Raw genomic sequence first — 111,939 nt, forward strand, 5'->3', positions numbered from 1 at the left:
TCCGCTTTTTCTGATCAGGTGTCACGCGGCCAAAGACCACATTGTTGTTGATGACCTCCAGGAATTCCTGGTCATCGTCCGGCAACTCGCGGGCATCAAAGCCGTGCGGGGCATCCAGGCCGACCTCGCGGGCGATCGCGGCCACGGTTTGTGGGTTGTCACCGGAAATGATCCGGACATCCACATCCTGTGCGGCGAAGTAGGTGAGTGTCTCGGCAGCATCCGGACGGATGTTCTCCTTGAACGTCAGGAGCACCACGGGGACAGCATCTGCCGGAACGGTTTCGTCGTCAGTCGGTGTGCCGTGGGCAAGGACCAGCGTGCGGCGGCCCGTTGTGGCCAATTCTGCGGCCTGGGTGGAGAGCTGCTGAAGCACAGGATCGGTGGAGTGCCGTGCCGGGAACACCATCTCAGGTCCGCCAAGGATCCACATTCCATCCTCAAAGACCACCGCGCTCCATTTGCGGGCCGAGGAGAACGGCACGCGGTCCGCCGGTTGATCCGTGGGCGGCTCATTGAAATGTCCGGCGAGGCTGCGGGCTGTGGCGTTGGCGTCCTTCTGTACGCCGTACCAGGCGAGCACGGACTCCCACCCCGGCCGGACCGTGAGGGGATGGGCGGCGTCGAATACGATGTCGCCTTGGGTGAGGGTGCCGGTCTTGTCGAGGCATATGATGTCTACCCGCGCCAGGCCTTCCACAGCGGGCAATTCCTGGACCAGCACCTGCTGACGGGCCAGTTTCACCGCCCCCACGGCGAAGGTAATGCTGGTCATGAGCACCAGTCCCAGCGGGACCATGGCGACGACGGAGGCGATGGTTGCCGTCGCTGCGTCACGCCACGCTCCACTTGCGGAAGCTTCAGCCCACCCGCCTTGGGCGATCATCTGCGCGTTCAACACCAACAACGCCACCGGACCCACAAACCAGGTGACCCACTTCAGAACCCGGTCGATCGAGGACCGAAGTTCTGAGGCCACCAGGGAAAAGCGCTTGGCTTCCGCAGCGAGCGAGTTCGCAAAGGAATCTGCGCCCACCCGGTCCACCACTGCTGTGCCTTCGCCGGCCACCACCACGGATCCGGAGAGCACGCGGTCGCCCTCGCTCTTCTCAACGGCATCGGATTCGCCGGTCAGCATGGACTCGTCCACTTGGAGGCCCCGTGATCCGGCTACCAGTCCGTCTGCGGGCACTTGATCGCCTGCCCGCAGGACCAGAGTGTCGTCCAGCACCACATCGTCCAGGGAAATCTCCGCCTCTGAACCCTCACGCAGCACCCTGGCATGCGGTGCGTTCAGCAGTGCCAGGCGGTCCAGAGCCCGCTTCGCCCTGTATTCCTGAACGCTGCCGATGACCGCGTTCGCGATGGCGCTGAAGCCGAACAGGGCGTCCTGCCAGCGTCCGATCGCGAAAAGGACGATGAAGCAGGCAAGGATGATGCCGTTGAACAGGGTGAGCACGTTGGCGCGGACGATGCTCCACACGCTGCGGCTGGTGTCCTGGACAAACGCGTTGGTTTGTCCCGCGGCCACCCGCTCAGCAACTTCAGCCGTGCTCAGTCCCTGCGTTGAGGCCGTCTTTTGCTGGACGGCTGCTCCTGGGTGGTGGTTCTCGTGTGGCACTCATGCCCCCGTTGTTGAGCGGATCCAAGGATGGGATTGAGTATGCCAGCCGGGGGGCTTTAAGTCGCCGCCGTCGTCGTTATGCGGTGAACGCCAGGTCCTTCGCGTGGAGCCTGTGGAGGAGTGGTTCCCCCCGTGAGACCCGCGCAGCTTCCTCGATGGTGCTCACAGCCATCCGTTCCAGTTCCATGCCCAACGAACCAGCCAGGTGCGGCGTGAGAAGCACATGTGGATGGGTATAGAAGCCTGAGTCCGCAGGGAGAACCCAGGGCGTGGTGACATCCAGGACCGCATACAGGTCACCTTGTTCGATTCGCCGGAGCAACGCGTCCTGATCCACCAGTTCACCCCGGGCGGTGTTGATGAACGTGGCGCCCGGCTTGAAGCTCCCAACCAGCCCTTCGTGGATCAGGTTGTAGGTGGACGGCAGCGACGGCGCGTGGAGGCTGACCACATCGCACGTGGCCACCAGCTCTTCCAGACTGAGACGTTCGACGCCGAGCGCGGCCGCCGCGGCCTGGTCCAGGAAGGGGTCGGAGACGAAGACCTTCACGTCGTAGGACTTCAGGAGGCGGATGACGTGCTTGCCGATCCTTGAGGCGCCAATGATGCCCACCCGCTTGCCGAAGTTGCCCATGTCCGGAAACACCTGGTCCGGCTCGATTTCCACCCTCTCTGTGTGGAGCTTGCGGGCGATCTGCAGGACTCTCTTGTTGGCCAACAGGATCATGGCCACCGTGTATTCGGCAACCGGAATGGAGTTGGAGTCGGCGGCCGTGCTGACGTGGATGCCCCTTTCCCAGCACTCCTCGCCCACGTGATGCTTGACCGAGCCTCCGGCGTGGAGGACGTGGGTCAAGCGCGGGGCCGCGGCCAGGGCAACGGCGTCCAGCTTCGGGCATCCCCAGCCTGTGAGGAGGATGTCCGTCTCCGCAAGGAGTTTCAGCGAACGCGGCGAGGTGAAATCTTCCATGGGGTCCGGGCTGAGGAGCCTCAGCCCGGGTGCCAAGGAGTCCAGCCGGCGTTGCGGAAACACACGGTCTACGACGCCGGGACCCATGGCCAGTGCGACGTTCAGTGATGGTGTGGTCATTTGACGCTCCCTGCAGTGAGGCCGGACTTCCAGAAACGCTGCAGCATGATGAAGGCCACCAGCAGCGGAATGATGGACAACAGAGAACCCGTGATGACCATTGGTGTGAATTCAGGCTGCGGTACCGAGTAGCCCTGCCAGATGGAGATGCCGACGCTGACGGGCAGCAATTGCTGGTCCTGGAGCATCACCAGGGGAAGCATGAAGTTGTTCCACACCCCCACGAACTGGAACAGGGCAATGGTGATGTAGCCCGGCATCATCATGGGCAGGCCCAGGGAGAAGAAGGACCGGATGGGTCCGGCGCCGTCCATGCGTGCGGCTTCAAGGGTCTCGGCAGGAACGTAGCTGGCGGAGTAAACCCGCGCCAGGTACACACCGAAGGGGTTGCACAGGACCGGGATGAGGACAGCCCAGATGGTGTTGGTCATGCCCACCAGGGAGGCCAGAAGGTACATGGGCAGCACCGTGGCCGTGTTGGGAATCAGAACGCCCACCAGGACGAAACCGAAGAGCGAGTCTTTCCAACGGAACTGGAATTTGTCGAACGCATACCCGGCCATCACCGAAATCAGGCTGCCCAGCACGGCGCCAACACCGGCATACATCACGGAGTTACCCAGCCAGCGGAAGAACAGGCCGCCGTCCTGCTTGGCCACGTTGGCGATGTTCTCGAATAAGGAGAAGTTCCCCAAGGCGTAGGCGCTGGTGCCGTACAGGTCTGCAGCGTTCTTGGTGGAGGCGAACACCAGCCACAAGACCGGTACCACCATGTAGGCGGAGCCGATGATCAGGAGCCCGTTGACGGTGAGCTTGCTGGCGAAGCCACCGCCGCGGTTGGAGCTGGATCCGGTGCGGTTGGAACGGGATCCGGCGCGGCGGGGAGTTGCTGTGTCCGGGGTGGTGCGGGGGCGGGGGAGAGTTGAGGCGCTCATGATTTGTTCATCCTGGAGCTAAGGCGGGTGACGGCCAGGGACAGCACTGCTGCCAGTCCGGCGATGATGATGGAGGCAGCCGCGGCCTGGTTGAGGTTGTGGCGGATGAAGGCCGCGTCATAGGCCCAGAGGTTGGGAACCCAAGTACTGGTGACTGATGCTGTGGCCTTGGAGATGATGGACGGTTCCGTGAACAGTTGCAGGGTGCCGATGATGGTGAAGAGCATGATCACGCTCAGCGCCGGAAGGATGAGCGGGAACTTGATGCTGATGGAAGCGCGGATTTCGCCGGCACCGTCCACGCGGGCGGCTTCCAGGATTTCCCGGGGAACAGCCTGCAAAGCGGTGAACAGGATGATGACGTTGTAACCGGTCCACTCCCAGACGCCGATGTTCACGATGGACGGAAGAACCAAGTGCGCGTCGAGGAAGTTGATCTGGATCCCGCCGCCTTGGAGAGCCTGGACCAGCGGACTGATACCCGGGGTGTAGAGATAAGCCCAAATGAGGGCGGCGATGACGCCGGGCACAGCGTGGGGAAGGAACACCAAGAGCTGGAAGAGCTTGCGCGCCTTGGCCACCGTTGCATCCAGGAGGAGGGCGAAGACCACTGCGCCGCCCACCATGCAGGGAATGTAGATCAGGCAGTACAAGCCAAGGCGGGCGATGCCTTCCACAAACGTTTCGGACTGGAAGACCTGCACATAGTTCTCAAGTCCAACGAAGACCGTTTTGGCTTCCCCGAAGCCCAGCCCGGACTTCTGCTGCGAGTGGAAACTCAGCACCAGGGAGTAGATCACCGGTGCGATCATGGCGATCGCGAAGACCGCGAAGAAGGGAACCAGGAACAGCGCGGCAGTCCTTCCGCCGGTTCCCGCCAGTGCGCGGCCTCGGCGGCGCACTGTGGTGGTGAGGGCCTGGGTGGCCATGGGATTCTCCTAGCTTGGAGGGGGCCTCATCCTGAGGCCCCCTGCCTGTGTGGCTATTCGGTGACGGAGTTACTCTTTGACGGAAAGGCCGGCCTGCTTCAGGCTTGCCACGGTGGCGTCCTGGGCAGTATCCACGGCGTCATGGATGGTGCCGCCGGTGGTCAGCTTGCCGTAGGCGTCCTTGAGCGCAGTGTTGGTGATGTCCCAGTTGGGACCCCACTGCCAGCCCGGGGTGATGGTGCCGTACGCCTTGGTGAAGACCTCGTAGATGTCGTTGCCGAAGTAGCTGGCGTCATACGCCTTCTGCGCCACCGGCGTCAGGCCCGGGAAGGCAAGGAAAGCGGAGCCCGTGTTGCCGCGGGCCTTGATGGCTTCCTGGCTGGTGGTGAGGAACTCGACGAACTTGGCGGCCGCGGCCGGATTCTTGCTGCTCTTGGTCACGTTGAAGCTGGATCCGCCATAGAAGGCGCCGGACTCGTTGCCCCACGTCGGCAGTTCCGCAGCGATCCACTGGCCCTTCTGGCCGCTGGCCTCGGTGCGCTTCTGGATGCCCGTGGCGCTCCAGTTGGCACCCAGCACGCCAACTACGTTGCTGTTGGCCAGGTCCAGGCTCCACTCGTCACTGTAGGCCTGGCTGACCTTGACGATCTTCTGGTCAATGAGCTTCTGCCAGTAAGAGGCAACCTTCTGCGTGGCCTCGTCATTGACGCCCACCTTCCAGCTGTCACCCTCGGTACCGAACCACTTGGCACCTGCCTGCCAGGCCAATCCGGCGCTCGCCGCTACCTCGTTGGGGTTGAAGCTGGCAAGGTAGGAGTCAGGCGCTACGGCCTTGAGCTTTTTGCCGGCCTGGTCGAATTCATCCCAGGTTTTGGGGACCTCGACGCCGGCCTTCGCCAGCATGTCTTGGCGGTACCACATGAGCATGGGGGCTGCGTCGTACGGAAGTGCGTAGGTTTTCTCACCGAACTGGACCAAAGCCTTGGTCTCGTCCGTGAGCTTGTCCACGGTCTCGGCCTTGTTGATCAGGCCATCGAGCGGGATCACCTGGCTGTTGCTGACGAACTGCGGCAGCTGCGGGTATTCGATGGTGGCTACGTCGGGGCCGTTGCCTGCCGTGATGGCGGTGGAGAGTTTTGCGTAGCCACCGTTGGCGCCGTTGGGGATGGTTTCGAAGCTGACCTTGATCTTGTCCTGGCTGGCGTTGAACGCTTCGGCCACTTTGTCCATGCCTGCCAACGAGGACCAGAAGGTGATGGATCCTGTGGGATCTTCCGTGGGGGTGGGCGCTGCCGCTGGGGTGGGGCCAGTACCGCAGGCGGCCAGCAACAGAGTGCTGGCGGCCAAGCCAGCTACTCCGGCAAAGAGATGACGACGCTTCATGGTGTTCTCCTTTGAAGACTTGCGATGCGAAGAAGGTTTGTGTGGTTGGGGCCACATGAGGTGAATCCATGTAACCGCGCTGCTTCGAACATCTACAAGATTTCAAACATTTTCAAACATCGCCGCGTGACTAACACGACGGCCTTTGGGGAATCTACTGTGCAACTTCGCTGCCAGTTCTGTTTGAACGAACAGAAATGCTGGACGCTGTCAGTTCCACGCTGCTATGAATTCTGGACACCCGAAACGGCGACTACTGAAAAGCCATTACCTAAGAACAGGGATTCCAATGGAGAAATCGAACATCAGCAGACGGTCAGTCCTACAAGTTGGCGGAGCAGCGTCGCTCGCCGCGGCCATCGGGCTGGCAGCCGGCCAACCGGCGTCGGCGTCCGCCCTCCTGGGGTCCAAGCCAAAGGCGACGGAAATCCTGGACCTGGGTCCCGCCGTCGTACAGTTCTCCCTGATGAGCGGCCTGCTGGTTGGCGATGTTCTGTACATCGGTTCCCGCAACCTGGAGCCGGTCCGGATCATTGCCTTCCACGTCCCCACGGGCAAGGTCATCGGCCAAACCGAACTCAGCAACGGCCACTCCATCCAGACGTTGGCCGCCGATCCTTCAGGCCGGTACCTCTACGCCGGTGTCCTCCAGAAGTCCACCGGCACACTGCCGAACCTGTTCCGATGGGACCTCAACAGTCTCGGCACCAAGGCTACGGCGATCGGCTACATCGGAGACCGGGATGTCCGGGACATCAGCGTTGCACCCAATGGCCGGCTTTATGCGGTTGGCGGCGGAAGCAGCACCGCGCCGGCGCTCTGGGAATACAACCCCGCCACAGGCCAGGTAGCGAGTCTTGGCATCCCGGATGCGGGAGCAACCTTGGCCCGCGCCGTAGCCGCGACGGACGCCACGGTGTTCTTCGGTGCGGGCAGCACGCTTAACGGCGGAAGCGGCGCCAGCCGGGCCTGCCTCTACGCCTACGACACAGCATCCAGGAAGTTCACCAACGTGACTCCGTCCGAAATCCTGCCAGATCCCAGCATCCGCGACCTCGCAGTGGTGGGGGACAAGCTTGTGGTCAGCTCCGCAGGATCGTTGGAGAACGCCAAGATGGCCGCTCTCAGTCTGGCCAACCACTCGTCGTACGCACTGACGGTCTCGGAAGGCAAGGTGGCCAAGAGTTTCGCGGTAATAGGGGACAACGTCTATTTCGCCAACGAGACCGGACTACTCGCCTACTCGCTGGCATCGAACACGATCGCTTCCGTGTCGTTTGAGGGCCCCTCCCTCGGGGAAGTCTGGGGTGTCGATTCCAAGGATGGCAAGTTGCTGGTCACCTCTGGTTATGGCTTCGTCGCCGAGATCAACCCCGTAACCGGCGCCACCAAGACCACCGACCTCGGCGAAGCTGGCGCACCCTCTGATCCTCAATCGGTGATGGGGATCGCGGCAGGCGCAGGTTATGTCTATGTGGGAGGCAACGGCGTCATTGCATGCCGCTCGCTGAAGGACGGCCACGTCACGAACATGAGCGCTCCGGGTGAGGCGAAAGACGCGATCGTTGTGGATGGCGCCCTTTATACAGGTCAGTACAGCGGTCAGGGCATCTGGAGCTACGACCCCCGGAACGGAAAGCCGATCACGCAAGTGGCCGACTTTCCCAAGGAGCAAAACCGGCCCCTGGACGTCTGCTGGGACGAAAGCAACAAGCTTGTCCTGGTAGTCACCCAAGCGGACACCGAGGGCGGAGGTTCGCTGTGGACGTATGACCCGCGCACCGGCAAGAAGGGCTTCTTCGTGAACCCGGTGGATGAGACCCAGTTGGTTCGTGCCGTTGCAAGCCGCGACGGCGTGGCCTACTTGGGCGGCGGCCTTCCGGACGTTGGCGGGGCGGGGACCGTAGTTGCCTTCGACCCCGTGAAGGGCAAGGAACTGTGGAGGATCGATCCCGGACAGAATTCCGGAGTCAGTGCCCTGGCAGTGCAGGGAAAGTACCTCTATGGTGTGTCCCGCAAGGGCACTGTGTTCGTTATAGACCTTCCCAAGCGCAAGCTCGTGCACCAAGCCGATATCACCTCGGTGAGCTACGGCTTCGCAGCCCTGGTGACCAACCGCGGCGCGGTGTATGGCGTTTCCAACACCCACGTCTTCCGCTTCGACCCGAAGACCTTCGAGGTTGCCACCGTGGTGGCCGACATCGACGGCGCTTGGTACAGCGGCTCGCACATTAACAACGATGAGGACGGCTACCTCTACACCATGCGGGGCCGGAACCTCGTGCGGATCAACGACCACCCCCGGCGGTAGGTGCCCGGCGTTGCGGGGCCCGTTTTGCGCTCTCTGGCGAGTATTTACCGCGCAGAGCGGGCCCCGCAACGCACGTGCATACGGTCACCTATGCTTGTTTGAACATCTGGACTCCGGAGAGGGTGGGCATGCTTAGCGGCGAACGCCACGAGAAGATTCTGCGCGAGCTTGAAATGCGGGGATCCCTGACCGTCAATGGGTTCGCGGAGAAGACCGGACTGTCCACCATGACCATCCGCCGGGACCTGACACAGCTTGCTGCCCAAGGGCTGCTGCGCCGGGTCCACGGCGGCGCCGTTCCCGTCCCCTCCGAACGGCCAGGCGACACCGTTCACAGGAGATCCCGCCAGCCGCTCGCGACCCTGGGCCTCATTGTCCCGACCACGGGCTACTACTTTCCGGAGGTCATCCGCGGCGCGGAATCAGCCGCCAGGGAATTGAACGCCCGGCTGATTCTGGGGGTCAGCAACTACTCCGCGGAGGACGAGCACCGGCAGCTCCAACGCATGGTGGCCAACTCCGTGGACGGGATACTGTTGGCAACCGCCGGATCCCTTGAACCCGGATCTCCAACATTCGAGCTGCTGTCCGGGCTGCGAATCCCCGTAGTGCTCGTGGAACGTTCAAGCCGCGTGTTCGAATCCGTGATGTCCGATCACAGCTATGGTGCCGAGCTTGCCCTTGAGCACCTCGCATCCTTGGGCCACCGCAGGATAGGGCTTGCCATCGCCACCAGCCCCACAGCGCCGTGGCTCCGTGAAAGCCACGAGCGCATGGTAGCCAAGCTGGGGCTCGAAACTGATGCGCCCATCATGGAATACGTTCGTTCAGTGGTGGGCGCAGGCAACAACCAAAAAGAGTTCGCGAAATTCCTCAGAGACTGCCGTCGCACTGAGACGCACGCGGCCCTGGTGCTCCCGGACGAGGAAGCCATCACGTTGATTAACCTCGCCGAGGAATCAGGGCTGGACGTCCCGGAGGACCTGGCGATCGTGGCCTACGACGACGAGGTGGCGGACCTCGCCCCCGTGCCCCTGACCTCCATCGCCCCGCCGAAGCGGGACGTAGGCCACGCCGCCGTCGCCATGTGCATGGAACGTCTTGCCGGAAAGACCGGATCTGCGGTTTCGCCGGCCCTCCGCCGCGTGAGCCTGGCCCCGAAACTGATCATCCGGGAGTCCACCGTGCCGGGGGAGGACGTGGAGTAGGGGGAATCCAATAGTCCAAAGTTCTCTGGACTATTGGAAAGATGGCGGTGCGCAGGTTCGTGATTCCGATTAGTCCAAAGACCTTTGGACTAATCGAGGGCAATCGGCCCGGAGTATCCTGTCAGACCCAGCGCCTAAGGTAGGGGCGTCCCTCAAATTGAACCTGAACTGCCCAGCGGATATGCCAGTATGCTCGTGTCCTTGAAGGGGCTCGTCAGCTCGGCGCAGAGTCGCGCGCAGCAGGCCGCGAGCAACGCCATGGTTCAGATGTACTGGGAGATCGGCTCGACGATCCTGGAACGGCAGGCAGCTCAGCCGTGGGGTACCAAGATTTTGCAGCGGCTTGGAACCTGTCTGACCCTACCGACCGGGCACGGGTTGGCGGACTGCCCTGGGGCCACATCATTGAACTGCTCAAACTGAAGGACTCGGCGATCCGCAACTGGTATGCGGAACAAGCACGCGAGCTCAACTGGAGGCTTGAAGTCCTCGAGCACCAGATCACGACTGGACTACACCGCAGAGCCGGTGCAGCGCCGAACAACCTTGAAGAACGGCTTTCCGAAGATGGAGCGGCTCTGGCGCGCAGTGTTGTCAAGGATCCATTGGTCTTCGATTTCCTGGGACTGACCAAGGAAGTCGAGGAGCTGGCCATGGAGGAGGCGATGACCCAGCGGATGTCTCAGACGCTCGCCGAGTTCGGCAGGGGTTTTGCCTTTTATGGTCGGCAGTTCCATCTCGATGCCCATGGCGAGGACTTTTACATCGACCTTCTCCTAGTTCACGTGTCCACCAACCGCTTTGTGGTCGTGGAGCTGAAGTCAGGCAAATTCAGGCCCGAACATCTTGGGCAGTTGAATTTCTACGTGGCTGCGGTCAACGACTTGGTGAAGTTCCCTGGAATGGCTCCCACGGTTGGAATTCTGGTTTGCGGCTCCAAGCATGAGCCGACAGTGCGGTACGCACTTGACGGGTCATCCCAGCCAGTCGCCGTGAGTTCATACACTTACGATTCCCTTCCTCCGGAAGACAGGGCAGCTTTGCCGTCTCCTGAAGCAATTACCGCCGCGCTTGAGCAGGGAACTGTAGCTGACTCTGATAGCCAAGACTGAGAGGGCATTGACGGAACACTCGGTGGCACGGCAACGCCCTTCTTACACCACGTTGGTTATCGAGCTCAAGACAGGAAAGTTCCAGCCTGAGTACGCCGGCAAGCTGAACTTTTACGTTGCCCTTGTGGATGACATGCTTCGCCGGGAGCATCACAACGAAACGATTGGCATCCTGATCTGCGGCACTAAGAACGACCGCAGCGTCAGGTACAGCCTCGGGCGGTCAACCTCACCCATGGCAGTCGCCGCCTATACATACGACAAGCTCCCGGCCTCCGAACAGCAAGCCCTGCCCAACGAAGGGCACCTGGTCGCTGCGCTCGAATGGGCAGAACCTGACGAGGGACAGGCCGAGCCCACTTAGGCGGTACGGCAACGAGTGCGGTTACCCCCGCCACGGCGTGAACCGCGGCCACCACCCCGGGACATTGCGTTGGTAGTTCAGGTATTGCTCGCCGTAGGTCTCGGTGAGGGTTGGTTCCTCGTAGCCCTTCACAAACGCGAACACCGCGGCGAGGACAATCACTGCATAGATCACCAGCCGCCAACTTCCGAATAGCAGCGCCTGGCCCAGAATGATGCTCAGCACCGCGAGGTACATCGGATTGCGTACAAAGCGGTAGGCGCCCGTCACCACCAGCGTTTCAGTGGGAGCCACAGGAGCGGGCGTTCCGCGGTGCAGAGCAAACAACGCGAAAGCGTGTAGGAGGAAGGCCACCCCAGCAGCGATGGCGCTCCACGCAAAGAGCATCCCAATCCACGCTGAGCCCCAGTCAAACCAACGCCAGCCGGAGATGAGCCACGGAACAAATCCCGCGACGACGCCGGGTGCCAGGAACAAGAAGAGAACCGTCCCGATCCACGCACGTGCTGGTGAGCTTGCCTGGGCCATGCGGGAAGAATAGCCCCACCCGGAGTACCGCGCGACCCTCCCGCCAGCACCGTGGCCGGACTAGGATGGCGCGCATCCAAGAGCATGCCCGGACACTCACCAAAGGAACACACCATGGGAATTCTCTCCGTTGACCTTTTCATCACCCTCGACGGCGTGTATCAAGCGCCGGGCGGTCCCGACGAGGACACCTCGGGCGGCTTCGAGTTCGGAGGATGGCAGGCGGCGTACTCGGACCAGGAGAGCGGCGAGGCGATCGTCGCGGGAATCGACCGGATGGACGCGCTGCTGCTGGGCCGCAGGACCTATGACATCTTCGCCGGGTTCTGGCCCAACCAGAGTGACCACATTGCCGATACGTTCAACGCCTTGCCAAAGTTCGTGGTGTCGAGGACCCTGACAGACCCGGGATGGGAAGGAACCACAGCGTTGGCCGAGGTGGCGGAGGTGGCCGCACTGAAGGAGAGATTCCAGGACATCCACGTGATCGGCAGCGGCGACCTCGCCAGGTCATTGCTCGAAGCCGACCTCGTGGACAGGCTGAACCTCTACCTCTACCCACTGACGTTTGGCTCGGGTAAGCGCCTGTTCCCCGACGGAGCCGGCGTGCCCGCAGCCTTTCGCTTGGCGCAGCCACCGCAGGGCTTCTCGAAAGGCGCCGTTGCGCTTGTCTACGAGAAAGCGGGCGCCCCGGTCACAGGTATCGACATCAGCCAGGCCTAACAGCGCACCAAGTACTGCAAGCGCAACAGAAGCGTTCGACGGCGGGTGGCAACCCGCCGTCGAACGCTTCTGTTTGGTGGAACTAGCTCAATACAGGCTCGGACAAAGGCGCGCGCTGCACCTTTCCTCGAACCACAATCAATGCGACCAAAGCGATCAGGATGTAGATCATGTTGGCCGGCCCAGCCAGCTGCACGAGCGGGCTTTGCGGCCCCGCAGCAGCCTGGTCGATGCCTCCCGTGGACAGGAAGAGCGTGGGGTCATAGAGGGCATGGAGAATCATGGGCCAGATCAGGTTGCCGGTGACCCGCAGGGTCAGGTACATGCAAATGCCGAAGCCGAATGTGAACACAATTGTCACCAACACGGTGACGATCGGCATGCCTGACAGGGCATTTGCGGAGTGCAACAGGGCAAAAATCAAGGAAGACAGCACCATGACCACCCACTCGGACTTTCCTGAGTCCCGCAGCATTTTCACCACGATGCCGCGGGTGAGGATTTCCTCCGCGAAACCGATCAGCAGGCCGGTGACGAGCATGAGGACCACCACCGAGGCCTGGTAGCTGCTGTAGTTGATACCCAGGAAGCGCAACACAATGGCGGCGACCAGGAACAACGGCGCCGCCCACATCCACCAACTTCCCTTGACAGGTTGCTGCGCGAAGAGCGGTTTGAACCAGCCCACGGAGTACACAAACGCGGCCAGTGCCGCACTGCCAACAATCAAGGACAGCGTCAGGCCAACGAAGACGCTCTGGGGTGTGCGGAAAATATCCTCGGCGACAACTTGGTCGCCCGCGACTGTCCCAATTACCAGGCCTGCGCCAAGGTAGATCGCCATATAGAGGACTGTCAGCAGGATGGCCCGCCACCAACCTCCTTTGTCCCAAAATGCTTTCCATCGTGTCGGTTGGACGGTGTGGTCCATGTGAGGCCCCCTTTTTTTACGAGTCTGGAAGCATGATGCTCCCGCTCAAAAACTTACTGCATTCAAGATCTGCGCTGATCGCCAGGCGTGCCGGTAGTACTCGGCGTGAGCCAGCCCTGCAGCGGCTGATTCGTCGATGATCACCGTGGCCCGCGGATGCTGCTGGATCACTGAGCCGGGCACGGCGGACGAGACGGGTCCTTCCAACGCGGCTGCGACGGCCTGCGCCTTGTTTGCTCCGAAAGCCAGGAGGACCAACTGCCTGGCCTTGAGTATGGTGCCCAGGCCTTGGGTGATGCAGTGGGTGGGGACCTCGTCCGGGGAATCGAAGAACCGTGCGTTGTCCTTGCGGGTTTGTTCGGCCAAAGCCTTGATGCGGGTGGTGGACGCCAGGGAGGACCCGGGCTCGTTGAACCCCACATGGCCGTTGGAACCGATGCCCAGGATTTGGATGTCGATGCCCCCGGCCTCCGCGATCAACTCTTCGTACTCCGCCCCGGCGCGGCCAATGTGTTCGCCAGTTCCGCGCGGGGTGAAAACCTGATCCGGATTCAATCCCAACGGCTCAACCACTTCCCGGGTGATGACCGAGCGGTAGCTTTCCGGGTGCTGCGGAGGGACCCCGAGGTACTCGTCCAGGGCAAAGCCACGTACGCCGGAAACATCGATCCGATGGTCACGGACGGCCCGCGCCAAAGCTGCGTACGTGGAGAGTGGGGTGGAACCCGTCGCCAGGCCCAGCACGGTACTGGGATTCAAGCTGACCTTTCCAATGATGATGGAAGCGGCGAGGGAGCCGGCCTCGGCTTGGTCGCGGACAATGATGATTTCTGCCATGGGTTTCCTAACTTTTGGGTGCGTAACTAGCTGCCTACTGTCACGGGGACTCCCGTTTGGAGGCTCCTGTTGGTTGCTTCCACGATGGCCACGATGCTGAGGATTTCGGGCAGCGGCACATTCGGCCTGCCGATGCGGCACGATTCCACAATGTCCTCAAGGAGGCCCACCAGCATGGGAGGTCCGGCTTCGATCGAGAAGGTGGCCAGACCCTCGGCTGTTTCAATCCGGCCCCGGGTGTACGGGTTCCATTCAGCTTCGCCGCTCATGATCGCCACCCGGCCGTCGCCCCAGTCGACCGTCACGGCAACCTGGCCTGCAGCAGGTCCTGGCCGCCCGGCGTCGACCGTCACCTTTCCGGAGCGGGTGGCGACCGAACCCAGCGACGCGACGGCGAGGTCCACCAAATGCACCCCGTACCACGAGAAGCCGGGATGGCCAGGCTGAGTGGGTAGCGGTCCAGTGAGCGATACCCGGTGCGCGTCGGCAGCCCCAAGAGCCGCTCGGAATTCGCGCGCAAAGCGCTTCGGCGAACCCGCCAGGACCAACGAACCCGAGGCCTCGGCCAAAGCCAGCATGCTCCGCGCTTCAGCTAGGGACGGCGCAAAACGGGTGTCGACGTAAATGGGCTTTCCGTACCGGGCAACCCGCCTGAAGTACTCCGGGTGGGTCCGTGCATCCGAGGCCACGATCAAGAGCGCATCGCATGCCTCGGCCACGGCTTCCGGGGAGTCGCACAGGGTGACCCCAAGTCCGCAGACCTCGTCCGCGAAGGCGTCGACGCGGAGGCTCAGCGGAAAGTCCGACGCCGGTTCCCCCTTCCAAGCGTGCGTCACCGTGCCGCCGGGGACCACGCCGTCCACGCCGTTGCCGAAGAGGCGCGTAAAGGACGGCGCGTGCGGTGAATCGACACCGATGAGCCCAAAACGGATCGGTGCGGCAGACGTCATCCTTTGACCCCGCTGTGCGTGATGCTGGCGACGATGTGCTTTTGCAGGAGGGCGAAGATCACCAGGCACGGTATGAAGCTGACCAGGGTGGCTGCCATGACGTTGGACGTGGAGGCGGTCTCGGTGTTCAACGTTGCCAAGCCCACCGTGAGCGTCCTGGCCGCGTCCGACTGGCCCACCACCAAGGGCCACAGGAGATCATTCCAGTGCCACAGGAAGACGAAGATTGCGAGTGTTGCCAGGACGGGGCGGATCAAGGGGAGGACAATCTGCCAGAACGTCCGCCACTCGCCGGCACCGTCGATGCGGGCGGCATCGAAGAGTTCCTCGGGCATGTCCCGAACGAACTGCCGGATGAGGAAGATCGCCTGGGCGTTGGCCAGCGTGGGCAGGATCAGCCCCCAGAGGGTGTTCACCCCGCCCATTTTGGAGATGAGGATGAACGTGGGGATCAGGGTGGCTTGGACGGGCACCATCATGGTGGCGATGATGGCCCACAGCAGCGCGTTGCGTCCCGGGAACCTCTTGCGGGCCAGTGCGTAGGCGGCCATGGATGCCGTGAGCAACACAACCACCACGGACACAGCCGAGTACAGGAACGAGTTCCAGAGCCAGAGAGGGAACTCGCCCACGTTGAAGATACGGACAATGTTGTCCAACGTCAGCGACGACGGCAGCGCGTAAGGCAAGGTGGGGGCGTCGGCGGGGGAGAGCGCCAGCACTGCCACGGCAATGAGCGGTGCAACGGTGAAGAGCGAGATTACTGCCAACACCCAGGTCAGGGTGCGCTGGCGGCGCTTCTCGGTATGACGCCGGGGGCTGTGCCCGGCGGGGCTTTGGGCGGGACGTCCGGCGGGGTGCCGTCCACCAGCTGGAGTGGAAAGGGTGGCGGTCACTTGGAGTCCTTACCTTCGAAGAAGCGCTGCTGGATGAGCGAGAGGATGAGCACAATGACGAACAGCACCACGCCGATTGCCGATGCGTAGCCGAAGTCGAAGAACTTGAAGCCTTCGTCGAACAGGAAGTAGATGAGGCTGTGGCTGGCCCGGGCGGGGCCGCCTCCGGTCATCACGTAGATGGTGTCGAAGACCTGGAAGCCGACGATCGTCTCGATGACCAGGACGAAGAACACCACGGGCTTCAGGAGCGGCAGCGTCACGTACCAGAACGATTTCCACGCACCGGCCCCGTCAATGCGGGCGGCTTCGTGGACTTCAGCGGGCTGGGCTTTGAGACCGGCCAGGAAGATCAGCATGGAGTAGCCGAAGCCTTTCCACACTGACACCACGGCCAGGGACAAGAGGACCAGCAGTTGAGGGCCTGAGGTGAAGGGAACGGGTCCCATGCCCAGGCTGCCCAGCGCGGCATTGAGCGGGCCGTCGGTGGAGAAGATCCAGGTCCAGATGATGCCGGCCATCACGAACGAGCTCAGGTACGGAATAAACAGCAGCGCCCGGAAGGTGCCGGTGAACCGGACCAGTTTGTCCAGGAGGACGGCACCGGCCAGTGACACGGCGATGATGAACGGAACAAAGATCGCCACGTACAGGAATGTCACGCGCAGGCTTTGCCAGAAGTTGGGGTCCTCGGCCAGGCGCACGTAATTATCTGCGCCCAGGAACTCGAAATCACCGTTGAGGCTGTACTCAGTGAGGCTCATGGCTCCGGCCCCAAAGATGGGGAGGAATTTGAAGAGGCCAAAAATGATCAGCGTGGGAAGGACGAACAGGATGCCGGCCAGCGCCTCGCGGCTGCGGGCTTTCTTGGCCCCGAAAGGCTTGAGCTGTGGGGCCGTCAAGTCGGGATGTCGGCCGGCCAGCGTGTTTCTAGTTCGGGTGTTTATGGACATGGGGTGACCAATCGGTGGTGGGGCCGGGCTTAGGATGCCGAGCGCTGCAGGATGCCACGGGCTTCCGTGGCTGCACGGTCAAGGGCTTCTTTGGCGGTGACATCACCGCGGAGGGCGGCCTGGATGTTGGGAGCGAGGGCACCCATGACCTGGCGGGCAACAGGTGACGACTCTCCGGGGTTGGCGGTCTTCAAAGCTTCTGCCATGGCCAGGGAGTCCGGGTCGGTGCCTAATGCCGCGGCGTCCGTCCGGGTGGGGAGGTTTCCCGCGGCGGCGTTGAGGGCCTTCTGGGACTCGGCCGAGCTCAAGTAGCTCATCACCTTGTAGGCGGCTTCCCGGTTTTCCTTCTTGTTGATGGAGGTCAGTGCCAGCAAACCGGGGTTGCCGTAGGTCGCCTGGACTTTGCCCTGCAACGGAGCGCCCAGTGCAACGTTTTCGGCTCCGAGTGCTGCGCGCATCTGCTTCAATTCCGGCAACGAGGTGGTGGCCCGCATCGCGGCCTTGCCGGTGGCGATCGGAGCACCTTCAACTTTGGGGCCATCGGTGGCTGCATCCGCGGGAAGCCCACCGAGCTTCTTCAAGTCGATCAGCAACTGGAGTGCCGAAACACCGGCCTCGGAATCGAACGCGATGTCCTTGGCATCATCGGTGAAAACCGTTCCGCCGGCCTGCCACAGCAGCGGATAGAAGGACAGGTTGAGCGTCTGCTCTGGGCTTCCGGCGTAGTCCATCACGGCGACGCCCTTCTTCGCCAGAACCGGCGCCGCGCTGCGCAGGTCATCCCAGGTCTTGGGCAGCGGTACTCCTGCGTCCGCGAAGATCTTGGTGTTGTAAGCGGTGGTGTTGATGTTCTGGAACAGCGGAACGCCGAATACTTCGTCGTCGAACGTCGCGGCCTCCAGCGTGCCGGGGTAGAAGCTGTCCTTGTCCTGCTCAACAGCCTTATCTACTGGCAGGAGCCCGCGGACGTTACGGTACGTGGCTGCTTGGTCTGGCGTAATAAGTACGACGTCGGGTCCCGAGCCTGCGGCAAGTGCCGCCGAGATCTGGGCGTCCCGCTTGTCGAACGTCTGGAGCTCGATGGTCAGGTCGATTCCGGGGTTGGCCGTCTCGAAGCTTGCCTCAGTGTCCTGCCAGAACTTCTTGCTGGCGGTCTCGTCCTTGATCACGGGGTACATCCAGAGCGTCACCTTGCCGGTGGCCTGGCCGCCGTCGGACGTTGACGAACCGGCCGAACCGCAAGCGGTGAGCGTCAAAGCCGCGGTAACGATGACGGCTGTGGCCAAAGTGGTGGTGCGCATTTTTCGAGTAAACATGGTGACTACTTTCGGGTGAGGGTGGCTTCGTGGATCGCGTCGAGGGCTTGCTTGTGGCGGCTGGCTGCTACGGGGGCGGTTAGGAGGGGATCGCCGCATTCCCGCATCCAGTCGAAGAGGGTGGCGGAGAGATCCCTGAGGATTTCCGACTGCTCCGGGTGGCCGCCGATGTTGTCCAGTTCCTCTGGATCCACGGTGAGGTCGTAGAGTTCCAGGGCCGGACTGGTGCCGATGGTTGGGCCGCCAAGGTCTGCCGGCAGGCTGCGGTGAATCCAGGATTGGGTGGGATCCATGGCGCGTGGTGCGTTGGAGAAGTTGACGATCAGCTTGTGCGTGGATGTCCGCACTGATCGTTTGGGGTCGTAATACGTGTGGTAACTCAACTGGCTGAAACAGTGGCTTCGCGGAGCCTCTCCTGCTTCGACGGCCGGACGCAGGCTGGCACCGGCGAGGCCTTCCGGGAGGGGCAGTCCGGCAAGCTCCAGCAAGGTGGGCAGGACGTCCACGTGGCTGACGATGTCTGTCACGCGTCTCCCGGACCATGCCGTGTTGCCGGGGTGGCGAAGCATCAGCGCAACGCCCAGTCCGGCGTCGTACAGGGTGCATTTGGCGCGGGGCAGCGCAAGGCCGTGATCGGTGGTGAACAGCACCAGTGTCTGGTCTCGGAGGCCCAACGAATCGAGTTCCGCGAGAATGCTGCCCACACCTTCGTCCATGTGCTTCACAGCGCCCTGCAGTTCGGCGATTTCCTCGCGGGCGCCGTCGTTGTCAACCAGATGAGCCGGGACTGTGTGCCCCCGGGAGACGTCCGGGTTCACGCCGTCGGCCAGGAACCCCATGACGCCTGGGCGGTCCCGTTCGGACGGCACGCGGTGCGGCTCCGTGAAGCCCACCTGCAGGTAAAAGGGACGGTCGCTGCCGGACATCCGACGCAGTGCGTCAGTGGCGCGATGCACGACGACGTCCCGCGCACCTCCCGTACGGGCACGGTCGAAGCCAAGCCTGCTGGCCACCACGTCGTCGGCCAGAACCCGGGATTCATGATGCACACCAACCAGCTCGGTCTGATAGCCGGCCGACTTCAACCTGTAGGCGATGTGCTGGGAGGGCTCGTTCAGGTCCCAGCCAAACGGCTCGTGGGTGAGGCCCAGGACGCCGTTGCTCTGCGGATACGTCCCGGTGAACAGTGAGGCGCGGGCAGGGCTGCAGTGCGGGGCCGTTGCGAAGGCCTGTTCGAAGAGGGTGGATTCATCGGCCAGGGCGTCCAGGTTGGGTGTGGAGACGGTCTCCACTCCATAGGTGCCCAGGAAGCGGCCCAGATCGTGGCAATGGATCAGGAGAATGTTGCGCATTTTCAGCCCATTCGTTCGAGGTCGGTGCGGGTGAGGGCGTGTTCCAGGGGTTCGCCGCTGATGTAGCGGCGGAGTTCGTCAACCACAATGCCGCCGGCCCGGCGCCTGGAGTCCACGGTGGCCCCTCCGAGGTGGGGCGTGAGGAGCACGTTTGGCAGCGAACGCCAGGGGTTGTCCGTGGGCAGGGGCTCTTGGTTGAAGACGTCCAGCGCTGCATCAATCCGGCCCGAGTGGACCTCTTTGTAGAGGGCTTCCATGTCCACGATGGTGGAGCGGGCAGTGTTCACCAATGCGGCCCCATCCGGAAGCAGGGCAAGTTCGGCAGCGCCGATGAGACCCTCGGTTTCCGGGGTGGCCGGAGCATGGATAGCCACCACATCGCTGCCAGCCATCAGATCGTGCAGGCTTGCTGAGTGGGCCGCGAGAGGATCTCCCGCGGGAATGTAGGGGTCGTAGACGGACACCTTGGCGCCGAGTGCCAAGCAGGCGTCGATGTAGCGGCGTCCTGTCCTGGACGCTCCAACTATGCCGATGCGGGCGCCAGAGATTTCGCGGGCCCTGCTGACATTGCGGGCGTCGTCCCAACTGGCACCGGTCCGGAGGCTGTGATCGAGCAGGTGCACACGGCGCAGCAGATTCAGCGTGAACGTCAGTGATAGTTCCGCGACGGCCGGTGCCATGGCTGCGCCCGCTTGGGAGATGGGGATGCCGCTGGCCCAGAAGGCGTCGCTGACGAGGGCGTGCAGCGAAGACGCTGCATGGACGACGCATTTGAGGTTCGGCGCCGCTGCCAAGTGCTCGGCGTCGAGACGGGGGAAGCCCCAGGCGGTGATGAACACATCCTTATCTGCGGCAGCGGCCGCGAAAGCATCTAAGGACTGGAGTTCGGCGGGGGCGATTTCAGTGATGTCGCCCAGCTCCCTGAGGGCAGTGCGGGTTTCGGGAGTGATGAACGCTGCCCGTTCGGCGTCCGGGATGCTCAGCAGGATCCGCAGCCGGAGTGCTGTGGGGGGCGAGGAGGGTGATGCAACGCCTTTGTTGATGTTCATGGGACCGAGATTGCCAGCTTCAATATCTTTTGTCAATGACTAAAGTAAGTACAATGGACAGTGTGAAGACATCCGGACCGCGGATGCCAGAATGGGGGAGATCCCTTGCGACGCAACAACAGGAGCCACGAGCTATGAAGCCACGCGCAGGCAGCAAGGCCCTGATCCGCGAGATCAACGAGGCCCTGGTGCTGGACGTCGTCCGCACTCAGGCACCGGTCTCCCGCGCCAAAATCACGGTCCAAACCGGTTTGAGCGCAGCCAGCGTCACCGGGATCACCGGCAAGCTGGTCCACTCCGGGCTGCTGGTGGAAACCGAGATTGCGCCCAGCACGGGTGGCCGTCCGGCGCGTCTTCTTGAGCTGGGGCGCGAAGGCGTCTTCGCGGCTGGGGTGAGGCTTTCCGCCACGGAGGCACACGCCGTCGTGGTCGATTTGCGCGGTGACGTGGTGGCAACGCGTAGCGAGCCGTTGGCATCCACCGGGCCTGGCGAGGCGGCAGCGGCCGCTGCCCGGGCTGTTCGATCCGCGGCCGGGCAGATGGAGTCCAGGCTGATCGGGGTGGGCGCAGCCGTTTCCGGCGTGGTGGATCAAGCCGGCGGTCTGGTGCGGCACAGCGGGGCGATGGGCTGGACTGACATCACATTCCAAATGCTTCTTGAAGAGGCTGTGGGGCAGGCGGTCGTAGTGGACAGTTTCGTCAACGCCTACGCACGCGGTCTGCTGTTCGACGACGTTTTCAAGGGTCGCGAAATGCTCATCTTCAGCGTCGGCACCAGCTTGGGGGCCGCCGTCGTGATTGAAGGCCGTATCCAGCGCGGCTTCAACGGCGCGGCTGGCGGCTTTGCCCATTCGCGTGCGATCACCGGACCCGGACCGGCCAGACCCTGCCACTGCGGAGCCGAAGATTGCTGTGAAACCCGCGGCAGCCTGTGGGGCATGCAGCAGGAGTTGGAGCGAAACGGCCAGAACCGGCACATAGACCCCGACGCCGATTCCAGCCTGATTGCCGACGCCGCCTTGCATCTGGGGATTGGCATGGCGAACGCCGCCAAGGTCCTCGGGCCCGAGCAGGTGGTGGTGGGCTTCGCCCCCGAAGCTAATCTGGGAACGTTTGCCGAGCAGACCAAGCGCGCGTTTTTGGGTCAGTACCTCCACGCGAACACCCCGCCTCCGTCATTTGATGCAGCCGTTGCCGATCCTGTAGCGCTGGCCCGAGGTGCTGCGTGCTCGGTGCTGGGTGGCTTGTTCACAGCAAGCCCAACTGGGTAGCAGTAGATGCCGTTTTGAGGGTTCGGAACGGCATCTACTGCTACTGACCTGGGGCTAACGCCGCATGGTTTGCATGGCCTGCTGATCGTCAATCCGGACAAGGTTCGGGCCGCGCAGCGTATACAGCAAGCCGTCCTCATCCGCCGTGATGTGTGGTCCGCTGTACCAGCCGCCGTTGATGTCAGCCACAACAACAGAGACGGCGAAAGTGATCGGATCTATGCGGAACACCGTGGTGTCGGAGACGCCGTAGACAATCCCGCGGCTGACCTGAAGAGCTCCGAAGTCCGTGCACACCGCGCTCAGGTCACCCCGATGAACCACCTGCCGGGTATCCAGATCGATCACGAACAGACCGGCAGCCTTGCGGGACATGCCGTAAAGGAATTTGCCATGGATCGCCATCGCCGCAATGCCCTGCGGCTGCCCCGGATCCAGACGCCACAACTCCTGGTTTGCCACGGGGTCCCACGCCACCACGGTGCTGCGGGGGCCGGTGGCGTAGATGTTGTCGCCACCCAGGTAAGCTATTCCGTCCTTGGTAGCCACGGCACGCACCATCTGGAGGGCATCGATCGGGTTGACCTTGGTGATGACCTGCGTGGTGGAAGGCTTGTAGGCGGCGAAGCAGCCGCCACCTCCTGTGTCGTTCTGGGCTCCGGCAATGACCAGCCCGTTGACTGCGTCCCAGCAGACATCCAAGGGGCGGTTCTGCCCGGCGGGCAACGCGGCCACTTGGTAGGGCAGTTGCCCGGTGGCGGGATCGTAGGCGTAGATTCCTCGCGAGTTGTACTGGCCCGTGTAGAGGACACCGCCTACGACCACAGCGTCCTTGGCCTCGCCTGTTGCCCGGAGATAGGACACCTGGTCCGTGGCCAGTTGGTGCCGGGCTATGGTTCCGGTGCCGCCTACGTAGACGTCGCCCGCTCCGGCTGCAAGGCCCATGCATAGCTGGGGTCCGCCCGGAGCCCCGGCTTGTTGGAGGTCATGCTTGACGGCGGTCTTCGCCACGGGATCGATCTCAATGACGTCGTAGGAAGACACTGTGAGAGCCTTGCTGCCGTAGACATCCAGGCCCCACATGGCGCCCACATCCTCCGTGAGGATTTGGGTGATCTTCTTGGTGACCATGTTGTAGGACCAGACGCCCGGTTCCTTGACGAAGAAGACGTCGTTGCCCAGCTGCCTGAACATCACACCGGTCTTGGGGATGATGGTGTACTGGGCGTGGTTGGCAAGGTTGATCAGCACGGACTTACCGGGCCCCTTGACCCCCACTCCCAGCTGCCCGTTCAGGACGCTGAGGGAAGTGACCGAGACGCCGGTTGCTACTTCTGCCGGGAGGATGTTGGTGGACGTCCTGGTGGTCCGATCGAAGGCGAACAGGCGGCCGGGACTTGATCCGTTGCCGCCTCCCAGCGTGCTGCCCGTGCCGAAATACACGTGGCTGGCAGTGGCGGCCACAGCTTGGGCAATGGTGGCTCCGGGGTCCGGTATGCCCCAGCTGGTCATGGCATTCGTGGCGGGATCGTATTCCCACAAGGAGGGTGCATTGGTGGTTAGCCCTCCGCCGGCAACGTAGACCTTTCCGTCAGGGGCCACGGCCAGGGCCCGTATGTCGCGGTCTCCGGTCTCGCCCACACCAACGGCCGGTTGGGCTGGCGTGCTGAGGTCCCATCGATAAAGATTGGGCTTCCCATCGATTCCATCGCGCAGCACACCTGCGTACAGATACCGGCCGGTGGAGTCGGCGGCCAAAGCCTGGATGCTGTACCCCGAGCCGAGGTCTGTCCGTGACGTGATGGTGCCTGTAGGGAGGTGGTATCCAATGACCCGTACGGGGTTCAGGTTGCGGGACCCGATGTAGACGGTGTCGCCCACTAGCAGCGAACTCATGAGGGAAAACTGAACGACGGCGGGTCCGAGGTCGGTGATCTGCGGGGCGCCTGTGGTCGTCCTGGCTGGCGCAGCTTGGGCGGTGCCGGAGGACATTGCCGACAGTGCTACGGCGAGTCCGCCGATGCCCCCGGTCTGCAGCAATTGACGACGATTGATGGCGAAAGTGGACATGGAAGGTCTCCTCATTGAGTGTCCCGTGGGGTGTTCCAAGAGTGGTATTCGTGCTGTTGGGGGACGCTCCGGAGACGTCCTGTGCACTCCACCCAGCGTTTCAGTGGACCCTCAGAAAATCCATGATTCGAACAATTTCAGACATCCCACGTGTGCTGCTCCGCCCGCTCTGCACGCCGGTGTTCCCGGCGGAACTGGCTTGGCGAGGAGCGGGTCTTCTTGGTGAAGAGCCGGCTGAAATAAGCGGGATCGTCATAGCCGGTGAGGGACGCGATCCTTTGAACCGGAAGGTCCGTGTCAGCCAGCAGCGACTGGGCGCGCTGCATCCGGAGTTGAATGATGAGCTCCTTGGGGCCAACACCGGTAGCGCTCTGCACCGCATGCCGGAGTTCAGGAACCGGGACCTTGAGCGAGGCGGCCAACTGGGACAACGTCAACGGTAGGTTTGCCGCTTCGCGAAGTGCGGAGAGTAGCCTGGTGTCTTTTTCACGGGCGTCGATGGCACCAGGACTGGGCTGCGTGCCCGTCTGGATCAGTACCCGCTGGCAGAGAACGGAAGCGTCCAGATCTCCTTGCGGTCCACCTGTTAGGAGAGCTTCGCGAAGGGCCACAAAAAGTCCAAGAGACTCCTCCAGGCCGATCTCCGAGGAGCCATCAAGCTGCACAAGAGGCTGGCTCCTCACGAAGCACCCTAACTCCTCAAGCGCTCTTGCCGTAGGTCCGGTAAACAACAGCCAATGCTCTTTCCATCCCATCGGCCCTGGCCCGTACCCGTGGCTTACCCCTGGAAAGAGCCGAATGATCGCAGGAGCCCGGACCGTGAAACGCCTGCCGCCCACAGTGAAATGTCCGGATCCTTCGCTCACCAGCACTATGGCGTGGCTGCTGAGGGTTCGTCCGGTAAAGGACGGCAACATCCCACTTTGCTCACCGGCACCCAGGCATGCCAGGCCAAGATCCCTTAGGGGAGACGCCGGATGCCGGTATGTAGACCAATCGTCCATGGGCCTATGCTGCCCCGGCCAGGGGCGCAAGACAAGCCGCAAGACAAGCCGCACAAAAGTCCAAGTTTTCAGGAATCGGAGTCCATTCACGTGGCCGCCCACCACTGACAAGGTGGGGAACTATGTTGACTTCGAATGGCTACGTCCTGGATGAATCGGAATCCCGCCTCGCCGAGCTGGAACCGGTGCCCCCTTCCGATCGATTGGACCGTGAAGCGCTGTGGGCCAGGCTCCGCAGGGACGGGTACCTCTACTTGAAGGGTCAGTTGGACCCGGACCAGTTGCTGGATTTCAGGGAGTTCTACTTTGACTCGTTGAGCGGAGCCAACGTGTACGCGGATGGGACGGACCCCCGTGCGGGCATTGCGGCGCCCGGTGACGTGGATCGTGCTGCGTTGCGCCGGGGCCTGTTCGACCACATTGTTCCCGGGCCGGAGTATCAAGCACTGTGCACTGCAGAGGGGATTGCCGACTGGTTCGCCTGGTTCCTCGAAGATGACGTCCATCTGCACCGGCGGAAAATCATCCGCCATACCAAGCCCGGTGACAACGGTATTGGAACGGCCACCCAGGCCCACTACGATCTGGTTTATCTCCGCGAAGGCAGCGATCGTGTGCTCTCCATGTGGATTCCGTTGGGTGATTGCCCTCGCGAGCGGGGCGGCTTGGCGTACCTTGAGGGCAGCCACCACTGGGTGATGGCCCAGGAACGTGAGGGAACGCTGAAGATGCCTGCCGCTTCCATCACTGCGGATCTCCCCGGGTTGGCGGACGAGCGCGACGCCCGGTGGCTCGTGACCGATTACGAGGTTGGTGACGTGGTGGTCCACTCGGCGCATGTTGTCCACGCGGCCCTGGACAACACCGACCCCAACGGCACCATGCGCCTGTCCACCGACATCCGCTACCAGCGTCTCAGCGAACCCATCGATTGGCGCTGGCAGGAGCACTGGAATTACGACGACGGCCTCTAGCCTTCCGCACCTACGTGTTCTGTGGGACGGCGCTGCGCCACCACGTCATGGTTGCTTCAGCAGCTTCCGCCAAGGGAGTCGGCTCGAGGCCCAGGAGCTTCTGGCTCTGTGAGGAATCCATCACGAACGAGCGCTCAAACTGGTACAGCAGTTCGGCCAGCTCGCGCATATCGGTGGAGAAAATGCCCGCCACTCGCAACACCCATCCGGGCACGGCGCTCACCTTGGGTGCAGCAGCGCCGGCGGCCTCCGCGTGGGCTAAGGCCATGTCCCGCTGTGTGACGGCCGGGCCGGTAGGAGCATGCAGCACGGTGTTCCATAGTTCGGGTTGCTGTGCTGCTGCGATCATGGCGGCGGCCAGGTCCGGGACGTACGTGAAGGAGTGTGGCTGGTTTGTTGACCCGATGAATTGCACTGCCTTGCCGGCCAGGATGGGCGTCACCATGCGCTCCCCGGCATGTGCCATCTTCACGCGGGGCCCAAAGAAGTCGCCGGCAACAACGCTGACGGTGTTGGCCGCATGCGCCTGCCGTGCTGCGAGCAGCGCGGTCCGGATGCCGCGCTTCCCGCCGGTGGCTGTCCGGGGACCTGCTTCGGTCATGACCCGGTCAGGTTCACTGTACGAGTAGAGACTTTCGGGGAAGACGACGACGGCGCCCGCGGCTGCCGCGGCGTCCATCACCACTTGCTCGGCCCGGGGGAGTTCGGCGGCCCATGATGCTGCCCGGTAGGCCGAGCCGTGGATGCAGTGGAAGACCGCTGTGGCACCTGCCATCGCTTCGGCGAGCCGTAGGGGATCGGAGACATCTACCCGCATCCGCTCCACCAGTGGGTGCTCCGGACCGCTGCCGGAGCGCGTCAAAACGCGTACTTGGTGACCTTGCTCGGCCAGTTGTTCGGCAACTGTGTAACCAACGGGTCCTGCTCCTGTGACGACGTACATGCTGTGCCTTCTCTCGGTTCGGTGGGAATTTTCAAAACAAGAGCAGTGCTCTCTGAAATCAGAATGCCCGTCGAGTGAATCAAAGTCAAGAGCAGTGCTCTCGTTTGTTTGCAGCGCTCTCTGTTGTGGCATGCTAAGAACATGACGTCAGCTGAATCCATCGCAGCCCAGACCAAAGCCAAGACCAAGGCGAAGCCCCCGACCCCGCGGGAACGGGCGCGCACGCAGACCATCGCTGACATCATCCGCCTGGGTCGCGAGCATCTGGCGCTTCATGGCGCAGCGGCTCTTTCCCTGCGCGCCGTTGCGCGGGATCTAGGCGTCGTATCTTCGGCCGTGTATCGCTACGTCGAGAACCGCGACGAGCTCCTCACCCTCCTGCTCATCGATGCGTACAACGAGCTCGGTGACGCAGTGGATGCTGCGGTAGATGCCGTCCCGGAGGATGACTTCTCCGGGCAGTTCAGGGCCCTTGGCAATGCCGTCCGGTCATGGGCCGTCCGCGAACCCGCCAGCTACGCCTTGCTCTTTGGCAGCCCAGTGCCCGGGTATCAGGCGCCGGGGGAGCGCACCACCGTCCCCGGCACGCGCGTCATCGTCCGCCTCGTCGGGATCTTCGATGCCGCCTACCGCGCAGGTGCCTTGGCCGCTGAGGTGACTCCCGCCGTCGTAATTCAGGAAGGGCTGGGCGCAGACTTGGCGACCATTCGCGCCGGGATGAATCTCGCGGCACCGGACACGTCATTGGCGCGGGGTGTCCTGGTGTGGACGTCGGTGTTCGGGGCCATCAGTTTTGAGGTTTTCGGGCAGTACGGCGCTGATACCTTCGCTGCCCGCGACGAACTTTTTGAGCATCAGTTGAGCGTTCTCCAGGGCGTCGTGGGGCTCCAAGGCTAGGGCGCTACAGTATTCAGATGGTTCGTGGACTGGCTGATATTGGTGCGGAGGGTGTCCTCCTCGCTGGTGCGGGCCGCGCAATCCTCCTACAAATCGCCGACCCCAAAGTGGGTCATGGCGTGGCCGAGCACAGTAATTTCGCCGAGCGGCCCATGGATCGCCTCCGCGCGACCATGACGTACGTGTACGCGGTGGTCTACGGATCGGAGGAGCAACTGAAGGCCGTTCGCCGCGCCGTCAACCGTGCCCACGCGCCCGTTCGTCGCGGACCGGACGGGGCTTCCACTGGATACAGTGCCTTCGACGCGGAGTCCCAACTCTGGGTGGTGGCCACCCTCTATGACACCGCTGTAACGGTCTACCAGCACGTCCATGGAACGCTCGACGACGAGGCGGCCGATCGCATCTATCGCGAGTATGCGCGTATAGGGACCGCACTGCAGCTTCCCGCGGACAAGTGGCCGGCGGATCGGATCGCCTTTGAAACGTACTGGGAGTCCCGCGTGCGCGGACTGTATCCGGACGACAAAGCGCTCAAGGTGGCCCGGGACCTGCTCCATCCCGCCGGCGGACCGCGGCTGCTGCGCCTGGCCATGCCGCTGGCACGATTCCTTACGGCCGGGCTGTTGCCCGATCATCTCCGTGAGGGATTCGGCTTCACGTGGGGCGAAAGCCAGGCGCGGCGCTTCGAGCGGACCATGCGGCTGGTGGGTCGCGTCTACCCTCGCCTTCCGCAGCGGGTCCGGCATTGGCCCCGCGACTACTACCTGGGACAACTTGTTGTGGAACCCAAGGTTCCCCATGCGTAACTCCACGTCGGTTGAGCAATACATCGACGATCTGGCGCACCGGTATCTGGACAATGCCCGTGGGGGTCGACTGCGGGCCGGGCTGACCGAGTTTGTGGTGTTCGGGCTGAAGCAGGCGTGGGCTTGTGTGTTCGGTGCGGCGTTGCTTGCCGTGATCATCGCTGCGCGCCTCTGGTATCCGGACAACGCCGCCCTGGCCCGGAACGACTTCCTGACCCTCGCCGCCATCGTCATCCAGATTCTGATGATCTCTTTCAGGCTGGAAACGCTGCGGGAGCTGCGGGTCATCCTGCTCTTCCACGTGGTGGGGACAGTGATGGAACTGTTCAAGACGGACGTCGGATCTTGGGCATACGAGGCCGAGGGCTTCCTCCGGATCGGGGCGGTTCCACTGTTCAGCGGCTTCATGTATGCGGCCGTGGGGTCCTACATGGTGCGGGTGTTCCGGCTGTTCGATCTCCGCTTCGACCGGTACCCGCGGCGTTGGATCACGGCCGTTGTAGCGGCTGCGATCTACGTGAATTTCTTCTCGCACCACTACATCTTCGACGCGCGCTGGGTGCTGCTGGCCGCCGTCGTGCTTGTCTACGGACGGTGCGTGATGCACTTCCGGGTGTTCCGGCGTCGCTTCAAGATGCCCATTCTGGTGTCGTTCCTGCTGGTGGCGCTGTTCATCTGGTTCGCGGAGAACATCGGTACGTGGTCCCGTGCGTGGCTGTATCCCAACCAGCTGAACGGGTGGCAGGCGGTCTCCATCGACAAGCTTTTGGCCTGGTTCCTGCTGATGATTATCTCCGTGGTGCTGGTGGCGTGGGTGTACAAGCCCGAGCCCCTTGACGCTGACGCCGCTGAGGTGCCTAGGCTTCACCGCGTATCGCCTTGATGGCCGCGCGCCGCGCCTGAAGCAAGGGCTCGACGTCGGACACCCGGCTGAGGCGCACGGCTTCCGGTGGAGGCGGGTTGCGTTGGGCGTTGATCACGATGCCGAAGCCGCCGAATGTGCCGGCCGCAAGCCATGAGTTCAGTCCGCGCCAAAGCGTTACGTCCGTGGGCGTGCCGTCAACGGTGATAGTGAGCCGCTCGGCGATGAGGGCGTCAAAGGCTGCGTCCTGGCGTTGAAGCTCTTCCAGGGTGTGGGGGATTCCCGCTGAAGCACGCCACCGGTTCCTGGCAAGCCCGCGAGTCCTGGGGGGTGGTGATCACCTCCACCAGTGGGTCCGCGTGCGAAAAACCGTCGCCGTGGGACACCGAGCCCTCGCTGCCGTCCAATTGCCAGGATCCCAGCATCACAGGGCCTTCCTGGTCTTCCATGGAGAACAGTGGGAGCCGGATCGCGCCACTGCGAACCTCCTCATCCATGCGGTCATTCATCGCCCAGAACTCATCCGGCGGCAGGTATCCAGCGAACTCCATCGCGCCAGTTTGCCAGTTCACCGTGGGCGAAACCAGCCCCTTAGCCGCGTGATTCCGGGGTTTTCCTGGGCACTTGAAGCAAAGTTGAGCGCACTCGACTCAACTTTGGATTGACTTAATTCGGAGGCTGAGTACAGTTGAGTGCAGAACGCTCAACTAGCCGATTGTTGAGCAGGCTCCCAGCACGTCAACCGCCCAGCGGACCGTTGCCAGGCGCGATCTCCAACATCGGCCATTGAAAGGAAACAAGATATGTCACGTGCAGTAGGTATCGACCTCGGAACCACCAACTCCGTGGTCTCTGTTCTCGAAGGTGGCGAGCCCACCGTTATTGCCAACGCAGAAGGCGGCCGCACCACGCCGTCCGTCGTTGCGTTCTCCAAGTCCGGCGAAGTCCTGGTTGGCGAAATCGCCAAGCGCCAGGCCGTCAACAACATCGATCGCACCATCGCTTCCGTCAAGCGCCACATGGGCACCGACTGGAACGTCGCCATCGATGACAAGAAGTACACGCCGCAGGAAATCTCCGCGCGTATCCTCATGAAGCTCAAGAACGACGCCGAGAGCTACTTGGGCGAAAAGGTCACCGACGCCGTGATCACCGTTCCGGCCTACTTCAACGACGCCGAGCGCCAGTCCACCAAGGAAGCCGGCGAAATCGCAGGCCTCAACGTCCTCCGCATTGTCAACGAGCCCACCGCGGCTGCACTGGCCTACGGCCTGGACAAGGGCAAGGAAGACGAACTCATCCTGGTCTTCGACCTCGGTGGCGGAACCTTCGACGTCTCCCTCCTCGAGGTTGGCAAGGACGAAGACAACTTCTCCACCATCCAGGTCCGCGCAACCGCCGGTGACAACCGCCTCGGTGGCGACGACTGGGACAACCGTGTTGTCGAGTGGCTCCTGAGCCAGCTCAAGGTCAAGGGCATCGACCTCTCCAAGGACAAGATCGCCCTCCAGCGTCTCCGCGAAGCTGCAGAGCAGGCCAAGAAGGAATTGTCCTCCTCCACCAGCACCAACATCTCCCTCCAGTACCTGTCCGTCACCCCCGACGGCCCGGTTCACCTGGACGAGCAGCTGACCCGTGCCAAGTTCCAGGACCTCACCAAGGACCTGCTGGACCGCACCAAGAAGCCGTTCCAGGACGTCATCGCTGAAGCCGGCATCAAGGTTTCCGACATCGACCACATCGTCCTCGTCGGTGGCTCCACCCGTATGCCCGCTGTCTCCGAGCTGGTCAAGGAACTCGCTGGCGGCAAGGAGCCCAACAAGGGCGTCAACCCGGACGAGGTTGTGGCCGTTGGTGCCGCACTCCAGGCCGGTGTCCTGAAGGGTGAGCGCAAGGACGTTCTCCTCATCGACGTCACCCCGCTGTCCCTCGGTATCGAAACCAAGGGTGGCGTCATGACGCACCTCATCGAGCGCAACACCGCTATCCCCACCAAGCGCTCCGAGACCTTCACCACCGCTGACGACAACCAGCCGTCCGTGGCCATCCAGGTCTTCCAGGGCGAGCGTGAATTCACCCGCGACAACAAGCCGCTGGGCACGTTCGAACTGACCGGCATCGCTCCGGCACCCCGCGGCGTTCCGCAGGTTGAGGTCACCTTCGACATCGACGCCAACGGCATCGTCCACGTGTCCGCCAAGGACAAGGGCACCGGCACGGAACAGTCCATGACCATCACCGGTGGCACGGCGCTGTCCAAGGACGACATCGACCGCATGGTCCGTGAAGCCGAAGAACACGCTGCAGAGGACAAGGCCCGCCGCGAAGCTACGGACACCCGTAACTCCGCCGAGCAGCTGGCCTACTCCGTGGACAAGCTGATCGCCGACAACGACGACAAGCTGCCGGAGGAAGTCAAGACCGAGGTCAAGGCCGACGTCGACGCTCTCAAGTCCGCGCTGGAAGGCACCGACGACGCCGCTGTAAAGACTGCGTTCGAGAAGCTCCAGGCTTCCCAGACGAAGCTCGGCGAAGCCATCTACTCGCAGGCCGCCGCAGCTGATGCTCCGGGTGCCGGTGCAGAAGGCGCTCCCGCCGGTGAAAAGGCTGCCGACGACGAAGACATCGTTGACGCCGAAATCATCGACGAAGACGAAGCGAAGAAGTAGCCATGCCTCACCACGGCAACGAAGCAGAGCACTCTGAAGGCAACGAGCCGCGCAAGCCCGTTATCCGGGACAACCGCAAGGTTGACCCGGAGACCGGTGCGGCCCGTCACCCCGATAGCGAAGCTGCGGCTCCCACCGAAGGCAACGCCGCTCCCACAGACGGCGACGCCCTCTCCCAAGCTGAGGAAATCCTCAACGGGGTAGAGGTGCCGGCTGAGGAATCGGTAGCCTCCGGTGCCGCGGCTGAAGCCCAGGCAGCGGAGCTCCGCAACGACCTCCTTCGCCTTCAGGCTGAGTACGTCAACTACCGCAAGCGCGTGGAACGCGACCGTGCCGTAGCAGGGGAGATGGCCGTCATTGGCGTCCTCAACTCCCTGCTCCCGGTGCTGGACGACGTCGACGCCGCCCGCCAGCACGGTGACCTCGAAGACGGCCCCTTCGCCGCCATCGCCACCAAGCTGGAGAATGCGCTGAAAACGTACGGACTGGAACGCATCGCGGATACCGGTGTCGAATTCGACCCCACCATCCACGAAGCACTCATCCAGCAGCCCGGCGAAGACATCGAGGTTGACACGGTCAGCCAGGTGCTGCGCTCCGGATACCGCTCAGGTGAGCGGGTCCTGCGTGCAGCCCAGGTGATCGTCGCGGTTCCGGCGTAACCAGCAGACGCTTCACCGGATATGGGGCGGTGCCCGTCCCCTGCCACTCCCAACGCTCGCAAGCTCGCGTCGGGACCCTCGTGGCAGTGGGCCCCCCACGGGTGGCCCTCCACACCGCCGCCCCATATCCGGTTCCGCGTCGGTTGTAAGCTCGCCAGAGGCGCGATGACTGCAGCCGCACGTTTTTTATTGATTTGAAAGGAAACGCTCTTGGCCAGCCAGGACTGGGTTGAAAAGGATTTTTACGCGATCCTTGGTATCGCCAAGGACGCGTCCGACGCGGATATCAAGAAGGCTTACCGCAAGCTAGCCCGGCAGTACCACCCGGATACCAATGCCGGGGATGCTGCTGCGGAGAAGAAGTTCAAGGACATTTCCGAGGCTTACTCGGTGTTGTCGAGTCCTGAGGACCGGCAGCAGTACGACGCCATCCGTGCCATGGGTGGTGCCCGGTTCGCTCCGGGTGCCGGAGCTGGACGTGGTGGTGCTGGTGCCAATGGCGGGTTTGAGGACCTGTTTGGTGGCTTGTTTGGTGGCGGGCCTGGTGCTCGTCAGCCTGCGGGCGGCGGGGGAATTCCTCCGGAGTTCGCGGACCTGTTTGGCGGCGGCTTCGGCGGCGGTAACCAAACCGGGTTCCAGCGGGCACCACAGAAGGGCTCAGACCGCACTGCGACGACGTCCATCTCGTTTGCCGGTTCCATCAAGGGCACCACAGTGAGCCTGCGCGAGAGCAACGGCAACGTCATCGACGTCAAGATTCCGGCCGGTATCAAGGACGGGCAGAAAGTCCGGCAGCGCGGCAAGGGCAACGTGGGCCCGGCCGGCAATGGCGACCTCATCATCACGGTGAGTGTGAAGCCGCACGAATTTTTCCACCGCGACGGCGACAACATCCGCATCCACGTGCCGGTCACGTTCGCTGAAGCGGCGCTGGGTGCCACCATCGACGTTCCGACGCTCGACGGCGACACCGTCAAGGTGCGCGTCCCGGCAGGAACTCCGGCTGGCCGAACCCTCCGGGTCAAGGGCCGGGGGGTGAAGACGTCCAAGGCCACCGGCGACCTGTTGGTGACTATCGACGTCGCGGTCCCCCAGAACCTGAACAAGGAAGCCGAAGAAGCCGTGAAGGCGTTTGCTGCTGCCACCACTGACGCCAACCCGCGGCACGATCTGGCCGCGAAGGCCCGGTTGTAAGGAGGCGGTCATGGGCATCGACGTCAATCAGCCGATCTTTGTCATCTCCGTTGCCGCGGAGCTTGCCGACATGCATCCGCAGACGTTGCGCCAGTACGATCGCCTGGGCATCGTCTCGCCCAGCCGCGCACCGGGCAAGTCCCGCCGATATTCGCAGAATGACATCAACAGACTGCGGGAAGTCCAGCGTCTCTCGCAGTCCGGCGTCTCCCTCGAGGGCATCAAACGCATCCTCGACCTCGAAAACCAGGTAGCCGCGTTGCAGTACCGCGTGGCTGAGCTGACTGAAGAACTGACCCGCCGCCGCACACCGGTGGACGCCCGCATCTTCGCGGCAGGCGCGGCCGGCGACGTCGTCAGCTTGGCCCGCGGGCAACGGCCCAGGGCAAGGTCCCAGGCTGTTGTGGTGTGGCGTCCGAGGTCGGGGGACGCACGGTGACACCCATGCCAACCCGGCTGGTGGGGTACGCAGGCACTCCGTCCACCTTGACGGATACGTTTGGTTCGTGGCGTCCGCAAGCGGTCGTGTTCGACTGCGATGGGCTGTTAATGGACACGGAATCTCTCTGGGTGCAAACGCAGCGCATTGTGTGCGGAGAGCTCGGCGTGTATTTCGATACCAACCTCCAGCACCAATTGGTGGGCTTGCCTGCCAGCCGCATTGGCCCGTTGATGGCCGAACGCTCCGGGACGGACCCCGACGCAGTCATCACACAACTTTTGGATGTGAATGAACGCCTGGTTCGCGAATCCGGTAAGCCGATGCCTGGTGCTCGCGAACTCGTGACTTTCCTTGGTGCGAAGGTTCCACTCGCAGTTGCGAGTAACTCTGCGCGCCGCATTCTGGACGTGGCATTGAGTCGTGGTGATTTCGACAACGGATTTGCCGCCACTGTGTCCTCAGACGATGTGCCTCGTCCCAAGCCGGCTCCGGACGTCTATCTGGCTGCCGCCAATGCCCTTGGCGTCGGTCCCCAGAATTGTCTGGCTTTCGAAGATTCCGAGGCGGGCGCTGCGGCAGCGGGCGCCGCGGGTATGAAAGTCATCGCAGTATCCCAGACGGCAAGCCAACGGCCGCTCGCCCACGCACTCTGTGATTCGCTGGAATCCGAGGAGTTGCTGGCATGGGTGGCGGCTTGGCCGTGATGTTTGGGAACAGGAGCAGCTAAACACCCGGCGTGCTTCGGCGTGACTGACGGATGCTGCTTTGGTAGGTGTCCTTGAGGGTCTTGACGGTCTCGTCGTAGTGCCGGGTGGCAAAGGCAGCGTAGAGGATATCGATGACCAGCAGCTGACCCCATTTGCTGGTGACGGATTCGCCGTAAAGTTCACCGCCGCTGGGAACCGTGGCGGTGAACAGCGCTATATCCGCGTGCTCCAGCAGGGGCGAGCCCTCAGCGCCGGTAATGGCCAGGGTTGCGGCTCCCCGTTGCTGCGCCAGGTTAAGCGCCTCAATGATGGGTGTGCTCTGACCGGAGTCGCTGATACCGATGAGCAAATCACCCGGGGCCAGGATGGTGGCCAGCATGACCTGGATGGTGGTGTCGCGGTAGAGCATGCATTTTTTTCCGGCACGGGTGAAGCGCATGACGGCTTCTTCGGCGGCGATGCTGGAGGATCCCATGCAGCAGAAAACAAGTGTGTTCGCAGCGTCGATCATGTCAACCGCGCGCTGGATGGTCTCCACGTCCTGGCGCTGGCCCGTTCGCCGGAGGGACTGGATGCTGCTTCGTTCGACTTTGCCCACGATGTCGGCGGGTGAGTCTCCCCGGTTGACGCCCTCATAGACTACGTCGGAAGCTGACGTTTGCTCCTGTGTGGCTGCTTTCGAGATGAATGTTGCTTCCGCGAGGCCCAGCAGCAGAGATTTGTAGCCGTCCACGCCGAGTTCCCTCACAAAGCGGGAGACGGTTGATTCGCCGACGCCGGCGGCCACCGCCAACTCGGTGATGGTCATGGCCTGCGCACGCTCGGGAGACTGGAGCACGGCCTCTGCCACAAGACGGAGCGACGGCGGAAGATACGGCAGCCGCGCCGAAATTCGGTGCAGCAGTCCGCCGTCGGTGAAGGTCTCCGTCATGTGGCAGTCTCCGGTCTATTGCTGATTGGCCAGGGCCTGAAGCAGGTTGTCCACGGCCGCCCAGGTGGCTCGGTCAACGCTTTCCCCAGTGTATCCACCGATGTGCGGTGTCGCGACGACGTTGGGGTGCAGCACCAACGCGGTGGATCCCGGTGGTTCGGCGGCGAAGACGTCCGTGGCCAGAAATGCCACCTGGCCGGATTCAAGCGCTGCCAGAACCGACTCGTCGTCCACCAGCGAGGACCTGGCCGTGTTGATGATTCCAGTGCCCGGCTGTAGCAGGCTTATGGTCTTCGGACCGATGACCGGTCCGTCTGTGGGAGGCATATGCAGGGAGATGACGGCGCTGGACCCTAGTACCTCCTCCAGTGTCCCCCAGGAGAAATCATCGGACGGGCGGAATGATTCGAGCGGGTACGCATCGAAGGCGAGGACCTTCATGCCCAGTCCCAATGCCATGGTGGCAACCCGGCGTCCGATCTGCCCGCAGCCCACGAGCCCCAGGGTGAGGCCGGAAATTTCGCGGCCCGGACGCCTTGCCCACTGGCCCGCCTTAAGCTGGTGGTCGTGCCACGGGATGCCTCGCACCGCGGAGAGCATGAGGGCGACGGTGAGTTCGGCAACGCCCTGGGAGTTCGCGCCGGGAGCGGTGAGGACGCTGATGCCTTGCCGTTTGGCGGCGTCGATGTCGATTGAATCGATCCCAACGCCGTTGCGGGAGATGGCCTTGAGTTCAGGGAACTCGGACAGGAACGAGCCGCTGAGGCGTTCCGTCCCGGCGATGTAGCCCACGCAGCCGGGAAGGGCGCTGCGGAGCTGCTGTTCGTTGGGCACCGCACCCGGGGCGGGATACACGACGTCGTATCCCGCCTTTTCCAGTTGGCGCAAGGCAGGGTGACCCCCGTCCGAAATGGAACGGGGGGTCACCGCAATCCGGCGGGTGCCGCCGTCGTGCGTTGTCTTCGGTGGCATCGCTGTCAGGCCTGCCAGCGCGGGTTGTCGATGAATTCCGGCTTGCCTTCGCGCTCGACGCAGAGCTTCCTGAATCCCTTGGTCTCAATAGTGCCGTAGTCGTGACCGGCATGGCCCGGGAAGGCAAAGAAGGTCACCAAAGGCTCGGTGTCGGAGACATTGATGCTGCGGTGGGCGTAGCGGCGCGGAACATACACGGCCTGTCCGGGGGTGAATTCCGCGGCCTGCCAATCGCCCTCCGGGTTCTCCATGAGCATGTAGCCGCGGCCACTGAGGCAATAGTAGATTTCGGCGGTATCCAGGACCTCGTGGAAGTGGCCCTTGGTCATGTAGTACTCGTCTCCTACCTTGCCCGGGTACGTGATGCTGGTCCCGTACGCCACATCACCCGTGGTGGAGGGGACTCCCATGTCGAAGAATTCGTAGACAATGACGTCATCCCTGGCTACCTGGGCGGCCGCCGCTTCCTGGTCTGCATACATGTCGGCCATGGCCGAAAGGCGACGCTGGAGTGGTGCCTTGGTGGCGGACAGCCCTGTGGAGACGTCGAAGTCGGTGACGACGGCCTGGACGGTGGTTTCAGTTGGCGTGGTAGTCCCTGCGGGGGTGGTGCTCATTTGGAGATCTCCTTCTTGGAAACGTTCAATGCGATGTCGGAAAGGCGGTCGAAGGCCGGTCCGCGGGTAGGAATGTCGATGCCGAAGACGTCGGCGATCACGCGGGTCCAGCCGTGGAGGAAGTAGACCCAGCCGTCTTCGACGCGGACGTTGAGCCCGGTCTGCTGGGCGCGTGCCTGGTCCAGGAAGACCAAGTCGCCGCGGTAGTTGAAGTCCCAGGCGATGGCGTTGGCCGGGAACACCACGTTGTCCGTGAGGGGCGAGCCGGGCCGGTCCTTCCCCAGTCCTGTGGCGTTGATGATGACGGACCCCGGCGCGGCCGCAGCCACCACCGAATCGTTTTCCACCGCGTCAGCCACCTGGACGTAGGTGATGGGGAGCGTGCTGCCGAGGCCCGTGTGCATGGCCTGCATCTCCTCCAGCCGGCTGATCCGGCGGTTGGTCACCGTAATCTTCGCGGGGACGGGGAGTCCGGCGGAAGCGCGTTTGTGCAGGTAGTACGTCAGGGCTAGCGAAGAACCTCCGGCACCCAGCAGGACCAGCTCCGCGGCAGAATCCAGCCAGTAGTCGTCAGGGACGATCGCTTCCAACGACAGGCCGCTGGTTACGGCGTCCATGGCGTTCCCCCACAGCTGTCCGTCCCTTTTGCTGATGCTGCTGATTTCGTGCAGCACCTGGGCGTCTTCCCCGAAACCGTCGAAGTCCTCGCGGGCTGCACTGACGATGTCCAGCTTGTGGGTGGTGACCAAGGAGCCAAGGGACAGCGGATCGGACTTCAGGAACCGGACAACTTCCTGGTATTCGGCGTCCGGTGCCCCGGGCGAAAGATCGATTCCCCTCAGGACTGCGGCGAGTCCCAGTTCCTCGGCCCATGCCGGGAAGACGCGCATGATGGACGACTGGTTGGTGGTGACACCAATGAAGTACATGGTGGGTTCAGTGGCAGGCATCAACATGGTGGTGCTCTCCTAAGGTCTTGAAAATGGATGGACTAGTGCTCTTCCCAATCGGAGGCACGGGCAACAGCGCGTTGCCAGCCGGAGTACAACTTCTGCCGCTTCTCTTCAGCCATGTCCGGAACGAATTCCCGGTCCAAGGCGAAGGTTTCACGCAGCTGTTCTTTGGTGCTCCACATCCCGCAGGCAAGTCCTGCCAGAAGGGCGGCACCCCTGGCAGTTGACTCCACCTGCCGGGGCCGGAGGACCCGGACGTTGAGCATGTCGGCTTGGAACTGCATGAGGAAGTTGTTCCGGACCGCCCCGCCATCAACCCGGATCTCCGAGACTGGAATGCCTGCATCGGTCTCCATGCAGTTGATGACGTCCTTGATCTGGAAGGCGATGGACTCAAGGGTGGCCCGGATAATGTGGTTGCGGCTCGATCCCCGGGTGAGGCCCAGGATTGCTCCGCGGGCGTACGGATCCCAATACGGCGCGGCCAACCCGGTGAAGGCCGGTACCACGTAGACCCCTCCGGAGTCCTCCACGTGCATTGCTGCGTACTCGCTGTCCGCAGAGTCGTAGATGACGCGGAGTTCATCGCGGAGCCACTGGATGGAGGCGGCAGCAACGAAAATGAGTCCTTCGAGGGCGTACTCCACCTTCCCATCCAGGCCCCACGCGATGGTGGTCAGCATCCCGTTGACCGAGCTCACCGGAGTATCGCCGGTGTGCATGACCAGGCTGGCGCCCGTCCCGTAAGTTGCCTTTACCATGCCCCGGTCAAAGCAAGCCTGGCCGAACAACGCAGCCTGCTGGTCACCAACCGCGGACGCCACGGGAATCCGGGCACCGGCGAAGATCGCATCGCAGGTGTGTCCGTAGACTTCGCTGCTGGGCCGGACCTGGGGGAGCAATATCCGCGGTACCCCCAATTCGTCCAGCAGTTTGTCGTCCCAGTCCAGGGTGTTGATGTTGAAGAGCATGGTCCGGGCCGCGTTGGAGTAATCCGTGACATGGGCCTTGCCCCCGGTGAGGTTCCAGATCAGCCAGCTGTCCACCGTGCCGAAGGCCAGTTCGCCGGCCTCCGCACGGGCACGAGCCCCAGACACGTTGTCCAGGATCCAGGCGATCTTGGTAGCTGAGAAGTAGGCATCCACCACCAAACCCGTTGTGGAGCGAACATGCTCCTCGAAGCCCTTCTCCTTCAGCTCGTCGCACCTGCCCGCAGTCCGACGGTCCTGCCAGACGATGGCGTTCATGATGGGCTTGCCTGTGCTCCGGTCCCAGATGACGGTGGTTTCACGCTGGTTGGTGACACCGATTGCGCTGATGTCCCGGGGATCGATTCCCGCGGCCTCCGTAGCGCGCCGGGCCACAGCGAGTTGGGTATTCCAGATTTCAATGGGGTCGTGTTCCACCCAACCGGGCTTGGGGTAGATCTGGGTGAACTCCTGGCTGGCTTCACCAACGATCTCAAGATCCTGGCTGTAGAGGATCGATCTGATTCCAGTGGTCCCGGAATCGAGTGCCATGATGTACTTCTTCGTCATCAGATGTCCGTTTCTGCGTGCGCTGTGCCCGGGCGGGCTGCGCTTCACTTCGAGTCGAAGAGGATCATGGCTTTCATGCCGGCGCCCGATCCTGCGTAGTCCATGGCCTTGTCGATGTCATCAAGTGTGAAGGTCTCGGTGACCAGTGGCGAGAGGTTCAACCGGCCCTGTCCAACCAGCCGCAAAGATGCCGCGTAGTCGGAATTGCTGGACCCGGTAGTCCCCGTCAACGTGAGGCCCTGGTAATGGACCCTGTTGGTGTCCACCGGAACACGTTGAGCCTTGCCCAGGCCGGCGAAGAAGTTCACCCGCCCATGCATCGCCAGCAGATCCACTGCCTCCGCCTGAACCTCCGGCTTGGAAACGCAGGTCAACGCCACGTCCACGCCCTTGCCGGAAGTCTCCTCGCCAACCACGGCTGTCAACTCGCGCTCGCCCAGGTTCACCAGGACATCGGCTCCCACCGAACCCGCGAAGTCGAGCCGTGCCTGCCGGTTGTTGGACACGATGACTTTGGCGGCACCGTACAACTTGGACAGCATCACATGGCAGGCGCCAATGGGTCCGGCGCCCATGATAAGGACAGTGGACTCCGGCCCGATGTCCAGTTTGCTGATCGCGTTGTAGCAGCAGGACAGGGGCTCCACCAAGGCGGCCTCGGCATAGTCCACGGTGTCCGGCAGGTGGAACACGTTGCCCCGCTCGATGGCGAAGCGGGGGATGAGCACGTATTCCTGGAATCCGCCGTCCATTGTGATGCCGAACGCCTCGTAGGAAGGGCACATGTTGTTCAGGCCCACCAGGCAGCTTTGGCACCGCCCGCAGCCGACGTTGGGAGTGACGCTGACCCTGTCGCCCACTGCGTAGCCGGCTACTTCAGCCCCGACGGAAACGACGTCGCCAGCGAACTCGTGGCCGAGCACCCGCGGTGTTCCTGCCGGTAGCTTGAAGTGGCCGTTGGCGGCGATTCGGCGGTCCGTGCCGCAAATGGACGCCGCGCGGACCTTGATGACAATGTCACCGGGCCCTGCAACAGGGCGTTCAACCTCGTCCACCGTGATGGTGCCGGCCGAGTGGAGCCTTGCCGCTTTCACTGGGCACGCACCTCCGCCCAGGCTTCCTCGGCGACGGCGAACAGAACCTTGTTGTACCAAATGGAGCGGTCTGTGAGCTGGCGGAACACCCCGGGAGCTTCCTCCAGCGGGCGCACGTGGCTGATGAGTTCATCCACTTTCAGATCCTTGCCCAGATGCGCAATAACCATGTCCCACTCACTGTGGCCCTTGGGCGTCACCTTGGCGTTCCAGGTTCCGTACAAGCGCAATTCCCGGCGGAGCAGCGAGGACACCTCGGCCTTGGCCAGATGGAGGTCGCCGCTGAGATCGCCCAGTAACACCACCTGGCCTTGGACCGAAGCTGCGTCGATTGCTTGCACCAGCGCCTTGGGGTTGCCGGTGGCTTCCACTGTGATCTGTGGTCCCCAGCCGTCCGTGGCGACCCGGGCGAGCTGGGCGGTGTCTCCGGTCTTGGCATCGAGGGTTTCGAAGCCCAGCCCGGACATGATCTCCAGCTTTTGGTCATCAATGTCTGCTACCAGGACCCGCGAACATCCGAGGATGCGCAGCCATTGGGCTGCCAATGCCCCGATGGGCCCGGCCCCGATAACCAGGGCGGTAGCGTGAGTAGGGATGTCCAGCTTGAGCATGGCGTGCAGGGCGACACCCGCAGGCTCCACCATGGCGGCGTGAGTCAGCGGGGTGTGGTTGGGAACCCGGAAGATGCTCTTTTCGGGTACCCACATCCTCTCGGACATGGCACCGTGCCGGCGGGAGCCAAAGTAGTCGTAACCGGTTCCCAGCGCGTGCTCGCCGATTTCGGACATTGGATCCCCGTGCTGGTGCAGCAGTGGGAACACTGCGGCGCGGTCCCCGGGCTTGAGCCCGGAACCGGCGGGAGCTTCTTCCACGATCGCCGAGAACTCGTGGCCGAGGACCAGCGGATAGTGGTACGCCTTGCCGTGTCCGAAGCGAAGAACGTCCGAACCGCAGACCCCGACGGCACCGACCCTCACCAGGACCGGATTCTCGCCTACCGGCTCGGGATCCGGAATGTCCCCGTATTCCAGGTCGTTGAGTCCATTGAGAATGGCAGCCTTCATGACGGCTTAGACCTCCATGCCGTAGCGGTGTGCCTTGTGGGTAGGGTAAAGAGCGATCTGCGGGATGGTGACATCCGGGGTGCGGGTGGCCACGTACAGGGTGATCTCAGCGACGTTGTCCACCTCGATGCAGCTCGCGTGGATGCCCTCTTCGATTTCCTTCTTGTCCAGCCAGCCGTCGATGTAGGCGGGGACGTCGCCGTCGTAAAGGCCTTTGTCGATGATTTCGGTCATCGGGGTCTTCACGTGCGACGGGTTGATGACCGTCACGCCGATTTTCTTGTCCTTGCCTTCGAGCAGGATGTTCTTGCTGAAGCCCATGAGGCCGTGCTTTGAAGCGCGGTAGGGGCTGTGGCCGGGGCCGGAGGCGACGCGTGCGGAGGAGGAGCCCATGTTGATGATGCGGCCACCGTTTTCCTGCTTCTCCATGATGCGGAAGGCTTCGCGGCACATCAGGAAGACCGCGGTCAGGTTGGGCGTCATGGTCTTGTTCCACTCGTCCAGGGTGACGTCGACCACCGGCGGGGCGAGGGAGTCGCGTCCTGCGCTGTTGACCAGGAGGTCCACGCTGCCCCAGTTGCTCTTGGCCCAGGCGAACAGGTCGATGACGGACTGCTCATCGGTGACGTCGGCGAGGATGGAGTGTACTTCTCCCCGGCCGTATCCGCGGATGCTGGCTGTGACCTTGTCCAGGCGCTCTTCGTCGATGTCCACCAGCAGGACCTTGCTTTCGTTGGCAGCGAAGATGCGTGCCACGGCCTCGCCGATGCCGGAGGCTGCGCCGCTGATAATGGCGACCTTGCCGGCAAGGGCCACGCCGTTCTCCGGGACGTATGTTTCACTCATTGTGGTTCTCCTTGTATTAGGTGGTTTTGATGGTTCGGTGGGCCGTCAAACGGACGCCACTGAGGGGGATGCGAGGCTTACCGCCTGGCGGGCTTTGTTGCGGATCTCATCCCATTGCTGGCCGGCGATGTCCGCCTTGGTAGCGATCCACGATCCGCCGCAGGCTGCCACGGTTGGCACCTGAAGCCAGGCGGCAACAGTGTGGGCCGTGATTCCGCCGGTCGGCATGAAGGCAACGTCCGGGTAGGGTGCGGCGAATGCCTTCACGAGCGGTAGCCCGCCCACGGCCTCTGCCGGGAAGAGTTTCAGCAGCCGTAGGCCGAACGCCCGGGCCGCCTCGATCTCAGTGGGTGAGGTGACGCCCGGAATGATTGGTACCCCCGCCCGGCGGGCGCGTTCCACTACAGCGGCATTGAGGCCGGGTGAGACCAGGAAGTGCGCACCGGCGTCGACGGCTGCGTCCACATCGGCCTCGGAGAGGACGGTACCGGCACCCACCAGCAGTCCTGGTACTTCCTGGACCATGCGGGCAATCGCCGCCGCAGCCGCCGGCGTCCTGAACGTGACTTCGGCGACCGGCAGTCCGGCCTCCGCCAGGGTGCGTCCCAGCGGGACGGCGTTACCGGCGTCGGCGATTTCTATCACCGGGACGATCCGCAGCTGCCGGAGGGCGTGTTCGAGGTCCATGTCAGTTTCCTTTCACCTGTGCGGCGGGCTGTCGGGCAGGCTCGATGACATAGCACTGGCCCACGTGGGGGAGGGTCCACTGCAGTTCGCCGGCCACCTCGGCAAGTTCCCGGGCGGCTTCTTCGCGTGGCACGGTATTGAAGTTGAACAGCCCGAAGTGATGGCCGACTACGGCGGGAATCGCCGCCTGCTGGCACAGGTCTGCCGCTTCGCGCGCCGTGAAGTTGCCGGGTACGCCGTTCTGCAGCCTGCGTCTGTCCCTTCCGTTGATGGGGAGCAGAGCCAGGTTCACACCGTGGTTGCGGAGCAGTTCGGCTTGACCGTCGTACGGCACGCAGTCGCCGGAGTGGTAGATCCGGACCCCGGCGATTTCCAGGATGTACCCCAGGAACACGGAATCCCCGTTGGCGTCGAATTCGAGTTCCTCATGCGCGGCTGGAACCGCGGTGACCGTGACGCCATCGCCTAGTTCAATACGGTCCCCAGCGGTAACTGCCTGGAGCCGGTCCTCGGGGATGTGCCGGTCCAAGGCCACCTGCCGTCGGGCCCTGGGCGCCACGAACAGGGGACGGTTCTGCTGTTGCAGGGCCTTCACCGTGTCCGGGTCCAGATGGTCCGTGTGGGCGTGGGTGTGCAGGACCGTACCGACTCCCCTTACGGCAGCAGGATCCACCGGCACAGGCTGGAGCCGGTTATGCGGGAACACCGTCCCCGCATACTTGCGGGCCAAGCTGTCCGAAAGGTACGGGTCAATGAGGATGCGACGGCCTGCATATTCAAAGGCGAACCCCGCTTGGCCGAGCCACCAGAAGCGGAGGCCGCCCGCGGCATCGGGCGCCTCGGTGAGATGTCCGACGTCGGGCCCGTCGCCATCCGCACGGACCGTCCATACTTCGCTCATCGGACAGCCAATCGAGAGGGGACGGCCTCGGGATCGTGTTCGGAAGGCGGTGCCTGGGCGCCGGTCATCAAGGAGACGGCATCGTTCATGGTGATATCGGTTTTCTGGACGCACGCGATCCGGCGGCCGAGCCGCTGGACATGGATCCTGTCCGCAACCTCGAATACGTGCGGCATGTCGTGGCTGATCAGGATCACCGGGATGCCGCGGTCACGGATCCCCGCAATGAGGTCCAGGACCTTGCCGGATTCCTTCACGCCAAGGGCTGCGGTTGGTTCGTCCATGATGATCACCCGGCTGCCAAACGCCGCAGCACGGGCCACGGCCACTCCTTGGCGCTGTCCGCCGGAGAGCGTCTCCACAGCCTGGCCGATGTTCTGGATAGTCAGCAGGCCGAGGTCGCCCATGATCCGGGCCGTTTCCTTATGCATGGCCTTGTGGTCCAGCATCCGCAGGCCCCAGCCCAGCGGGCCGGGCTTCCGGATCTCGCGGCCCAGGAAAAGGTTCGCAGCGATGTCCCGCGCCGGAGCCAGGGCCAGGTGCTGGTATACCGTTTCGATTCCGGCGGAGCGGGCATCCAACGGAGAGCGGAACTTCTGCGTCACGCCATCCACCTGGATCTCGCCCTCGTCCGGGATGAGGGCCCCTGACAGTGCCTTGATCAACGAGGATTTGCCTGCGCCGTTGTCACCAATGACGGCCAGGACTTCGCCAGGGTAGAGCGTGATGTCAGCGCCGGCGAGGGCCGTGACGTGGCCATAGCGCTTGACCAGATTCCGCGCCCGGAGGATGGGCTGAACTGTTGAAACTGGGTTAGTGGTCATCCCGCAACCTTTCGAGTCCACTGGTCCAGCCCGACTGCGACGATGACCAGAACGCCTGTGGTGAATACCTGCCAGAGGACATCGACGCCGGCCAAGGTCAGGCCGTTGCTGAAGACCCCGATGATCAAGGCGCCCAGCAGGGTGCCCAGGACATTGCCGCGCCCGCCGAACAAGCTGGTGCCGCCGATGACCACTGCAGTGATGCTGGCCAGGTTTACTCCCTCGCCGGAGAACGGGCTGACTGAACCCACCCGGCCGATCAGGAGCCAGCCGGCTATTGCGCAGATGACGCCCGCGACGATGTACACACTCAGCAGGACACGGGTGGTCCGGATGCCGCTGAGCCTGGCTCCTTCTGCGTTGTCCCCTACTGCGTAGATGTGCTCGCCCCAAGCCGTGCGCTTGAGGATGAAAGCAATGGCAATGAAGCTCAGCAGAACCAGGATGGACCCGTATGTGACTGGGGCGCCAAGGACTTTGAACGTTTCTCCGGGCCAAAGGAGCAGGTCCGGAAGGACGTTGGCCTTGATCGTTTGGCTGCCGGAAGCCAGCAGGTTCAACGCCGTGAAGATACTCAGCGTTCCCAAAGTTGAAATGAACGGCGGGACGCGGAAACGGGTCACCAGAATGCCGTTGAGGAATCCGCACGCGGCGCCGGTCGCCAAGGCAATCAGCAAGGCCAAGACGGCGGGAAGGCCTGCTTCGGCTGCCAATTTTCCGGAGATGACCGTGGTGAAGACCATAACTGCGGCCACCGACAGGTCAATACCGCTGGTAAGGATGATCAACGTCTGGGCGATGCCCACCATGCCGATGATCTGCACCTGTTGGAGAATGAGCGAAACGTTAAGAGGATCTATGAACCGGGGGCCTACCATCGCGGTGAACACCAGGCAAGCGAGGATGAGGACTGCCGTTGGCCCCAAGAGGGGATGGGCGTGCATTTGGCGCTGGACCCGGCCGAGGAAAGGAACGGGAGGCTGATCGTCCAGGCGCTCGCCAACCCTACGTTGGGCGGGGGCGTCGGGGGTCTTGGCCGGCGCAGGGGCGCCGGTGGTCGCGGATACTGACTTCATTGTGTGTACCTTCGCTGTTCAATGAACGGTGGTCTGGGTGCCGGCCTAGCCCCAGCAGTTGCCCAGGCCCCAGGTAGTGGGTTCAGAGGTGACGCCCGGAGCAGCTTTGTCGGTGATCAGGGTGACGCCGGTATTGGTGAAATCAAGGCCGTCGGTTGTGGTCGGTTTGGTTCCGTCCTTCAAATAGACGCTGATGGCTTGAAGCGCATCTCCGGCCATCTTGATAGGGAACTGCATGGAGGTGGCCCCGATAGTGCCGGCCTTGACGTCGTTGACGCCAGGGCAGCCGCCATCGATGGAAACAACCGTGACTTGGCCTTCCAGGCCAGCGGCTTTGATCGAGGAGAAGGCCCCGGCCGCGGCGGGCTCGTTGATGGTGTAAACGAGATTGATGGTGCGGTCCCGCTGCAGGAGTTTCTCCATGGCCGCCCGTCCGCCTGCCTCGTTGGCGTTGGTGACCTCGTGGCCCACGATCCGGGGATCCTTCTCGTCACCGATCTTGTTCTTGTCGACAACATCCACCCCGAATCCCTGCAGGAAGCCCTGGTTGCGTTGTACGTCCACCGCAACTTGTGCGGGGCTGAGGTCCAGCATGGCGATCCGTGCGGGCCTGTCGGCGAACTGGGCAGCAGCCCACTGGCCGATCAGCACCCCGGCTTGGAAGTTGTCCGTGGCAAAGGTTGCGTCGGCAGCATCCGCCGGGTTGGTGGGGGAGTCGAGGACCGCTACGAATACGCCTGCGTCCCGTGCCTTCTTGATGGCAGGGAGGATGGCCTCGGAATCGGACGGGGCGATCATGATGCCCTTCGCACCGCGTGCGACCAGGTTCTCGATTGCTTTGACTTGGGAGTCGTTGTCGCTCTGTCCCTGGCCGGAAAGGGCTTGGAGTTCGAAGCCCAGTTCTGCGGCTTTCTTCTCGGCGCCCTCGCGCATCTTCACGTAGTACGGGTTGTCGTCCGTCTTGGTGATGAGCCCAACAAGTGGCTTGGAGTCGGCTGCAGACGAGGAACAAGCGGCCAGACTGGCCGTGAGGCCAGCGGCTGCGAGGAATGCTGCCGCCTTGATGGTCATTCCACGCCGTTGTGTACGAGCGGTCATTTCGAGGCCTTTCTATCGAGAGGAAGTCTCTCTGCTGAACGGGGGGGGTGGTGTTGATCACAACGATAGCAGGAATTTTCCACCAATCAATATGTTTTGGAAGAAAATTCCAAGAACGGCTAGGCTGGCACCCATGTGTGGAATCGTTGGATACGTCGGCCCGGCCGGCTCGTTGGAAACTCACCGCAAACGTGCGCTTGATGTAGTGCTGGGTGGCTTACGCCGCTTGGAATACAGGGGCTACGATTCTGCGGGCATCGCCGTTCACTCGGCTGGTCGCGTCCATGTCAGGAAGAGAGCGGGGAAGCTGGCCAAGCTGGCTGACTCGCTCATCGCCGAGCCGCTGCCGCAGGGTGACGTTGCCATTGGTCACACCCGATGGGCCACCCATGGGGCGCCCACGGATGCGAATGCGCACCCTCATCTGGCGGACCAAGGCCGGCTGGCCCTGATCCACAACGGCATCATCGAGAACGCCTCTTCGCTGAGGCAATCGCTGTTGGACAGCGGGCACTGCTTCGTTTCGCAAACAGACACGGAAGTGGCTGCTGCGTTGCTTGCGCAGGCCTACCGCGCCGCCGTCGAAAACCTCGGGCGCCAAGCGGCTGGCGAAGCGCTCTCCGTCGCAATGCGGAACGCCTGCCGGGAGCTGGAAGGCTCCTTCACGTTGCTGGCTGTGCACGCGGATCACCCCGGCGTCGTAGTGGCCGCCCGACGAAACTCGCCACTGGTGGTGGGGATTGGCGAGGGCGAGAACTTCCTCGGATCGGACGTCTCGGCTTTTGCCGAGTTCACGACGCGCGCCGTCGAACTTGGGCAGGACCAAGTTGTCAGCGTCACCGCGGACGACGTCACGGTGACCGACTTCTCGGGCGCGCCCGCAGAGGCGGCCGAGTTCGCCGTGACGTGGGACCCTGAAGCAGCCTCCAAGGGTGGGCATGCATCATTCATGGCCAAAGAGATGTTGGAGCAGCCCGAAGCGGTCCGACGGACTGTCCAGGATCGGATCAACGTGGACGGTTCAGTTCGGCTGGACGGGCTGGGCATCGACGATGAGACCTTAGCCAGCATCCGGAAAGTCGTCATTGTTGCGTGCGGCACCGCGTCCTACGGCGGGCAGATCGCCAAATACGCGATTGAACGCTGGTGCCGGATTCCGGTCGAAGTGGATCTCGCCCACGAGTTCCGTTATCGCACGCCCATGCTGGACTCGCGAACCCTCGTGGTGGCCATTTCGCAGTCCGGGGAGACCATGGACACCTTGATGGCGGTGCGTTACGCCCGCGAGCAGGGAGCTGTTGTCCTGTCTATCTGTAACACGATGGGTTCCACCATTCCCCGCGAATCGAACGGCGTCCTCTATACGCTGGCCGGACCGGAAATTGCGGTTGCTTCCACCAAGGCCTTCCTGGCCCAGGTCACAGCCAACCTGCTCCTGGCCCTCTACCTGGCGCAACTGCGTGGTTCTTCGCTCCAGGCGGAAACCCAGGACGTGGCCCAGGAGTTGCGGAGTATTCCCGACCTCATACAGCGCACCCTGGACGGAGCTGTGCGCATCAATGCCCTGGCCCGTGACCTGAGGGACGCCACCTCCGTGCTATTCATCGGACGACACGTTGGATTCCCGGTAGCCATGGAAGGTGCGCTGAAGCTCAAGGAACTCGCATACATCCATGCCGAGGGCTTTGCTGCGGGTGAACTTAAGCATGGCGCCATTGCCCTCATCGATCAAGGTCAGCCGGTGATTGTCGTGGTGCCGTCGCCACGCCACAGCAGCCTTCTGCACTCCAAAGTCATGTCCACCATCCAGGAGATCAAGGCCCGGGGCGGACGTGTCATTGCGGTGGCCGAAGAGGACGATCGTGTCGCGCGGCACTGGGCTGACGACGTCATCGGTGTTCCAGGGTCTTCGCCGCTCCTGGCGCCGCTGCTGACGACGGTTCCCCTCCAGTTGTTCGCGGGGGCGCTTGCAGGTGAAAAAGGACTCGACGTTGACCAGCCCCGTAACCTGGCCAAGTCCGTCACCGTGGAGTAGTGGAAGGCCGCCCGCCATTATGGCGGGCGGCCTTGTTGTGTCAGCTACGCATGCTGGCCGGGAGCTCCGGGGTGGCCGCCTGTGTGTTGCTGAGCGACTGCAAACGGGTGGCAACCACGCTCATCTCAGCGATGTTGGTTCGCGGTGGAAGGCTGACGGCGCAGTGTACCGCTTCTGCAATGTCGTCCGGGTGGATGGCCCAGTCCCGTACTTCCCGAGGCGGCGGGCTGGGGCGCAGGTCCAGGATGGGAGTATCCACGATGCCCGGCAGAATGCTGCAGACACGGATCCCATTGCCGTGTTCGTCGCGCGAAGCGCCCCGGGCCAAGCCCAGCAGTGCGGATTTGGAAGCACCGTAGGCTGCCCCGCTGTGGTCCGGCCAGCTTGCAGCAATGCTGGAGATGATCACTACGTCGCCCTGCCGTTCCCGCAACTGATCGAGCGTCGCGGATAGCAGGGTGAAGACGCCATAGACATTGGTCTTCATGATGCGGTCGAAACTCTCGTCGTCGAGCTCGGCCATTCGCCGGCGTGGGACGTTGGTCCCCGCAGCGCAGACCAGTATGTCAATGGGATCCGTTTCCGCGAGGTGCGCCGCCAGGGCCCGTGCCCCCGCAGTGTCGGCAACGTCCAGGGCATGGGTTACCAGCTGGCCAGTGGCTACATGCTCAGGGCTCACTGCATTCAAGGCTTCCTGCCTCCTGGCTACGCCATGCACCTTGGCTCCGGCTGCGAGGAGCCTGCGGACCACGCTGGCCCCGATGCCGCTGCTGGCGCCGGTGACAAGGGCTACTCTGCCCTCAAGATTCCTGTCCATCGTTCCTCCTCTGCCGGGACTACCGGCAATGTTCCGTTCAAGGTGGCGCGTCTTGTCTAGTGTTGATTCCACCCATCATCAAATTATCACTTGACAGACACTTTGTCCGCATGATGATGTTAATTGCAGAACGTGAGCCTTCCGGCGCACAACCAGGCCACCTTGCGGTCCTTGCACTGGCCCTGGTCCACAACCGAGTCAAGCCACAGACTGTGGCTTCCCAACGCGGGAGCATTCAATGACGATTGTTGAGCAGAACACAGCCCAACCGAAAAGCAGCCCGGAACGGTTGCGCCTACAACGCAAATCCCTGCTCGCCACGGGCGTAGGAAACTTGCTGGAATGGTTTGACTGGACCATCTACACGGTCGCCTCGGTCTATATCGCCGGCAGCCTCTTCAACTCCAGCAACCCCATGTCTGCGCTGCTGAGCACGCTGGCCGTCTTCGCCGTCGGGTTCCTGATGCGTCCCATTGGCGGGCTGGTGTTCGGTCCTCTGGCTGACAAACTCGGCCGACGAACGGTCCTGCTGACCACGATGTTCCTCATGGCGGGCGCGAGCCTGGGGATCGCCCTCATTCCTTCGTACGCGGCGATCGGTAGTTGGGCATCTCTGCTCCTTCTGCTGGCCCGATTGATCCAGGGCTTCGCGCACGGAGGTGAGTCCACGACGTCATACGCGTACATCGCCGAAATCGCCCCGGCCAAGCGCCGCGGTCTGTGGTCGAGCACTGTCTTCATCGCAGTGGGATCAGGATCCCTCCTGGCGACGTTCTTCATGGCGGTATTGACCGGCCTGATCAGCAAGTCGGAAATGATGGAGTGGGGCTGGCGAATTCCCTTCGCGGCTGGTGCGCTACTGGCTGTGGCTGCACTGTGGTTGCGCCGCGGCATGATGGAAAGTGAGCATGTGGCCGTTGCCCAGGCTGGCAGCGCTGCGCCTCCATGGAGCAAGAAGCAGGTATTCGCCGCAGGCGTGAAGTTGTTCCTCTATGAGGCTGGATCTACGCTCACGTACTACACGTGGGTCACTTCGGCAGCTATCTATGCAATCGGCGTCAGGGGCATGGACCCGGGCCAGGCGTTCGTGATGAGCGTGATAGCACAGGTGGTCTATATCGCATTCCTTCCCGTCTCCGGCTGGATCTCGGATCACTGGGGAAGGAAGACCACAACCCTTATCTCCCTGGTGGGTATCGCAGCCACGGTGTTCCCGCTCTGGGGCCTGATGACCAGCGAGCCATGGACGTTGCTGGTTGCCCAGACAGCAGGACTGTTGCTGGTCGCCTTTATTACAGGTTCCAAGCCGGCAGCGATTTCAGAACAGATTCCCACCCGCTACCGCACCAGGATCTTCGGCGTTTCCATCTCCCTCGGCGTGGCCGTCTGTGGCGGTACAGCGTCCTACCTCAGCACCTGGCTTTACTCGATCGGCAGTGGCTGGATCTTCAACCTTTATGTCATCGCAGTTGCGGCGGTATCCAGTGTTGTGGTCCTGAAGTGGAAGAACAACACCGGCGTTCCCCTGGATCAAATCTAGTACTGCCCACATCACACAGTTCCCGGCGGCGCCACTGGCACGCCGGGAACTGCCATATCCGGAAGGAACCACCATGATCACCACCCTCCCCGCGACCGCAGCCGCGGCTGTCCGCTCTTCGATGGAGAAGCGGAGCATCGAGATCAGAATGCAGGAACCCCCGCGGCTTCGAGCCGGCGAGGTGCTCGTCGCGACGGAATACTGTGGCTTGTGCGGGTCCGATCTCCACATCTGGAACGGCGACGATGGGTACGGCTGGGTTCCATGCGGTACCGTTTTGGGCCACGAGATTGTGGGGACGATCGTCCAGAGCGATGACCCCGGTGGCCTGAAGCCAGGAACGCGCGTGGTGGCCATCGCCCAGTCTGGCTGCGGGAGCTGCGCCGCTTGTTCGGCTGACTACGCGAACGGCTGCCCGGATAAGGTCACTTTGGGTCTGACGCGCGACGGCGGTGCCGCGCGTTTCGTTCGTATCCCCGCCTCCCAGCTGCTGGCCGTACCCGACGATGTGCCAGCCCGGACCGCGGTGCTGACAGAACCTCTCTCAGTTGCCGCCAGGGCAGTTGCAGGCCGGGGTCGTGTGACAGCCAAGGACACCGTAGTTGTCAGTGGTCCAGGCACCATCGGGATACTGTCTGCAGTGGTCTGCCAGTATCTCGGTGCCCGCGTGGTGCTCAAGGGGATGACCCAGGACGTGGCAGCACGGGCCGGTCTCGCCGAACAGCTGGGGCTGGACCTGGTGGATACCCTTCCCCCCGGTTTCAAGCCAAACGTGTGGATCGAAGCTGCTGGAGCCTCCGCCGCCTTGGCCGATGCTGTCCGTGAGCTGCCGGTCCAAGGGCGCGTGGTGGTGGTGGCACTGTACGGAGCGCCGCCGGTGTTGGCGGCCAACGATGCCGTGCGGAAGGAACTGGACATCATCACCAGCTACAGCTCGTACCGCCCGGACTACGGGCAGGCACTGGACATCCTCAAGATGTATCCCGGGTTGGGGGAGCTGCTGGTTGAGACGGTGCCGCTCAGCAACATAGCCGTTGCCTTCGACAAGGTGGGCCGGGGCGCTGCGCCGAAGATCGCCGTCGAACCCTGATGCCTCGTGAACGCAGCAAGTGAACGCAACAAAAAAGGCGGCCGGAACAAATGTTCCGGCCGCCTTTTTTGGTGTGCGGCGGCTAACTGAACGTGCCGTCGATGGTGAGTCCGCCGTCGATATTAATGACCTCGCCGTGGATGAACGATGCATCCGGGGAGAGCAGGAAAGCGATCACGCTTGCGATTTCTTCCGGCTCGGCAAGCCTCCCGAGGGGAGTCCGTCCCAAGAGAACCTCCTGGTTCAATGTGCCGTTGCGCAAGCCGCTACGCACCATCTCCGTATTTACGTAACCCGGAGCGACGGCATTGACGCGTATCTTATGGACACCCCATTCAACAGCCAAGGTCCTGGTCAGTCCCAGCATCCCGGTTTTGGCAGTGGCATAGGCAGATCTCCCCGGCAAGCCAAAGGTGGATCCTACTGACGCGATGTTCACAATGGAGCCACGGCTCGATTTGAGGAGTGGAAATGCCGACTTTGCCGTGAGCATGGAACCGGTCAGATGGATGTCCAGCAGCCGCCGCCATTGTGCGATGTCCAGCTCCTCGGCAGGCTGGCGAAGGATGTTGCCGGCGCAATTCACCAAGCCGTCCAGCCGGTCAGTTTCGCCCGCTACGGCACCCAGGAGGGCTTGGACGCTGATCTCGTCAGCCACGTCGACACCGAACCCAAGGTGGGGGGAAGCCGCGGGAGAAAAGGAATTCAGTTCTTCTGCCAGGTCCTTGGCCGGTCCCTCGTTGAGATCGGCAACGAGGACCCGCCAGCCGCGGCTTGCCAGAGTATGTGCCACTTTGGCGCCGATGCCCTGTGCGCCGCCGGTGATCAGGGCTGTCTGTTGTGCGTTCATGAGTTGCTCCCTTGCTGGTTTTTGTATGGCTCAGAGGTTGCTGAGGCGGAAGGTTGGATCCGGCTCTTGGACGGTGACGTCCGGCGCTCCTTCGAGGCTGCCCAAGGCTGTAGTTGAGCGCCCGACGGCGAGCGCGCCCCAGGCGGCGGAACGCGCCAGCGCTTCGGTGAAGGCTGCTCTGCGATTGTGTGCTCCGGTGGGCCCTCCGGGTTCGAGGCAGGTTTCGCTGAGGAACCCGGAAAGTGCTGCGTCGCCAGCACCTGTGGTGTTGACCACGGCGGTTTGTGGCGCCCGGGCCCACAGGACGCCATCCGGGCCTAGCCCGATGAGGCCATCCCCGCCCATGCTGGCCAACACGGTGCCTATGCCCGCGTCAGCGAGGGACCGTGCGGCTTGGACTACGTCGCCAACCGTTCGCAGCGGCTGCCCGGCGAACTGCTCGAGCTCCGGGACGTTGGGTTTGACGAGGTCCACCAGCTTGCTGTTGGCCCATCGGCAAAGGTCCGGTCCGTTGACATCCAGGCATACCTTGATTCCGAGTTCACGTGCTTGGTGGAGCAGCCACCGCAGATCCACAGGGTGTCCATTCGAAGCCCGGGGTAATGCTCCGGCCACCACCAGCCAGTCCGCGTCCGTGGTGTGGAGTTGGTCGAGTGTAGCTTCACAGACCGATCGCCACTCCGACTCCGGGAGGTGCCCGGGCTTCTGGTTGGCATTGGTGGTGGACCCGCCGGAACTCACCAGCACGGTGTTGACCCGGACGGGCGTGGAGACGGGCACCGTGCGGACCAGATCGCCCTCGCCCTGCAGGAGCGGGAGGCTGGAGCTGTCTGCCTGACTCGCAGGGACGACGGCGGTGGTGGTGTTGCCTGCCAGCCGCAGCGTACGGGCGACGTTGATGCCGTTGCCACCCAAGTACTCCTCGACGGCGAACGCCCGGTTGACTGCTCCGGGCACCAGGTCTTCGAAAAAGTAGACCCGGTCCACCACCGGCGACGGTGTCAGGGTCACCACGGTCTGCAGGCGCTGACGGACCCTGCGGCCGTGCCCTGACTGTGGCGCGCCGTGGGCGCGGTAGACGGCTCCGGCGCGTATGGTTCTGTGGGTGAGGCTGCTCATGGGATCGGCGCCCTCGGCCTAGTCGTCGGCCAGCGCGTGGCGGACCTGGCCGGCTACGCGGGCGGGCGAGAGTCCGTATTTGTCCAGCAGGTAACTGTTGGGAGCGGACTCGGACCATGCATCCGCAAGGCCCAGCCGTGTGACGGTCTTGCCCAGCGTGGTGCTGGTAACCAGCTCACTCACCAGCCCGCCCAGCCCTCCAATAATGCTGTGTTCCTCGATGGTGAAGATTGGTGCTGGGCCTGAGAGCGCTGATAGCAGGGCAGCTTCATCCACGGGTTTGAGGCAGGGAACGTGAACCACCCGGGCTTCGATTCCTTCTTCGGCCAGCAGAGCTGCAGCATCCATGACACGCGAACTCTGGACACCTGTTGAAACCAGAAGTGCGTCATTGCCCTCGCGTAAGACATGTACTGTTCCCGGTGTGAATACATGGCCGGGACTGAAAATGTCGGAAACGGCATCCCGTGCCAACCGCAGGTAGACGGGACCGTCGTGGTCTGCGGCCCATCGGATTGCTGCTTCGGCTTCCCTTGCGTCGGCCGGGGCGATCACGGTCATGCCCGGCATCGCACGCATGATGGCCAGGTCCTCAATGTCCTGATGGGTCTTTCCGCTGCTGCCGTTGAGGAGACCGGCGTAGGATGCCGCAATTTTCACTGGCGCTCCGGTCTGGGAGACCAGCATGCGGATGGGGTCCAGAGCGCGGTGCGTCAGGAATACTCCGAAAGTGGAGAGCCACGGCCGGAATCCAAGTGTGGACAAGCCGAAAGCGACGCCCACCATGTTCTGCTCCGCGATGCCGATCTCAAAGAACCGGTCCGGGAACGCGTCCGCGAACAGGTCGGCTTTGGTGGACGTGGCAAGATCGCCGTCCACCACTGCAACCCGGCTGTCCGTCCTGGCAAGTTCTACAAGCGTCTGGCCCCATACGTCGCGTTGCGCCTTCACTTTGCTTCTCCTTTAAAAACCTGGCCGAGTTCAGCGGCTGCGCTGGCCAGTTGTTCCGGTGTGGCAACCCCGTTGTGCCACTTATAGGTGCCCTCGGTAAAGGACACGCCCTTGCCTTTGATGGTCTTGGCCAGGATGACGGTCGGCTTTCCTGAACCCCGTTGCTCACGGACGCGGTCGAAGGCGTCGTGGATTGCGTCGAAGTCGTGCCCGTCGATGCTGATGACGTTCCAGCCAAAGCCCGTGAAGACCCCGCTGAGGTCTACGCCGGACCATGGGTTTGAGCGGTCGAACCGGTCATCGTCTTCGGAGACGGGCCATCCATACTGCTGGAGTCCGTTGAGGTCGATGACCGCTGTGAGATTGTCCAGCTTGAAGCGACGTGCCGTGTGGACTGCCTCCCACACCATTCCCTCTTCGAGTTCGCCGTCGCCCAGCATGACCCACGTGTGGAAGTCCGAACCGAGTTGCTTGGCAGCCATTGCCATGCCGGCTCCGGCCGATAGCCCCTGGCCCAGGGAACCGCTGGAGCTGTCCACGCCGGGGGTGAGCTTCATGTCCGGGTGGCCTTGGAGTCTCGACCCGCCCTGATCGAAAGTGGCCAGTTCCTCCACGGGGAAGTAGCCGCGGAGTGCCAGGACCGAATAGAGGCCAATGGCGCAATGTCCTTTGGAGAGGATGAAACGGTCTCTTGCGGGGTCCTGCGGATTCCCGGGATCAACAGAAAGTTCGTTGAAGTAGAGGGAAACCAGCAGGTCCATAGCGGACAGCGGGCCACCGATGTGGCCGGCTTTGGCATCCGCCACGGTCTTGATGACGTGCCAGCGGCCAGCGGCTGCGAGCCTCTGGAGTTCGGCCGTCCCGGTCTTGGTTGCTTGCGTTCTTGACATGACATTGTCCTCATCGATCGTGTCAGCAGGTCTATGCCTTAATTATTACCGTCTTACGGACAGCTTGTCCAGATAATGATAATTCGTCGAAGACTAGGGCAGGCTTCTCACCAGGACCTTCACTGCTCCGGTGCCTGATCGCGCTTCGGCAAAAGCCTCAGCCACCGATTCCAGGGGGTATTCCGAGATCGGAATTCCCGCCAAGGGAAGTTCGCGGTGGCTGATCAGCCTCACGGACTCGGCGAAGTCTGCGGACTCGTAGACGCGCACCCCGATGATTTCCTGTTCAGCAAAGGCAAGCTCGCGCAGGTCCAGCTCGGCCGGTCCGTGGTGCACGGCCACAATCACAATCCGCCCCCGCACTTGCGCCACCTGGGTCAGGAGCGGGGTGACGCTGTGATGCCCTGCGCAATCGAAGACAACGTCGGAGGCGGTCTCGCCGTGCTCGTTGGCCGCCGGAACGTCACTTGGCCCGAGCGCCCGGAGGCCGAGCGCCTCAACTACTTCCCGGCGTCGAACGCTTGGCTCCACGACGGCAACGTCAGCCGCACCTGCGTGACGGGCCGCCAGGGCGACCAGGATTCCGATGGGCCCTGCGCCGAAGATGAGGACGCGCTCGCCTGCTGCGAGCCTGGCCCTTCGAATGGCGTGAACTGCTACTGCGAGCGGCTCGGCAAGGGCCGCCTCCCTGGTGGGGGCATTTTCGGAGAACGGAATGACGTTCGCGGCCGGTACGGCCATCAATTCCGCCATGGATCCCGGCGTATCGATGCCGAGCAGCCTCAGGTTTCTGCAGACGTGCCGCAGTTCCTTCCGGCAGGCGCCGCACGTGTTGCAGGGCAGGAGGGGGTTGACGGCCACCATGGCGCCCTCGGTCAATCCACTGTCCCCCGGATTTTCAATGGTGCCGGTAATTTCGTGCCCCATCACCAGGGGGAGAGTGGCTCGGGGGTGGGTTCCGCTCACAATGGGGAAGTCCGAGCCGCAGATGCCGGTGAATGAGACCCGAACAAGAACTTCGCCCGGCCCTGCCGCTGGGCGTCGTAGTCGCTGTGTGTCGAACTGCTCTGGGGCCTTGAGGACGGCTGCCCGGATATCCGGCGTTACTTCAATGGTTGGTGTCGTCATCGACTGCTCCTTCTGGTGCACGGCTTGTTCTTGAGCGCGTTCCTTCAAGTTATCAATTGGCGGACACAAGTTCCACTAGTTGATAACTATCTGTGTGGCGACGCAGTTGTTGCATCGGTCATGGGCCTTACGTATCGTGAGTCATGATGTGTGTCCGCTAGGTGAGAGGTTCCAATGACGGAAGCAACGGATCCCAGCGGCGGAATGAATCTCGTGACCAAATCCGCGGCAGTTCTTCGCGCGATCGCTGAGGCAGGTGAGCTGACCGTGAGCGAACTCGCTGAGCGCACGGCCGAACCCGCCAGCTCCCTCTATAGACTGCTCTCGACGCTCCAGGCGATCGGCTGGGTGGAGGACGGGTCGCGTCGGGGCAAGACCCGGCTCGGCCTCGATTTTGTTCGGCTCGGAGCGAAGCTGGAGGCCCAGCTGGACCTGCGGGACCTGGCGCGGCCAGAGCTGGAGAGGTTGCACGCTGCCACTGGCCAGACATCGTTCTTGTGCATCAGGCGCGGCCTCCGGGCTGTGTGCATCGACCGAATCGATGGCCTGGATGTCCAGATCCACAACCTTAGATTGGGCGAATCCATGCCCTTGGGTCAGGGGGCCGCCCCCAGGGCCATCCTCGCTTTCGAGATCCCCGAGGTGGTTGAACGCTACTTGAGGGAACTTCCTGAAGATGATCTGTTCGGCCCGGTGGCTCACAACGCAGAAGAACTTCGCCAGCTCCTGGCGGAAACGGCGTCCGCCGGCGTTGCAGTGGCCCACAGTGATTGGGGCCAGGGGATTGGCGGTGTTGGTGCGCCCATCTTCAATCACACTGGTGCCGTTGTAGGAGCACTTTCCATCAGCGGGCAAACGCACAGGGTGTTCCACGGCGACTACGACCCCGTCGCGATGGTCCAATCTGCTGCCGCAACCGTAAGCCGGGCACTTGGTGCGATCCAGCCGGACGCCCATCTTCCAGCCGCGGAAAGCAGGGCCGTCTAGTGGCAGCGAAACCCATCAAGGTGATGGCCAACAGTGCTGACCTCCTCAACGCGCTGGCCGACAACGGACCCATGAGTGTGGTGGACATCGCCGAGGCAATTTCCATGCCGCGCCCCAGCGTTTATCGGTTGCTTGACGCACTCGAACACGTGGAACTGATCGGAATCCGGGAAGATGGCAGGGCTCAACTCGGTACGCAGATCCTTCACCTTGCGAGTGCTTCGCTTCAAGGGATTCCGGAGGTCTCCGCAGCACGTCCCGCCATGGCGCGCCTCAACGAGCTAACTGGCCAGACAGTCTATCTCTGCGCCGTGAGGAACCAACTCGTGACCTGCCTCGATTGGGTCAAAGGGACCAAGGTGACGCTGCTGCTCCTCAACCCCGGCGGCACCCTCCCGCCGCACGCAGGTGCAACCTCGCGGGCCATCATGGCATGGGATGACCATCTCAGGCACAGCGTCATGGCGTCGGCTCCGCTGCTGGCGATCACTCCCAGCACCCTCACCACAGCAGAGCAAGTGGAGGCTGACGCAAAAACCATCCGTGAACGCGGCTTCAGTGTGTCTGACCAGGACGTCACCATCGGTGTCGCCGCACTGGGCGTGCCGCTGTTCGATTCCCATGGCGCATTGCGCGGGGCACTGTCGGTTGCCGGACTTCGTGATGACGTTCTTCCTCAACAGGACGAATTTGTTGCCCTGCTGCAGGAAGCAGCGAAGGAAACGGCGGCCAAACTCTAGCTTCGATCCCAGCTGACCACCACGCGGGCGGCACCCTGTTCGGTCCGCTCGACGTTGGTGACGATCTGGGAATCGGGAGCTCCCATGGCCCGGATTTGCTGCCGATAGTTTTCCACGTGCTCCTGCAGGGACTCCTCAGTCCATTCGCCCGGCCGCATCCTCGTGGAAATCTCCACGGGTTCCTCACGGACCAGGATCTCCCCGGGCTGCCCGGTAGGCGAGGTCTCCGGCGTCGTGGCCTTTGGAACCAGCATACGGAAAGCGAAAACCCCGCCGGCCACCCCAGCGACGAGTCCTGCAGCGATCAGCCACAGCGTTCGTCCAGGTCCCCGCCCCGCGGCTGTCGACTTCGGCAGGGCAGTCTTTTTTGCTGTTCTCTTTGCCATGGGAATTCATCTTTCCGGTGGGCGTCAGGTGTCCGTGCGGGTCGGCGCTCAAGGGCGCTGTCTGTCCATCCTAAGCAGGCTTAGCACCCTTGGGTAAGTCACCGGGCCAGGCCACACGAGGGAGGTACTGCCGGACCCTGTAACAAGGGACTCTCCCACGTGGTTCCAAACACGGGTGTCATTGATAAGTGACCTCTACCCACATCCCCCCGACTCAGATGGCCAGCCCGGCTCCAGGATCGACAAGCCGGGTGGCCCTCGCCGTGTCCACTCTCGGCTTCTTTGTGATCACACTGGATGCCCTGATCGTCAACGTTGCTCTGGCCAGCATCGGCGCCCAGCTGGGTGGCGGCACGGCAGGCCAGCAGTGGATCGTGGACGGCTACACACTGATGTTCGCGTCCCTATTGCTCTTTGCCGGCAACCTGTCAGATCGGATCGGGGCCAAGCGTGCCTTCACCCTCGGTCTGGTGCTGTTTGTCCTGGCATCGGCTGCCTGCGCGTTCGCTCCCGTCCTTTGGGTTCTGATCTTCTCCAGGTTCGTGCAGGGTGCCGCAGCGTCACTGATGTTGCCGCCGTCGATGGCTTTGATCCGGGAAGCTTTCCCGGACGCGCTGCTGCGCTCCAGGGCAATAGGCCTGTGGGCGTTGGGTGGAGCCGTGGCCGCTGCGGCAGGGCCAACCCTGGGTGGCCTGCTGACGACCATTGACTGGCGGCTGGTTTTCCTCATCAACGTTCCCGTTGGGGCGGTGGCCGTTGCGTTGCTGGGCAAAGTCCCTGCCTCGCCGGTCCGGCCCGCACCCTTCGACTGGTGGGGGCAGGTGGCAGCACTCATTGGCGTGGGCGCGCTCATCTTCGGGCTGATCGAGGGCGGGGTTCTCGGCTTCGGGGAGCCTCAAGTGTTGCTGTCCTTGGGCGCAGCCGCCGTGGCCATCACCGTCTTCCTTCTGGCCCAGGCCCGGGTCCGCAACCCCATGATGCCCCTGGACCTGTTCCGTTCGGCCGGGCTACGTATCGCCCTCTCGGTGGGATTCAGCTTCATGGTTGGCTGGTACGGAATGGTCTTTGTCATGAGCCTCTTCCTCCAGCAGCACCTCGGCCTGTCCCCACTGCTGGCCGGCCTGGCGTTCCTCCCGGCGTCCGTCCTCATCGCAGTCAGCAATGTGGTGGCTGGCAGGATGGCTGCCCGGTTCGGCCCGCGGGTTCCGGCCGTCCTTGGCCAGTTGCTCATGGTGGCAGGTTTGCTGGGCATGCTCCTGGCAGCACCCTTGGGCTCACTCCTGGCCGTCACACTGCTGTTGGTGCCGATCGGCGTGGGCGGTGCACTGGCTATGCCTCCCATCACGGCCCACGTCCTGGACAGCGTTCCAGCTCATCGCGCCGGGACGGCCAGCGCGGTCTTCAATACTTTCCGGCAACTCGGTGGAGCCGTGGGCGTGGCAGTTTTCGGCGCGCTGTTGGCGGGCCCCGCAGGGTTCGTTCCAGGGCTGCAGACGAGTCTGCTGATCGCGGCATTGCTCCTGCTGGCGACTGCGGTTGCGAGCGTTTTCATTCGCCGGACCCACAACTAATCCACGTCATCAAAGGAGACACCATGGCACCCACCCAAACCGCCAGCAAGAACCACGAGGAACTTTTCCCGGGACAGCCGCCGGCACTCGCTGTCACGGATCCCGAACTAGTGGAGATTTTTAACAACTTCGCCTTTGACGAGACCCTTCGCTACGGAAACCTCGATACCGGAACCCGGGTTATGGTCCAGCTCGCATCACTCATCGCGTGCCAGGCACTGGGAGAGTACCGCACCATGCTCACGGCGGCCCTCACCGTTGGGGTGACTCCCGTCCAGGTCAAGGAAGTCCTTTACCAGGCCGTGCCATATGTTGGCATGGCCAAGGTTTCCGACTTCCTGCACACAAGCAACGAGGTCCTGACCGAACACGGCGTACAACTTCCCCTCCAAGGGCAGTCCGGCACTACACCGGCAGACCGCGCAGAGAAGGGCCTCGCAGTCCAGAAACTCATCGCGGGTACCGCCAAGGTGGACGCCATGCGCGCCGCCGCAGCCGACGACGAAATGCACTTCCAGGACTACCTCGCCGGCAACTGCTTTGGCGACTACCTCACCCGCGGAGGCATCGACGTACCCACTCGTGAGCTGCTCACCCTCTCGATGCTGGTTTCGTTGGGCGGCTGCGAACCCCAAGTGAAGGGTCATATCCAGGGCAATCTCAACGTCGGAAATGACCGTGCGAGGATGCTCGAGGTCCTCACCAGCCTGCTGCCATACATCGGATACCCGCGGACACTCAACGCCTTGCGGATGTTGAACGAAGCCGCCCCGGCCAGCCACACGGAGTAAGAGCATTACCGCCGGAACCAGTGGCCAGCAGACCCTGACGGGCAGATAATGAAGGCATGGCACGGCATGCAGCGCACGTGCTGGTGGACTGAGCACCGACTGCTCGTGTGGTGAGGAATTCCGGTGTCGTTGTCGGATGAAGAACGCAGGAGCTTGGAAGAGCTGGAACGGGATCTCGCTGCAGCGGATCCTGAGCTTGCCTTTCGGCTGACGTCGGGCCGCCCACGCGGGGCCATGGTCCGAACAATCCTTGGCAGCCTGGCTGTACTGGCCGGCTTCGTCATGGTGATCGCCGGAATTATCACGCAGCTGGTGGTTCTGGGCGTGGTGGGGTTCCTGCTGGCCAGTTCAGGGGCTTATTGGCTTCTGGCCGGGAGATCGCTGAGGAGACGCATTCAAAGGCACGACGGCGAACCGTCGCCTTAGCGGGCAAGGCAGCCTTAGCGGCCCCGGCACCTGATGAGCGCCCGGCTGTGGCTACGGAACCGGGGGGACTGGGGGCAGATGCGTCTCCGGCTGCTTGGCCGGTTCCGGCTCGCCCGGGGGAACCATCATCCGCCAAGCGAGAACAGCGCCCGCGCCCAGAGCGGCAGCGGCCAAAGCGATGAATAACGCGCCAACCCGTGACGGGCGTTGCGGGGAGTTTCGGTTCAGTGCCGATGTGGCCCTCTTAACAGCCCGCGCAGCGGTGCGCTGCGCTTCCTTGGCAGCTTTCCTGTTGCCGGTCAGGGTGAGTATCACGCCCTGAACCACAGACGGGACGTCGGCATGGTTGATCCGTGCCAACGCCCACTTCACCACGGCGTCTGCCTGTACCGATGTGCCCTCTGCCGCGTGTGTCACCCACTCGCGGGCAAGGTCCTGCGCGGCGGGAATGATGCTTTGTGCTTTGTTCATGGTGCACCCCTCACAGAGTAGATGGCCCTGTGTGCCAGCCTACGCCCGGAGTCCCTGCGGCCAACAGGTGTTCCCGCCGCGCCAAGAATCAGTCCCGGACCACGGCCGCCAACTCCACCGGCTTTTCCAGCCCGGCCCACCTGCCGTTCAAGGTCAGCTCCGTATGGAGCTCCGGGGCCGCGGCCGTGTTGGCGGAAGCATCCGCCGCTACGTCCACAACTCGGGCTACTTTCAGCCGGAGCCCTCCGGCGTCAATGATTGTCACGCCGCTTCCCGATACCGGCGCCGAGGCACTCAGGGCGGGGAGGTCGCCGTCGAGCTTTCCACTGCCTTTCACCGTGACCGTGCTGGGCCGCGGCTCCGGCTCGCCATCCACGAACTGCGGGGCCTCTTCCTGACCGGTGAGGATGGCGGCGGCCAGGGCTTTGATGTAGATGGGATCCGCGCAGGCGTCGTACACCCAGCGCTTGCCGAGGACCGAGTGGTCCATGGTACCGATGAGCCATTCTTCGGCACCGGCCAGCTCGTAGCCGCGGTAGCTGAGCGGGACCTGGTAGATGCGCTCGCCGGCTGCGACCACATGTGTTTCGAGCCCCACCTCGCCGGCGGGATCGTCAAAGCGGTAGGCGCCGATGAGCTCCGGCGCGCCATCCTGGATGAACCAGGGCTGCTTCGGGAGGTAGTCAGCGATGAGTTCGAGCTTGGACGGGGACAGGGTTGCCTTGTGAATGATCGCCATGGTCTCCAGCCTAGGGCAGGCTAAGAACCGGGGCCGGCAATCAGCGATCCGGGGGCTGCCCCCACCATTCCCTCGACGGCGCGGGCAAGGTGTGTGCCGCGGTCGTTGACGCCGTCCCAGCGGACCAAGGCCTGCGCGTTCAGGCCGTCCACCATGCCCAGGATCTGCCACGCGACGGCGGCGGCATCGGAAACGTTGAAAGCTCCCGTGGCATTGCCGTCCTCAACGACACTTTGGAAGACCTTCTGCCAGGCGTCCATTTGTTCGCGCACCGAGGCGGCCAGGGTTTCGTTGCGGCGTCCCAGCGTCCAGGCTTCCACCCAGATGGCCGTAACGTCGAGCCGGCTGTTGTTCAGGAGGGTATCCACCAAAAGGCCAAGTCGCTCAGACGGTCCGGGACGCTGGCTCAGCAAGCCTGCCACTTCCTGTGTTTCCGCGGCCACGATGGTGGCGAATGTGCTGGAGACCAGCGCGTCCATATTGGGCTGATAGTGCGCCACCAGACCCGAGGCAACCCCCACGCGGGCGGCAACATTGCGCAGCGTAAGAGCGGTGAGCCCGGCCTCGAGTGCGATCTCGCGGGCGGCTTCGGTGATTTCTGCGGCGCGTTCTGCCGGCGACTTCCGGACCGCGCGCTTCTGTGGAGTGCTTGACATCAAGGACCAGTCTAGATTACCTTTTCAGCATTGTTGATCGTGCGATCAACAAGAGGATTGCACTGACGACGAAGGAGTCACCCATGGCTTGGAGAATGCCGGCCGAAACCGCACCGCATGAGCGCACCTGGATGGCGTTCCCCCGCCCCGGCCTGACGCTCGGCGACGACGCCGCCTCCGCCGAAGAGGCCTACGCGGCCTGGACCGCCGTCGCCCATGCGGTAGCCGAGTTCGAACCGGTCACCATGGTGGTGGACCCCAGCGAGCGCCAGCGCGCCGCCCGCATGCTGGGCAGCGGCATCGAACAGGTTGAGGCGCCTTTGGATGAGTTCTGGATGCGCGACGTCGGACCCACCTTTGTGGTGGACGACGAACGTCCCGGCGTGCTCGGTGCCGTGGACTGGATCTTCAACGGATGGGGTGCCCCGGCGTGGTCCGAGTGGCAGAAGAGCGCCGGGATGGCCCGCTTCGTCGCAGAACAGTCCGGTGCCGAGCTGGTCAGCTCACTGCTGGTCAACGAGGGCGGCGCCATCCACGTGGACGGCGAAGGTACAGTGCTGGTCACCGAAACGGTGCAGCTGGATCCGGGCCGGAACCCCTACGCAAACAAGGCAGCTGTTGAAGCTGAGCTGGCCCGCACCATCGGCGCCACCAAAATCATTTGGGTACCCCGCGGGCTGACCCGCGACTACGAGGACCTGGGCACGCGCGGCCACATCGACATGGTGGCCACCCTTCCAACCCCCGGCCGTATCCTGTTGCACTCCCAGACCAACCCTGGGCACCCGGACCATGAGGTCAGCCGCACGCTCCAGGAATTCCTGGAAACGCAGACCGACGCTGCGGGCAAGCCGTTTGAGATTGTGCCGCTGCCCGCACCGGAAACGCTGCGCGACGAGGACGGTTTTGTGGACTGGAGCTACGTCAACCACTTGGTGGTCAACGGCGGCGTCATCGCCTGTGGCTACGGCGAAGAACGGGCTGACTCGCTGGCCGCAGAGATCCTTGCCGAGGCTTACGCTGGCCGTCGCGTGGTCACCGTGGATGCGCGCCCCATCCTGGCACGTGGCGGCGGTATCCACTGCATCACCCAGCAGCAGCCGCGCCTCAGCGGAGCGCAGCTCGCCAGGGGTGCAGCGTAATGGCTCGTTTCGACGTCGTTGAGGCCTCCATCGATCGTCTGCGTGAGGCTCTGCACGCCGGGGAGGTGACCAGCGTGGAGCTCACCCAGGCCTACTTGGATCGGATCGAAGCCTACGACCGCAACGGCACCAAGCTCAACGCCGTGGTGGTCATGAATCCCGACGCTTTGGCGGATGCCCGGGCGTCGGACGAACGACGGGCACAGGGCGCGGCAAGGGGTCCGCTGGACGGCATTCCGTACACGGCCAAGGACAGCTACTTGGCCAAGGGTCTCACCGCCGCGGCCGGTTCGCCGGCTTTCGAGAACCTGGTGGCACAGCGCGATGCCTTCACCATCGAGCGCCTCCGGGACGCCGGTGCGGTGCTGATTGGCCTCACCAACATGCCGCCCATGGCCAACGGCGGTATGCAGCGTGGCGTTTACGGACGCGCCGAAAGCCCCTACAACGCAGACTTTCTGACCGCAGCGTTTGGTTCCGGATCGTCCAACGGTTCCGGCACCGCAACGGCGGCCAGCTTCGGGGCCTTCGGCCTTGGTGAGGAGACGTGGTCAAGTGGCCGCGCACCGGCGTCGAACAATGCTCTGTGTGCGTACACGCCCTCGCGCGGCGTCATCTCGGTGCGCGGCAATTGGCCGCTGGTTCCCACCATGGACGTGGTGGTGCCGCACACCCGCACCATGGCGGACATGCTGGAACTGCTGGATGTCATCGTGGCCGACGACGCGGAGATACGCGGCGATTTCTGGCGCGCGCAGCCCTGGATTCCGCTTCCAAAGTCCTCCGAGGTCCGGCCGGAGTCCTATGTGGCGTTGGCACCGGAAACGCTCGACGGCGGACGGTTGGCTTTGCGGGGCAAGCGCTTCGGAGTGCCGCGCATGTACATCAACGCAGATCCGGGCGCCGGCACCAGCGCGAAGCCTGGCATTGGCGGGCCTACCGGGCAGCGTATCGAGACGCGGGCTTCGGTGATTGAGCTGTGGGAGGCTGCCAGGCGTGACCTTGAGGCTGCCGGGGCTGAGGTTGTGCTGGTGGATTTCCCCGTGGTCTCAAACTACGAAGGGGACCGTCCCGGAGCGCCCACCATCGCCACCCGCGGACTGGTCAGCCCTGAGTACCTCAAACGTGAAATCGAGGATCTCGCAGCTTGGGCGTGGGACGACTTCCTGCGCGCCAACGGCGATCCCGCCCTCAACAGGCTTGCAGATGTGGATGGTGCAGCGATCTTCCCCCATCCGAAGGGCGCCCTCGAGGACCGCTACACCGGATTCGACGACCATATCGCCGGCTATCCCCGGCATGTCCGCGAATACGGCGTCTCCCAACTTACTGAAATTCCCCTGCTGGAAGAGGGTGCGCGCGGTCTGGAAGAGACCCGCCGCGTTGACCTTGAGGAGTGGATGGACGGGCTCGGACTTGACGCCGTTCTGTTCCCGGCGGCGGCCGATGTGGGACCTGCCGACATGGATGTGAACCCGTCGTCGGCAGATCTGGGATGGCGTAACGGAGTGTGGGTGGCCAACGGCAACCTCGTTCCACGGCATCTGGGCATCCCCACCGTCACCGTGCCCATGGGAACCATGGCGGACATCGGCATGCCCGTGGGTCTGACTTTTGCTGGCCGCGCCTATGACGACACGGCACTGCTGACGCTGGCCGCAGCCTTCGAAGCGACTGGTTCGCGACGGACGGCCCCACCCCGGACGCCGGCGCTGTAACGGAATTGACGGCGGACTCCATGGCGGGCAAGCCAGACCTAATGCGTGGCCTCGCCTAGGCTCTGATTAGAATCAAAGGGACGTCGACCACTGAGGGAATCATGAAGAAACTCACCACTGTCCTGATCGCTGCCGGGCTCATTGCCTCGGCATCTGCCTGTTCCGCCCAGCAGCAGCTGACCACCGCGGAAACCTGCGACCGCATTAACGTCGTGGTACCCAGCTTCCCGCAGGGCCCCGGCCAGACTGCAGCGAACCGGGCAGCCAACGCGGTCCGGCCCATCGTGAACGTAGCATCCGCTGACATGAAGCCGGTTGTCACCTCAATCCTGGCGTACCTGGACGAGCTGGCGAAGGACGAGCCACAGGACGCTGCGGAGAAGGAAGCCCATCAGGCAAAGCTTGAAGAGGCCACAGCGGGCTTCCAGGAAGCCGGCACCAAGTACGGCGAGCTCTGCCGCGGCTAATGACGCCCGCGGCCTAGCGGCCTTGTAAGCAAACAGGAAGGGACCGGTTCTGTTGAACCGGTCCCTTTCCCGTATCCTCTCTCATCATTCGGCCGTTTCCAGCGAACCCTCTCTCACCTTTCGGCCCTTTCCGGTGGATCCTCTCTTACCTTTCGGCCGTTTCCAGCGAACCCTCTCTTACTCCCTTCAAACAAGTGAGAGAGGGTTTGGTTTTTGGGCGCGAAAGGTGAGAGAGGGTTTGGGTTTTAGGCGCGAAAGGTGAGAGAGGGTTTGGTTTTTGGGCGCGAAAGGTGAGAGAGGGTTTGGGTTTTAGGCGCGAAAGGTGAGAGAGGGTTTGGGTTTTGGGCGCGAAAGGTGAGAGAGGGTTTGGGTTTTGGGCGCGAAAGGTGAGAGAGGGTTCGGGGTTTGGGTGCGAAAGGTGAGAGAGGGTTACTTTTCGTCGGGACCCAGGTCAGGCCCGACGGCGAACGTCACCTCGCGCGTCGCGCTTCCGTGGAGCTCCAGGATGGCGAGCTCGTTGGCGCCCTCCCGGATCAAGGGACCTGGAACGTACAGGGTGCGCTGCGGACCACGGCTCCAGTAGCGGCCAAGGTTGAAGCCGTTGATGAAGGCATTTCCCTTGGTCCAGCCGTCCAAGCGGAGGAACCGGTCGCCCGGGCCGTCGGCTTCAAAGGTGGCAAAGGAGAGGGAAGGACCGGCCACGCCAGCGTGTGCGGGGTCGCCGTCCGGAAATGGCAGCGCGGCATCATGGAAAGCATCCAGTGACTTCAGGTCAACAGCGCCTATTTCCCAGTCCACTACCTCCACGCCGTTGAGCAACGCGGGGCCGAGCAGCCCTTTGGCCTCGCCGATCCTCTGCCCGTAGTTCACTCTGCCTTGGTCCTCCAGAAGAACCTGCAGGCGGCCACCATGGGGGATGACTACAGTGCGCTCGCCCGCTTCCCGGCTCAGTACACCCACAGGCACTCCGTCCAGGAAGAACTGTGCCCGGTCCCGGATCTCGGAGAAGGACAAGACCCCGCCGCCCTGCAGCAACACTTCGTAGAGGTAGAAGCCCCGGTACTGCCCGGTGATTTCAACAGGCGGAACCGGGCCGGGAACCAGTTGCGTAGCAGGCGGGGCGGACAGCAATGGCGTGGACCCGGAGACGGACACCACGGAAGCCGTCAGCGAAGGCCGCGCGGCAGGCACTTCAGCAGGAACCGGGAAGTGCTTGGCAATGACGTCCCGGAAAGCAAAGTACTTGGCCGTGGGCTGTCCGTCTTCGGAAAGTGGCGCGTCGTAGTCGTACGAGGTGATGGTGGGTTCGTAGATGCCTTTGTCGTTTGCTCCGTTGCTGAAGCCGAAGTTGGTGCCGCCGTGGAACATGTAGATGTTGACTGAAGCCCCCGCGGTCAGCAGCGCGTCCAGTTCGGCGGCGGAACCAGCGGCGTCGGTGGTGTGATGGTGCGTTCCCCAGTTGTCGAACCAGCCGTTCCAGAACTCGGCGCACATCAGTGGGCCAGTGGGTTGCCGTTCCCGCAGGAAGGCAAGCCGCTCATCAGCACGTGATCCAAAGGTCCCGGTTTTGTGCAGCTCAGGCAGGGAGCCGTCCTCGATCATGGTCCCGAACGGCTGATCGCAGGTGAATAGTGGAACATCCACCCCCAAGCGCTTGGTCAGGTCAACCAGGTGCTGCAGGTAGGCATTGTCACTGCCGTAAGCACCGTACTCGTTCTCTATCTGGAACATGATCACGGGGCCGCCCCGCGAGATCTGGCGCGGAACCACTACGTCCAGGACCGATTCCATGTAGGCGGAGACGGCAGCCAAGTACGCCGGTTCACTGCTGCGAACGCCCACGGTGGGGTCCGAGAACAGCCATGCGGGCAACCCACCGTTGTCCCATTCGGCGCAAATGTAGGGGCCGGGGCGGACAATCGCGTGCATCCCGGAATCGGCCACCAGATCAAGGAATCGCCCCAGATCCAGTCCGCCATCGGCAACAAACGAACCGGGAACAGGTGAGTGCTCGTTCCACGGCACGTACGTTTCAATGGTGTTCAAGCCCATGAGCCGTGCCTTGTGGATCCGGTCGGCCCACAGGTCCGGGTGCACGCGGAAGTAATGGATGGCCCCGGAGAGGACCCGGAAAGGCCGATCGTTCAGGAGGAAATCCTGATCTCCGATTTCGAACGTGTCCAAGAAAGGTCCTAACAGTTTTACGGGGAACGCAGCGCGGCGTGGAAGGCGTACGAGGCATTGCTCCAGATCACGAACAGCAGCGGTGCCGGCGCCAAGGCAATGCCCAGGACCGGCTGCATCACGGCCGCGGAAACGATGATTCCCAGCAGAACCAGCATGGCCAAGCTGAGGTACCAGCGCTGAACGGCCAGGTACAGCGCGGCCTTGAGAATGCTTTTCAGCCTCGCCTCGGGCAGAAGCACGACGCCGGCAATCGCCGTGACGGAAAGGGTCACCGTCACGGCGGCTGCTACGACAATCAGCGGCACCAGAAGCGCTGCACCCGGAAGGGAGGCGGAGTTGTTTTGGATGACGGCCAGGTCGACGCCGAGGAACATCAGCATGGCCACGGCGCCTACGCCGAGCAGTGCGGCCTTGGCGAAACTGCGCTTGTATCCCCGAAGGAAGGCCGCAACCGGCTTGACCGCGCCGCCGTCGTCGTTCAAGGCCTTGAAGGCGGCGAAGATGCCGGCGAGGGACGGCGCAATAGTGACCGAGAGCGCCAGAAAGAACGGCCAGGAAGCAGCGGGGTCGGCCACCAGCGAAAGGCTGAGGACCAAGGGGGCGTTGGCCGCTGCGAGCAGGACGTTCCCGGCCAGGAAGGTATAAATGAACCCGAAAATGCTCCCGAAGGTCTCGAATCCTGGCCCGGCCCACCGCCGCGGTTTAGCGCTCACAGAGCTCATCCTTTCATTCCGCTCGTCGCGATGCCCTGGATGAAGTAGCGCTGGCCGATGAGGAAGATGATGAGGATGGGGATCACGGAGATCACCGAGCCGGTCATGATCATGGCGTACTCGGCGTCGAACTGGCCCACGAAGGAACGCAGACCCAGCTGGACAGTCCAGAGGCGGTTGGACGTGAGGTAGATGAACGGGCCCATGTAGTCGTTCCACGTGTTCACGAACGTGAGCAGCGCCAGGCTGGCGAGGGCCGGCTTGGACAGGGGCAGGATCACGCGGGCCCAGATGCCGTATTCGCTGAGGCCGTCAATGCGGGCGGCTTCGCAGAGCTCGTCCGGGATGGTCATGTAGTACTGACGCATCAGGAACACACCAAACGCGCCGAATGCCTGAAGCAGGATCAAAGCGTTGAAGCTGTTGGTCAGGCCAAGGTTCTGCATCATGATGTACTGCGGCACCATGTAGGCCTGCCACGGAACGGCGATGGTGCCGATGTAGGCGAGGAACAAGACATCGCGGCCCGGGAAACGGACCTTGGAGAAACCGTAGGCAGCCAGCGAGCCCGTCAGGACCTGGAGGCACGTGATGATCACAGCGAGGTACAGCGAGTTCTGCAGGTAACCCATCATGGGAATGCGGGTCCAGATGTCCGTGTAGTTGCTCCACACAAACTCCTGCGGGATCCACTGGATGGGTACGGTGAGGACCTGGTTGTTCTCCTTCAACGACGAGGAAAGCATCCAGATGAACGGCACCATGAGCGCCACCACCATGACCACCAGGACGCCGTAGATGATGACGTTCGCGGTCCGCTTCTTCTGCTCGCGCGGGGATCGCTTGCGGTCAGTACGACGGCGGTCTTCCGCGCTGCCGGCGCCTGGGGGCAAGGGTGCTGCGTCCCTCAGATGAGTGGCTTTGAGGTCTTCGGCCATGTTGGTCATCAGCGTTCCCTCCGCTGTTGGATCTTGAACTGCAGGACGGTGACCGTCAGCACGATGATGAACAGGACCAGCGAGATGGCCGAGGAGTAGCCGAACTTACCTTCGCCGATGCCTTCCTGGTAGATCAGCTGGGACAGCACCGTGGTGGACCGTCCGGGGCCACCGTTGGTCATGACCACAATGAGGTCGAACACCTTGAAACTGGAGACCGTCAGCATGACCACCACAAAGAACGTGGTGGGACGAAGGGACGGGATGGTGACGTTCCAGAAACGCTGCCAGGCGCTGGCGCCGTCCACTTCGGCCGCTTCGTACAGCTCCGTGGGGATCGCCTGCAGACCGGCCAAGTACAGGACCATGTAGTAGCCCATGTCGCGCCACACACTGGTGATGATCACGGCCGGCATGGCCCAGTCAGAGCTGGAGGTCCACCCGGGAGGGTTGGCAATGCCGATGGCGCCCAGGAACTGGTTAATGGGGCCACTGTCCGGGCTGAACAACATGTTCCAGACCACTGCCACAGCAACCAAAGAGGTGATGTAAGGGAAGAAGATGGCTACGCGGAAGAAGCCAATTCCCTTGAGCTTGCGGTTGAGGAGCATCGCAAGGATGAGGGCCAGGGCCATGGTGAGCGGGACATGGCCCAAGGCGTAAACAACAGTGTTCCGCAGGGCGATCCAGAAGGAGTCGGACGCGAACATGCGCTCAAAATTGGCCAGGCCAACCCACTTGGGAGCACTGAACGAGGTCCATTCCATGAAGGAGAGCGCGAAAGCGGCCACGACTGGAATGAGGGTGAAGGCCAGGAAGCCAAGGAAGTTCGGAAGGATGAACGTCCAGCCGATCAGCGTGTTACGCCTGGCTTGCTTCCTGTTGCCGCGGCTCTGCACGGGGGCAGGCGCCTGGGTGATTGTTTCTGTAGTCATGATGACCGCTCCCGGGGCGGGGGCGTTCCTCCATTTCAGGATCCGGAGAGTTCAGGTCCGGTTCCGGTACCGAGCCTCGGGGAGGCTGGTACCGGAACCGGGGGAGTGGTACTGGGAGCTACTTTCCGAGAACTTCGCTCTTGACGCGCTTGCCCATCTCGGCGATGCCATCGCTGACGGAGCGCTCGCCCACCATGATGAGGTCGTGCTCCTGGTTAAGGATCTTGTCCGTGGCAGCAGACTTGTCGCTGACAGGCATTTCCAGCTCGGTGGTGTCCGGCGTGAAGGCCTTCTTGGACAGCTCGTCCGTGGGCAGGCCGTCCAGCTTGAAGTACTCAGCCGTGACGGACTCGTTCTGCAATGCGGGAACAACACCGATCTTGGAAATCGCCTTGGCGCCTTCTTCACCGGCAGCCCACTCGATGAACTTCTTGGCCTCGTCGGAGTGCGTTGCGTTCTTGTTCACGGCGAAGGCCGTGGGCGAACCGAACGTGGTGACCTTGCCGTCGTCGTTCTTCTGCGGCATGGGAGCCAAGCCCCAGTTGACGTTGGTCTTGCCGTCCTTCTTGGCCTGCAGCAGGCCGGCGATGTACCAGGTGCCCATGGGCATCATGGCTGCCTGGCCGGACTCGAACATGGTGCGGTAGCTGGTTTTCTGGCTCTTGGCCGTGCCGAAGTCCAAGGTGGCGCCGGACTTCTGCAGGTCCAGGGCGGTGTTGTACTGGTCCTCCATGAAGCCGTAATCGCCGCTGTTCTGGTCAGCGCCGTTCTGCGCTGCTGCGATGGCCTGGACTGTTGAACGCCAGATGTGGTGATAGGTGCCGTAGACCTTCTTGCCATCCGCTTCGGAGGACAGCTTCTTGGCGATCTCCGTGTACTTCTCCCACGTCAGGTCCTTGGGATCTTCAATTCCGGCAGCCTTGAACAGGTCCTTGTTGTAATACAGCAGCCAGAAGTCCTGGCGGTACGGGGCTGCGAAGTACTTGCCGTCCATGTCGAAGGCGTCAATGCCGGCCAGGTTGTCCTTGCCCACCTTGTCCACCACGCTGTTGATCTCCTGCAGTTGGCCGTTGTTGGCGTAGCGGGAGTAGTCGATCACGTTCTTCATGGTGAGAACATCCGTGGTGTCGCCGCCGGCCAGCATGGTGGTGACCTTCTGCGGGTAGTCATCAGCCAGGATGTCCACGGGTTCAATGTCCACAGTGGGGTTGGCGGCCTCGTAGCCGTCAAAGAGGGCCTTGAACTCCGGGGTGCCCTCGTAATTCCACACCGAGACGGTCAGCTTGGTTTTGCCGTTGGCTGCCGGTTGCTCGGCCGGGCCGGCTGCGCCTGCACAGCCGGTGAGTCCAAGCCCTGCAGTCACCGCAAGGGCGATTGCGGCGAGGGTTGTGCGCTTCATTGCGTTCTCCTTAGTGGGGTTTATTAAGTCTGCCGCGGCTGCGGCTTTGGGTTTGACGGGGTCTAGGCGCTGAGGCCAAGGTCTGCGTGCACTACTTGGGCCAGGAGATCCTTGCCGGCGAGATATCTTTCAAGGTCATCCAGCGCGGCATCGGACATCCGACGGGTTTCGGTCCCGAGTGAACCAGCGATATGCGGTGTGAGGATCACGTTGGGGAGGCTATACAGGGTGGATTCCGCGGGCAGCGGTTCGGGCTCCGTGACGTCCAGCAGTGCTGTGATTCGTCCGGTGGCGCACTCTTTCTCCAGGGCGGCAGTGTCCACCAGGGAGCCACGCGCGGTGTTGATGAGCGTGGCGTGGTCTTTCATGGACTGCAGCTCGGCGGTGCTGATCATGTTGCGGGTTGAGGGCAGGGCAGGTGCATGAATGGTGACGACGTCGGACACTGGCAGGAGCTCCTGCAGCGTGACCAACGTGCCGCCGGCAGCCGCCACTTCCAACGGATCGGCGTGCGGGTCACTGACCAGGCACGTAACGTCCTGGAGTTGCTGGACCAGCTGGACCACCCGGCGCCCGATCCGGGAGAAGCCGATGACACCCACCACGCGGCCAATGTTGCCCAACTCGCCGCGATCGCCGATGTAGCTCCAGTCTGCGCGGAAGGTTCGGGCGTCGTTGGCCAGGACGTGGGCCTTCTTACCTGCCAGGACGATCGACGCGAACGTGAACTCTGCTACGGGGATGGCGTTGGCGTCAGCGCCGTTGGTGACGGTGATGCCGCGATCCCAGAGTTCCTCACTGACGAAGCTGCGGACTGTCCCTGCACAGTGGAAAACAGCCCGAAGTTTGGGCATGCGTTCCAGACGCTCAGCGTTGAGCTGCGGAACTCCCCAGCTGGTGAGGAGGATTTCCACCTCTTCCAGGCGCTCCGCGAGTTCCGGTACGTCCAGGGAATCCGTCCAAGGCTCATCGCCGAGATCGACCATTCCAGCCAGCCGCTCCAGTCGCGTGGAATCGAACTGGTCAGCAAAGGTTCCGCTATTCATGACCAGCAGTGCCTGGGGCTTGAGCGACATTGAGGGGATCCTCCCTTCGGATTTCGTTGGCCTGTTCGACCGTGATTTATGTGTTGCATCACATCTAATAATCAGTACATACTCATAAACAAGACAGTTCATTCAACTCAATCGTGCTTGATCTGAAACGTTCAAACTCGAACAAACGAGAGAAGAATTCCTATGGCAACCGGCACCGCCGCCGTTGAAGCGCCACCCCTCGTCAGCGCTTGGGGGCCGCAGTCCGACGCCTCCTCCTTGGTGGATTCGCTCCGCGGCGCCCGTGATCGCCTTGCTATTCGCCCAGCGTCCGACGCCGGATGGCGGCTCGCTGCTGCCCGCCCCCTCTCAGAACTACGCGCCCAAGCCGGGACGGAGAAGGGGACCCCGTGGCCCCAACCGCTGGTCTCCCACTACGCGCGCTACTTTCGCGACGGAAACCGCACGGCCTATGAGGGACTCGTGGCGAGCAGGCAGCAGCGGCTGACGCGCGCCGTCGTGATGGCCGCCGTTACTGGACCCGGCCCGGACCAGTCGTGGCTGGATGAGGTGATCGACGGCGCCTACCTCCTGTGCGAGCAGAGCTCGTGGAGTTGGGCCGCGCATGACGATGTGTTCACCCGCAACGGCGAAATGGTCCCGGACCGTGCCCGCCCTTACCTGGACCTGGGAGCCGGGGAGGTTGTGGCGCAGCTCGCGTGGCTGGACCTGGTGCTGGGAGACGCGCTGGATGAGCGGGCTCCCGGCCTGCGGAAACGCCTCCGCGCGGAAGCCAACGAACGGGTGATCCGGCCATTCCTGGACCGGCTCGACTGGCACTGGCTGGGCCTCAACGGGGATGTTCACAACTGGAATCCGTGGATCCATTCGAACATCATCGTGGCCGCATTGTTGCTGGTGGAGGATGCTGGGCTGCAGGCCCAGACCATTGCCCGCTGCATTGAGGGGTTGGACCGTTTCCTGGCCTCCATCCCGGCCGACGGTGCCATCGACGAAGGCTTCGCCTATTGGTGGAATGGGGCTGGCCGCGCGCTGGAAGGCCTGGCCGTGTTGGAGCAAGCCAGCGGCGGGGTTCTGAACCCGGACTTGCCCGTGATCCGTGCGCTGGTGGCCTTTCCGCATCGCATGCACTTGGGTGACCGTTGGTTCCTCAACGTTGCTGATGGACCGGCACGTGCGCACCAGGGACTCCCGTGGAACATGCTGCACCGCTGGGCGGTCCGGCTGGGTGATCACGCTGCCGCGGACCATGCCGCCGTGTTCATGGACGCCGAGCCGGACCCCGATCCCCGCTCCGGGCTTGGCCGCGTCCTCACCCAACTCAGCGCCGGCATGCAACCCACCTCCCGGACCCAGCCGAGTAGCGGATCAGGCCGTTCTGAGCCCTCAAAGCGGCCTGATCTGCCACCCAGTTGGGGGACGTACCTGCCATCAGTGCAGATCATGGTGGCTCGCCAGAACCCGGGTTCGTCGGACGGACTCACGCTCGCGGCCAAGGGCGGGCACAACGCTGAGCACCACAACCACCGTGACGTCGGCTCCGTGGTGGTTGCCGTGGATGGAGTGCCGCTGCTGGTTGATGCCGGCCAGCCCACGTACACCGCTCAAACGTTCGGCCCTGATCGTTACCTGATCCGAGCCATGCAGAGTGCATGGCACAGCGTCCCCGCCCCCTTCGGGCTGGAGCAAGGAACCGGTGCGGAATTCGCGGCGACTGTTCTGCAGGAACCTACCCCCGAGGAGCCCACCCTGGCGTTGGGTCTCGGGGCGGCCTACGGTCTGGACCACCCTGAGCAATGGATCCGAACCTCCTTGCTGAACCGGGAGCCCGGATCCGTGGTGATAGACGATCGCTGGAACCTGCCGGCACACCCAACGGACGGAACGCACGACGTCGACATCACCTACCTGGTTGCAGGCACCGTCCGCGTCGGTACAGACGCGACGGCCACCATCACCTCTGTCGGAATTCCGACAGTCAGCAGCCCCGTGGGGCTGCACCTGCGCTGGAAGCCGGCCACCGCCGTCGTACTTGTTGACGAATGGCACCTCGACGATCCGCTCCTCAGCGATATCTGGGGCGAAAAGCTCACCAGGCTCCGTTTCCGAATGCCCGCAGACACCCGCGCTTCCGGCGCGTTCACCCTCACAGTGGAGGCAACCCATGACTAACGAATCAAGCCCGGAACCCGGGAAATCGCTGTTCTCCCTGCAACGGCGCGAGCGGCTCATGGAGGAGTTGCGCGCACACGGTGCCATCACCGTCCGCGACATTGCGGTCAAGCTGGGCGTCAGCGAGCTGACCATCCGGCGCGACGTGAACACCCTGGCTGATGAAGGGCTGGTGTCCCGCGTGCACGGCGGTGCCACGCTGCCCAGTCCGTTGGACCGCTCGGTGGCTGCGGGGAGGCCGTCGCCGCACAGCTACTCCATCGGCATGGTGGTTCCTTCCTTGGATTACTACTGGCCGCAGGTCATATCCGGGGCGCGTGGCGAAGCCGAAGCACAAAACCTTCGCATCCTGGTCCGTGGCTCCGCGTACGACGCCGCGGACAACCGCCGCCAGGTGCAGGCGTTGCTGGATACGCAGAATATTGACGGGCTGATTGTTGCGCCGGACATGGGTGGCGCGCACGGCAAGGAACTGCTGCGCTGGCTTAACGCCTTGCCGATTCCGGTGATCATGGCCGAACGCCGGGCACCGTTGGAAATTCCGTCGCACCGCCTCGAGTGGGTGGCGACGGATCATTCCTTCGGGGCGGGCATGGCCGTGCGGCATCTTTGGCAGGAAGGGCACCGCATGATTGGATGCCTCACGGATTCAAGCAGTCCCACCAGCCCCCATGTGGTCCGTGGCTGGAAACAAGCCCTTGCTGCGTTGAAGATCCCGCTGGAAAAGTCCATCCATGAGGACTCCGCCAAGCTGGATAACGGGGACCGCGCCAAGCATTTCGACCATGTTCTGGAGCTGTGCCGTTCCACGGGAACCACGGCCATGCTGGTGCACTCCGACACTCAGGCCGTGGCGTTCGTGCAGCACTGCGTGGACCGCGGCGTGGACGTACCCGGCAGCATGGCGATTGTGGGCTACGACGACGAAGTGGCCTACCTCGCCGAGCCTGCAATCTCCGCGGTTCGGCCCCCCAAAAGCTACGTCGGCAAAGTGGCGGTGCAGCTGATGGCTGCCCGGCTGGCCGAAGGAAGGATGCGCCCTGTGCATCGCATTGACCTGAATCCTGAGTTGATCGTGCGGGAGTCCTCAGTGGGAGCGCCCCGCTTGCGCAGCGAGAGCCTGTTGGAGGATTCGCTCTGATGCTGTTGCCTGCTTTGGATTACCAGCTTTCGCCCCACACAGGCCTGACCCGCGAGCACTGGGCCGCGTACGCCGATTACCTGCTGCGCTCCGCTCACCGGTTTGGCACTGAGGACCATGCCAACATCCACTTGCCTGGAGCCAACAGCCGTTACGGCCCGCGGAGTGATTCGCTGGAGGCCTTCGCTCGCACGTTCCTGCTGGCTTCCTTCCGGATTGCCGGCGACCCCGCCAATACCGCCTGGATCGCCGAGTGGTATGCCGCGGGTCTCGACGCCGGGACCAACCCCGCCAATCCCGACCGGTGGCCGACGCCAGGTGAGTTGGGGCAGGCAAAGGTTGAGGCGGCGTCGTTGGCTGTTGGCTTGGCGCTGACCCGCGACGTGCTCTGGGACAGGCTCCCCGAGCGTGTGCAGGAGCAGCTCATCGCATGGTTCGAGACCGTGATCGGTGAGGAGTATCCGCCCATCAACTGGGTGTGGTTCCAGATTGTGGTGGAATCTTTCCTGGCTTCGGTTGGCGGGCGCTATTCCGACGAGGACATCGACGCCGGACTTGCCGTCCACGACTCGCTGTACCGGGGCGGTGGCTGGTTCGCCGATGGTCCCGAGCGCGCTTACGACCACTATGTCGGCTGGGCATTCCAGGTCTACCCGCAGCTGTGGGCGTTGATGGCGCCCAACGATCCGCGCGTTGCCGCCCGGAAGAAGCTCGACGGCGAGCGGCTGGCTGACTTCCTGGACGATGCCGCGTTCCTCGTCGGCGCGAATGGTGCCCCGCTCATCCAAGGCCGGAGCTTGATCTACCGTTTTGCGGCCGCGGCGCCGTTCTGGGTGGGCGAGTTGTCCGGGCATTCGCGGCTGGCTCCGGGCCTCAGCCGCAGGGCTGCCTCGGGGATGCTCGATTACTTTGCCCGCCACGGCTCCATCACCTCAGATGGTCTCCTGTCCATCGGCTGGCACGGCGAATTCGCGGGCATGAAGCAGGCCTACTCCGGTGCTGGATCACCGTATTGGGCGGCGAAGGGGATGCTCGGTTTGGCACTGCCGGCCGAGCACCCAGTGTGGACTGCTGTTGAGGCGCCCCTGCCCGTGGAGGTTTCGGACACGCAGCGGCTCATCGCCGCACCTGGCTGGCAAGTGGATGGGACTGTTGCTGACGGCGTTGTCCGGATCCGGAACCACGCCACGGACCACGCTGTGGTTGGCGCCTTGGTGGCGGACTCGCCCCTGTACGCGCGGATTGGGTACTCGACGCACACCTTCCCGGACCTGTCACCGGAGTCGCGCGATAACGCGGTGGTCTTGGTGGACTCCTCAGGCCGGCTGACGCACCGGACCGGTTTTGAGTACCTGGGGTCGTTCTCAGAAGGCGGCTATCAGGTTGGCGCGTCACGGTTCACGGCCCACTGGATAGAGCCCGATCCCGACGCCGGTCCCGATCACGGCAGCGGGGTGGCCGGGACTGCCACGCCTGGCCCTTCGGTGACGGTGGTTTCGGTGACGCGGGGCGCTGTTGAGCTCAGATTGGTGCGTATTTCCGGTGCCGGTTCTGGCGCTTCCCTCCGGCTTGGCGGCTGGCCGGTGGACGCCGCCTCGTCCGCTATCAGCTCGGTGCTTCCTGTGCCCGGGTTTGGCTTGGCTTTGGACTCGTCAGGTACGTTCGTCCGTTCCGGCGCACACCCCATGGGTGCGGAGCTCACCATTCCGTGGGTGGGGACCTTGGGCGCCGCGCACGACGGCGACTACGCCGCCGTCGTGATCCTCGCCGGTACGGGAGGTGCTTCGCCTGACGGGGGTGTCACGTTTGTTGCCGGGGAAGGGGAGGGCCACTTCGAATTCCCCGACGGCACGCGCATCCCCGGGGATCTGCTCGCCCGTTTCGACGCTTAGCCGCGCGTTCGACGTTTCCCGACGTCTTGTGTGCTGCGAGCCATCGAATTGGGCCGGGGACCCGCTGCAGTAGGCTCGCGGAATGAGCCAAACCGAAGATCGAGCCCGCTTCCTCGTGGCCTATGACCAGAATCTCCGTACCGACGCGGAGACTCCCAGCGCCCTCAAAGTGACCCAGCACGGACCCCTGCGTTTGGTGACCTTCATGAAGGGTCGGGGCTTCGTCACGTACCAGGACCTGGGCGATGTGGACTCTTCCAGCGTGAGGAGGCTCGTTGCCGAGGCCACCGCGTACTACGTGGCCGAACCTGGCATCAACCGGGTTGAATGGAAGACCCGCGGGCATGATCACGCGCCGGGTTTGCACCAGGCGTTGCTGGAAAGCGGCTTCGTCCAGGACGAGCCCGAATCCATCATGATCGGCGAAGCGATGGCACTGAGCGCGCCGGTTCCGCTTCCCGACGGCGTGTCGCTGAGGCAAGTGGCGGACGAAGCGGATGTGCGGGCGATGAGCGCCATGCAGGACGAGGTCTTCGGCGAACCTGTCTCAGATGAGATGGCTGACGCCCTCCTGCGCCGGCTGTCGTTGGGAGATGGCATGCAGCTCTGGGTGGCCGAGGCTGAAGGGCAGATGGTCAGTGCCGGCCGCTTGGAGCCGGTCCCCGGCACGAGCTTCGCCGGGATCTGGGGAGGCGCGACGCGCGAAGAATGGCGTGGCCGCGGCATTTACCGGGCGCTGACAGCCCGCCGTGCGCAAGCGGCACTTGAACTAGGCAAAACCCTCATACACAGTGACTCCACCGAATTCTCGCGCCCCATCCTGGAACGCTCCGGCCTGCTCAAGGTCTCCACAACGACGCCGTACCGCTGGGTGCGCGACTAACCGTTTAAAGCCGGTCGGGCCTCCTCCTGCACCCAGCAGGAGGAGGCCCGAACTGTCAGAAACCGCTACCTCCCCGCCGCGAAGTAGCTCACGCACTGCCCCTGGTTCTTGAATACGGGAGACGGACTCGTTTTCCATCCGCCGCCCTTGCACGCGTCCTTCCCCGTGGAAACCGTCACGCGGTATTCCTTCGTGGTGCCGTCCGGCGCTGTCACGGTGACTACCGCCGTCGGGTTTTCCACTGTTGCCTGCTGGACCGTCACCTTGGCGTTCGTGTCCAGCGGGTAGCCGACGACGGCGGGAGCGGCCAACGTCGTCAGCGTCTGATAGTCGGTGGTGTCCGGAGCGAAGCCGACTACCGACGCCTGGTTCACCAGCAGCCGGCCGAGGTCGGCCAGGCCCGCATCCGCCAAACGTGATCCTGCGATGGCAACCTCGGCGATCTTGGTGTACGAAGCCGTGGTCACGAACGAAACCCTGATGCCACGGGTCATGACGGGGTCGAACCGCACGGTGGCAGGTGTCGCGGTTGTCAGTCCCGTGATGATTCCGGCCGAAGTGTCCTTCCATGCGCCGGCAGCATCCAGGTACTGGACCTTCAAGCTTTGGGCTGCCTTCTCTGCGGACGCCACCGTCACGGATTCCACGGTGTAGTCGCGGCCGAAGGCGTAGCTCAGGTTGTCGCCGGCGCGGCCGCCGCTCACCCAGTTGGACCAACGGGTGGAGGAATTGGCATCGCAGGTGTTCTTGGCGAGGTAAGAGCCTTCGGTGTAGCTTGCGGTCGCGGTGGTGGAGGTGTCGTCCTTGCAGATGTTGCTGCTGGCGACCTTGTCCACAACCACAATTGTGAGGGTTGCGGACAGTGAGCCGGCCTGGCCCGGAACTGTTACTGAACCGACGGACTGCAGGGAGGAAGCGTCCACGGACGCCCAGTCCCACACCACGGGAATTGGATTGCGGGCCGGTCCGTCACTGATCTGGCCGGGGACGCTGGCAGGTGCAGCGGCCTGGACCGAGGCCAGGGATGAACCGACACCGACCGTCACGGATGCGGGGTCGGTTGCTGCGTACTGCCCAACAGTCACGGTCAGGAGAGCATCGTCGAACACCTGCCCGTACGGATCAACGCCGGAACCGCGGACCGTGACCTTCCCTTCTTTCTGCCACGCGGTGGGATCCACCGTGGACCACGTAACGGCCAGTGGTTTGCCCGGGCCTGCCTGGTACAACGGAGTGACCGTGCTGGGGAGGACAGGTGCCATGCCGGTTAGTGTGCTGAGCTCCAGTGGCTGAGTACCCAGAAGCTTTAGGTCCTCGATGTCCGTGAAGGCCCATGCTTGATGAGGGCTGGCTGAAGCTGTCGCGGTGGTTCCGTTGGAAGAAGCCAGCGCCACAGACGTTCCCGCCGCAGTCTGGTTACCCGACACCTGCAGGGCGATAGCAGCGCCTGCGTTCACCAGCGACCATTGTTTGCCGTTCTCAGTGGTCACTATCCACTGTGCAGAGGGAGTGGCCTTGGCTTGCTCCAGGCTCATCGCCGCCACAGACGCCGCGCCCGACTGGCTGCCATTGAGCACCCCTCCATTGCCCGTGAGCACTCGACCATCCGTGTTCGTAAGAACCCAACGGCGATCACTTGCAAACTCGTTGTCCGTTTTCACGGCGTTGAACGTCCACATTTGCGGAGCGACACCAGCGGCATCGGTGCCCAATTCTTCAATAGCTGCAGAGCCGTTTGCCCGCGCCGTCAGGTATTTGCCGCTCGCCTCACCGCTGAGGTGATAGCTGTGACCATCCTGCACAGGCGCGGCATCCTCCGAAACTCCACTGACGCCGTCGACGACGAACGTCACCACAGAGGCGGCGGGAACCTCGAGAGTCGCGGATTTGGCCGCAGCATTGACGGCGACGGGGACGCCGGCGACGAGTGCGTTCTTCTCGATATCGTCCAGCGGCGACTTGGTGGTCACCACGGGCGTCACCTTGGCGCCGGGTGCGATTGCGCCGAAGCGGCTGAGGTCAATGGTGACCTTTTCCGACGTCGGGGTGTCATTGAAGTGGACCAACGTGGCGCCGTTGCCGTCGGCGCGGAGGGCGCTGGCGGTCTTGGCATCATTGTTCTGGATGAGGAAGTCGCCCGGACGGATGTAGTGGGTGAAGTTCCGCGTGGTGTTGTACTTCTGGTTGGTCAGGACTTTGCACTTGGCCTGGTCCTGGGTTGCGCCGTCGTTGAGCCGGCGGTTGGAGAAGCCTTCGCGGCCCTGGTAGTTGCAGTCGAAGTCCACGTAGATGGAGCCCCAGCCTTTGTCGCCCTTTTCCTGCTTGTACGTGTCCTCCACAGGCTGCCAGAAGACCCAGGCGTTGGGGTCCAGCTCGCGGAGATCGTTGACCATGCGGCTGGCGATGCCCAGGCCGTTGGTGATGTTGGAGCGGTCCCAGCCGCTGGTGGAGTCGCCCAGAGCCGGGTTCCCCGGCCAAAATCCGCCTACTTCGCTCATCCACAACGGCTTATCCGTGGAGCTGGCCAGGTCGCGGACCCGGCGGCGGTCGTTGGTGCCGTAAGTGTGGACGTTGAGCTGCGCCACGGCGTCCTTGGCTTCCTGGCTGTAGCCGTTCCAGTTGGTCATGAACTTGGTGGGATCGGTCTCGTCCATCGCGGAGATGACCGCGTCCGTGGTGCCCTTCGCGAGCTCGGCATCCAGGAGCTTGGTCACGCGGTCCTGCGCAGCCGGGTAGATCAGCGCACCCTCCTGTTTCTGCGTGTACGTGGTGGGTGGCTTTCCCGTTGCCGCGTTGATGTCCGTGCCCCAGTAACCGGAATTCGGCTCGTTGAACGGATCAACGGTGTCCACCGTGATGCCGCTGCCCTGTTCGAGAAGCTCGACGGCGTGGCGCATGTAGGCAGCGAACTTCGCCTCCGCTTCGGGGAGCAGGTTTTCGCCCTTGTTGGTGTTGACCTGGCCTGAGACGTAGCCGCTCTTGGTCATGAACCAGGGCGGCGAGTTGCTGAACGCTTCCCAGTGGGTGATCTGCTGGTCAGCGGCCAGCCGTTCCACCCACCAGCGTTGGTTCTGGTCAGCATCAGGGTTGTAGGACGCGGGATCGTTCGGGTTCCAGGCGTTCAGGAATGCGAGCTTGTTGGCCTGGGTTTTGTCCACGGTTCCGTCAGCGTTGTAAAGGTTCGACGCCGGTTGGCCGGCCTGCGCTTCCGTCACCGGTTTCCACCATCCCTCCACAGCGCTGCCGTCGTTGAGATAGTTGGCAACGTCCGAGGCGTTGCCGCCGCCGACGTTGTAGCGGGCGATGTTGAGATTCAGGCCATCCTCGCCGAAGACCTTCTGGTACAGCTCCTCCCGCAGCTCGGGGGAGTATCCGGCCGTGGCATTCGCGAACCAGACCAGGCTGGTTCCCCAACCTTCGAAGGCTTCGCCGCGGCTGGCCGGGTTGGGAGTAATAGTGACCGCCGTGGCGTCATCTGCGTGTGCTTGCGGGGCTGTTGCGGGCATGAGTGCAAGGCTGGCTGCCGCCGTGACAGCTGCTGCAAGCACGGCCACTGGCCTTCGGATTCTTCGCGCGGTAAACGCCATGGGTGGACCTCATCGTCGGGGTTCGGGGTTCGGGGTTCGGGGTGATGGTGATGGTGCACGGGCTTCCGGGGATGCCGGGCAAGCCGAGACTATGAGGGCGGAGAGGGCGTCACAAGGCACTCGAACATGGTCGATCGGGATTGATCCGAAGCGGTCCTTCCCGCAAAGCAACACTTAGGACCCGTCCAGGGGGTCTTTGTGGGCTTTAAGTGACCCCACAGTGCCGTTAGTGTATAGATGTATACAAGTACACGTAATGTGAGCAAGCGGGCGGTAGGCATGGCAGATCCACAACCACGGAACACAGGGGCACACCTGGTCTACGGCGAGCTGAAACGCCAGATCCTTAACCTTGAACTCAAACCGGGTGAGCGCATCTACGAACCCGCCATGGCCACTGCACTCCAGGTCAGCCGCACGCCGCTCCGCGAGGCGATCCGCCGGTTGATTTCGGAGAGCCTGCTTGAGCAGCAACCCACCGGGGGAGTACTGGTGCCGGTGCTCGATGAAAAGGTCATTTCGGAGCTGTACGACGTCCGTGCCGCACTGGAGTCGCTGATGGCCCGGGAAGCATGCGCCAAGGCAACCGCGGCAGATCTCGAAGAACTCCGTGGGATCGTAGCCCGCAACGCTGCGATGGTGGAGTTTGCTGACGAAGCCATGAAGTACGGCGTCGCCCTTCACGCCGCCATCGCCAGGATCGCCGGAAACTCCTGGGCCCAGCGATTCCATGAGCAGATTGCCAGCCAGGTGGAGCGCTACCGCTACTTCACCAACAATGCTCCCGAACGGCGTGATGAAGCGTTGGCCAACCACCGGCTCTTGGTCGAAGCCATCGTCTCCAAGGATCCGGACAAGGCAGCCAAGATCGCCTTTGACCACGTCATCGGCGCCCGGGATGAAACCCTGCGGGTCATCTCCAACACGGGCCTCGTTGTCGAATGATTGGCGAACTCGGACGGCGTTCGTCCACTGCGCTTCTGATCCACTCGGCACTGATCCAGGCAGTGACCTTCCTGGTCCGGCCAGCTACAACGTACCGCGCCCTGGAACTTGACGTCCCCGGCTTCGCGCTCGGCCTTCTCGCTGCCAGCTACGCAGTCTTCCCGTTGCTGCTCGCACTGCCCATCGGCGGACTGGTGGACCGCCTGGGCGAGCGTCGGCTCATGGCGATCGGGGCCGCCGTCGTGCTGGGTTGTTCTGCCTTCCTGCTCTTCTGGGGGACGTCAGTCCCTGCCCTGGTGGCCGGGACGGCGCTGCTCGGAGCAGGGCAGCTGGCGTGCGTGGTGGGGCAGCAGGCTGTGGTGGCCAACAACGCGGCGTCGTCGCGGCTGGACTCGGCGTTTGGGTATCTGACGTTTGCTGCGTCGCTGGGACAGGCCCTGGGACCGTTGGCGATTTCCTTGGTGGGTGGTGCATCCGTTCGGCCAAATACCGAGGCGATCTTCCTGCTCGCGACGGCGATGAGCCTGGTCCTCTTCCTGACCACCTTTGTGATGTCGGGCCGGGTAAGCAGCCGCAGGAGCAAAGCCAGCGCGGCCGGCAGTCCCAAGGGCGGCGCCGTGTCACTACTGAGAACTCCAGGCGTGGTCCGTGCACTGGCTACGAGTGCCACGGTGCTGGCGGTGGTTGATCTGACGGTGGTCTACCTGCCGGCCCTCGGCGCCGAACGCGGCCTCACTGCGGCAACAGTTGGCCTCCTGCTGACGGTCCGCGCAGTGTTCTCCATGGTGTCCAGGCTCGGGCTCGGCAGCGTGTCCCGCAGGCTGGGGCGAATGCGCCTGCTGGTACTGAGCCTCGCCATCTCCACCGTTACCCTGGCCATCGCCGCCATTCCGATGCCCGTGTGGCTGCTCTTCGTCGTCATGGCGTTTCTCGGCCTGGGGCTGGGAATCGGCCAGCCACTCACCATGTCCTGGCTCTCAGCCCAGGCGCCGGAAGGGCAACGCGGGCGTGCGCTGGCCTTGCGGCTCGCCGGCAACAGGGTGGGCCAAGTGGTCTTGCCCAGCGCTATCGGCGTTGTTGCGGTAGGGCTAGGTGCGGCGGGTGTCTTCCTGGCGTCCGCGGTTGCCGTCGGCGGCACGATGCTCCTGCTGCGCGGAGTACGGCTGGACGACTGAACGGGCGACGGCGGCGCGCCAGAGGCCAGACGTTGTGTCGGGCCGCCTACTCCGCGAACAGCGCCGCCAGGTCATCCGCCGTCAACGAACCACCGGCCAACGCGTCGCCTTCCATCACATCTGCGAACAACTGGGACTTCTTGGCCTTCAACGCCATGACCTTCTCTTCGATGGTGTCCTTGGCCACCAGTCGGTAGACCATCACGTTCCGGGCCTGCCCAATGCGGTGCGTGCGGTCCACGGCTTGGGCTTCGGACGCCGGGTTCCACCAGGGATCCAGCAGGAACACGTAATCTGCCTCGGTCAGGTTGAGCCCAAACCCACCGGCCTTCAGCGAAATCAGGAACACGGGTGCAGCACCGTTCTTGAATTCGCTGACTACATCGCCGCGGTTCCGGGTGCTGCCATCGAGGTAGCAGTACTCCACGCCCTCGGCATCCAGGCGCTCCCGGACCTTGCCCAGGAAGCCGGTGAACTGGCTGAAGATCAGGGCGCGGTGACCCTCGGAGATCAGGTCTTCCAGTTGTTCGAACAACACGTCCAGCTTGGAGGAACGAACTCCTGACAGCGACGAATCCACCAGCGACGCATCCAAACTCAGCTGGCGCAGCAAGGTCAACGACTGGAAGATCGTGAACCGGTTCTTGTTCACGTCGTCGATCAGGCCCAGGATTTTCTGCCGTTCGCGCTGCAGGTGCGTCTGGTAAACCTTCTGGTGCCGCGGGTTCAGCACCACTTCCAGGATCTGCTCCTGCTTGGGTGGCAGGTCCTTGATGACCTGCTCTTTGGTGCGGCGCATCATGAGAGGACGCACACGACGCCGGAGCTTGCCCAGCTGCGCCGAGTCACCATTCTTCTCAACAGGCTTTTGGTAGTTCTCGGCGAACCGTTTGGGGCTCGGGAACAGCCCGGGTGCCACGATCGACGTGAGTGCCCAGAACTCCATGAGGTTGTTCTCCAGCGGCGTGCCCGTAATGGCGAGCTTGAATCGCGCCGGCAGCTTTCGCGCGCACTGGTACGCCTTGGACTGGTGGTTCTTCACGAACTGCGCCTCGTCCAGCATCAGCCCGGCCCATTGGAAGGAGGCGTAGGAATCGTAGTCAATGCGGAACAGGGCATAGGAGGTAATAACGACGTCGGCACCCGCCAACGCGTCCACCGGCGACAGGCCGCTCTTGGCGAAGGTTTCACCGACGGTCCGCACCACCAGGCCCGGAGCGAAGCGCTGAGCTTCCAAAGCCCAGTTGCTCACCACGCTGGTGGGAGCAACCACCAGGAAAGGAGCCCGGGGCGCCACATCCGCCGAGGCACCCTGTGCGGCAGCGGCAGTCTCCGCTGCCAGGTCCTTGGCCGCACACATCAGCGCAATGGCCTGGACGGTCTTACCCAAGCCCATGTCGTCAGCCAGCACGCCTCCAAGGCTGTGCTTGTACAGGAAGCTGAGCCAATTGAAACCCTCCAGCTGGTACGGACGCAGCTCAGCGTTAAGGCTGGCCGGAAGCGGCAGTCCGGTCACGCCGTCGTCGAGCAGTCCGCCCACGGCCTCGCGCCACGCTGCGGCCTGTTCGTCAACGATCCCCAGCTGCGCCAGCTCGTCCCAGAGCCCGGCCTGGAAGCGGCTGATCTGCAGGGTGCCGTCCTTGTTGTCCGGGTTGTCCTGCAGGGACCGCGCTTCGTCGATCAGCGCCCGCAGCTGATGAAGTTCGGGAAGATCCAGCGAGAAGTAGGCGCCGCTGGGCAGCAGCATGCGGCTCATTCCGGCGGCGAGAGCGGAGAACACAGCGGCGAAGGACACGGGCTCGCCCTCAAGAGTGATCACGATGCCCAGATCGAACCAGTCGCCGCTGGCCGTTTCCTTCGTGGAGATGGACACTACGGGAGCTTCGGCGGCCTCGCGGTAATCGGCGATGTCACCGGAGGTTTCCACCACGACGTCGGGCAGTTCCCTGAGTGCCGGAAGCACCTCTTCGGTGAACGCGAGGGTGTCCAGGCCGCCGAGTTCGGCGGTGGCAGCTATCCGGGGCGCACCCCAGCCGCCGGTGGCCGATTCGGCGAGCGCGGGCACCACGTCCCACGGCCTCCCCAGCGACTCCAGGATCCGGGCTTCCTCGGCGTCGTCGCGGTAGCCGCGGTCATCGGGGTGCCGCCACAGGGGCTGGGCTGTGACCAGGGTGCCGGATTTGTAGTGCCATTCCCAGTGCAGACGGACCTTGTGGTCGTTGCCGTAATTGGCCAACAAGGACAGCGTGGGGACTGCCAACGTGGGCAACTCCACGGACTTATCGGCCGCTTGAACGGGCGTGGACTGCCGCAGCTTGGGGTAGAACGACGTCAGAAAGCGGCTCTCGTCCTCCGCAGGAATCTGAAGCGTTTGGCCGTCCATGACGAACTCCAGGAGCTCATCGCTGACACCGCCCTCGATCGGCGCAAGAGTGATCAGGTTCTTCTGTTGCGGCACGCCGGGCAGGGTTTCCCCCGAATGCGTGAAGAAAATTCCGTTGGCGGGTTTGCCCAGGAAACCCACAGTTCCGGCATCAACCGGCTCCCCGCCCACGGTGACTGACGGCGCAAGCTGCAGGCCGCCGTCGGGCGTTGTGTCTTCGGTTCCGTTCGCGTCCAGCCGCGCCAAACTCAGTCCGACGACGGCGGGTTGGGTCTCTACGTGGACCGGCTCACTCCCAGCCGAATGGATGAGCGGAATACCCGCTTTGGTGGCGTCGGAAAGCAGGGTCCAGAGGTTCTTGGCTGCGAAGTCGTTGAGGCTCAGCCACATGGCGCCGGACGGTTGTTGTCGTCCGTTGCTGGAGCCATGTGCCGCCAGGAAAGTTTGAAGCCATTCGACGTGGACCTCGTTGAATTCGCGCCGGAAGCTGACGTAGCTGAGGTTGTTCCAGGAGACATCGCCGCGGATCCATTTGCCCTTGGCGCCCATCATGACCGGGCGCGCTTTGAGCTGGCGGACACTGCGCATAGGATCGCGCCGGCCTGTGTAGGAGAAGTGGGCAGCGGGCTCTTCCACCTCAAATTGAAGCGCGAGCGGGATGCCGGCACTGGTGGGCGCTGTGCCGGGCTTCGCGATCAGCCTGTTGAGGGCTTGTTCCCAAGCCGGCCTGGCTGAGCCGCCCTGCTCCATGGAGCCGAGGCGCGAGGTTTGGATTCCCGGAGCCTGCGACAGGAGCTGTGCCCGGATAGTGGGGTGGTCTTCGGCGGTGAAGAGCAGCGCGGCGACGTGCTTGCAGTCTTTGCGGACCGGGCAGCTGCAAATGCCTACCGTGCAGCTCCACCCGCTGGACTTGCGAACAAGTTTTGCCGACGTCGAATACGGCTGCGGACCTGTTCCGCGGACCTTGCCCATCAGGAGGCCGGTAGCCGAATCGAAGGAAATCCCGCTCACGCGGCTGCCCATGGCATAGGCCAATCCGGCCGCCAAGGAGCGGTCGTTAATGGCTGGAGTCTGAATGGCCAGTTCCCAGGTTTCGTCTGTGTGGGACGGCATGCGTCGGGCTACTTTCGGCAGGAGGTTATCTGCTCAATCTTAGTCAGCAGAAAACGGCTCCCAAACTTCGCCCTCCGTTAACCTCTACCTCGATTGCTGCGTCGCTCCCACGCGTACGTTGAAAGTGTCCGGAGCACCATCAGCTTTCAGCAGTGAGGATTTCCCATGACTACCAACGAGTACCCCGTTGTCCTGAACAAGACCAGCTTCGAAGCCGGCAACGCGGATGTGGTGGATTCCAATGTCAACGTGGTGAACCAGATGTACCAAGAGCTCCTCAACAGTGACGAAATCGCACCCGCTGCCCTCAACAGTTACTTTGTGGATTTCTACCTGACTCAGGCGTTGGCTGGCGGCTTTGCCCAGTACGTTTTCACCGCACCGGAGCGTGAAGAAGTGGACGCTTTTGTGCGGGCAGGGCTTCAGGGAATGGGCGCCGTCCGCCACCTTGATCTGTTCAACCGCACCGCAGCTGCCTTTGACGCGTTGAGCGACGACGAAGCCGAGGCCTACCTCGACGGCGAGTTGGACGAGTCCGAGGCGCCCCTTGCTGCCGTTGTTGTCCTGGACGAGTTGGACGGCGAGTTCGAGGCCCTCCTGGAAGAGGAGGACATCATTGACCTCAACGCCGCTTACCTTCGCGATCAGGCAGGGCTGCTTGTTCTCTCCGATGAGGACATCGAAGCGCACATCGCTGAGCGCGTCGCGCAGATTCCGGACCTCTCCGAGCGCCAAGCCGAAGCCGAAGAAGAAGCCCTCGCCAACGCACCCGAGTTCGAGGTCATCATCCGCGAACTCTGCGATGTGGCCGGCTACGCCCTGCAGAAGATCACCATGGGCGATCCCAACTACGAGCACGACGGCGTGAAGACCCTCGCCTGGCACTTCTCCACCGACCACGGCGACTACCTCATGATCGAAGACGACGACGAGGCCTTCATGATCCACCCGGAGACCAAGGAAATCATCGCGGCGGTTGAGTTCGAAGAGTCCGAGGAATTCGCCGACGCCTAAGCCCGGTGCCGCACGCCGAGACCGCGGGAACGCTGCGAATTCGCCGTGGTGTTCCCGCGACCTCGGCACGTTTCCGGCGATTTCGGCGCGCTAGCTTGCTCTGGCCTGGGCGCGCTAGCTTGCTCTGGCCTGCCGGAACTTGATGAAGCCCCAAATGATTGATGCTTGCCACAATGCCAGCAGGCCAATCCACACCCAATCCGTACCGTGGCCGAACGCGTAAAGAATCATGGCCACTACTCCCAGAGCCCATGCCACTTCTTGGATGGCAAGGAACCGCAGGCTTGGCGGATTCTTCGTAGTGCTCTTTTGCTGTTCCGGCATTTTTCTCTCCCCACTGAGTAGCCTGCAAGTCTAGCGGTTCTGGTCCAGCGCCTCGGCGAGGTACCCGAGTAACTGGTCGTCGACGTCGTCGATTGATTTCAGCCGCACCCGGCGGTCGAAGAAGTCTCCCTCGCGTACCTTCACGGCTTCCAGTCTTCCTCCGGCCGGAGCGTCCAAACGCAGGGCGACATCAACGGTGGTGTTGTTCGTCCGGGTGACTTGGGCGAACTTCCTCCGAGGGCTGTGAAGCGACACATACCCCTTGCGCATCTGGATCTCGACGCCGTCGGTCTCCGCGGACCAAGCCAGCAGAGCGTCAGCGACGGGGCGGAGCGCGGGGTGCTTGGCGTACTGGCCATCGATGAGTTCATCGGCGTCACGGAGCATGAAATCGGGGTAACCGAACATCTCCCACGAGACCGCGTATTGCGCGTAGCCCGTGATGCCGTGTCCGTCGCGCATCCAGTCCCGGAGTTCGGCGTCGTTCTTCAGGCCCTGGGCGCGGCCCGCTTCAGCCCACCAGTGGACGTCGTGGCCGGACTTGCGCAGAAGCAACGCCTGGTTGCTGTCCACCATGGTTTGCCACGTCTTGGCGGCCTTGGAGTCAGAAGTCTCGCCCATACCTCGATCGTAGCCGGGCCGCTCCGGTTGTCCCCGACTTCGTGGGAAGCCTGCCAATGCGTGCGCAAAACTTCGGCGTACTCGCAGCGTTCCCGCGGTATGGGCGCGGTGCTTCTCCACATAGGCCGATTCGGCCCTCCTGCACCTCTCCGGCCGTTGCAATGCTGAACGGATGGATCCAACATCAAGCGAAACAATGCTCCGGGCAGCCCGCTTGCTTCCGGCGCAAGAGTACCTCTGGAGAACCGACGAATTACTCCGGTTCGGTCTGAACAGTCGGGGAATCAAGGCGTTAGTGGGCGTCGGTGAGCTGCATCGGTTGCGGTATGGCTGTTACATCCGGGCCAGCATGTGGAACACCCTTGGGCCCGGGAAGCAAGCCAAAGCGCGGATTGTGGCGCATGCCCACGGGACCCTGACAACGTCCACAGGTGGTTTCGTCTACAGCCACTTGTCCGCGGCCCGGCTTCACGGTCTCTTCCTGTGGGGCGTGGATGACAGGGTTCATATCCTTGACCGGGCCAAGCCATCCTCTGACCGCTGGGGCAAGGATGTTCGTGGGCACACTGAACACTTCAGTGAGGACGATGTGGTTGAAGTTGAAGGACTGCGGGCCACCACGCTGGATCGCACCATGTTCGACTGCGCCAGGATGCTTAATTATCCGAAAGCGCTGGTGATCATGGACCACGGATTGCGATTGGGAGCCAACATCAGCGCGCTCAGCGACTTGGCAGCAGTCTCTTCCGGGAAACGAGGTGTCCGCACCTTGCGAAAGGCCTTGGACAATGCGGATCCGAGGTCCGAGTCTGCCGGGGAGACCCTGACGCGCGAACTCATCCAGAGGCTGCATATCAAACCCCCACAGCCACAGTTTGAGGTCCAGTCCAGGCTGGGTCGTCATCGGATGGATTTCGCCTGGGAAGAGGAAAAGCTGGCCTTGGAGTTCGACGGACGCACCAAATACTTCGACTTCAAACCAACGGACGAGGTTATCTTTCAAGAACGACGGCGGGAGAAGGCTCTCGTGGAGGAAGGCTGGCGGTTCATTCGGGTCGAGTGGAAGGACCTATTCCACCAACGCGCTTTCAAGGAACGCATCCTGCGGGCATTCAGGTGATGGGTTGGATCGCGAGTTCGCGGGAAGCCTGCGTGGCCGCGGGGAAACTTGCGGCGACCTGGCAGGCTTCCCGCGACCTCGGCGGAGCCCGTCAGGAGCCCCGGATGCGAACCTACTTGATCATCTCCCCGGCCGGGCTGACCAAGTACCAAACACCGCCCACGCCTTGGCCTGTGACGTCGCCCGGGGCCTTGTCCTTGGCGTAGTAATAGAGGGGCATGCCGTTGAGCGTGACGTGCTTCTTCCCGTCAGGTGACGCGATGGTTCCCACTGTTCCGGTGACGCCTTCAACCGTGGGCGCGTCCGACGTCGTCGTAAAGATAGGCCAGGCGTCCAGGCAGGCCGCGGTGCAGGCGCTGGTGCCCAAGTCCTTCACGTCCTTGGTGAAGAAGTAGAGGCTCATGCCTTTGCTGTCCACCACGATCTGGCCGGCGCTGGAGGAAGCAAGTGTCATGTCAGCGCCCGCGGCCGCGGGGCTGGAGGCCGTGGCTGAAGCGGAAGAGGGTGCCGCGGAGGAAGCAGCCGGAGTGGACGTAGTGGTGGTGCCCGGACTTCCGCCACACCCCGCCAACGCGGCCGTCAGGACCAACGCACCGAATCCAAAACTGAATCGTTTCTTCATGTCTAGCTCCTTTGACGAGCCGGCCGGGATGGACCGGCGCTAACCCCTACGACGCCGGTGGGGGAAGAATGGTTCATAAGGCTGAACCTTTTCCTTGCACGCGTCGTCGTATAAGCGAAAGCCAGCGCGGAATGAGGGAGGTGGCTATGCCGTTGGACGAGGACGTGGTGGCTGCGATCTACCGCGACCATGGCACAGCCCTCAAGCGCTTCGTACTGAGCTGCACCCCGGATTCCCACCAAGCGGACGATGTCGTGCAGGAGACCATCCTGAAGGTGTGGCAGCACGCTCCCCAGATCACGGGAAGCTTGCGCAGCTACCTCTTCCGGACGGCCCGGAATGTCATCATCGACAACTACAGGAAGGCGCAGCGGCGCCCGCTTGAGTCCGGAGAGCACGAGCTTCCGGACCACGCGGCCACCGAACGCGTTGACGAACTCCTGAACCGGGTCCTCATGGAGGAAGCCTTGCTCCGGCTCAGTCACGAACACCGCGAGGTCCTGGTGGCCCTGCACTACCAGCGGTTCACCGTCACCGAGGCAGCACTGCAGCTGAACATCCCGGCGGGAACCGTGAAATCCCGGGCTTTCTACGCCGTGAAAGCCCTCCGAACAATCCTTGATGAAATGGGGGTGGAACGATGAACGGCAACTCCGTCCACCAATTGCTGGGCGCGTACCTGTTGGGCGGGCTGGACCCCCAGGAGGAGCGTGCCTTCAGGGACCACCTCGCCGGTTGTGCAGAATGTCGCCTGGAACTCGAGGAACTCGAGAGCCTCCCGGCCTTGCTGGACGCCGTCCCCGCAGCTGACGCCGTAGCCCTCACCGTGACCGGTGCAGCCAACGCGCTCACCCCCTTGGAACCGATTCCTGGCCCTCCCGAGCAAGTCCTGGTTGATTTGTCGGCCCGCAGGCGGAAATCACGACGCCGGTGGGCGGCTTTGGTGGGTGCGGTTGCCGCTGCTTGCCTAGCGGTTGGATTTTTGGCCGGGCCGCTGTTGAACCAGCCACCCAAACCCGATGCGAGCTACTCAGTGCAGTCGGACACCGGTTTGCAGCTGACCGTGGGCATGGTGAAGAAAACCTGGGGTACCGAACTTGAGGTGGAGGGACGCTCCATGCCGCTTGAAGGCACCCTTTACCTGTGGGTAAAGGGCCGGGACGGCGCCGAGGAACGGACCTGTGGGTGGACGGCCACCCCCAGCGGACGGATCAAGATCACCGGTGCCACGCCGGTGCAGTTGGCTGGCATAGCTGGTGTCGAGCTTCGCGATGAGGCCGAGAAGACGGTGGCCTCAATTTCGGTGCCGTAGCGGGCTTAGTGCTCTGTGACTCCGGTGCCGGGCACGCCTTCGCCTTGCGAGCGGAGTTCTGCCACGAGTGCCGGATCCTCGCAGGCCCGGGCGAACGCCTCGATGCGTCGCTCAATTTCACGGCCGAGCAGCCAGCTCCCGATCCTCTCAGCCACCGGCTTCAGCAGGGCCGGGCGGCAGGAAAAGGTGTACTTCCAGACTGCCCGGGTGCCGCCGTCGTCCGGGGTGAACCGCCAGCCACCGCCGAAGTTCTCGAAGTACCACGGCCCGGAAACCATGGTCATGCCAACGTTCTTGGGCGGCGTGTAGGAGACGTACTCGCTGACCATTTTCAGGCCCATGCGTGAGACAGTCCTGGTCCGGACACCTTTACCGGCCGCCTGCGCGCCACCCAGGAAGCCCTGCGCAGAGATGAACGGGTCCCATCTAAGCCGGAACTCTCCTGTGGTCTGGGAGAGTGCGAAGGCCGTTTCCGGATCCAGTCGAATGAGTCGCTCGGCGCGGACCTGCGGCATTTAGAACCCCTGGCCAGAGCCGAGAACCAGGAACACCATAAACACGATGCCAAAGATGTTGACCGCCATAATGGACAGTCCGATGATGCCTGTGATGCGCCCCGCGTTCATGCGCCCGGCGCGAAACACAGCGATCAGCCCAGCCACCACAGCGAGGATGGCGAGCACCACTGCGACTCCCGCCAGCACCAGCGCACCTACCCACCACGCGTCGTTGCCCTGGTTGTAACGGCTCATGGCCGAAGCAACGGCCGCGATGCCCAGGGGAATGCTGACAACGGCCGCGATGGGTGAAAGGACAGCGGCAACGATGCTCGTGATGCCGGCACCCAAACCGCGGTTACCAGTTTGTCGGGGCTGTTGGTAGTACTCGATCGGTGGCTGATAGCTCATGATTCCCCCAAATTCCGTGGCTAGATCTTGCGGTACGTGAGGTCGAAGATCATGCGGCCGGCCTCGTGGGCTTTGTTCTCGAAGCTCGTCCGGATGCGGCCCTCGAAGCGGGGAGCCCAACCACCTTCCTGATCCACGCCTTCGTTCGGACCAGTGTGCTCGGTGCTGACCGGTGCGCGGCCTTCCCTGACCGGCGCACCTCCCACAACGGATTCGACGCCGGATTGCCACACTTGCGTCAGCGGGCTCTCCTCGCCACTGCGCTCGCCATCGTGCATGTTCTCGAATTCTGTGGAATCTGCCAGGACTTCGCGGACGTGGACGGCGTAATTGGACCAGTCCGTCGCGATGCGCCAGTAGCCGCCCTTTTCCAAGGCCTTGGCAGCCACCGAAGCGAAGGCCGGCTGGATGAGGCGGCGCTTGTGGTGCCGGGCCTTGTGCCACGGATCCGGGAAGAACACCCAGAGCTCGCTGACGGACCCGGCAGGAAGCATGGACTCAAGGACCTCGGGAGCGTTGGCTTCCACCACGCGCACGTTGGTCAGGCCGCGGCTGTTGATCTTGATGATGGTGTTGGCCAGCCCCGGCGTGTAGACCTCGACCGCCAGAAAGTCCTTGTCCGGGTTCTGCTCCGCGGCATGAACCACAGCGTCACCCAATCCAGAGCCAATCTCCACGATCAGGGGAGCCTTCCGCCCGAACACAGCCTCGGCGTCGAACGTGTAGTCCGGGTGCACGGAGGTGTTGGCCACGTGGCGGGGAACCTGGATGGCCCAGCGCTCGGCGTGCTCTTCCCAGGCTGCCTGCCTGCGCCCCTGCAAACGGGTGCCGCGGCGCACGAAGCTGACCGGGCGGCCACCGTAGGTTCCGAAGGAGGCCTGGGTGCCGGGGGTGACGGGTCGCGGGGTATCTGGGTTTTCACTCATCACCTCCAGAATACTTGGGTTCGGATGCGAGGATTCTCTGCGTTCCGGATCAGACGATCAGCGCCGGTCCGCGGCCGTGCCGGGGAGTTGTGCCCCTGTGGGTAGAGTTGCCTGATGCTTGAGATCCGTCCGAATTGTGAATGCTGCGACCGTGACATCCTGCCCTCCGGCGCGGCTTACATCTGCACTTTTGAGTGCACGTGGTGTGCGGACTGTGTTGCTGGCTTCCCCAACAGGTCCTGCCCGAACTGCGGCGGGAACCTCCAGCTGCGCCCCATCCGTCCCGCGGCCGCTTTGATCACCAATCCAGCCAGCACCACGCGGGTTGTGTCTCCTGATTGCCTCCGGAAATGAGCACAAGCGCGGAGACGTTGGAGCTGGCCCTCGGTTCCTTGGTGGCGGCCACGGAGGGGCGCACCCCATTTACGCTCGGTTTCATGGGTACTACGGGGACGGACGGAGGACCACGGGTCCGTGCGGTCATCATCAGGGCTGTTGACCGAACAGCCGGACAGGTCATGGTTGCCACCAACGTCCTGTCCCGCAAGGTTGCGGAATTGGGCCACCAGCCGCTTGTGGCACTGACCCTGTACGACGACGACCGCGGGGTTCAGCTGCGCATCTTGGGTAACGCTGAGGTGGTCACCGATGAGAGCGAGCGACGCCGGGCCTGGGAGCGGTTCAGCCCGAGCAGTCGGCACCTTTATGCCTCAGCGCTTGTTCCGGGCTCTCCTCGCACGGATCAGCCACTGGATGGCCCGGGTAACGATGCGACGGCCATGGAGCGTTTTGCCTGGATCAGAATCGACATGACGGACTTGGATTGGCTAGACCTCTCAGGCGATCCTCACATCCGCTGGCAGTTCACTCGTGACGGCAGCAACTGGCGCGGACAGGAAATCATCCCCTGACATCCGGTCACATCCAGCCCAGCGGGCCCTCATCTGGCCCTGCTGACAGAATAGGACGTGTGACCTCCTCCAAGACTCCCGGCTACCCAGAGAAGTCAGTCCTCCCTGAGATCGCGGTGGACGCCGAGATCGACGACGAGCCGGCCGCGGACCCTACGCAACTCCGCGGCAAGCGGGGATTGGTCTATCTGGGTATCTGCCTGGTCCTGATCGGCCTCAATCTCCGTACCGTGTTCTCGAGCTTCTCAGCGGTGCTGCCCGAAATAACGTCCGACGCCGGCCTGCCGGGCTGGTCGCTGGTGGTCCTCACCACCGTCCCGGTGACGTTGCTGGGCGTCTTTGCACCCCTTGCCCCCATCCTGGCCCGCAGGTTCGGCGCGGAACGGGTGCTTCTCGGGGCCATGGCAGTGCTGACGGCAGGTTTGCTGTTGCGGCCCTTGGACATCCCGGGGATGGGTCACCTTCCCACACTCCTGGCAGGTACCGCGGCCTGCGGAGCCGCCATCGCCTTGTGCAACGTGCTCCTGCCGGGCGTCGTTAAAAGGGACTTCCCGCGCCGGCTTGGCCTGATGGGCGGCCTCTACACGACGGCGATCTGCGCTTCGGCTGCCCTTGGCGCGGGCTTCACGTATCCGGTCTTTACGGCAACCGGCCACTGGACCTCGGCTCTGTGGTTCTGGGCGGTGCCGGCCGCCGTCGTACTTTTGCTGTTCCTGCCGCTGGCAATCCGCCAGCCCTCCGTAAAACACCAGGCCATCCACGGCGGGGTGAACGTGTGGCGGTCGGCCGTGGCTTGGCAGGTCACCCTGTTCATGGTGCTGCAAGCCATGATGTCGTTCAGCGTTTTCGCATGGATGGCGCCCATCCTGCGCGACCGCGGGATCGACGGCGGTACGGCCGGGCTGATCGTCTCGGTGTCGATTGTGCTTCAGATGCTCGGCTCACTGTTTGCCCCGGCACTGGCTACGCGGTTTAAGGACCAGCGTGTCATCAATATGGTGGTGGCCCTGATGACAGGCTGCGGGTTTGCGCTGACCATCTTTGGCCCCACGGAGCTCATCTGGATCTGGACCGGGCTCAATGGGCTGGGCCAGGGTTCGCTCACCGCGGTTGCGCTGACCATGATCATGGTCCGCACGCGCGACGCCCACACTGCCGCGCACCTGTCCGGGATGATGCAGGGCGTCGGGTATGGAGTGGGATCGGCGGGCACTCTGCTGGTGGGCCAACTGCACCAGGCAACCGGCGGATTCGCAGCGGCCGGAATCCTGTTCCTGGTGGTCGGTTCGCTCGCGGCCTTCTTCGGATACCGGGCCGGCCGCGACCGCTTCGTTTAACGTTGTGAGGCCCACTCTGCGTCCCAAAACCCCCGGGAAGAGCGCAGAGCGGGCCTCGCAACAACGGCAGCTAGACGGTCAGGTCCTTGCCCTTGGTCTCCGGGATGGAGAAGGCGAACGCGATGCCCACCAGCAGCAGGATCACGGCATAGACGTTGAACAGGTAGCCCTGCCCGATGCTGCCCAGCCAGGTCTGCAGGTACGGAGCCGTGCCACCAAAGACTGCGACGCAGATGGAGTACGGAACACCGACGCCGATGGTGCGGATGTGAGTGGGGAACAGCTCGGCGTACACGGCCGGAACGATTGCTGCGCTGCCGGCGATGAAGAACAGCATCACGGACATGGACACGGCGAGCTGCCACGGGGAGTCCTTGAGCAGCCAGGTCATGGGGAAGTGCAGCAATGCGGCGCCCGCGGCTGATGCGATGATCACGGGCCGGCGGCCGATGCGGTCGGACAGCTTGCCCCAGAACGGCAGGGCCGCGATGAACACCACGTTGGCGATCACGCCTGCCCAGAGCGCGGCGCCCCGGTCCATCTTCAACGAGGTTGCCGCGTAGCTCGGCGCCACCACACCCCAGATGTAGTACACAACGGTCAGGCCAACCGTGAGGCCGATAACCTGCAGCGCCTGCTTGCGGTACTTGATGATCTGCGGCAGGATCGGGAGCCGCTTCTCGTTGGGCGCCTCAGACTCGAACGCCTCGGTTTCCTTCATCTTGGCCCGCATGAACAGGGCGTAGATACCCAGCGCGCCGCCGATCAGGAACGGGATGCGCCAGCCCCAGGCGTTCATTTCGTCCTTGCTCAGGACGCCCGTGAGGATGGCACCCAGCAAAGTACCGGCCAGGATGCCGGCAGTGCCGGAGGTGTAGATGAGGGTCGCCCAGAAGCCGCGGTGTTCCTTGGGTGCCATCTCGGAGAGATACGTTTGCGACGACGGCAGCTCACCACCGTGCGCCAGGCCCTGGATGAGACGGGCCACCAGAAGCATTACCGAGGCGAAGGCGCCGACGGCAGCAAATGTTGGCGCAATACCGATGAGCAGGCTGCCCACCGCACCCAAAGCGACTGCCACAGTCATGGAAGTCTTGCGGCCGATCCGGTCGCCGATCCAGCCGAACACGAAGCCGCCGAACGGACGGGCAACGAACCCGACGGCGAAGATCGCCAGGGTGGACAGCACAGCTGACGTGGGGTCTGCTTGGCTGAACAGGGCGCTGGCGATGAATGGCGAGAACGTGGCGTAGATGGCCCAGTCGTACCATTCAACGGCGTTGCCGATGCCGGTACCAACCAGCGTTCGCATGTGCGACTTGTGGACCTTGACGTCGGGGGACGTTCCTACGGTGGCGGTCATGTGGTTCTCCAAAGTGGGGAGGGTCTGGGGAAGGGGAGTTAGTTGCCGGCGAGGGCAGCGATGCGGGACACGGCAAGTTCGGCATACAGCGCGGCGCCGTCGGTGAGGACGCCGTCGTCGAACATTGCGTACGGCGAGTGGTTGAACGGCGACGTCGTGTGGTCGGCGCCGGGGGCAACGGCACTGAGTCCCACAAAGGTGCCGGGGACTTCGGCCAGGACGCGGGAGAAGTCCTCGGAACCGCTCAGGGGAGTTGCCATGCGGGTGTGCCGGGATTCGCCGAACATTCCGGCGATGACTTTCTCCGCGGTGGTGGTTTCGTCGTCGTCGTTGATGGTGAGGGGGTATTCCTCTTGGTAGTGCACGTCCGCCTCCAAACCGTGGGCGGCCGCGATGCCGTGCAGAAGCCTGGGTACTGCTTCCATCATCTTGCGGCGGGACTCTTCGGAGAAGGTCCTGATGGTGGCCTCGATGCGGGCGGTCTCGGGGATGACGTTGCGCTTGGTTCCTGCGTGCAGGACACCGACGGTCAGGACTACGGGATCGAACATGTTGAACTGGCGCGTGACCATGACCTGGAGTGCGGTGACCATCTCGGCAGCGGCGGTGACGGGGTCCTTGGCCGAGTAAGGAGCCGAGCCATGGCCGCCCGCGCCCAAGACGGTGACAACGAGTCCGTCCGAGGAGCTGAGCATGACGCCGGGCTTGGTGACGAACTGACCGTGCGGTTCCAGGGAAGAGAACACGTGCATTCCGTAGGCGGTGTCAGCGCGACGCCCGGCAGCATCCAGCACACCTTCCTTGATCATGTAACTCGCTCCGTCGAATCCTTCCTCGCCGGGCTGGAACATGAGGATCACATCGCCGGCCAACTGATCGCGACGCTCTGCAAGGAGGGTGGCCGCACCGGCCAGCATGGACGTGTGGAGGTCGTGACCACAAGCGTGCATGGCGCCATCCACACGGGAGGTGTAGTCCACGCCGGTGGTTTCCTGGACTGGAAGTCCGTCCATGTCGGCCCGCAGCAGCACCACGGGCTTCTCGGCCGAAGCGTGAGCCGCACCGCCGCGCAGGACTGCGGTGACCGACGTCGTTTCCTTGCCAAGGGTGATCTCGTACGGCAGTCCGTCCAATGCCTTGAGTACCTTTTCCTGCGTGCGGGGTAGCTGCAGGCCGATCTCGGGTTCGCGGTGCAGGTCGTGGCGGAGACGGACGATGTCGTCCCGCAGTTCCTTGGCATCTGCCGCGATGGTCATAAGTGCTCCTGTGGTGCTCGGGGATGGGTTCCTTATGCCATTCTGAGGTGATGTGGTTCACATGGCGTGAAACATCTGTAAATATTCATGTTCGAGTGTAAAAGTGCAGGATTCATGCAGGGCAGTGGGAGAATCGACTCATGGAGCTCAGCGAAGAAGATCTGCGACTGGTCAACGCACTGCAGATTTCACCCCGGATCAGTTGGTCGGATGCCGGGGAAGTCCTGGGCGTTCACGCCACCACCCTGGCCTCCCGTTGGGAACGCCTGCGGGCGGCTGGCGCGGCCTGGACAACGGCCCACCTGATGGGCGATCCCAAAGACATGTGCCTCGCCATGGTGGACATTGACTGCGAAATGCACCTTAGGCCCCACGTCACATCCGCCGTTGCCCGCATACCCGAGGTCATTACGGTGGAGGAAGCCGCCAGCAACCGAGACCTCACACTGACGGTCATCACCCAGGACCTGAAGCAGTTCAGCACCCAGCTGCTGCCCAGGCTCAAGGAAATCCGGGGCCTCACCAAGTACCACACGGCCCTCTGCACGCGGATCCACACCAGCGGATACGCGTGGCGGCTCAATGTGCTCACCAAGGCTGAACAGCAGGCACTCCGGGCGCTCGCGGGACCCGAATCGGCCAACCCGTCCGCGCCGGATGCCGTGGTGGTCCCGCTGCCGGAAAGCCACCTGGCGCTTATCCCGTTCCTGGCCCGCGATGGCAGGGCCACGGCGGCGGAGATCGCCCGCGCCCTGGGCCGGAATCCGGCAACGGTTCAACGACAACTCGGTCGGGTGCTCGCCAGCCGGATGCTGTCCTTCCGCTGCGAGATTGCCCAGCAGTTCTCGGGATTCCCCATCACCGTTCAGTGGTTCGCGAATGTGCCCGCAGGGGAGCACCAGGCCGCCGCCACGGAGCTCAGGGCCATCCGGAACATCAGGTTCTCCGCGTCCACCACAGGGCGCACCAACTTCACCATGATCATGTGGCTGCGTTCTTTGGCAGACGTCATGGAAATGGAGCTCACCATCCAGCAGCGGATTCCAGGCATAGAACTGGTGGAAAGCGTGGTCATGCTCAACACAGCCAAGCGCGTCGGGTGGATGCTGAACCCGGACTCGACTGCCACCGGCAATGTGGTGCCGCCTTACGGAGAGCTACTGCCGGACGGTGTCTAGGCGGGCTTCCTGGCCTTGAGGACCGTATCCAAGGTGGTGCCGGACTCACCGTTGGGGCCGGCGACCGTGCGCTCGCGGTCCGTCAGGACTTCAACCGACCACGGCTCGCGGTCCCCGTTAAGCCCGTCGGCCAGCTCCAACTCGCCAGCCAACTGCAGTTCACTGGCCAACTGTTCTGGCGTGAAGAACATGTGGGATTCGTGGTGGTGGCTCCATGATGGGAGGCCGTGCGGATGATGCCCCACGATCAATAGGGTTCCACCGGGGGCCACTGCGGCAGCGGCTTTCGCCGCCGAGTCCTGCCACGGCAACAAAGGAGAGTGCAGGAACTGGGCCGAGACCAAATCAAACACCGGCTCCGGCGTCCACTCGGCAAGGTCCTGCTGCTGCCAGGTGATCTTGTCCGCATGGTCGGTTTCCGCTGCATGGGCTGCTGCCCGTTCAAGCGCGACGGCGGACACGTCCAACGCGGTGACGGTCCAGCCCTGCTGGGCCAACCAGATAGCGTCTCCGCCTTCCCCTGAGCCCAGATCCAATGCCTTCCCCGGTTTCAGCCCAGTGACCTCGGCAACCAGTTGCGGGTTCGGGTTCCCGCTCCAGATTTTGGTGCGCTCCCGGTACATCCCGTCCCACATGTCCACGGCGTTGTCCGCGTCCTTATGGAGGTTCAGGCCGCCCTGCTGCGCTCCTTCATGCTGGTGCCCGTGCTGGTGGGTGCCGCCGTCGTGCGTCTTTTCAGTCATACGCCAAGCGTGCCGTGGGCCGCGAGGAAAAGGCAACGCCTGTTGCTATTCCGGCAAAGTCCAACGCTGCGTGGACGCCTCTGGTATTTGTCTGCGACGGCGGATAACCTTTGATCTTCTGCGCCCGAATCATTCCGGTGGCGCCTCGTACTGGGGGATTCATGGTTTTCTTGCCGCGCATCGTTCGTGTGCCCACTGCGCTGACGGCTGCAGCAGTGCAGCTGTTGGTGGGCGGTGGGGTTGCTAACGCGCATCCCATTCAGCCCACTGCCAACTCATCAGTTTCCCTTTCGACATCGCTGAAAACCGCGGGTCAAAGTCCCTCGGGGATAAGAGCGCTGGAAGTCCCTATGGCTTCGATGGATTCTCCAGACACCCTTGCAGTAGACGCAAGCATTTTGAAGTTCAGTCGTGACGGATCCAGGGCCTTCGTCTATGGCAGTCAATACTTTGCAGATATCTACGCTCCGGCAGACATGGTGTCCGGCAGCGTTGAGGTGATGAACGCCTTCGACCTCGCGATGTCGCCAAGCGGATCCACCGCGTACCTGCCTACAAGCTACGAGACGGCTGACGTCGCTGTGGTGGACACCGTGCGGCACACGGTCACAGCCAGAATTCCTCTGGCTGAAGAGGCCCAGAAGGTCGCCATCTCAGCAAACGGCGCTGTCCTTTATGCGTTGTCTGGGAGGCCCTATGATTCGCCACTAAGAAACGGGGTGGTGAGCGTTATCGACCTCGCAGCAAAAGCTGTGAAGGCCGTTGTTCCCGTTGGGGCCGGTGCCAACGACGTCCTGGTCGCGCCTTCCGGGGACAAGATTTACGTGTCGAATTACGCTGACAACACCGTGACTGTCATTAGCGCGGCAACCAACAAAGTGGTCAAGACGATTCCCATCGAGGGTGGGCTGGGTCGTGGCTCCATCTCTGCCGATGGTGCAAAAATCTTTTACCCCAAGCCTGCTGGTGGGATCGCAGTCGTGGGGATCTCAATGGACACGGTTCTTGCCAATATTCCGACCAATTCGCCTGTGAACGCCCCTGTATTCACCCGAGACGGTTCACGGGCATACTTCGTGGATCAATATCCGGGGCGCATTGTGAACGGAGAAAACGTCCCAGGCGATTACTCCGTATCTGAGATTGACCTTGCGAAGAATACAGCGAGAGCCATTAGCACTGTAGACCCGGGTCAAGGCACTCCCGGCCGTCCTGTTGTACAAACGAGCCCGGACGGTAAGAGGCTCTACGTGCTGGGCAGCAAAGCTGTAGTCCTTGCATTACCTTCGCTTCAGGTCCTGGCCAGCACCCCCATGCCCAGAATGGTCAGCAGTTTCACGATGTCCCCGGATGGTAGCAAGGGCTACGGGCTAACAACTGGCGGAGGACACATCGTGGTGGTCAATGCGCCCCGCCTCGACAACGTCCGCAAGGATTACAACTCCGATTTCGCCACAGATATCCTGGCCCGTGATTCGGGAGGTGCACTGTGGCTCTATCCGGGCAACGCCAACAAGGGTTGGCTTACGCGGACTCGAGCCGGCTCTGGCTGGAATGGCATGAACTTGGTTGTTACTCCCGGTGACTTCAATGGAGACTTGAAGCCGGATGTCCTGGCGCGGGACAACTCTGGCGACCTTTGGCTGTATCCAGGGGATGGACAGTCGTATTGGTGGTCACCCAGCAAGATTGGCGTGGGCTGGAATGCCATGACCGCAGTGTTCGCACCGGGAGATTTTGATTATGACGGGCACTCGGACATTTTGGCCCGCGACGGCGCGGGCGACCTGTGGCTCTATCCGGGCAATGGCATGGGCGGGTGGTTATCGCGTACGAAGGTCGGTTCCGGTTGGAATGACATGACGGCAATCATGGGACCTGGGAGAAATGCGAACCCCGGTACTGATGTGCTTGCACGCGACAGCGCCGGAACCTTGTGGCTGTACGAGCGCGATCTGTCCAACCGTTGGGTACCTCGGCGGCAAGTCGGTACCGGCTGGAATGCGATGACCAGCATCGTGACTCCGGGGGACTTCGATGGCGACGACATTCCGGACATTCTGGCGCGAGATTTCTCCGGCGACTTCTGGCTCTACCCGGGAACAGAACATGGAGGCTATCAGCCAGGGGTAAGGGTGGGCGCTGGTTGGAACGTGATGACGGCAATCGCATAGCCGGCCCCTGTTTCACGTTGTTCTAACCCGGGGGCAGTTCAGCCTCCGCTTCCGGCAAGTTCCAGCGCTGCGCCCCGGCCCCAGAAGCCCCGAGCTCATCCGAGGGGTTCTGCAACGTGCACGACTTCAGGCTCAGGCAGCCACAGCCTATGCACCCGTCAAGGTCGTTGCGCAGATGTTCCAGCGCTGCGATCCGCTGGTCCAATTCCTCGCGCCACCTCAGCGACAACTTGGCCCAGTCGCGCTTGGTGGGGGTCCGGCCATCGGGCAACGAGTCCAGCGCCTCCCGGATGTCCTTCAACGGCAGGCCCACTCGCTGGGAGGTCTTGATGAACGCGACCCGCCGCAGCGTGTCGCGCCGGTACCGCCGCTGGTTGCCGGCCGTGCGCTCGGCTTCGATGAGTCCGTTGCGTTCATAGAAATGAAGGGCCGACGGCGACACTCCACTGCGTTCGGACAGCTCACCGATAGTGAGTGGCCGGTGCGTGGGGACGTGCGTCATGGAGCTGCTCCGAGGGTGGGCGGGATGGATTGACCTCAACATTAGTTGAGGTTCTAGGGTTGCGTCCATGACCTCTGACACCTCATCGGCCGGGATTCTGAGCCGTCCTTACCTGCTTGCCACTGTGGGGGCTTGCGCGCTCGTGTTCCTGAGCGCTTTCGAGTCCCTCGCAGTGACCACCATCATGCCTCTCGTGAGCCGCGACCTTGACGGGGCCAGCCTCTATGCGTTGGCGTTCGCGGGCCCGCTGGCCACCGGCGTGATGGGCATGGTGGCGGCAGGAAACTGGTCCGATCGTCGTGGTCCCGCAGCGCCGTTGTACTCCTCCGTGGCGTTGTTCGTAGCTGGCCTGCTCATTGCCGGCACGGCCGGAACCATGGAAATCCTGGTGCTCGGGCGGTTGGTGCAGGGTCTTGGTGGCGGTGCGATGACCGTGGCCCTCTACGTATTGGTGGCCCGTGTGTACCCGCCGGCGCTGCATCCCAAGATCTTTGCGGCCTTTGCTGCGTCCTGGGTTGTCCCGTCCTTGGTGGGCCCGTTCGCGGCAGGTGTCGTGGCTCAGTTGAGCAGTTGGCACTGGGTGTTCCTCGGCGTGGTGGGACTGGTTATTCCTGCGTTGCTGATGGTTGTGCCGGCCGTGCGGGGGATGAGTTCCGAACCCGCGGCCGAGCCTGCCCCAGCTGAGCCTGTCCCGTGGGCTTTCGGGCGCATGGGGTGGGCGGCGCTCGCCGCAGTCGCTGTCCTGGGACTGAACCTGTCCGCGGAGGTACCGGGCGTGGGCGGGGTGATTGCCGTCGTCGCGCTTGTCCTTGCCCTGGTGGCTGTGCGCCCGTTGGTTCCCCGCGGAACCCTGACCGCCCGCCGCGGCCTGCCCAGCGTGATCCTGGTCCGCGGATTGGCGTCCGCCGCGTTCTTCGGAGCCGAGGTGTACCTGCCGTACCTGCTGACCGAACGGTACGCCTTCACGCCGACGTTCGCCGGGCTCACCTTGACCGGCGCTGCGCTGGCATGGGCCGGGGCGTCGGCGGTCCAAGGGCGGCTGGGCGCGAAGTTGGCAGACGACCTCGCCGTGAAGATCGGCGCCGCGTTGGTGCTGATAGCTGTGATCTCAACCCTGGTGACGGCCGTATTCGCCTTGCCCGCGGCCGTGGCTATTGTCGGCTGGATCCTTGCCGGCGGCGGGATGGGGCTCATGTACCCGCGGCTGAGCGTCATGACCCTGGCCCTGTCCACGCCCGAGAACCAAGGATTCAACAGCGCGGCCATGTCCATCTCCGATTCCCTCGGCGGTGCGCTGTCCCTCGCCGCCACGGGGCTCGTCTTCGCAGCATTTACGACGACGAACTCGTTTGCGGGGGTCTTCGCACTGACGGCGGTGATCGCCGTCGTCGGGGTTCTGATCGCACCGAGGGTCGCCACCCGCGTGGCCGCATCCGGGGCCTCGAGCGATTCCACGGCTGCACCCGAGCTCACGCACCACGTCTGACTCGTTGTGGGCGGGGGAGTTGTGGGGTGAGCTGTGGGTGGGTTGTGGGTGTGTTGTGGGGCCCGCTCTGCTCCCCATGCGAGCCCCGAGCCGTGCATAGCAGGCCCCGCAATGCGAGGGGGTGAGTTGTGGGGCCCGCTCTGCGTGTTTCGTGGGTCCCGAGCCGCGCACAGCAGGCCCCGCAAGGCAAGTGGGTGAGTTGTGGGGCCCGCTCTGCGTGTTTCGTGGGTCCCGAGCCGCGCATAGCAGGCCCCGCAAGGCACCCCCTGACCAGCCCCGATGCGGGACCGCCGTGGAATCACTGCTAGACTGAGAACACTTGATGTGCGGTGACGCCCTGAAGCAGGTGGCCTGAAAGGCTGCGCGGCGGGGCATTTTTCATGTGAGAGGCACATCCTGCGTCGATGAACGCGTTCTATTTGGTCCCGGCCACCGCTGTTGCAGCGAACCGGTAGACCACCTGACTTTTCCTCGGCGAACCCCTGGCCCAACCGGCGTCGGGGGCCGATGTCCGCAACTGGACACCGCCCGAAAGACATGAAGTTTATGACTACTTTTGCTGCCCTTGGCACGCCCAAGCCCATTGCTGAATCCCTCGCCGCAGATGGCATCGAAGAGGCATTCCCCATCCAGGTGAAGACCCTCCCGGACACCCTCGCAGGCCGCGATGTCCTGGGCCGTGGCCGCACCGGCTCCGGCAAGACCATCGCTTTCGCCATCCCGCTCGTGGCCCGCTTGGCCGAGCGTGAAGCAAAGCACTTCCGGAAGCCGGGCCGCCCCATGGGCCTCGTCCTTGCGCCGACGCGTGAACTGGCAACCCAGATCAACGCCACCATCGAGCCGCTGGCCAAGGCGATGGGTCTGAACACCACGGTCATCTACGGCGGCATCTCCCAGGCACGCCAGGAGAAGGCGCTGCGCGCCGGCGTCGACATCGTCATCGCCTGCCCGGGCCGCCTCGAAGACCTGATCCGCCAGCGCATCCTGACCCTCGAAGCCGTTGAGGTCACTGTGCTGGACGAGGCCGACCACATGGCAGACCTCGGCTTCCTCCCGGTCGTCAAGAAGCTCATGGACATGACCCCCACCCAGGGTCAGCGCCTGCTCTTCTCCGCCACGTTGGACAACGGTGTTGACAAGCTGGTCAACCGTTACCTGTCCAACCCGCTGACGCACTCCGTGGACGATCCCCAGGCCGCTGTCACCACCATGGAACACCACGTTCTGGTGGTCAACGATCAGACCGTCAAGAAGCAGCTCATTGTTGAACTGGCCTCCGGCGCCGGCCGCCGCGTCCTCTTCATGCGGACCAAGCACCACGCCCGCAAGCTTGCCAAGACCCTCACGGATGCCGGCATCCCCGCCGTCGACCTTCACGGCAACCTGTCGCAGAACGCCCGCGACCGCAACCTTGCCGAGTTCTCCAACGGCGACGTCCGCGTCCTGGTGGCCACCGACGTCGCAGCCCGCGGCGTGCACGTTGACGACGTCGAACTCGTCATCCACGTGGACCCGCCCACAGAGCACAAGGCCTACCTGCACCGCTCCGGCCGTACGGCCCGCGCCGGTTCCGATGGCACCGTGGTCACGCTGACGCTCCCCGAGCAGCAGAGCGACGTCAAGAAGCTCATGAAAGCTGCCGGCGTTGACGTCAACTTCGAGCGCGTCACGGCCAACTCCCCGTTGGTTGCCGAGCTCGTTGGCGACATCGCGGACAAGGTTGATCCCCGCACCCGCGCAGCACTCCTCGCGGCGAAAGCCCCGCAGGGTGGCGGCACCTCCACAGGCGCCAACGCCCAGCGCAAGCGCGCACGCCGCTCCACTCAGGCGGCACCCACCGCTGGTGGCCGTGGTGGTCGCAACGGACGCGGCAAGGTTGGGGCTGAGCCGGTTCGTACGGACACCAACCGTGCCGATCGCCGCGCAGCAGCGAACGACGACGTCGCCCGCAGCTCACGCGGTCGCGGCAAGTCGGGTGCCACTCACCGCAATGACGTTCCCGGTTCGCAGGGCCAGAACGGCCGCAGCGGTCGCCCGGCAACCGGCCAGCGCTCAGCTTCGGCTCCGCGCACGGCGTCCACCACGAGCACCCGCACTGGCGGAAACAAGGCTGTATGGTCTTCCGCTACGGGCGCTACGTCCGGCGGATCCTATGGTTCGGGTGCCTCCGGCAACTCCGGCCGCGGTGGCTCAGGTGCAGGTCGTCCGGCCCGCAGCGGCCCGCGTCGTGCATCGGCTCCGGCCTCGAACGAGCGTCGCGGCCGCTAGGTCTCGTGTTGTGAGGCCCACTCTGCGCGCTATTCCTGAGGTTTGGGGCGCAGAGCAGGCCCCGCAAGTCCAGGCCGCAACGGTGTGAGGCCCACTCTGCGCGCTATTCCTGAGGTTTGGAGCGCAGAGCAGGCCCCGCAAGTTACCAGCCTCGGGCGCGCCATTCCTCAAGGTGTGGGCGCTCGGCGCCAAGGGTGGTGGGCAATCCATGGCCGGGGTGCACCAGGGTCTCGTCCGGATAAGCGTCGAACAGTCGCTCCGACACGTCGTTCAACAGAGAAGTGAAGCGTGAAGGATCTTTCTGTGTGTTGCCGACGCCGCCCGGAAACAACGAGTCCCCACTGAAAATGTGGGCCGGCCCGTCCGGATCCTGGTACACGAAAGCGATCGAGCCCGGGGTATGACCGCGCAGGTGGACCGCCGAAAGCTCGAAGTCGTCGAATCGCTCAACGTCGCCGTGACCAAGCCGAACATCCACCGGAACGGGCAACGCATCGGCGTCGTCCGCTCCTGCGGACGTGGTGGCCCCTGCAGCTGCCACCAACTCCGGCAGCGCGCGGACGTGGTCCCAGTGCTGGTGGGTGGTGGCGATCCTGAGCAGTTTGGTGGGTGCCGTTGAATCTGCGGCGCTGTCCTCCAGAAGCTGCTGAATGGCCGGGAGGTCGTCGGCGGCATCGATCAACACTTGGGCGCCAGTGGACTTTGACGTCAACAGGTACACATTGTTGTTCATCTCGCTGACCGAAATACTGCGGATGGTGACGTCACGCAATGAGTGAATAAGCGAATCCATTTGTTCAGCCTACGTTGTTGGCTTCGCGGCCCTGTGACACCCAGTTGGGGTCGGCAGAGCGTGAACCCACGACGGCGGCAGCGGCTTGGTCAAGCACCTCAAGTTGTGCTGTCCCCAGTTGCAGGGACAGCGCCCCCAGGTTCTCGTCGATCCGGTGCGTTTTGCGCGTGCCGGGGATGGGGACCACAGAGATCCCAAGGCGCTGACCTTGGGTGAACAGCCAGGCCAGGGCTACCTGGGCAGGAGTTGCATCCAGCCCGCTGGCTACCTCGCGGACCGCGGCCACAACGGCCTGGTTCGCATCAAGTGCCTCGTCGCCAAAGCGGGGAATCTTATGGCGGAAGTCGTTCTCGCCAAGGTCTCCCGCGCTGACGGTTCCCGTAAGGAAGCCACGGCCCAGCGGCGAATACGGCACAAACCCGACGCCAAGTTCCCTGGCTGCAGGAACAACGT

The 111,939-nt window shown here is 63.3% G+C and carries 104 protein-coding genes and 2 pseudogenes (2 of these 106 cut by a window edge); 44 read left to right on the forward strand and 62 right to left on the reverse strand.

Annotated features, from left to right (window positions below; translation table 11 throughout):
* The 5 genes from BMY91_RS14105 to BMY91_RS14125 form a co-directional block, all read right to left on the reverse strand.
* Nucleotides 1-1,621: the 5' portion of an HAD-IC family P-type ATPase gene (locus tag BMY91_RS14105; protein ID WP_090822958.1), read on the reverse strand. It extends 812 nt beyond the left edge of the window; the window shows 1,621 of its 2,433 coding nt (coding positions 1-1,621); its start codon is at nt 1,619-1,621; its stop codon lies beyond the left edge, outside the window.
* 79 nt (nt 1,622-1,700) lie between these two features.
* On the reverse strand, nt 1,701-2,714 hold the full coding sequence (locus BMY91_RS14110) for a hydroxyacid dehydrogenase (RefSeq protein ID WP_090822960.1): 1,014 nt from the start codon (nt 2,712-2,714) through the stop codon (nt 1,701-1,703).
* Complete coding sequence (locus tag BMY91_RS14115; protein ID WP_014922889.1) at nt 2,711-3,649, reverse strand: carbohydrate ABC transporter permease; 939 nt, start codon at nt 3,647-3,649, stop codon at nt 2,711-2,713. Before BMY91_RS14115 ends, BMY91_RS14110 begins: the two co-directional genes overlap by 4 nt.
* The gene (locus BMY91_RS14120; RefSeq protein WP_090822962.1) at nt 3,646-4,578 is read right to left on the reverse strand and encodes a carbohydrate ABC transporter permease; all 933 of its coding nucleotides are present in this window, start codon (nt 4,576-4,578) and stop codon (nt 3,646-3,648) included. Before BMY91_RS14120 ends, BMY91_RS14115 begins: the two co-directional genes overlap by 4 nt.
* Nucleotides 4,579-4,647: 69 nt before the next feature.
* The gene (locus tag BMY91_RS14125; RefSeq protein ID WP_090822964.1) at nt 4,648-5,961 is read right to left on the reverse strand and encodes an ABC transporter substrate-binding protein; all 1,314 of its coding nucleotides are present in this window, start codon (nt 5,959-5,961) and stop codon (nt 4,648-4,650) included.
* A gap of 289 nt (nt 5,962-6,250) precedes the next feature.
* Here BMY91_RS14125 and BMY91_RS14130 point away from each other — a divergent pair, with 289 nt between their 5' ends.
* From BMY91_RS14130 to BMY91_RS14145, 5 genes and pseudogenes are all read left to right on the forward strand, one after another.
* Nucleotides 6,251-8,272, forward strand: a complete 2,022-nt coding sequence (locus BMY91_RS14130; protein ID WP_090822966.1) for an outer membrane protein assembly factor BamB family protein — start codon at nt 6,251-6,253, stop codon at nt 8,270-8,272.
* 128 nt (nt 8,273-8,400) lie between these two features.
* Nucleotides 8,401-9,480, forward strand: coding sequence for a substrate-binding domain-containing protein (locus BMY91_RS14135; RefSeq protein WP_256212745.1), 1,080 nt, complete (start codon nt 8,401-8,403; stop codon nt 9,478-9,480).
* 258 nt (nt 9,481-9,738) lie between these two features.
* Nucleotides 9,739-9,944: pseudogene (locus BMY91_RS23470) on the forward strand (DUF1016 domain-containing protein); the annotation flags it as partial.
* A gap of 141 nt (nt 9,945-10,085) precedes the next feature.
* On the forward strand, nt 10,086-10,592 hold the full coding sequence (locus BMY91_RS23475) for a PDDEXK nuclease domain-containing protein (protein ID WP_256212773.1): 507 nt from the start codon (nt 10,086-10,088) through the stop codon (nt 10,590-10,592).
* Nucleotides 10,593-10,614: 22 nt separating this feature from the next.
* On the forward strand, nt 10,615-10,956 hold the full coding sequence (locus tag BMY91_RS14145) for a PDDEXK nuclease domain-containing protein (protein ID WP_256212746.1): 342 nt from the start codon (nt 10,615-10,617) through the stop codon (nt 10,954-10,956).
* 21 nt (nt 10,957-10,977) lie between these two features.
* Here the strand turns inward: BMY91_RS14145 and BMY91_RS14150 are convergent, their stop codons facing one another.
* Entirely contained in the window at nt 10,978-11,484 is a 507-nt protein-coding gene (locus BMY91_RS14150; protein WP_090822970.1) for a methyltransferase family protein, read from the reverse strand.
* Between the two features lie 114 nt (nt 11,485-11,598).
* Here BMY91_RS14150 and BMY91_RS14155 point away from each other — a divergent pair, with 114 nt between their 5' ends.
* Nucleotides 11,599-12,207, forward strand: a complete 609-nt coding sequence (locus BMY91_RS14155) for a dihydrofolate reductase family protein (RefSeq protein ID WP_090822971.1) — start codon at nt 11,599-11,601, stop codon at nt 12,205-12,207.
* Nucleotides 12,208-12,289: 82 nt separating this feature from the next.
* On the opposite strand, the gene BMY91_RS14160 is transcribed toward BMY91_RS14155, so the two are convergent.
* From BMY91_RS14160 to BMY91_RS14195, 8 genes are all read right to left on the reverse strand, one after another.
* Nucleotides 12,290-13,138, reverse strand: a complete 849-nt coding sequence (locus BMY91_RS14160) for a CPBP family intramembrane glutamic endopeptidase (protein WP_090822973.1) — start codon at nt 13,136-13,138, stop codon at nt 12,290-12,292.
* A gap of 45 nt (nt 13,139-13,183) precedes the next feature.
* Nucleotides 13,184-13,975 (reverse strand): glucosamine-6-phosphate deaminase, encoded by a 792-nt coding sequence (locus BMY91_RS14165; protein WP_090822975.1) that lies wholly within the window; start codon nt 13,973-13,975, stop codon nt 13,184-13,186.
* Nucleotides 13,976-14,001: 26 nt separating this feature from the next.
* Nucleotides 14,002-14,925, reverse strand: a complete 924-nt coding sequence (locus tag BMY91_RS14170) for a Gfo/Idh/MocA family protein (RefSeq protein WP_090822976.1) — start codon at nt 14,923-14,925, stop codon at nt 14,002-14,004.
* On the reverse strand, nt 14,922-15,821 hold the full coding sequence (locus BMY91_RS14175; RefSeq protein WP_256212747.1) for a carbohydrate ABC transporter permease: 900 nt from the start codon (nt 15,819-15,821) through the stop codon (nt 14,922-14,924). Before BMY91_RS14175 ends, BMY91_RS14170 begins: the two co-directional genes overlap by 4 nt.
* Complete coding sequence (locus BMY91_RS14180; RefSeq protein WP_256212748.1) at nt 15,818-16,723, reverse strand: carbohydrate ABC transporter permease; 906 nt, start codon at nt 16,721-16,723, stop codon at nt 15,818-15,820. Before BMY91_RS14180 ends, BMY91_RS14175 begins: the two co-directional genes overlap by 4 nt.
* A gap of 80 nt (nt 16,724-16,803) precedes the next feature.
* Nucleotides 16,804-18,075 (reverse strand): sugar ABC transporter substrate-binding protein, encoded by a 1,272-nt coding sequence (locus BMY91_RS14185; protein WP_090822980.1) that lies wholly within the window; start codon nt 18,073-18,075, stop codon nt 16,804-16,806.
* Between the two features lie 20 nt (nt 18,076-18,095).
* Nucleotides 18,096-19,442 carry a sulfatase family protein gene (locus BMY91_RS14190; RefSeq protein ID WP_090822982.1) on the reverse strand — a complete coding sequence of 449 codons (1,347 nt, stop codon included), beginning with the start codon at nt 19,440-19,442 and terminating at the stop codon, nt 18,096-18,098.
* A 2-nt stretch (nt 19,443-19,444) separates the two neighbouring features.
* Nucleotides 19,445-20,491, reverse strand: coding sequence for a hydroxyacid dehydrogenase (locus BMY91_RS14195; protein ID WP_090822984.1), 1,047 nt, complete (start codon nt 20,489-20,491; stop codon nt 19,445-19,447).
* Between the two features lie 134 nt (nt 20,492-20,625).
* Here BMY91_RS14195 and BMY91_RS14200 point away from each other — a divergent pair, with 134 nt between their 5' ends.
* Nucleotides 20,626-21,762: an ROK family protein gene (locus BMY91_RS14200; protein ID WP_090822986.1), complete on the forward strand. Its 1,137-nt coding sequence runs from the start codon at nt 20,626-20,628 to the stop codon at nt 21,760-21,762.
* Nucleotides 21,763-21,816: 54 nt separating this feature from the next.
* On the opposite strand, the gene BMY91_RS14205 is transcribed toward BMY91_RS14200, so the two are convergent.
* The 3 genes and pseudogenes from BMY91_RS14205 to BMY91_RS23485 all read right to left on the reverse strand — a co-directional run.
* Nucleotides 21,817-23,832 carry a Kelch repeat-containing protein gene (locus BMY91_RS14205; protein WP_090822988.1) on the reverse strand — a complete coding sequence of 672 codons (2,016 nt, stop codon included), beginning with the start codon at nt 23,830-23,832 and terminating at the stop codon, nt 21,817-21,819.
* Between the two features lie 137 nt (nt 23,833-23,969).
* Nucleotides 23,970-24,515, reverse strand: a complete 546-nt coding sequence (locus BMY91_RS23480) for a helix-turn-helix transcriptional regulator (protein WP_256212774.1) — start codon at nt 24,513-24,515, stop codon at nt 23,970-23,972.
* A 30-nt stretch (nt 24,516-24,545) separates the two neighbouring features.
* Nucleotides 24,546-24,836: pseudogene (locus tag BMY91_RS23485) on the reverse strand (AraC family ligand binding domain-containing protein); the annotation flags it as partial.
* Nucleotides 24,837-24,958: 122 nt separating this feature from the next.
* Here BMY91_RS23485 and BMY91_RS14215 point away from each other — a divergent pair.
* The gene (locus tag BMY91_RS14215; protein WP_090822992.1) at nt 24,959-25,810 is read left to right on the forward strand and encodes a phytanoyl-CoA dioxygenase family protein; all 852 of its coding nucleotides are present in this window, start codon (nt 24,959-24,961) and stop codon (nt 25,808-25,810) included.
* Nucleotides 25,811-25,820: 10 nt separating this feature from the next.
* Here BMY91_RS14215 and BMY91_RS14220 read toward each other — a convergent pair whose 3' ends face one another.
* Entirely contained in the window at nt 25,821-26,753 is a 933-nt protein-coding gene (locus BMY91_RS14220) for an NAD-dependent epimerase/dehydratase family protein (protein WP_090822994.1), read from the reverse strand.
* Between the two features lie 141 nt (nt 26,754-26,894).
* On the opposite strand from BMY91_RS14220, the gene BMY91_RS14225 reads away from it, so the two are divergent.
* The 3 genes from BMY91_RS14225 to BMY91_RS14235 are packed head-to-tail and all read left to right on the forward strand — an operon-like array spanning nt 26,895 to nt 29,342.
* Nucleotides 26,895-27,650 carry a TetR/AcrR family transcriptional regulator gene (locus BMY91_RS14225; protein ID WP_090822996.1) on the forward strand — a complete coding sequence of 252 codons (756 nt, stop codon included), beginning with the start codon at nt 26,895-26,897 and terminating at the stop codon, nt 27,648-27,650.
* Nucleotides 27,651-27,667: 17 nt separating this feature from the next.
* Complete coding sequence (locus BMY91_RS14230) at nt 27,668-28,459, forward strand: oxygenase MpaB family protein (RefSeq protein ID WP_090822998.1); 792 nt, start codon at nt 27,668-27,670, stop codon at nt 28,457-28,459.
* Nucleotides 28,452-29,342, forward strand: coding sequence for a DUF817 domain-containing protein (locus tag BMY91_RS14235; protein WP_090823001.1), 891 nt, complete (start codon nt 28,452-28,454; stop codon nt 29,340-29,342). Before BMY91_RS14230 ends, BMY91_RS14235 begins: the two co-directional genes overlap by 8 nt.
* A 212-nt stretch (nt 29,343-29,554) precedes the next feature.
* Here BMY91_RS14235 and BMY91_RS23490 read toward each other — a convergent pair whose 3' ends face one another.
* Nucleotides 29,555-29,872 carry a hypothetical protein gene (locus BMY91_RS23490; protein ID WP_256212749.1) on the reverse strand — a complete coding sequence of 106 codons (318 nt, stop codon included), beginning with the start codon at nt 29,870-29,872 and terminating at the stop codon, nt 29,555-29,557.
* Between the two features lie 252 nt (nt 29,873-30,124).
* Here BMY91_RS23490 and dnaK point away from each other — a divergent pair, with 252 nt between their 5' ends.
* From dnaK to BMY91_RS14265, 5 genes are all read left to right on the forward strand, one after another.
* A complete protein-coding gene (gene dnaK, locus BMY91_RS14245) occupies nt 30,125-31,990 on the forward strand; it encodes a molecular chaperone DnaK (RefSeq protein WP_090823003.1) in 1,866 nt (621 codons plus the stop codon).
* Between the two features lie 2 nt (nt 31,991-31,992).
* A complete protein-coding gene (locus tag BMY91_RS14250; protein ID WP_062068218.1) occupies nt 31,993-32,652 on the forward strand; it encodes a nucleotide exchange factor GrpE in 660 nt (219 codons plus the stop codon).
* A 210-nt stretch (nt 32,653-32,862) separates the two neighbouring features.
* Nucleotides 32,863-33,846, forward strand: coding sequence for a DnaJ C-terminal domain-containing protein (locus BMY91_RS14255; RefSeq protein WP_090823005.1), 984 nt, complete (start codon nt 32,863-32,865; stop codon nt 33,844-33,846).
* A 10-nt stretch (nt 33,847-33,856) separates the two neighbouring features.
* Nucleotides 33,857-34,285: a heat shock protein transcriptional repressor HspR gene (locus BMY91_RS14260; RefSeq protein ID WP_090823006.1), complete on the forward strand. Its 429-nt coding sequence runs from the start codon at nt 33,857-33,859 to the stop codon at nt 34,283-34,285.
* A gap of 5 nt (nt 34,286-34,290) precedes the next feature.
* Nucleotides 34,291-34,992: an HAD family hydrolase gene (locus tag BMY91_RS14265; protein ID WP_090823488.1), complete on the forward strand. Its 702-nt coding sequence runs from the start codon at nt 34,291-34,293 to the stop codon at nt 34,990-34,992.
* A gap of 19 nt (nt 34,993-35,011) precedes the next feature.
* On the opposite strand, the gene BMY91_RS14270 is transcribed toward BMY91_RS14265, so the two are convergent.
* Genes BMY91_RS14270 through BMY91_RS14330 form a run of 13 tightly spaced genes read right to left on the reverse strand, consistent with a single transcriptional unit; the run spans nt 35,012 to nt 47,596 of the window.
* A complete protein-coding gene (locus BMY91_RS14270) occupies nt 35,012-35,926 on the reverse strand; it encodes a MurR/RpiR family transcriptional regulator (RefSeq protein ID WP_090823008.1) in 915 nt (304 codons plus the stop codon).
* Between the two features lie 15 nt (nt 35,927-35,941).
* Nucleotides 35,942-36,898, reverse strand: a complete 957-nt coding sequence (locus BMY91_RS14275) for a phosphoglycerate dehydrogenase (protein ID WP_090823010.1) — start codon at nt 36,896-36,898, stop codon at nt 35,942-35,944.
* Between the two features lie 5 nt (nt 36,899-36,903).
* Nucleotides 36,904-37,515, reverse strand: coding sequence for a glucose-6-phosphate isomerase (locus BMY91_RS14280; protein ID WP_090823012.1), 612 nt, complete (start codon nt 37,513-37,515; stop codon nt 36,904-36,906).
* Nucleotides 37,512-38,471 (reverse strand): shikimate dehydrogenase family protein, encoded by a 960-nt coding sequence (locus tag BMY91_RS14285; protein WP_090823013.1) that lies wholly within the window; start codon nt 38,469-38,471, stop codon nt 37,512-37,514. The genes BMY91_RS14280 and BMY91_RS14285 overlap by 4 nt, the downstream gene beginning before the upstream one ends.
* 35 nt (nt 38,472-38,506) lie before the next feature.
* Nucleotides 38,507-40,006, reverse strand: coding sequence for a glycerol kinase GlpK (gene glpK / locus BMY91_RS14290; RefSeq protein ID WP_090823015.1), 1,500 nt, complete (start codon nt 40,004-40,006; stop codon nt 38,507-38,509).
* A gap of 44 nt (nt 40,007-40,050) precedes the next feature.
* The gene (locus tag BMY91_RS14295; protein ID WP_090823017.1) at nt 40,051-41,100 is read right to left on the reverse strand and encodes a zinc-dependent dehydrogenase; all 1,050 of its coding nucleotides are present in this window, start codon (nt 41,098-41,100) and stop codon (nt 40,051-40,053) included.
* A complete protein-coding gene (locus BMY91_RS14300; protein WP_090823019.1) occupies nt 41,097-42,164 on the reverse strand; it encodes a galactitol-1-phosphate 5-dehydrogenase in 1,068 nt (355 codons plus the stop codon). Before BMY91_RS14300 ends, BMY91_RS14295 begins: the two co-directional genes overlap by 4 nt.
* Nucleotides 42,165-42,170: 6 nt before the next feature.
* A complete protein-coding gene (locus tag BMY91_RS14305) occupies nt 42,171-43,010 on the reverse strand; it encodes an SDR family oxidoreductase (protein ID WP_090823021.1) in 840 nt (279 codons plus the stop codon).
* A gap of 45 nt (nt 43,011-43,055) precedes the next feature.
* A complete protein-coding gene (gene eda / locus BMY91_RS14310; RefSeq protein ID WP_090823023.1) occupies nt 43,056-43,697 on the reverse strand; it encodes a bifunctional 4-hydroxy-2-oxoglutarate aldolase/2-dehydro-3-deoxy-phosphogluconate aldolase in 642 nt (213 codons plus the stop codon).
* Between the two features lies 1 nt (nt 43,698).
* Nucleotides 43,699-44,598, reverse strand: a complete 900-nt coding sequence (locus BMY91_RS14315) for an MBL fold metallo-hydrolase (protein WP_090823025.1) — start codon at nt 44,596-44,598, stop codon at nt 43,699-43,701.
* Entirely contained in the window at nt 44,595-45,422 is an 828-nt protein-coding gene (locus BMY91_RS14320; protein WP_090823027.1) for an ATP-binding cassette domain-containing protein, read from the reverse strand. The genes BMY91_RS14315 and BMY91_RS14320 overlap by 4 nt, the downstream gene beginning before the upstream one ends.
* Entirely contained in the window at nt 45,419-46,498 is a 1,080-nt protein-coding gene (locus BMY91_RS14325) for an ABC transporter permease (RefSeq protein WP_177179922.1), read from the reverse strand. Before BMY91_RS14325 ends, BMY91_RS14320 begins: the two co-directional genes overlap by 4 nt.
* 45 nt (nt 46,499-46,543) lie before the next feature.
* The gene (locus tag BMY91_RS14330) at nt 46,544-47,596 is read right to left on the reverse strand and encodes a substrate-binding domain-containing protein (protein WP_090823028.1); all 1,053 of its coding nucleotides are present in this window, start codon (nt 47,594-47,596) and stop codon (nt 46,544-46,546) included.
* Nucleotides 47,597-47,729: 133 nt separating this feature from the next.
* On the opposite strand from BMY91_RS14330, the gene glmS reads away from it, so the two are divergent.
* Nucleotides 47,730-49,631, forward strand: coding sequence for a glutamine--fructose-6-phosphate transaminase (isomerizing) (gene glmS, locus BMY91_RS14335; RefSeq protein ID WP_090823030.1), 1,902 nt, complete (start codon nt 47,730-47,732; stop codon nt 49,629-49,631).
* 40 nt (nt 49,632-49,671) lie between these two features.
* On the opposite strand, the gene BMY91_RS14340 is transcribed toward glmS, so the two are convergent.
* Nucleotides 49,672-50,448 carry an SDR family oxidoreductase gene (locus BMY91_RS14340; RefSeq protein ID WP_090823032.1) on the reverse strand — a complete coding sequence of 259 codons (777 nt, stop codon included), beginning with the start codon at nt 50,446-50,448 and terminating at the stop codon, nt 49,672-49,674.
* Nucleotides 50,449-50,686: 238 nt separating this feature from the next.
* Here BMY91_RS14340 and BMY91_RS14345 point away from each other — a divergent pair, with 238 nt between their 5' ends.
* A complete protein-coding gene (locus BMY91_RS14345) occupies nt 50,687-51,988 on the forward strand; it encodes an MFS transporter (RefSeq protein WP_090823034.1) in 1,302 nt (433 codons plus the stop codon).
* Between the two features lie 73 nt (nt 51,989-52,061).
* On the forward strand, nt 52,062-53,078 hold the full coding sequence (locus BMY91_RS14350) for an alcohol dehydrogenase catalytic domain-containing protein (RefSeq protein ID WP_090823036.1): 1,017 nt from the start codon (nt 52,062-52,064) through the stop codon (nt 53,076-53,078).
* A gap of 82 nt (nt 53,079-53,160) precedes the next feature.
* On the opposite strand, the gene BMY91_RS14355 is transcribed toward BMY91_RS14350, so the two are convergent.
* From BMY91_RS14355 to BMY91_RS14375, 5 genes are all read right to left on the reverse strand, one after another.
* Entirely contained in the window at nt 53,161-53,928 is a 768-nt protein-coding gene (locus tag BMY91_RS14355) for an SDR family NAD(P)-dependent oxidoreductase (protein WP_090823038.1), read from the reverse strand.
* A gap of 30 nt (nt 53,929-53,958) precedes the next feature.
* A complete protein-coding gene (locus BMY91_RS14360; RefSeq protein ID WP_143054075.1) occupies nt 53,959-55,047 on the reverse strand; it encodes a 1-phosphofructokinase family hexose kinase in 1,089 nt (362 codons plus the stop codon).
* Nucleotides 55,048-55,065: 18 nt separating this feature from the next.
* Nucleotides 55,066-55,998 carry a transketolase family protein gene (locus BMY91_RS14365; protein WP_090823040.1) on the reverse strand — a complete coding sequence of 311 codons (933 nt, stop codon included), beginning with the start codon at nt 55,996-55,998 and terminating at the stop codon, nt 55,066-55,068.
* Entirely contained in the window at nt 55,995-56,888 is an 894-nt protein-coding gene (locus BMY91_RS14370; RefSeq protein ID WP_090823042.1) for a transketolase, read from the reverse strand. The genes BMY91_RS14365 and BMY91_RS14370 overlap by 4 nt, the downstream gene beginning before the upstream one ends.
* Nucleotides 56,889-56,981: 93 nt before the next feature.
* On the reverse strand, nt 56,982-58,016 hold the full coding sequence (locus BMY91_RS14375) for a zinc-dependent alcohol dehydrogenase (RefSeq protein WP_090823044.1): 1,035 nt from the start codon (nt 58,014-58,016) through the stop codon (nt 56,982-56,984).
* 174 nt (nt 58,017-58,190) lie between these two features.
* Between BMY91_RS14375 and BMY91_RS14380 the strand changes: the two genes are divergently transcribed.
* Together BMY91_RS14380 and BMY91_RS14385 are read left to right on the forward strand one after the other, a co-directional pair.
* Complete coding sequence (locus BMY91_RS14380) at nt 58,191-59,003, forward strand: IclR family transcriptional regulator (protein ID WP_090823046.1); 813 nt, start codon at nt 58,191-58,193, stop codon at nt 59,001-59,003.
* Complete coding sequence (locus tag BMY91_RS14385) at nt 59,003-59,743, forward strand: IclR family transcriptional regulator (protein ID WP_090823048.1); 741 nt, start codon at nt 59,003-59,005, stop codon at nt 59,741-59,743. Before BMY91_RS14380 ends, BMY91_RS14385 begins: the two co-directional genes overlap by 1 nt.
* Here BMY91_RS14385 and BMY91_RS14390 read toward each other — a convergent pair.
* Entirely contained in the window at nt 59,740-60,129 is a 390-nt protein-coding gene (locus tag BMY91_RS14390; protein ID WP_256212750.1) for a hypothetical protein, read from the reverse strand. The genes BMY91_RS14385 and BMY91_RS14390 overlap by 4 nt on opposite strands.
* Before the next feature lie 251 nt (nt 60,130-60,380).
* Here BMY91_RS14390 and BMY91_RS14395 point away from each other — a divergent pair, with 251 nt between their 5' ends.
* The 3 genes from BMY91_RS14395 to BMY91_RS14405 all read left to right on the forward strand — a co-directional run bounded on the left by BMY91_RS14395 (nt 60,381) and on the right by BMY91_RS14405 (nt 62,917).
* Nucleotides 60,381-61,700 (forward strand): MFS transporter, encoded by a 1,320-nt coding sequence (locus BMY91_RS14395; protein ID WP_256212751.1) that lies wholly within the window; start codon nt 60,381-60,383, stop codon nt 61,698-61,700.
* Between the two features lie 23 nt (nt 61,701-61,723).
* The gene (locus BMY91_RS14400; protein ID WP_090823052.1) at nt 61,724-62,491 is read left to right on the forward strand and encodes a carboxymuconolactone decarboxylase family protein; all 768 of its coding nucleotides are present in this window, start codon (nt 61,724-61,726) and stop codon (nt 62,489-62,491) included.
* A gap of 123 nt (nt 62,492-62,614) precedes the next feature.
* Nucleotides 62,615-62,917 (forward strand): DUF3040 domain-containing protein, encoded by a 303-nt coding sequence (locus BMY91_RS14405; protein ID WP_090823053.1) that lies wholly within the window; start codon nt 62,615-62,617, stop codon nt 62,915-62,917.
* 51 nt (nt 62,918-62,968) lie between these two features.
* Here the strand turns inward: BMY91_RS14405 and BMY91_RS14410 are convergent, their stop codons facing one another.
* From BMY91_RS14410 to BMY91_RS14420, 3 genes are all read right to left on the reverse strand, one after another.
* Nucleotides 62,969-63,388, reverse strand: coding sequence for a hypothetical protein (locus BMY91_RS14410; protein ID WP_090823055.1), 420 nt, complete (start codon nt 63,386-63,388; stop codon nt 62,969-62,971).
* A gap of 88 nt (nt 63,389-63,476) precedes the next feature.
* Complete coding sequence (locus BMY91_RS14415) at nt 63,477-64,127, reverse strand: CG0192-related protein (RefSeq protein ID WP_090823057.1); 651 nt, start codon at nt 64,125-64,127, stop codon at nt 63,477-63,479.
* A gap of 20 nt (nt 64,128-64,147) precedes the next feature.
* Nucleotides 64,148-64,783: a TetR/AcrR family transcriptional regulator gene (locus BMY91_RS14420; RefSeq protein ID WP_090823059.1), complete on the reverse strand. Its 636-nt coding sequence runs from the start codon at nt 64,781-64,783 to the stop codon at nt 64,148-64,150.
* Between the two features lie 83 nt (nt 64,784-64,866).
* Here BMY91_RS14420 and BMY91_RS14425 point away from each other — a divergent pair, with 83 nt between their 5' ends.
* The 3 genes from BMY91_RS14425 to BMY91_RS14435 all read left to right on the forward strand — a co-directional run bounded on the left by BMY91_RS14425 (nt 64,867) and on the right by BMY91_RS14435 (nt 68,110).
* Nucleotides 64,867-65,925, forward strand: a complete 1,059-nt coding sequence (locus tag BMY91_RS14425; RefSeq protein WP_090823061.1) for an agmatine deiminase family protein — start codon at nt 64,867-64,869, stop codon at nt 65,923-65,925.
* A complete protein-coding gene (locus BMY91_RS14430; protein WP_090823062.1) occupies nt 65,925-67,643 on the forward strand; it encodes an amidase in 1,719 nt (572 codons plus the stop codon). Before BMY91_RS14425 ends, BMY91_RS14430 begins: the two co-directional genes overlap by 1 nt.
* Nucleotides 67,644-67,744: 101 nt before the next feature.
* Nucleotides 67,745-68,110 (forward strand): hypothetical protein, encoded by a 366-nt coding sequence (locus BMY91_RS14435; RefSeq protein ID WP_090823064.1) that lies wholly within the window; start codon nt 67,745-67,747, stop codon nt 68,108-68,110.
* 429 nt (nt 68,111-68,539) lie between these two features.
* Here the strand turns inward: BMY91_RS14435 and BMY91_RS14440 are convergent, their stop codons facing one another.
* The 6 genes from BMY91_RS14440 to BMY91_RS14465 all read right to left on the reverse strand — a co-directional run bounded on the left by BMY91_RS14440 (nt 68,540) and on the right by BMY91_RS14465 (nt 75,358).
* The gene (locus BMY91_RS14440; protein WP_090823066.1) at nt 68,540-70,294 is read right to left on the reverse strand and encodes a glycoside hydrolase family 35 protein; all 1,755 of its coding nucleotides are present in this window, start codon (nt 70,292-70,294) and stop codon (nt 68,540-68,542) included.
* A 17-nt stretch (nt 70,295-70,311) separates the two neighbouring features.
* On the reverse strand, nt 70,312-71,010 hold the full coding sequence (locus tag BMY91_RS14445; RefSeq protein ID WP_256212752.1) for a DUF624 domain-containing protein: 699 nt from the start codon (nt 71,008-71,010) through the stop codon (nt 70,312-70,314).
* A 5-nt stretch (nt 71,011-71,015) separates the two neighbouring features.
* Entirely contained in the window at nt 71,016-71,957 is a 942-nt protein-coding gene (locus BMY91_RS14450) for a carbohydrate ABC transporter permease (RefSeq protein WP_090823069.1), read from the reverse strand.
* Nucleotides 71,957-72,883, reverse strand: coding sequence for a carbohydrate ABC transporter permease (locus tag BMY91_RS14455; protein WP_090823071.1), 927 nt, complete (start codon nt 72,881-72,883; stop codon nt 71,957-71,959). The genes BMY91_RS14450 and BMY91_RS14455 overlap by 1 nt, the downstream gene beginning before the upstream one ends.
* Before the next feature lie 118 nt (nt 72,884-73,001).
* The gene (locus BMY91_RS14460) at nt 73,002-74,282 is read right to left on the reverse strand and encodes an ABC transporter substrate-binding protein (protein WP_090823074.1); all 1,281 of its coding nucleotides are present in this window, start codon (nt 74,280-74,282) and stop codon (nt 73,002-73,004) included.
* A gap of 62 nt (nt 74,283-74,344) precedes the next feature.
* The gene (locus tag BMY91_RS14465) at nt 74,345-75,358 is read right to left on the reverse strand and encodes a hydroxyacid dehydrogenase (RefSeq protein WP_090823076.1); all 1,014 of its coding nucleotides are present in this window, start codon (nt 75,356-75,358) and stop codon (nt 74,345-74,347) included.
* Between the two features lie 162 nt (nt 75,359-75,520).
* Between BMY91_RS14465 and BMY91_RS14470 the strand changes: the two genes are divergently transcribed.
* The 4 genes from BMY91_RS14470 (at nt 75,521) to BMY91_RS14485 (ending at nt 81,425) form a co-directional block, all read left to right on the forward strand.
* The gene (locus BMY91_RS14470) at nt 75,521-77,509 is read left to right on the forward strand and encodes a heparinase II/III family protein (protein WP_090823078.1); all 1,989 of its coding nucleotides are present in this window, start codon (nt 75,521-75,523) and stop codon (nt 77,507-77,509) included.
* The gene (locus tag BMY91_RS14475; protein WP_090823080.1) at nt 77,502-78,650 is read left to right on the forward strand and encodes a LacI family DNA-binding transcriptional regulator; all 1,149 of its coding nucleotides are present in this window, start codon (nt 77,502-77,504) and stop codon (nt 78,648-78,650) included. Before BMY91_RS14470 ends, BMY91_RS14475 begins: the two co-directional genes overlap by 8 nt.
* Complete coding sequence (locus BMY91_RS14480; protein WP_090823082.1) at nt 78,650-80,542, forward strand: DUF2264 domain-containing protein; 1,893 nt, start codon at nt 78,650-78,652, stop codon at nt 80,540-80,542. The genes BMY91_RS14475 and BMY91_RS14480 overlap by 1 nt, the downstream gene beginning before the upstream one ends.
* A gap of 82 nt (nt 80,543-80,624) precedes the next feature.
* Nucleotides 80,625-81,425 (forward strand): GNAT family N-acetyltransferase, encoded by an 801-nt coding sequence (locus BMY91_RS14485; protein ID WP_090823084.1) that lies wholly within the window; start codon nt 80,625-80,627, stop codon nt 81,423-81,425.
* Between the two features lie 65 nt (nt 81,426-81,490).
* Here the strand turns inward: BMY91_RS14485 and BMY91_RS14490 are convergent, their stop codons facing one another.
* Nucleotides 81,491-84,979 (reverse strand): discoidin domain-containing protein, encoded by a 3,489-nt coding sequence (locus BMY91_RS14490; protein ID WP_218143853.1) that lies wholly within the window; start codon nt 84,977-84,979, stop codon nt 81,491-81,493.
* Nucleotides 84,980-85,291: 312 nt separating this feature from the next.
* Here BMY91_RS14490 and BMY91_RS14495 point away from each other — a divergent pair, with 312 nt between their 5' ends.
* Together BMY91_RS14495 and BMY91_RS14500 are read left to right on the forward strand one after the other, a co-directional pair.
* The gene (locus BMY91_RS14495) at nt 85,292-85,957 is read left to right on the forward strand and encodes a GntR family transcriptional regulator (protein ID WP_090823088.1); all 666 of its coding nucleotides are present in this window, start codon (nt 85,292-85,294) and stop codon (nt 85,955-85,957) included.
* Nucleotides 85,954-87,132, forward strand: a complete 1,179-nt coding sequence (locus tag BMY91_RS14500; RefSeq protein ID WP_090823090.1) for an MFS transporter — start codon at nt 85,954-85,956, stop codon at nt 87,130-87,132. Before BMY91_RS14495 ends, BMY91_RS14500 begins: the two co-directional genes overlap by 4 nt.
* A gap of 46 nt (nt 87,133-87,178) precedes the next feature.
* Here the strand turns inward: BMY91_RS14500 and BMY91_RS14505 are convergent, their stop codons facing one another.
* Nucleotides 87,179-90,628, reverse strand: a complete 3,450-nt coding sequence (locus tag BMY91_RS14505; RefSeq protein ID WP_090823092.1) for a DEAD/DEAH box helicase — start codon at nt 90,626-90,628, stop codon at nt 87,179-87,181.
* Between the two features lie 165 nt (nt 90,629-90,793).
* Between BMY91_RS14505 and BMY91_RS14510 the strand changes: the two genes are divergently transcribed.
* Nucleotides 90,794-91,642, forward strand: a complete 849-nt coding sequence (locus BMY91_RS14510; protein WP_090823095.1) for a DMP19 family protein — start codon at nt 90,794-90,796, stop codon at nt 91,640-91,642.
* 114 nt (nt 91,643-91,756) lie between these two features.
* On the opposite strand, the gene BMY91_RS14515 is transcribed toward BMY91_RS14510, so the two are convergent.
* Together BMY91_RS14515 and BMY91_RS14520 are read right to left on the reverse strand one after the other, a co-directional pair.
* A complete protein-coding gene (locus BMY91_RS14515) occupies nt 91,757-91,966 on the reverse strand; it encodes a hypothetical protein (RefSeq protein WP_090823096.1) in 210 nt (69 codons plus the stop codon).
* A 30-nt stretch (nt 91,967-91,996) separates the two neighbouring features.
* A complete protein-coding gene (locus BMY91_RS14520) occupies nt 91,997-92,587 on the reverse strand; it encodes a DUF5655 domain-containing protein (protein WP_256212753.1) in 591 nt (196 codons plus the stop codon).
* 172 nt (nt 92,588-92,759) lie between these two features.
* On the opposite strand from BMY91_RS14520, the gene BMY91_RS14525 reads away from it, so the two are divergent.
* Nucleotides 92,760-93,707 carry a type IV toxin-antitoxin system AbiEi family antitoxin domain-containing protein gene (locus BMY91_RS14525; protein ID WP_090823098.1) on the forward strand — a complete coding sequence of 316 codons (948 nt, stop codon included), beginning with the start codon at nt 92,760-92,762 and terminating at the stop codon, nt 93,705-93,707.
* Nucleotides 93,708-93,819: 112 nt separating this feature from the next.
* On the opposite strand, the gene BMY91_RS14530 is transcribed toward BMY91_RS14525, so the two are convergent.
* Complete coding sequence (locus tag BMY91_RS14530; RefSeq protein ID WP_090823100.1) at nt 93,820-94,329, reverse strand: COG4315 family predicted lipoprotein; 510 nt, start codon at nt 94,327-94,329, stop codon at nt 93,820-93,822.
* 146 nt (nt 94,330-94,475) lie between these two features.
* On the opposite strand from BMY91_RS14530, the gene BMY91_RS14535 reads away from it, so the two are divergent.
* Complete coding sequence (locus BMY91_RS14535) at nt 94,476-94,973, forward strand: sigma-70 family RNA polymerase sigma factor (protein WP_090823101.1); 498 nt, start codon at nt 94,476-94,478, stop codon at nt 94,971-94,973.
* The gene (locus BMY91_RS14540; RefSeq protein WP_090823103.1) at nt 94,970-95,641 is read left to right on the forward strand and encodes a zf-HC2 domain-containing protein; all 672 of its coding nucleotides are present in this window, start codon (nt 94,970-94,972) and stop codon (nt 95,639-95,641) included. Before BMY91_RS14535 ends, BMY91_RS14540 begins: the two co-directional genes overlap by 4 nt.
* Nucleotides 95,642-95,646: 5 nt before the next feature.
* Here BMY91_RS14540 and BMY91_RS14545 read toward each other — a convergent pair whose 3' ends face one another.
* From BMY91_RS14545 to trmB, 3 genes are read right to left on the reverse strand one after another with little or no spacing between them, the layout of a single operon-like run.
* The gene (locus tag BMY91_RS14545; RefSeq protein ID WP_090823105.1) at nt 95,647-96,156 is read right to left on the reverse strand and encodes a type II toxin-antitoxin system RatA family toxin; all 510 of its coding nucleotides are present in this window, start codon (nt 96,154-96,156) and stop codon (nt 95,647-95,649) included.
* A complete protein-coding gene (locus BMY91_RS14550) occupies nt 96,157-96,549 on the reverse strand; it encodes a hypothetical protein (RefSeq protein WP_090823107.1) in 393 nt (130 codons plus the stop codon). It lies immediately after the preceding gene.
* Nucleotides 96,550-96,569: 20 nt separating this feature from the next.
* Nucleotides 96,570-97,475, reverse strand: coding sequence for a tRNA (guanosine(46)-N7)-methyltransferase TrmB (gene trmB, locus BMY91_RS14555; protein WP_090823109.1), 906 nt, complete (start codon nt 97,473-97,475; stop codon nt 96,570-96,572).
* A 114-nt stretch (nt 97,476-97,589) separates the two neighbouring features.
* Here trmB and BMY91_RS14560 point away from each other — a divergent pair, with 114 nt between their 5' ends.
* Genes BMY91_RS14560 through BMY91_RS14570 form a run of 3 tightly spaced genes read left to right on the forward strand, consistent with a single transcriptional unit; the run spans nt 97,590 to nt 99,723 of the window.
* The gene (locus tag BMY91_RS14560) at nt 97,590-97,829 is read left to right on the forward strand and encodes a DUF1272 domain-containing protein (protein ID WP_090823111.1); all 240 of its coding nucleotides are present in this window, start codon (nt 97,590-97,592) and stop codon (nt 97,827-97,829) included.
* The gene (locus BMY91_RS14565) at nt 97,826-98,386 is read left to right on the forward strand and encodes a pyridoxamine 5'-phosphate oxidase family protein (RefSeq protein WP_090823113.1); all 561 of its coding nucleotides are present in this window, start codon (nt 97,826-97,828) and stop codon (nt 98,384-98,386) included. The genes BMY91_RS14560 and BMY91_RS14565 overlap by 4 nt, the downstream gene beginning before the upstream one ends.
* A 59-nt stretch (nt 98,387-98,445) precedes the next feature.
* Complete coding sequence (locus BMY91_RS14570; protein WP_090823115.1) at nt 98,446-99,723, forward strand: CynX/NimT family MFS transporter; 1,278 nt, start codon at nt 98,446-98,448, stop codon at nt 99,721-99,723.
* Nucleotides 99,724-99,793: 70 nt separating this feature from the next.
* On the opposite strand, the gene BMY91_RS14575 is transcribed toward BMY91_RS14570, so the two are convergent.
* Complete coding sequence (locus BMY91_RS14575; RefSeq protein ID WP_090823117.1) at nt 99,794-101,086, reverse strand: MFS transporter; 1,293 nt, start codon at nt 101,084-101,086, stop codon at nt 99,794-99,796.
* Nucleotides 101,087-101,124: 38 nt separating this feature from the next.
* Nucleotides 101,125-102,342: a M20 metallopeptidase family protein gene (locus BMY91_RS14580; RefSeq protein WP_090823118.1), complete on the reverse strand. Its 1,218-nt coding sequence runs from the start codon at nt 102,340-102,342 to the stop codon at nt 101,125-101,127.
* 140 nt (nt 102,343-102,482) lie between these two features.
* Between BMY91_RS14580 and BMY91_RS14585 the strand changes: the two genes are divergently transcribed.
* Nucleotides 102,483-103,520, forward strand: coding sequence for an Lrp/AsnC family transcriptional regulator (locus BMY91_RS14585; protein WP_090823120.1), 1,038 nt, complete (start codon nt 102,483-102,485; stop codon nt 103,518-103,520).
* On the opposite strand, the gene BMY91_RS14590 is transcribed toward BMY91_RS14585, so the two are convergent.
* Nucleotides 103,517-104,263: an SAM-dependent methyltransferase gene (locus BMY91_RS14590; RefSeq protein ID WP_090823122.1), complete on the reverse strand. Its 747-nt coding sequence runs from the start codon at nt 104,261-104,263 to the stop codon at nt 103,517-103,519. The genes BMY91_RS14585 and BMY91_RS14590 overlap by 4 nt on opposite strands.
* 350 nt (nt 104,264-104,613) lie before the next feature.
* Here BMY91_RS14590 and BMY91_RS14595 point away from each other — a divergent pair, with 350 nt between their 5' ends.
* Nucleotides 104,614-106,437, forward strand: coding sequence for an FG-GAP-like repeat-containing protein (locus BMY91_RS14595; RefSeq protein ID WP_177179924.1), 1,824 nt, complete (start codon nt 104,614-104,616; stop codon nt 106,435-106,437).
* Between the two features lie 22 nt (nt 106,438-106,459).
* Here the strand turns inward: BMY91_RS14595 and soxR are convergent, their stop codons facing one another.
* Nucleotides 106,460-107,008: a redox-sensitive transcriptional activator SoxR gene (gene soxR / locus BMY91_RS14600; protein WP_090823125.1), complete on the reverse strand. Its 549-nt coding sequence runs from the start codon at nt 107,006-107,008 to the stop codon at nt 106,460-106,462.
* On the opposite strand from soxR, the gene BMY91_RS14605 reads away from it, so the two are divergent.
* Both BMY91_RS14605 and BMY91_RS14610 read left to right on the forward strand, forming a co-directional pair.
* The gene (locus tag BMY91_RS14605; protein ID WP_090823127.1) at nt 107,007-108,425 is read left to right on the forward strand and encodes an MFS transporter; all 1,419 of its coding nucleotides are present in this window, start codon (nt 107,007-107,009) and stop codon (nt 108,423-108,425) included. The genes soxR and BMY91_RS14605 overlap by 2 nt on opposite strands.
* Nucleotides 108,426-108,971: 546 nt before the next feature.
* Nucleotides 108,972-110,693: a DEAD/DEAH box helicase gene (locus tag BMY91_RS14610; RefSeq protein ID WP_175538640.1), complete on the forward strand. Its 1,722-nt coding sequence runs from the start codon at nt 108,972-108,974 to the stop codon at nt 110,691-110,693.
* A 142-nt stretch (nt 110,694-110,835) separates the two neighbouring features.
* On the opposite strand, the gene BMY91_RS14615 is transcribed toward BMY91_RS14610, so the two are convergent.
* Nucleotides 110,836-111,486 (reverse strand): MBL fold metallo-hydrolase, encoded by a 651-nt coding sequence (locus BMY91_RS14615; RefSeq protein WP_090823132.1) that lies wholly within the window; start codon nt 111,484-111,486, stop codon nt 110,836-110,838.
* A 4-nt stretch (nt 111,487-111,490) separates the two neighbouring features.
* Nucleotides 111,491-111,939, reverse strand: partial view of an aldo/keto reductase gene (locus BMY91_RS14620; RefSeq protein WP_090823134.1) — the 3' end only. The gene runs 556 nt beyond the window's last position; only the last 449 of its 1,005 coding nucleotides appear in the window; the start codon falls outside the window, past its right edge — the gene reads right to left on this strand; its stop codon occupies nt 111,491-111,493.

The organism is Arthrobacter sp. yr096 (assembly GCF_900108925.1).
Lineage (GTDB): Bacteria > Actinomycetota > Actinomycetes > Actinomycetales > Micrococcaceae > Arthrobacter.

What these genes read in the sequence shown, in the direction of transcription:
- BMY91_RS14150 (WP_090822970.1), bottom strand. Translation starts at nt 11,484, where the DNA reads ATGGCCCAGGCAAGCTCACCAGCACGTGCGTGGATCGGGACGGTTCTC.
- BMY91_RS14355 (WP_090823038.1), bottom strand. Translation starts at nt 53,928, where the DNA reads ATGAACGCACAACAGACAGCCCTGATCACCGGCGGCGCACAGGGCATC.
- BMY91_RS14195 (WP_090822984.1), bottom strand. Translation starts at nt 20,491, where the DNA reads ATGAACATCAACAAAGGCGTTGCATCACCCTCCTCGCCCCCCACAGCA.
- BMY91_RS14265 (WP_090823488.1), top strand. Translation starts at nt 34,291, where the DNA reads ATGCCAACCCGGCTGGTGGGGTACGCAGGCACTCCGTCCACCTTGACG.
- BMY91_RS14300 (WP_090823019.1), bottom strand. Translation starts at nt 42,164, where the DNA reads ATGAAGGCTGCCATTCTCAATGGACTCAACGACCTGGAATACGGGGAC.
- BMY91_RS14410 (WP_090823055.1), bottom strand. Translation starts at nt 63,388, where the DNA reads ATGAACAAAGCACAAAGCATCATTCCCGCCGCGCAGGACCTTGCCCGC.
- BMY91_RS14520 (WP_256212753.1), bottom strand. Translation starts at nt 92,587, where the DNA reads ATGGGCGAGACTTCTGACTCCAAGGCCGCCAAGACGTGGCAAACCATG.
- BMY91_RS14155 (WP_090822971.1), top strand. Translation starts at nt 11,599, where the DNA reads ATGGGAATTCTCTCCGTTGACCTTTTCATCACCCTCGACGGCGTGTAT.
- BMY91_RS14585 (WP_090823120.1), top strand. Translation starts at nt 102,483, where the DNA reads ATGGAGCTCAGCGAAGAAGATCTGCGACTGGTCAACGCACTGCAGATT.
- BMY91_RS14270 (WP_090823008.1), bottom strand. Translation starts at nt 35,926, where the DNA reads ATGACGGAGACCTTCACCGACGGCGGACTGCTGCACCGAATTTCGGCG.
- BMY91_RS14390 (WP_256212750.1), bottom strand. Translation starts at nt 60,129, where the DNA reads ATGGCAAAGAGAACAGCAAAAAAGACTGCCCTGCCGAAGTCGACAGCC.
- BMY91_RS14560 (WP_090823111.1), top strand. Translation starts at nt 97,590, where the DNA reads ATGCTTGAGATCCGTCCGAATTGTGAATGCTGCGACCGTGACATCCTG.
- BMY91_RS14250 (WP_062068218.1), top strand. Translation starts at nt 31,993, where the DNA reads ATGCCTCACCACGGCAACGAAGCAGAGCACTCTGAAGGCAACGAGCCG.
- BMY91_RS14510 (WP_090823095.1), top strand. Translation starts at nt 90,794, where the DNA reads ATGACTACCAACGAGTACCCCGTTGTCCTGAACAAGACCAGCTTCGAA.
- BMY91_RS14415 (WP_090823057.1), bottom strand. Translation starts at nt 64,127, where the DNA reads ATGGCGATCATTCACAAGGCAACCCTGTCCCCGTCCAAGCTCGAACTC.
- BMY91_RS14595 (WP_177179924.1), top strand. Translation starts at nt 104,614, where the DNA reads ATGGCTTCGATGGATTCTCCAGACACCCTTGCAGTAGACGCAAGCATT.
- BMY91_RS14120 (WP_090822962.1), bottom strand. Translation starts at nt 4,578, where the DNA reads ATGGCCACCCAGGCCCTCACCACCACAGTGCGCCGCCGAGGCCGCGCA.
- BMY91_RS14495 (WP_090823088.1), top strand. Translation starts at nt 85,292, where the DNA reads ATGGCAGATCCACAACCACGGAACACAGGGGCACACCTGGTCTACGGC.
- BMY91_RS14275 (WP_090823010.1), bottom strand. Translation starts at nt 36,898, where the DNA reads ATGCCACCGAAGACAACGCACGACGGCGGCACCCGCCGGATTGCGGTG.
- BMY91_RS14235 (WP_090823001.1), top strand. Translation starts at nt 28,452, where the DNA reads ATGCGTAACTCCACGTCGGTTGAGCAATACATCGACGATCTGGCGCAC.
- BMY91_RS14280 (WP_090823012.1), bottom strand. Translation starts at nt 37,515, where the DNA reads ATGAGCACCACCCCCGCAGGGACTACCACGCCAACTGAAACCACCGTC.
- BMY91_RS14165 (WP_090822975.1), bottom strand. Translation starts at nt 13,975, where the DNA reads ATGGCAGAAATCATCATTGTCCGCGACCAAGCCGAGGCCGGCTCCCTC.
- BMY91_RS14400 (WP_090823052.1), top strand. Translation starts at nt 61,724, where the DNA reads ATGGCACCCACCCAAACCGCCAGCAAGAACCACGAGGAACTTTTCCCG.
- BMY91_RS23490 (WP_256212749.1), bottom strand. Translation starts at nt 29,872, where the DNA reads ATGGAGTTCGCTGGATACCTGCCGCCGGATGAGTTCTGGGCGATGAAT.
- BMY91_RS14185 (WP_090822980.1), bottom strand. Translation starts at nt 18,075, where the DNA reads ATGCGCACCACCACTTTGGCCACAGCCGTCATCGTTACCGCGGCTTTG.
- BMY91_RS14375 (WP_090823044.1), bottom strand. Translation starts at nt 58,016, where the DNA reads ATGACGACACCAACCATTGAAGTAACGCCGGATATCCGGGCAGCCGTC.
- BMY91_RS14135 (WP_256212745.1), top strand. Translation starts at nt 8,401, where the DNA reads ATGCTTAGCGGCGAACGCCACGAGAAGATTCTGCGCGAGCTTGAAATG.
- BMY91_RS14580 (WP_090823118.1), bottom strand. Translation starts at nt 102,342, where the DNA reads ATGACCATCGCGGCAGATGCCAAGGAACTGCGGGACGACATCGTCCGT.
- BMY91_RS14505 (WP_090823092.1), bottom strand. Translation starts at nt 90,628, where the DNA reads ATGCCGTCCCACACAGACGAAACCTGGGAACTGGCCATTCAGACTCCA.
- BMY91_RS14475 (WP_090823080.1), top strand. Translation starts at nt 77,502, where the DNA reads ATGACTAACGAATCAAGCCCGGAACCCGGGAAATCGCTGTTCTCCCTG.
- BMY91_RS14260 (WP_090823006.1), top strand. Translation starts at nt 33,857, where the DNA reads ATGGGCATCGACGTCAATCAGCCGATCTTTGTCATCTCCGTTGCCGCG.
- dnaK (WP_090823003.1), top strand. Translation starts at nt 30,125, where the DNA reads ATGTCACGTGCAGTAGGTATCGACCTCGGAACCACCAACTCCGTGGTC.
- BMY91_RS14565 (WP_090823113.1), top strand. Translation starts at nt 97,826, where the DNA reads ATGAGCACAAGCGCGGAGACGTTGGAGCTGGCCCTCGGTTCCTTGGTG.
- BMY91_RS14605 (WP_090823127.1), top strand. Translation starts at nt 107,007, where the DNA reads ATGACCTCTGACACCTCATCGGCCGGGATTCTGAGCCGTCCTTACCTG.
- glpK (WP_090823015.1), bottom strand. Translation starts at nt 40,006, where the DNA reads ATGACGAAGAAGTACATCATGGCACTCGATTCCGGGACCACTGGAATC.
- BMY91_RS14215 (WP_090822992.1), top strand. Translation starts at nt 24,959, where the DNA reads ATGTTGACTTCGAATGGCTACGTCCTGGATGAATCGGAATCCCGCCTC.
- BMY91_RS14515 (WP_090823096.1), bottom strand. Translation starts at nt 91,966, where the DNA reads ATGCCGGAACAGCAAAAGAGCACTACGAAGAATCCGCCAAGCCTGCGG.
- BMY91_RS14360 (WP_143054075.1), bottom strand. Translation starts at nt 55,047, where the DNA reads ATGAGCAGCCTCACCCACAGAACCATACGCGCCGGAGCCGTCTACCGC.
- BMY91_RS14590 (WP_090823122.1), bottom strand. Translation starts at nt 104,263, where the DNA reads ATGACTGAAAAGACGCACGACGGCGGCACCCACCAGCACGGGCACCAG.
- BMY91_RS14470 (WP_090823078.1), top strand. Translation starts at nt 75,521, where the DNA reads ATGGCAACCGGCACCGCCGCCGTTGAAGCGCCACCCCTCGTCAGCGCT.
- BMY91_RS14115 (WP_014922889.1), bottom strand. Translation starts at nt 3,649, where the DNA reads ATGAGCGCCTCAACTCTCCCCCGCCCCCGCACCACCCCGGACACAGCA.
- BMY91_RS14225 (WP_090822996.1), top strand. Translation starts at nt 26,895, where the DNA reads ATGACGTCAGCTGAATCCATCGCAGCCCAGACCAAAGCCAAGACCAAG.
- BMY91_RS14550 (WP_090823107.1), bottom strand. Translation starts at nt 96,549, where the DNA reads ATGAGCTATCAGCCACCGATCGAGTACTACCAACAGCCCCGACAAACT.
- BMY91_RS14230 (WP_090822998.1), top strand. Translation starts at nt 27,668, where the DNA reads ATGGTTCGTGGACTGGCTGATATTGGTGCGGAGGGTGTCCTCCTCGCT.
- BMY91_RS14190 (WP_090822982.1), bottom strand. Translation starts at nt 19,442, where the DNA reads ATGCGCAACATTCTCCTGATCCATTGCCACGATCTGGGCCGCTTCCTG.
- glmS (WP_090823030.1), top strand. Translation starts at nt 47,730, where the DNA reads ATGTGTGGAATCGTTGGATACGTCGGCCCGGCCGGCTCGTTGGAAACT.
- BMY91_RS14345 (WP_090823034.1), top strand. Translation starts at nt 50,687, where the DNA reads ATGACGATTGTTGAGCAGAACACAGCCCAACCGAAAAGCAGCCCGGAA.
- BMY91_RS14575 (WP_090823117.1), bottom strand. Translation starts at nt 101,086, where the DNA reads ATGACCGCCACCGTAGGAACGTCCCCCGACGTCAAGGTCCACAAGTCG.
- BMY91_RS14480 (WP_090823082.1), top strand. Translation starts at nt 78,650, where the DNA reads ATGCTGTTGCCTGCTTTGGATTACCAGCTTTCGCCCCACACAGGCCTG.
- eda (WP_090823023.1), bottom strand. Translation starts at nt 43,697, where the DNA reads ATGGACCTCGAACACGCCCTCCGGCAGCTGCGGATCGTCCCGGTGATA.
- BMY91_RS14200 (WP_090822986.1), top strand. Translation starts at nt 20,626, where the DNA reads ATGAAGCCACGCGCAGGCAGCAAGGCCCTGATCCGCGAGATCAACGAG.
- BMY91_RS14285 (WP_090823013.1), bottom strand. Translation starts at nt 38,471, where the DNA reads ATGTTGATGCCTGCCACTGAACCCACCATGTACTTCATTGGTGTCACC.
- BMY91_RS14305 (WP_090823021.1), bottom strand. Translation starts at nt 43,010, where the DNA reads ATGAGTGAAACATACGTCCCGGAGAACGGCGTGGCCCTTGCCGGCAAG.
- BMY91_RS14500 (WP_090823090.1), top strand. Translation starts at nt 85,954, where the DNA reads ATGATTGGCGAACTCGGACGGCGTTCGTCCACTGCGCTTCTGATCCAC.
- BMY91_RS14530 (WP_090823100.1), bottom strand. Translation starts at nt 94,329, where the DNA reads ATGAAGAAACGATTCAGTTTTGGATTCGGTGCGTTGGTCCTGACGGCC.
- BMY91_RS14315 (WP_090823025.1), bottom strand. Translation starts at nt 44,598, where the DNA reads ATGAGCGAAGTATGGACGGTCCGTGCGGATGGCGACGGGCCCGACGTC.
- BMY91_RS14110 (WP_090822960.1), bottom strand. Translation starts at nt 2,714, where the DNA reads ATGACCACACCATCACTGAACGTCGCACTGGCCATGGGTCCCGGCGTC.
- soxR (WP_090823125.1), bottom strand. Translation starts at nt 107,008, where the DNA reads ATGGACGCAACCCTAGAACCTCAACTAATGTTGAGGTCAATCCATCCC.
- BMY91_RS14545 (WP_090823105.1), bottom strand. Translation starts at nt 96,156, where the DNA reads ATGCCGCAGGTCCGCGCCGAGCGACTCATTCGACTGGATCCGGAAACG.
- BMY91_RS14430 (WP_090823062.1), top strand. Translation starts at nt 65,925, where the DNA reads ATGGCTCGTTTCGACGTCGTTGAGGCCTCCATCGATCGTCTGCGTGAG.
- BMY91_RS14535 (WP_090823101.1), top strand. Translation starts at nt 94,476, where the DNA reads ATGCCGTTGGACGAGGACGTGGTGGCTGCGATCTACCGCGACCATGGC.
- BMY91_RS14340 (WP_090823032.1), bottom strand. Translation starts at nt 50,448, where the DNA reads ATGGACAGGAATCTTGAGGGCAGAGTAGCCCTTGTCACCGGCGCCAGC.
- BMY91_RS14205 (WP_090822988.1), bottom strand. Translation starts at nt 23,832, where the DNA reads ATGTCCACTTTCGCCATCAATCGTCGTCAATTGCTGCAGACCGGGGGC.
- BMY91_RS14130 (WP_090822966.1), top strand. Translation starts at nt 6,251, where the DNA reads ATGGAGAAATCGAACATCAGCAGACGGTCAGTCCTACAAGTTGGCGGA.
- BMY91_RS14380 (WP_090823046.1), top strand. Translation starts at nt 58,191, where the DNA reads ATGACGGAAGCAACGGATCCCAGCGGCGGAATGAATCTCGTGACCAAA.
- BMY91_RS14455 (WP_090823071.1), bottom strand. Translation starts at nt 72,883, where the DNA reads ATGACTACAGAAACAATCACCCAGGCGCCTGCCCCCGTGCAGAGCCGC.
- BMY91_RS14450 (WP_090823069.1), bottom strand. Translation starts at nt 71,957, where the DNA reads ATGACCAACATGGCCGAAGACCTCAAAGCCACTCATCTGAGGGACGCA.
- BMY91_RS14615 (WP_090823132.1), bottom strand. Translation starts at nt 111,486, where the DNA reads ATGGATTCGCTTATTCACTCATTGCGTGACGTCACCATCCGCAGTATT.
- BMY91_RS14610 (WP_175538640.1), top strand. Translation starts at nt 108,972, where the DNA reads ATGACTACTTTTGCTGCCCTTGGCACGCCCAAGCCCATTGCTGAATCC.
- BMY91_RS14170 (WP_090822976.1), bottom strand. Translation starts at nt 14,925, where the DNA reads ATGACGTCTGCCGCACCGATCCGTTTTGGGCTCATCGGTGTCGATTCA.
- BMY91_RS14540 (WP_090823103.1), top strand. Translation starts at nt 94,970, where the DNA reads ATGAACGGCAACTCCGTCCACCAATTGCTGGGCGCGTACCTGTTGGGC.
- BMY91_RS14160 (WP_090822973.1), bottom strand. Translation starts at nt 13,138, where the DNA reads ATGGACCACACCGTCCAACCGACACGATGGAAAGCATTTTGGGACAAA.
- BMY91_RS14460 (WP_090823074.1), bottom strand. Translation starts at nt 74,282, where the DNA reads ATGAAGCGCACAACCCTCGCCGCAATCGCCCTTGCGGTGACTGCAGGG.
- BMY91_RS14435 (WP_090823064.1), top strand. Translation starts at nt 67,745, where the DNA reads ATGAAGAAACTCACCACTGTCCTGATCGCTGCCGGGCTCATTGCCTCG.
- BMY91_RS14125 (WP_090822964.1), bottom strand. Translation starts at nt 5,961, where the DNA reads ATGAAGCGTCGTCATCTCTTTGCCGGAGTAGCTGGCTTGGCCGCCAGC.
- BMY91_RS14320 (WP_090823027.1), bottom strand. Translation starts at nt 45,422, where the DNA reads ATGACCACTAACCCAGTTTCAACAGTTCAGCCCATCCTCCGGGCGCGG.
- BMY91_RS14325 (WP_177179922.1), bottom strand. Translation starts at nt 46,498, where the DNA reads ATGAAGTCAGTATCCGCGACCACCGGCGCCCCTGCGCCGGCCAAGACC.
- BMY91_RS14485 (WP_090823084.1), top strand. Translation starts at nt 80,625, where the DNA reads ATGAGCCAAACCGAAGATCGAGCCCGCTTCCTCGTGGCCTATGACCAG.
- BMY91_RS14350 (WP_090823036.1), top strand. Translation starts at nt 52,062, where the DNA reads ATGATCACCACCCTCCCCGCGACCGCAGCCGCGGCTGTCCGCTCTTCG.
- trmB (WP_090823109.1), bottom strand. Translation starts at nt 97,475, where the DNA reads ATGAGTGAAAACCCAGATACCCCGCGACCCGTCACCCCCGGCACCCAG.
- BMY91_RS14525 (WP_090823098.1), top strand. Translation starts at nt 92,760, where the DNA reads ATGGATCCAACATCAAGCGAAACAATGCTCCGGGCAGCCCGCTTGCTT.
- BMY91_RS14330 (WP_090823028.1), bottom strand. Translation starts at nt 47,596, where the DNA reads ATGACCGCTCGTACACAACGGCGTGGAATGACCATCAAGGCGGCAGCA.
- BMY91_RS14420 (WP_090823059.1), bottom strand. Translation starts at nt 64,783, where the DNA reads ATGTCAAGCACTCCACAGAAGCGCGCGGTCCGGAAGTCGCCGGCAGAA.
- BMY91_RS14370 (WP_090823042.1), bottom strand. Translation starts at nt 56,888, where the DNA reads ATGTCAAGAACGCAAGCAACCAAGACCGGGACGGCCGAACTCCAGAGG.
- BMY91_RS14465 (WP_090823076.1), bottom strand. Translation starts at nt 75,358, where the DNA reads ATGTCGCTCAAGCCCCAGGCACTGCTGGTCATGAATAGCGGAACCTTT.
- BMY91_RS14220 (WP_090822994.1), bottom strand. Translation starts at nt 26,753, where the DNA reads ATGTACGTCGTCACAGGAGCAGGACCCGTTGGTTACACAGTTGCCGAA.
- BMY91_RS14425 (WP_090823061.1), top strand. Translation starts at nt 64,867, where the DNA reads ATGGCTTGGAGAATGCCGGCCGAAACCGCACCGCATGAGCGCACCTGG.